At 38.1% G+C, this 115,343-nt stretch carries 109 protein-coding genes (2 of these 109 only partly in view); 35 read left to right on the top strand and 74 right to left on the bottom strand.

Going from position 1 to position 115,343, the window contains the following annotated elements; all coding sequences use genetic code 11:
• Positions 1-663 carry the beginning of a S41 family peptidase gene (locus DUT70_RS16820; protein WP_113648510.1) on the bottom strand. The gene continues 1,104 nt to the left of window position 1, outside the view, so 663 of the gene's 1,767 nt are visible here — the first part of the coding sequence; it begins with the start codon at positions 661-663; its stop codon lies off the left edge, out of view.
• Between the two features lie 215 nt (positions 664-878).
• On the opposite strand from DUT70_RS16820, the gene DUT70_RS16815 reads away from it, so the two are divergent.
• On the top strand, positions 879-1,922 hold the full coding sequence (locus DUT70_RS16815; RefSeq protein WP_113648509.1) for a sensor histidine kinase: 1,044 nt from the start codon (positions 879-881) through the stop codon (positions 1,920-1,922).
• Complete coding sequence (locus DUT70_RS16810) at positions 1,919-2,638, top strand: LytR/AlgR family response regulator transcription factor (RefSeq protein ID WP_113648508.1); 720 nt, start codon at positions 1,919-1,921, stop codon at positions 2,636-2,638. The genes DUT70_RS16815 and DUT70_RS16810 overlap by 4 nt, the downstream gene beginning before the upstream one ends.
• A gap of 51 nt (positions 2,639-2,689) precedes the next feature.
• Here the strand turns inward: DUT70_RS16810 and dnaA are convergent, their stop codons facing one another.
• The 3 genes from dnaA to DUT70_RS16795 form a co-directional block, all read right to left on the bottom strand.
• A complete protein-coding gene (gene dnaA, locus DUT70_RS16805; protein ID WP_113648507.1) occupies positions 2,690-4,120 on the bottom strand; it encodes a chromosomal replication initiator protein DnaA in 1,431 nt (476 codons plus the stop codon).
• Positions 4,121-4,314: 194 nt separating this feature from the next.
• Positions 4,315-5,859, bottom strand: coding sequence for an acyl-CoA mutase large subunit family protein (locus DUT70_RS16800; protein WP_113648506.1), 1,545 nt, complete (start codon positions 5,857-5,859; stop codon positions 4,315-4,317).
• A gap of 104 nt (positions 5,860-5,963) precedes the next feature.
• Positions 5,964-6,497 (bottom strand): DUF7935 family protein, encoded by a 534-nt coding sequence (locus DUT70_RS16795; RefSeq protein WP_113648505.1) that lies wholly within the window; start codon positions 6,495-6,497, stop codon positions 5,964-5,966.
• Positions 6,498-6,590: 93 nt separating this feature from the next.
• Here DUT70_RS16795 and DUT70_RS16790 point away from each other — a divergent pair, with 93 nt between their 5' ends.
• On the top strand, positions 6,591-6,944 hold the full coding sequence (locus DUT70_RS16790; RefSeq protein WP_113648504.1) for a HesB/IscA family protein: 354 nt from the start codon (positions 6,591-6,593) through the stop codon (positions 6,942-6,944).
• A 160-nt stretch (positions 6,945-7,104) separates the two neighbouring features.
• Complete coding sequence (locus DUT70_RS16785; protein ID WP_113648503.1) at positions 7,105-8,337, top strand: ABC transporter permease; 1,233 nt, start codon at positions 7,105-7,107, stop codon at positions 8,335-8,337.
• A gap of 148 nt (positions 8,338-8,485) precedes the next feature.
• Here DUT70_RS16785 and DUT70_RS16780 read toward each other — a convergent pair whose 3' ends face one another.
• The 5 genes from DUT70_RS16780 to DUT70_RS16760 all read right to left on the bottom strand — a co-directional run bounded on the left by DUT70_RS16780 (position 8,486) and on the right by DUT70_RS16760 (position 13,164).
• Entirely contained in the window at positions 8,486-9,157 is a 672-nt protein-coding gene (locus DUT70_RS16780; RefSeq protein ID WP_240432169.1) for a tyrosine-protein phosphatase, read from the bottom strand.
• Between the two features lie 105 nt (positions 9,158-9,262).
• Entirely contained in the window at positions 9,263-9,832 is a 570-nt protein-coding gene (locus DUT70_RS16775) for a hypothetical protein (RefSeq protein ID WP_113648501.1), read from the bottom strand.
• 6 nt (positions 9,833-9,838) lie between these two features.
• Complete coding sequence (galE, locus tag DUT70_RS16770; RefSeq protein ID WP_113648500.1) at positions 9,839-10,855, bottom strand: UDP-glucose 4-epimerase GalE; 1,017 nt, start codon at positions 10,853-10,855, stop codon at positions 9,839-9,841.
• Positions 10,856-10,863: 8 nt separating this feature from the next.
• Positions 10,864-11,853, bottom strand: coding sequence for a UDP-glucuronic acid decarboxylase family protein (locus tag DUT70_RS16765; protein WP_113648499.1), 990 nt, complete (start codon positions 11,851-11,853; stop codon positions 10,864-10,866).
• Positions 11,854-13,164: a UDP-glucose dehydrogenase family protein gene (locus DUT70_RS16760; protein ID WP_113648498.1), complete on the bottom strand. Its 1,311-nt coding sequence runs from the start codon at positions 13,162-13,164 to the stop codon at positions 11,854-11,856.
• A 65-nt stretch (positions 13,165-13,229) separates the two neighbouring features.
• Between DUT70_RS16760 and DUT70_RS16755 the strand changes: the two genes are divergently transcribed.
• Positions 13,230-14,447, top strand: a complete 1,218-nt coding sequence (locus DUT70_RS16755; protein WP_113648497.1) for a 3-deoxy-D-manno-octulosonic acid transferase — start codon at positions 13,230-13,232, stop codon at positions 14,445-14,447.
• On the opposite strand, the gene DUT70_RS16750 is transcribed toward DUT70_RS16755, so the two are convergent.
• The 3 genes from DUT70_RS16750 to DUT70_RS16740 all read right to left on the bottom strand — a co-directional run bounded on the left by DUT70_RS16750 (position 14,444) and on the right by DUT70_RS16740 (position 17,167).
• Positions 14,444-15,055, bottom strand: coding sequence for an HAD family hydrolase (locus tag DUT70_RS16750; protein ID WP_113648496.1), 612 nt, complete (start codon positions 15,053-15,055; stop codon positions 14,444-14,446). The two genes, DUT70_RS16755 and DUT70_RS16750, sit on opposite strands and share 4 nt — an antisense overlap.
• Complete coding sequence (hemH, locus tag DUT70_RS16745) at positions 15,055-16,065, bottom strand: ferrochelatase (protein ID WP_113648495.1); 1,011 nt, start codon at positions 16,063-16,065, stop codon at positions 15,055-15,057. The genes DUT70_RS16750 and hemH overlap by 1 nt, the downstream gene beginning before the upstream one ends.
• Positions 16,066-16,318: 253 nt before the next feature.
• Positions 16,319-17,167: a 4-hydroxy-3-methylbut-2-enyl diphosphate reductase gene (locus DUT70_RS16740; protein WP_113648494.1), complete on the bottom strand. Its 849-nt coding sequence runs from the start codon at positions 17,165-17,167 to the stop codon at positions 16,319-16,321.
• Positions 17,168-17,260: 93 nt separating this feature from the next.
• On the opposite strand from DUT70_RS16740, the gene DUT70_RS16735 reads away from it, so the two are divergent.
• Positions 17,261-18,217 (top strand): Fic family protein, encoded by a 957-nt coding sequence (locus tag DUT70_RS16735; RefSeq protein ID WP_113648493.1) that lies wholly within the window; start codon positions 17,261-17,263, stop codon positions 18,215-18,217.
• Positions 18,218-18,261: 44 nt separating this feature from the next.
• Here DUT70_RS16735 and DUT70_RS16730 read toward each other — a convergent pair whose 3' ends face one another.
• Positions 18,262-18,771: a phosphoribosyltransferase family protein gene (locus DUT70_RS16730; protein WP_113648492.1), complete on the bottom strand. Its 510-nt coding sequence runs from the start codon at positions 18,769-18,771 to the stop codon at positions 18,262-18,264.
• 125 nt (positions 18,772-18,896) lie between these two features.
• Between DUT70_RS16730 and DUT70_RS16725 the strand changes: the two genes are divergently transcribed.
• Positions 18,897-19,619 carry a head GIN domain-containing protein gene (locus tag DUT70_RS16725; protein ID WP_113648491.1) on the top strand — a complete coding sequence of 241 codons (723 nt, stop codon included), beginning with the start codon at positions 18,897-18,899 and terminating at the stop codon, positions 19,617-19,619.
• A gap of 103 nt (positions 19,620-19,722) precedes the next feature.
• Here the strand turns inward: DUT70_RS16725 and DUT70_RS16720 are convergent, their stop codons facing one another.
• From DUT70_RS16720 to DUT70_RS16705, 4 genes are all read right to left on the bottom strand, one after another.
• On the bottom strand, positions 19,723-20,133 hold the full coding sequence (locus tag DUT70_RS16720; protein WP_113648490.1) for a hypothetical protein: 411 nt from the start codon (positions 20,131-20,133) through the stop codon (positions 19,723-19,725).
• Positions 20,134-20,136: 3 nt separating this feature from the next.
• Positions 20,137-20,685 carry a putative periplasmic lipoprotein gene (locus DUT70_RS16715; RefSeq protein WP_113648489.1) on the bottom strand — a complete coding sequence of 183 codons (549 nt, stop codon included), beginning with the start codon at positions 20,683-20,685 and terminating at the stop codon, positions 20,137-20,139.
• 1 nt (position 20,686) lies between these two features.
• Positions 20,687-22,117 carry a 23S rRNA (uracil(1939)-C(5))-methyltransferase RlmD gene (gene rlmD, locus DUT70_RS16710; protein ID WP_113648488.1) on the bottom strand — a complete coding sequence of 477 codons (1,431 nt, stop codon included), beginning with the start codon at positions 22,115-22,117 and terminating at the stop codon, positions 20,687-20,689.
• Between the two features lie 124 nt (positions 22,118-22,241).
• The gene (locus DUT70_RS16705) at positions 22,242-22,361 is read right to left on the bottom strand and encodes a phenylalanyl-tRNA synthetase subunit alpha (RefSeq protein ID WP_240432167.1); all 120 of its coding nucleotides are present in this window, start codon (positions 22,359-22,361) and stop codon (positions 22,242-22,244) included.
• 168 nt (positions 22,362-22,529) lie between these two features.
• On the opposite strand from DUT70_RS16705, the gene DUT70_RS16700 reads away from it, so the two are divergent.
• Entirely contained in the window at positions 22,530-24,953 is a 2,424-nt protein-coding gene (locus DUT70_RS16700) for a heavy metal translocating P-type ATPase (RefSeq protein WP_113648486.1), read from the top strand.
• 48 nt (positions 24,954-25,001) lie between these two features.
• A complete protein-coding gene (locus DUT70_RS16695; protein WP_113648485.1) occupies positions 25,002-25,211 on the top strand; it encodes a heavy-metal-associated domain-containing protein in 210 nt (69 codons plus the stop codon).
• Between the two features lie 98 nt (positions 25,212-25,309).
• Here DUT70_RS16695 and DUT70_RS16690 read toward each other — a convergent pair whose 3' ends face one another.
• The 8 genes from DUT70_RS16690 to mutL all read right to left on the bottom strand — a co-directional run bounded on the left by DUT70_RS16690 (position 25,310) and on the right by mutL (position 34,501).
• The gene (locus DUT70_RS16690; protein WP_113648484.1) at positions 25,310-26,200 is read right to left on the bottom strand and encodes a glycerophosphodiester phosphodiesterase family protein; all 891 of its coding nucleotides are present in this window, start codon (positions 26,198-26,200) and stop codon (positions 25,310-25,312) included.
• 258 nt (positions 26,201-26,458) lie between these two features.
• The gene (locus DUT70_RS16685; RefSeq protein WP_240432166.1) at positions 26,459-27,319 is read right to left on the bottom strand and encodes a nuclear transport factor 2 family protein; all 861 of its coding nucleotides are present in this window, start codon (positions 27,317-27,319) and stop codon (positions 26,459-26,461) included.
• 118 nt (positions 27,320-27,437) lie between these two features.
• A complete protein-coding gene (locus DUT70_RS16680) occupies positions 27,438-28,427 on the bottom strand; it encodes a M28 family peptidase (protein WP_113648482.1) in 990 nt (329 codons plus the stop codon).
• 40 nt (positions 28,428-28,467) lie between these two features.
• Positions 28,468-29,928: a cysteine--tRNA ligase gene (gene cysS, locus DUT70_RS16675; protein WP_113648481.1), complete on the bottom strand. Its 1,461-nt coding sequence runs from the start codon at positions 29,926-29,928 to the stop codon at positions 28,468-28,470.
• Between the two features lie 26 nt (positions 29,929-29,954).
• Positions 29,955-31,088, bottom strand: coding sequence for an endonuclease/exonuclease/phosphatase family protein (locus tag DUT70_RS16670; RefSeq protein ID WP_113648480.1), 1,134 nt, complete (start codon positions 31,086-31,088; stop codon positions 29,955-29,957).
• Complete coding sequence (locus DUT70_RS16665) at positions 31,088-31,921, bottom strand: rhomboid family protein (protein ID WP_113648479.1); 834 nt, start codon at positions 31,919-31,921, stop codon at positions 31,088-31,090. The genes DUT70_RS16670 and DUT70_RS16665 overlap by 1 nt, the downstream gene beginning before the upstream one ends.
• Positions 31,914-32,648 carry a rhomboid family intramembrane serine protease gene (locus tag DUT70_RS16660; RefSeq protein WP_113648478.1) on the bottom strand — a complete coding sequence of 245 codons (735 nt, stop codon included), beginning with the start codon at positions 32,646-32,648 and terminating at the stop codon, positions 31,914-31,916. The genes DUT70_RS16665 and DUT70_RS16660 overlap by 8 nt, the downstream gene beginning before the upstream one ends.
• Before the next feature lie 2 nt (positions 32,649-32,650).
• Entirely contained in the window at positions 32,651-34,501 is a 1,851-nt protein-coding gene (mutL, locus tag DUT70_RS16655) for a DNA mismatch repair endonuclease MutL (protein WP_113648477.1), read from the bottom strand.
• Between the two features lie 309 nt (positions 34,502-34,810).
• Between mutL and DUT70_RS16650 the strand changes: the two genes are divergently transcribed.
• Both DUT70_RS16650 and DUT70_RS16645 read left to right on the top strand, forming a co-directional pair.
• Complete coding sequence (locus DUT70_RS16650; RefSeq protein ID WP_113648476.1) at positions 34,811-35,407, top strand: YceI family protein; 597 nt, start codon at positions 34,811-34,813, stop codon at positions 35,405-35,407.
• A 139-nt stretch (positions 35,408-35,546) separates the two neighbouring features.
• Positions 35,547-35,954: a response regulator gene (locus DUT70_RS16645; RefSeq protein ID WP_113648475.1), complete on the top strand. Its 408-nt coding sequence runs from the start codon at positions 35,547-35,549 to the stop codon at positions 35,952-35,954.
• Here the strand turns inward: DUT70_RS16645 and DUT70_RS16640 are convergent.
• Entirely contained in the window at positions 35,951-36,715 is a 765-nt protein-coding gene (locus tag DUT70_RS16640) for an MBL fold metallo-hydrolase (RefSeq protein ID WP_113648542.1), read from the bottom strand. The genes DUT70_RS16645 and DUT70_RS16640 overlap by 4 nt on opposite strands.
• Before the next feature lie 116 nt (positions 36,716-36,831).
• Between DUT70_RS16640 and recJ the strand changes: the two genes are divergently transcribed.
• The 6 genes from recJ to DUT70_RS16610 all read left to right on the top strand — a co-directional run bounded on the left by recJ (position 36,832) and on the right by DUT70_RS16610 (position 42,964).
• Entirely contained in the window at positions 36,832-38,535 is a 1,704-nt protein-coding gene (recJ, locus tag DUT70_RS16635; RefSeq protein WP_113648541.1) for a single-stranded-DNA-specific exonuclease RecJ, read from the top strand.
• Between the two features lie 75 nt (positions 38,536-38,610).
• A complete protein-coding gene (lptB, locus tag DUT70_RS16630) occupies positions 38,611-39,345 on the top strand; it encodes an LPS export ABC transporter ATP-binding protein (RefSeq protein WP_113648474.1) in 735 nt (244 codons plus the stop codon).
• Between the two features lie 9 nt (positions 39,346-39,354).
• A complete protein-coding gene (locus tag DUT70_RS16625) occupies positions 39,355-40,863 on the top strand; it encodes a GH3 auxin-responsive promoter family protein (protein WP_113648473.1) in 1,509 nt (502 codons plus the stop codon).
• A 67-nt stretch (positions 40,864-40,930) separates the two neighbouring features.
• Positions 40,931-41,359, top strand: a complete 429-nt coding sequence (locus DUT70_RS16620; protein WP_113648472.1) for a CBS domain-containing protein — start codon at positions 40,931-40,933, stop codon at positions 41,357-41,359.
• An 82-nt stretch (positions 41,360-41,441) separates the two neighbouring features.
• The gene (locus DUT70_RS16615; RefSeq protein WP_240432160.1) at positions 41,442-42,086 is read left to right on the top strand and encodes a DUF2306 domain-containing protein; all 645 of its coding nucleotides are present in this window, start codon (positions 41,442-41,444) and stop codon (positions 42,084-42,086) included.
• A gap of 5 nt (positions 42,087-42,091) precedes the next feature.
• Positions 42,092-42,964 carry a YARHG domain-containing protein gene (locus DUT70_RS16610; RefSeq protein ID WP_113648540.1) on the top strand — a complete coding sequence of 291 codons (873 nt, stop codon included), beginning with the start codon at positions 42,092-42,094 and terminating at the stop codon, positions 42,962-42,964.
• 12 nt (positions 42,965-42,976) lie between these two features.
• On the opposite strand, the gene DUT70_RS16605 is transcribed toward DUT70_RS16610, so the two are convergent.
• The 13 genes from DUT70_RS16605 to DUT70_RS16545 form a co-directional block, all read right to left on the bottom strand.
• The gene (locus DUT70_RS16605; RefSeq protein ID WP_113648470.1) at positions 42,977-44,428 is read right to left on the bottom strand and encodes a M28 family peptidase; all 1,452 of its coding nucleotides are present in this window, start codon (positions 44,426-44,428) and stop codon (positions 42,977-42,979) included.
• 277 nt (positions 44,429-44,705) lie between these two features.
• On the bottom strand, positions 44,706-45,578 hold the full coding sequence (locus tag DUT70_RS16600; protein WP_113648469.1) for a DUF4349 domain-containing protein: 873 nt from the start codon (positions 45,576-45,578) through the stop codon (positions 44,706-44,708).
• A 241-nt stretch (positions 45,579-45,819) separates the two neighbouring features.
• Positions 45,820-46,032, bottom strand: coding sequence for a hypothetical protein (locus DUT70_RS16595; RefSeq protein ID WP_113648468.1), 213 nt, complete (start codon positions 46,030-46,032; stop codon positions 45,820-45,822).
• A 63-nt stretch (positions 46,033-46,095) separates the two neighbouring features.
• Positions 46,096-46,872, bottom strand: coding sequence for a 5'-nucleotidase, lipoprotein e(P4) family (locus tag DUT70_RS16590; RefSeq protein ID WP_113648467.1), 777 nt, complete (start codon positions 46,870-46,872; stop codon positions 46,096-46,098).
• A gap of 86 nt (positions 46,873-46,958) precedes the next feature.
• The gene (locus DUT70_RS16585) at positions 46,959-48,083 is read right to left on the bottom strand and encodes an ATP-binding protein (RefSeq protein WP_113648466.1); all 1,125 of its coding nucleotides are present in this window, start codon (positions 48,081-48,083) and stop codon (positions 46,959-46,961) included.
• Positions 48,084-48,279: 196 nt separating this feature from the next.
• Positions 48,280-49,161, bottom strand: coding sequence for an ATP synthase F1 subunit gamma (atpG, locus tag DUT70_RS16580; RefSeq protein ID WP_113648465.1), 882 nt, complete (start codon positions 49,159-49,161; stop codon positions 48,280-48,282).
• 81 nt (positions 49,162-49,242) lie between these two features.
• Positions 49,243-50,817 carry a F0F1 ATP synthase subunit alpha gene (atpA, locus tag DUT70_RS16575; protein WP_113648464.1) on the bottom strand — a complete coding sequence of 525 codons (1,575 nt, stop codon included), beginning with the start codon at positions 50,815-50,817 and terminating at the stop codon, positions 49,243-49,245.
• Positions 50,818-51,006: 189 nt separating this feature from the next.
• Positions 51,007-51,543: an ATP synthase F1 subunit delta gene (atpH, locus tag DUT70_RS16570; protein WP_113648463.1), complete on the bottom strand. Its 537-nt coding sequence runs from the start codon at positions 51,541-51,543 to the stop codon at positions 51,007-51,009.
• A gap of 92 nt (positions 51,544-51,635) precedes the next feature.
• Positions 51,636-52,130: a F0F1 ATP synthase subunit B gene (locus DUT70_RS16565; RefSeq protein WP_113648462.1), complete on the bottom strand. Its 495-nt coding sequence runs from the start codon at positions 52,128-52,130 to the stop codon at positions 51,636-51,638.
• A gap of 97 nt (positions 52,131-52,227) precedes the next feature.
• Positions 52,228-52,434: an ATP synthase F0 subunit C gene (gene atpE, locus DUT70_RS16560; RefSeq protein ID WP_113636474.1), complete on the bottom strand. Its 207-nt coding sequence runs from the start codon at positions 52,432-52,434 to the stop codon at positions 52,228-52,230.
• A 41-nt stretch (positions 52,435-52,475) separates the two neighbouring features.
• Positions 52,476-53,633 (bottom strand): F0F1 ATP synthase subunit A, encoded by a 1,158-nt coding sequence (gene atpB / locus DUT70_RS16555; protein WP_317047823.1) that lies wholly within the window; start codon positions 53,631-53,633, stop codon positions 52,476-52,478.
• Positions 53,634-53,671: 38 nt separating this feature from the next.
• The gene (locus DUT70_RS16550; RefSeq protein WP_113648460.1) at positions 53,672-54,052 is read right to left on the bottom strand and encodes a hypothetical protein; all 381 of its coding nucleotides are present in this window, start codon (positions 54,050-54,052) and stop codon (positions 53,672-53,674) included.
• Positions 54,053-54,093: 41 nt separating this feature from the next.
• Positions 54,094-54,312 carry an AtpZ/AtpI family protein gene (locus tag DUT70_RS16545; RefSeq protein ID WP_113648459.1) on the bottom strand — a complete coding sequence of 73 codons (219 nt, stop codon included), beginning with the start codon at positions 54,310-54,312 and terminating at the stop codon, positions 54,094-54,096.
• A gap of 105 nt (positions 54,313-54,417) precedes the next feature.
• Between DUT70_RS16545 and porW the strand changes: the two genes are divergently transcribed.
• From porW to uvrC, 3 genes are all read left to right on the top strand, one after another.
• Entirely contained in the window at positions 54,418-57,420 is a 3,003-nt protein-coding gene (gene porW / locus DUT70_RS16540) for a type IX secretion system periplasmic lipoprotein PorW/SprE (protein WP_113648458.1), read from the top strand.
• Positions 57,410-59,650 carry a transglycosylase domain-containing protein gene (locus DUT70_RS16535; protein WP_113648457.1) on the top strand — a complete coding sequence of 747 codons (2,241 nt, stop codon included), beginning with the start codon at positions 57,410-57,412 and terminating at the stop codon, positions 59,648-59,650. The genes porW and DUT70_RS16535 overlap by 11 nt, the downstream gene beginning before the upstream one ends.
• 80 nt (positions 59,651-59,730) lie before the next feature.
• Complete coding sequence (gene uvrC / locus DUT70_RS16530; RefSeq protein ID WP_113648456.1) at positions 59,731-61,539, top strand: excinuclease ABC subunit UvrC; 1,809 nt, start codon at positions 59,731-59,733, stop codon at positions 61,537-61,539.
• Positions 61,540-61,712: 173 nt separating this feature from the next.
• On the opposite strand, the gene porN is transcribed toward uvrC, so the two are convergent.
• From porN to ppnP, 8 genes are all read right to left on the bottom strand, one after another.
• Positions 61,713-62,648, bottom strand: a complete 936-nt coding sequence (porN, locus tag DUT70_RS16525) for a type IX secretion system ring subunit PorN/GldN (protein WP_113648455.1) — start codon at positions 62,646-62,648, stop codon at positions 61,713-61,715.
• A gap of 6 nt (positions 62,649-62,654) precedes the next feature.
• Positions 62,655-64,181 carry a type IX secretion system motor protein PorM/GldM gene (gene porM / locus DUT70_RS16520; RefSeq protein WP_113648454.1) on the bottom strand — a complete coding sequence of 509 codons (1,527 nt, stop codon included), beginning with the start codon at positions 64,179-64,181 and terminating at the stop codon, positions 62,655-62,657.
• A gap of 37 nt (positions 64,182-64,218) precedes the next feature.
• A complete protein-coding gene (gene porL / locus DUT70_RS16515; protein WP_113648453.1) occupies positions 64,219-65,028 on the bottom strand; it encodes a type IX secretion system motor protein PorL/GldL in 810 nt (269 codons plus the stop codon).
• Positions 65,029-65,081: 53 nt separating this feature from the next.
• Positions 65,082-66,401, bottom strand: coding sequence for a T9SS ring complex lipoprotein PorK/GldK (gene porK, locus DUT70_RS16510; RefSeq protein WP_113648539.1), 1,320 nt, complete (start codon positions 66,399-66,401; stop codon positions 65,082-65,084).
• A gap of 350 nt (positions 66,402-66,751) precedes the next feature.
• Positions 66,752-67,522 carry a uroporphyrinogen-III synthase gene (locus DUT70_RS16505; RefSeq protein ID WP_113648452.1) on the bottom strand — a complete coding sequence of 257 codons (771 nt, stop codon included), beginning with the start codon at positions 67,520-67,522 and terminating at the stop codon, positions 66,752-66,754.
• 15 nt (positions 67,523-67,537) lie between these two features.
• Positions 67,538-68,500 (bottom strand): DUF4271 domain-containing protein, encoded by a 963-nt coding sequence (locus DUT70_RS16500; RefSeq protein WP_113648451.1) that lies wholly within the window; start codon positions 68,498-68,500, stop codon positions 67,538-67,540.
• Between the two features lies 1 nt (position 68,501).
• The gene (locus DUT70_RS16495; RefSeq protein ID WP_162926649.1) at positions 68,502-70,232 is read right to left on the bottom strand and encodes a ShlB/FhaC/HecB family hemolysin secretion/activation protein; all 1,731 of its coding nucleotides are present in this window, start codon (positions 70,230-70,232) and stop codon (positions 68,502-68,504) included.
• Between the two features lie 43 nt (positions 70,233-70,275).
• Entirely contained in the window at positions 70,276-70,554 is a 279-nt protein-coding gene (gene ppnP, locus DUT70_RS16490) for a pyrimidine/purine nucleoside phosphorylase (RefSeq protein WP_113648449.1), read from the bottom strand.
• 101 nt (positions 70,555-70,655) lie between these two features.
• On the opposite strand from ppnP, the gene hemW reads away from it, so the two are divergent.
• The 6 genes from hemW to DUT70_RS16460 all read left to right on the top strand — a co-directional run bounded on the left by hemW (position 70,656) and on the right by DUT70_RS16460 (position 76,716).
• Positions 70,656-71,798, top strand: a complete 1,143-nt coding sequence (gene hemW / locus DUT70_RS16485) for a radical SAM family heme chaperone HemW (protein ID WP_113648448.1) — start codon at positions 70,656-70,658, stop codon at positions 71,796-71,798.
• Positions 71,799-71,841: 43 nt separating this feature from the next.
• Positions 71,842-72,627 carry an SDR family oxidoreductase gene (locus tag DUT70_RS16480; protein WP_113648447.1) on the top strand — a complete coding sequence of 262 codons (786 nt, stop codon included), beginning with the start codon at positions 71,842-71,844 and terminating at the stop codon, positions 72,625-72,627.
• 144 nt (positions 72,628-72,771) lie between these two features.
• Positions 72,772-73,650: a cupin-like domain-containing protein gene (locus tag DUT70_RS16475; RefSeq protein WP_113648446.1), complete on the top strand. Its 879-nt coding sequence runs from the start codon at positions 72,772-72,774 to the stop codon at positions 73,648-73,650.
• Positions 73,651-73,909: 259 nt separating this feature from the next.
• The gene (locus DUT70_RS16470) at positions 73,910-74,524 is read left to right on the top strand and encodes a sugar O-acetyltransferase (protein WP_113648445.1); all 615 of its coding nucleotides are present in this window, start codon (positions 73,910-73,912) and stop codon (positions 74,522-74,524) included.
• A 66-nt stretch (positions 74,525-74,590) separates the two neighbouring features.
• A complete protein-coding gene (locus DUT70_RS16465; RefSeq protein ID WP_113648444.1) occupies positions 74,591-75,382 on the top strand; it encodes a DUF3050 domain-containing protein in 792 nt (263 codons plus the stop codon).
• 65 nt (positions 75,383-75,447) lie between these two features.
• Entirely contained in the window at positions 75,448-76,716 is a 1,269-nt protein-coding gene (locus DUT70_RS16460) for a DUF5690 family protein (RefSeq protein ID WP_113648443.1), read from the top strand.
• 75 nt (positions 76,717-76,791) lie between these two features.
• Here the strand turns inward: DUT70_RS16460 and DUT70_RS16455 are convergent, their stop codons facing one another.
• Entirely contained in the window at positions 76,792-77,217 is a 426-nt protein-coding gene (locus DUT70_RS16455; RefSeq protein ID WP_113648442.1) for a YybH family protein, read from the bottom strand.
• A 61-nt stretch (positions 77,218-77,278) separates the two neighbouring features.
• Between DUT70_RS16455 and DUT70_RS16450 the strand changes: the two genes are divergently transcribed.
• The 6 genes from DUT70_RS16450 to DUT70_RS21220 all read left to right on the top strand — a co-directional run bounded on the left by DUT70_RS16450 (position 77,279) and on the right by DUT70_RS21220 (position 83,412).
• The gene (locus tag DUT70_RS16450; RefSeq protein ID WP_113648441.1) at positions 77,279-77,647 is read left to right on the top strand and encodes a ribosomal maturation YjgA family protein; all 369 of its coding nucleotides are present in this window, start codon (positions 77,279-77,281) and stop codon (positions 77,645-77,647) included.
• Positions 77,648-78,116: 469 nt separating this feature from the next.
• Positions 78,117-79,208 carry a vWA domain-containing protein gene (locus DUT70_RS16445; protein ID WP_113648538.1) on the top strand — a complete coding sequence of 364 codons (1,092 nt, stop codon included), beginning with the start codon at positions 78,117-78,119 and terminating at the stop codon, positions 79,206-79,208.
• A 92-nt stretch (positions 79,209-79,300) separates the two neighbouring features.
• Positions 79,301-80,779, top strand: coding sequence for a sigma 54-interacting transcriptional regulator (locus tag DUT70_RS16440; RefSeq protein WP_113648440.1), 1,479 nt, complete (start codon positions 79,301-79,303; stop codon positions 80,777-80,779).
• Positions 80,780-80,975: 196 nt separating this feature from the next.
• A complete protein-coding gene (locus tag DUT70_RS16435; RefSeq protein ID WP_113648439.1) occupies positions 80,976-82,232 on the top strand; it encodes a metallophosphoesterase in 1,257 nt (418 codons plus the stop codon).
• A 73-nt stretch (positions 82,233-82,305) separates the two neighbouring features.
• Complete coding sequence (locus DUT70_RS16430) at positions 82,306-83,193, top strand: UbiA prenyltransferase family protein (protein ID WP_113648438.1); 888 nt, start codon at positions 82,306-82,308, stop codon at positions 83,191-83,193.
• Between the two features lie 54 nt (positions 83,194-83,247).
• Positions 83,248-83,412 carry a hypothetical protein gene (locus DUT70_RS21220; protein WP_162926636.1) on the top strand — a complete coding sequence of 55 codons (165 nt, stop codon included), beginning with the start codon at positions 83,248-83,250 and terminating at the stop codon, positions 83,410-83,412.
• Positions 83,413-83,445: 33 nt separating this feature from the next.
• On the opposite strand, the gene DUT70_RS16425 is transcribed toward DUT70_RS21220, so the two are convergent.
• The 3 genes from DUT70_RS16425 to DUT70_RS16415 form a co-directional block, all read right to left on the bottom strand.
• On the bottom strand, positions 83,446-84,135 hold the full coding sequence (locus DUT70_RS16425) for a response regulator transcription factor (RefSeq protein ID WP_113648437.1): 690 nt from the start codon (positions 84,133-84,135) through the stop codon (positions 83,446-83,448).
• A 71-nt stretch (positions 84,136-84,206) separates the two neighbouring features.
• Positions 84,207-85,883 (bottom strand): sensor histidine kinase, encoded by a 1,677-nt coding sequence (locus DUT70_RS16420; protein ID WP_240432158.1) that lies wholly within the window; start codon positions 85,881-85,883, stop codon positions 84,207-84,209.
• 3 nt (positions 85,884-85,886) lie between these two features.
• Positions 85,887-87,782 carry a S9 family peptidase gene (locus DUT70_RS16415; RefSeq protein ID WP_240432156.1) on the bottom strand — a complete coding sequence of 632 codons (1,896 nt, stop codon included), beginning with the start codon at positions 87,780-87,782 and terminating at the stop codon, positions 85,887-85,889.
• A 221-nt stretch (positions 87,783-88,003) separates the two neighbouring features.
• Here DUT70_RS16415 and DUT70_RS16410 point away from each other — a divergent pair, with 221 nt between their 5' ends.
• The 3 genes from DUT70_RS16410 to rfbC are packed head-to-tail and all read left to right on the top strand — an operon-like array spanning position 88,004 to position 90,688.
• Positions 88,004-89,812 carry a tetratricopeptide repeat protein gene (locus tag DUT70_RS16410; protein WP_113648436.1) on the top strand — a complete coding sequence of 603 codons (1,809 nt, stop codon included), beginning with the start codon at positions 88,004-88,006 and terminating at the stop codon, positions 89,810-89,812.
• Between the two features lie 15 nt (positions 89,813-89,827).
• Positions 89,828-90,130, top strand: coding sequence for a DUF4286 family protein (locus DUT70_RS16405; RefSeq protein ID WP_113648435.1), 303 nt, complete (start codon positions 89,828-89,830; stop codon positions 90,128-90,130).
• Between the two features lie 3 nt (positions 90,131-90,133).
• Positions 90,134-90,688 (top strand): dTDP-4-dehydrorhamnose 3,5-epimerase, encoded by a 555-nt coding sequence (gene rfbC, locus DUT70_RS16400; protein WP_113648434.1) that lies wholly within the window; start codon positions 90,134-90,136, stop codon positions 90,686-90,688.
• A gap of 101 nt (positions 90,689-90,789) precedes the next feature.
• Here rfbC and DUT70_RS16395 read toward each other — a convergent pair whose 3' ends face one another.
• The 23 genes from DUT70_RS16395 to DUT70_RS16285 form a co-directional block, all read right to left on the bottom strand.
• Positions 90,790-91,632 (bottom strand): OmpA/MotB family protein, encoded by an 843-nt coding sequence (locus DUT70_RS16395; protein ID WP_113648433.1) that lies wholly within the window; start codon positions 91,630-91,632, stop codon positions 90,790-90,792.
• Positions 91,633-91,662: 30 nt separating this feature from the next.
• The gene (locus DUT70_RS16390) at positions 91,663-92,322 is read right to left on the bottom strand and encodes a DUF2461 domain-containing protein (protein ID WP_113648535.1); all 660 of its coding nucleotides are present in this window, start codon (positions 92,320-92,322) and stop codon (positions 91,663-91,665) included.
• Positions 92,323-92,467: 145 nt separating this feature from the next.
• Positions 92,468-92,713, bottom strand: coding sequence for a hypothetical protein (locus tag DUT70_RS16385; RefSeq protein WP_113648432.1), 246 nt, complete (start codon positions 92,711-92,713; stop codon positions 92,468-92,470).
• Positions 92,714-93,120: 407 nt separating this feature from the next.
• Positions 93,121-93,522 (bottom strand): hypothetical protein, encoded by a 402-nt coding sequence (locus tag DUT70_RS16380; protein WP_113648431.1) that lies wholly within the window; start codon positions 93,520-93,522, stop codon positions 93,121-93,123.
• A gap of 62 nt (positions 93,523-93,584) precedes the next feature.
• Positions 93,585-94,643, bottom strand: a complete 1,059-nt coding sequence (locus tag DUT70_RS16375; protein WP_113648430.1) for a hypothetical protein — start codon at positions 94,641-94,643, stop codon at positions 93,585-93,587.
• A 126-nt stretch (positions 94,644-94,769) separates the two neighbouring features.
• A complete protein-coding gene (locus tag DUT70_RS16370) occupies positions 94,770-96,086 on the bottom strand; it encodes a DUF4302 domain-containing protein (protein WP_113648429.1) in 1,317 nt (438 codons plus the stop codon).
• Positions 96,087-96,095: 9 nt separating this feature from the next.
• Positions 96,096-97,412: a substrate import-associated zinc metallohydrolase lipoprotein gene (locus DUT70_RS16365; protein ID WP_113648428.1), complete on the bottom strand. Its 1,317-nt coding sequence runs from the start codon at positions 97,410-97,412 to the stop codon at positions 96,096-96,098.
• Positions 97,413-97,430: 18 nt separating this feature from the next.
• Positions 97,431-98,879 (bottom strand): RagB/SusD family nutrient uptake outer membrane protein, encoded by a 1,449-nt coding sequence (locus DUT70_RS16360; protein WP_113648427.1) that lies wholly within the window; start codon positions 98,877-98,879, stop codon positions 97,431-97,433.
• A gap of 10 nt (positions 98,880-98,889) precedes the next feature.
• Positions 98,890-102,480 carry a SusC/RagA family TonB-linked outer membrane protein gene (locus DUT70_RS16355; protein ID WP_240432153.1) on the bottom strand — a complete coding sequence of 1,197 codons (3,591 nt, stop codon included), beginning with the start codon at positions 102,478-102,480 and terminating at the stop codon, positions 98,890-98,892.
• Between the two features lie 329 nt (positions 102,481-102,809).
• Entirely contained in the window at positions 102,810-104,033 is a 1,224-nt protein-coding gene (locus DUT70_RS16350; protein WP_113648425.1) for a FecR family protein, read from the bottom strand.
• 67 nt (positions 104,034-104,100) lie between these two features.
• The gene (locus DUT70_RS16345) at positions 104,101-104,691 is read right to left on the bottom strand and encodes an RNA polymerase sigma-70 factor (RefSeq protein WP_240432151.1); all 591 of its coding nucleotides are present in this window, start codon (positions 104,689-104,691) and stop codon (positions 104,101-104,103) included.
• A 134-nt stretch (positions 104,692-104,825) separates the two neighbouring features.
• Positions 104,826-105,365, bottom strand: coding sequence for a DUF420 domain-containing protein (locus tag DUT70_RS16340; RefSeq protein WP_113648534.1), 540 nt, complete (start codon positions 105,363-105,365; stop codon positions 104,826-104,828).
• 61 nt (positions 105,366-105,426) lie between these two features.
• Positions 105,427-106,131 (bottom strand): SCO family protein, encoded by a 705-nt coding sequence (locus DUT70_RS16335; RefSeq protein ID WP_113648423.1) that lies wholly within the window; start codon positions 106,129-106,131, stop codon positions 105,427-105,429.
• On the bottom strand, positions 106,132-106,488 hold the full coding sequence (locus DUT70_RS16330; protein ID WP_113648422.1) for a cytochrome C oxidase subunit IV family protein: 357 nt from the start codon (positions 106,486-106,488) through the stop codon (positions 106,132-106,134). It abuts the gene before it with no gap.
• A 21-nt stretch (positions 106,489-106,509) separates the two neighbouring features.
• Positions 106,510-107,211, bottom strand: coding sequence for a cytochrome c oxidase subunit 3 (locus tag DUT70_RS16325; protein WP_113648421.1), 702 nt, complete (start codon positions 107,209-107,211; stop codon positions 106,510-106,512).
• A 31-nt stretch (positions 107,212-107,242) separates the two neighbouring features.
• The gene (locus DUT70_RS16320) at positions 107,243-107,809 is read right to left on the bottom strand and encodes a cytochrome c oxidase subunit 3 (RefSeq protein WP_240432148.1); all 567 of its coding nucleotides are present in this window, start codon (positions 107,807-107,809) and stop codon (positions 107,243-107,245) included.
• A gap of 14 nt (positions 107,810-107,823) precedes the next feature.
• Complete coding sequence (cyoE, locus tag DUT70_RS16315) at positions 107,824-108,726, bottom strand: heme o synthase (RefSeq protein ID WP_113648419.1); 903 nt, start codon at positions 108,724-108,726, stop codon at positions 107,824-107,826.
• Between the two features lie 10 nt (positions 108,727-108,736).
• Positions 108,737-109,798, bottom strand: coding sequence for a COX15/CtaA family protein (locus DUT70_RS16310; protein WP_113648418.1), 1,062 nt, complete (start codon positions 109,796-109,798; stop codon positions 108,737-108,739).
• 98 nt (positions 109,799-109,896) lie between these two features.
• On the bottom strand, positions 109,897-111,768 hold the full coding sequence (locus DUT70_RS16305; RefSeq protein ID WP_205529821.1) for a cytochrome c oxidase subunit I: 1,872 nt from the start codon (positions 111,766-111,768) through the stop codon (positions 109,897-109,899).
• A gap of 21 nt (positions 111,769-111,789) precedes the next feature.
• The gene (locus DUT70_RS16300) at positions 111,790-113,013 is read right to left on the bottom strand and encodes a cytochrome c oxidase subunit II (RefSeq protein WP_240432145.1); all 1,224 of its coding nucleotides are present in this window, start codon (positions 113,011-113,013) and stop codon (positions 111,790-111,792) included.
• A gap of 94 nt (positions 113,014-113,107) precedes the next feature.
• On the bottom strand, positions 113,108-114,343 hold the full coding sequence (locus DUT70_RS16295) for a quinol:cytochrome C oxidoreductase (RefSeq protein WP_113648415.1): 1,236 nt from the start codon (positions 114,341-114,343) through the stop codon (positions 113,108-113,110).
• A gap of 15 nt (positions 114,344-114,358) precedes the next feature.
• Positions 114,359-114,946, bottom strand: a complete 588-nt coding sequence (locus DUT70_RS16290; RefSeq protein WP_240432144.1) for a c-type cytochrome — start codon at positions 114,944-114,946, stop codon at positions 114,359-114,361.
• Positions 114,939-115,343, bottom strand: partial view of a DUF3341 domain-containing protein gene (locus tag DUT70_RS16285; RefSeq protein WP_113648413.1) — the 3' portion only. 132 nt of this gene lie beyond the right edge of the window; only the last 405 of its 537 coding nucleotides appear in the window; its start codon lies beyond the right edge, outside the window; its stop codon occupies positions 114,939-114,941. Before DUT70_RS16285 ends, DUT70_RS16290 begins: the two co-directional genes overlap by 8 nt.

The following is a 115,343-nucleotide window of genomic DNA, read 5'->3' as shown; positions in this document are numbered from 1 at the left end:
TGCTACAATTTTCAAGATCAAAACTTCGTATTCCATTCTTGAAGCACAGCTTTTAAACAATGGGATATTTCTTCTCATCACCACATCCCAGTTTTCTTTCATCAAATTGTGATGTGGGTATAAGTAGTCGATTACGCCTTGCAGTTTTGCTAAAGCCAAAAGTCGCATTGGTTCTGGCAAATTTACTGCCGCTTCAAAATTGTATTTCTTTTCATTTGGAATCTCGGTATGATAGTTAAGCAGGGGTACGTAGTGATTGCTTTTAACGTCCCTGCTGTTATAAACTTGAAGCAGTATTTCTTTAAGAGAGTCATTCAAGTCTTTACTTTGCACGTACCAACGATGTATTGGATTAATTTTTACGACATTTTTCATAGCAACTTGTGGCAATGTTGAATTGAGTTTCAAACTGCCAAGCGATTGGATAGTCTGAATAAGCACATGATTAAGTTCTTCTCGAGTTTTGATGCTTTTCAATTGCTCATACTTGGCCAAGAAAAAAGAATCGGCATCCATTTCTCCAGCAGTAATTTTCTGATGATTGTATTTCAGGAAATTCCAAGTTTTGATAAAAAGTAAAAGCTTATCTGTCTCATTAATGCTTTGAGCACGTGCAATCAAAAAAGCGAAACATAATAATAAGCTATAGGTGATCTTTTTCATAAATTTAATTTCTTTATTTCCCTCAAAACTGCAGGATCAAAATAACTTTGAACTAAGAGAATTGACCAACTTGTATTTTCCATTGACGAAAGGTTCAAATCCCCTAAAAATTAGCTTAGCCCTAATTAAACCTTTTTGATGTATAAATATTGACCGTTGGTGCATTAGTTCATCTACTTGACCATTGATTATCCTATTTTTAGCAAAACTTATTCATGAAGAAATCACATTTTGTTTACTTCCACATTGGCTATTGGATCATTCTTTGGCTTAAAGAATTGCTCTTCGGTTTTCAAACGTATAATATCGACGAGCTCACTTTTTCGAGTGTGGCCAGCGTTTTAACCGTAAAACTGATTATCTTAATTTTTCCGCTCTGTATATTTTACACCAATTTCCTGCTGTTGGTTCCGAAGTTGGTTAAAGCCAAGAGAATCTTTTTATATATCCTTTCTGTTTTTGCACTTTTCTTAATTCTTGCACCAGTACATCACTATGTATATGCAATCATCTTACCTCAAAAATTTGGTTGGTATTCCTATGCATATCTTGATAAACTAAATTTTTGGCTTTCCTTCCAGACCTTAATTTTCGAGAATTACGTTTACGTGTTTTTTAGCTTAGCGATTAGTTATGTTAACGCATTTTTTGAAACGCAACAGAAACAAGAAGCATTAGAGAAAGAACAAGCCATTACGGAATTGGCTTATTTAAAATCACAGATCAATCCGCATTTTCTGTTCAATACCTTGAACGATATTTATGCGCTCACCTATCAACAAGCCAAGGAAGCTACCGAAGCTGTTTTGAAACTATCAGCTTTGCTGCGTTACATGTTAAAGGAGAGCAATGATAAATTCGCTTTGATTGGAAAAGAAATCGATTATCTTAAAAACGTTATTGAATTATTTGAAATTGGGCAAAAGGGAAATGCCTTTATCCATCTGGAAATTAAAGGTTCGGTAGATCAACAACAAATTGCGCCTTTAATATTGATCAACTTTGTTGAAAATGCCTTTAAACATGGTGTGATTAACGACCCTGAAAACCCAATACAAATCATGATGTCTATTACGGCAGATCATTTGGATTTTAAAGTATTGAACAAAAAAAACCATGACCAAAAAGACCAAACTGGTGGCATTGGCTTAACGAACGTTCAAAGAAGACTTGCTTTAATTTATCCAGAAAAATACCAGCTTCAAATTATGGATGAGAATGATACTTTTACGGTAACCTTAAAATTAAACTGGACATGATTCGTTGCGTAGTTGTAGATGATAAACCTCTTGCTATTGATATCTTAAATGATTACATCAGTAAAGTACTTGATCTGAGTTTAGTTTTTTCTAGTACCAATCCTTTAGAAGCGTTGGAATACCTCATGAAAAACGAAGTTGACCTTGTTTTTCTGGATATACAAATGCCGCAATTGAATGGTGTACAGTTCATGAAAATTGTACAGGGCAAATGTAAAATCGTTTTAACCACTGCTTATACCGAATATGCTTTAGATGGTTTTGAGAATGACGCCATCGACTATTTGCTAAAGCCTATTTCTTTCGAACGGTTTTACAAAGCGGTACAAAAAGCACAACATTACTTTAATGCCAAAAATGAACCGCAAGTTGCAGCTCAAGTTATCGAGACCACTCCTGTTGCCGACTATATTTTCGTAAAAACGGAATACAAGCTGGTTAAGATCAATACTGATGATATTTTATACATAGAAGGCATGCAAAATTATGTGGCCATTTATACGAAAACAGAAAAGATCATTTCCCTGCAGAACATTAAGAAAATGGAGGAGCAGCTTCCCAAAAAGCAATTTGCTAGGGTTCACAAATCTTATATGGTTGCCCTCAATAAAATAAACAGCATTGAAAGAAGTAGGATTTATATTGCCGATGCGGTTATTCCACTTGGCGACGTTTATAGAGATGGCTTTTACCAATCGATATCAGCCAATCAATAAAAGAAAAAGCCACAACAATCGTTGTGGCTTTTTCTTTTTATATCTTAAGGCTTAGCTCATTTTCAGTTTTTTCTGAATGTCGTTCACGTAAGCTTTAAATTTCTTGTCTGTTTCAATCAAATCTTCAACGGTTTGGCAAGCGTAAATTACTGTAGAGTGGTCTCTACCCCCAAAGAAAGCGCCAATTGTTTTTAGAGAGGATTTAGTATGGCTTTTAGACAAGTACATCGATATTTGACGGGCTTGTACAATTTCGCGTTTACGTGTTTGCGATTTCACCATTTCCACTGGTACTTCAAAATACTCGCAAACCAATTTCTGTATATACTCCATCGAAATTTCTTTCGAGGTATTTTTGATAAAGTTCTTCAACATCTGTTTAGCTAACGCTAAATCAATGTCTTTCTTATTCAAAGTAGATTGTGCCAACAATGAAACCATTGCTCCTTCAAGCTCACGAACGTTATTATCGATATTGTGTGCAACGTATTCAATTACTTCTCCTGGAAGTTCGATACCGTCAGCATACATTTTCTTTTTAAGGATGGCTACACGGGTTTCCAAATCTGGCACTTGCAAATCTGCTGATAGTCCCCATTTAAAACGGCTCAACAATCTTTCCTCTAAACCAGCTAAATCTTTAGGAGCTTTATCAGAAGTTAAAATGATCTGTTTTCCTGATTGATGTAAGTGGTTGAAGATATGAAAGAAAATATCCTGCGTTTTTTCTTTACCTGCAAAGTTGTGTACATCATCCATAATAATTACATCCATGGCTTGGTAAAAGTTCACAAAGTCATTGATGGTATTATTTTTTAGAGAGTCAACAAATTGCTGGCAGAATTTCTCACAAGAAACATAAATCACCAGTTTATCTGGTACACTACGTTTAATTTCGTTACCAATAGCTTGGGCCAAGTGGGTTTTACCTAAACCTACACCGCCGTAAATCATTAAAGGATTAAAGGAAGTACCTCCTGGTTTTGCAGCCACCGCATAACCTGCCGAGCGGGCAAGACGGTTGCAATCTCCTTCAATGTAATTATCAAAAGTATAATTAGGATTCAGCTGAGGGTCTACATTCAGCTTTTTTAATCCTGGGATAATGAACGGATTTTTAATGTCCTTATTGATAGATACCGGAATAGGCATCGACTGAGTTTTTGCCTCTGCACCATTACCATTTGACGGCATATTAGTGGTGTATGGAGATCCTGTGTTTGACGATTTATCAACCACGATGTTATACTCCAATCTACCCTCATCTCCCAACTGCTTTTTTACCGTTTTTCTGAGTAAACCAACATAATGTTCCTCAAGCCATTCGTAGAAAAATAAACTAGGTACTTGTATGGTTAATACCTTGCCTTCTAACTTAAGGGCTGATATCGGTTCGAACCAAGTTTTGAAACTTTGATTCGGGATATTATCCTTAATAATTTGGAGACAGCTATTCCACACTTCGGTACAAGTTTTTTCCATATCGTTTCTATAATTTATTGGTTTTCAGTCCTAATAGGTGCGATTTGAATGCGCACTTTCGAGACTTCGAATATTGAAAAAATTATCAACATTCCGAATATTTTTTTGATTTATTTCGTAACTACTTAAACTGCAACAGCATATACGAGTCCACCTAAATCATTAATGTTAATAACTATTTTTCCACACACTTTTTAGTACTCTCCAAACACTTCCCTAAGGCAATTAGCTATTTCTCCTAAGGTAGCATATTCTTCCACAGCAAGCAAAATAAAAGGCATCAAATTTTCATTTCCACCAGCGGCATTTTTCAAATCCAAAAGTGCCTTGGTTACCGCCTCATTATTTCTTTCGGCTTTTAGCTTAATCAGCTTCTCTATTTGTATCGTCCTGATGGATTCGTCAATATTAAATACGTCCTCTATCCCTTCTTCCTTCTGGGTAAACTTATTTACGCCAACAATGATGCGCTCTCCATTTTCTACCTCTTTTTGATATTCGTAAGAAGCATTGGCGATTTCCTGTTGGATGTAACCATTTTCGATGGCATTTACTGATCCGCCCATCACATCTATCTTATCAATATACATCATGGCAGCCGCTTCTATTTCGTCGGTTAACGTTTCAATAAAATAAGAACCCGCCAAAGGATCGACTGTATCTGTAACGCCGCTCTCAAAAGCAATTACCTGTTGGGTACGCAATGCAATTTTTGCCGCTGCTTCTGTTGGCAACGACAAAGCTTCATCATAACCATTGGTATGTAGCGATTGTGTACCACCCAACACCGCAGCTAAAGCTTGGTTTGAAACTCTGATCACATTATTTAGCGGTTGCTGTGCGGTAAGCGTAGAACCACCAGTTTGTGTATGAAAACGTAGCATCATGGCCTTTTCGTCTGTAGCACCTAAACTTTTCGTAATATGCGCCCACATGCGCCTAGCAGCCCTGAACTTGGCAATTTCCTCAAAGAAATTATTATGGCAGTTGAAAAAGAACGACAACCGTTTTGCAAATACATTAATATCCAATCCCTTTTGTAGAGCAGCATTTAAATAGGCTTTACCGTTAGCCAAGGTAAATGCCAATTCCTGTACAGCTGTTGAACCAGCCTCTCGAATATGGTATCCAGAAATAGAAATGGTATTCCATTTTGGCAATTCTTTACTACAATACTCAAAAATATCGGTAATGATGCGCATAGATGGTTTGGGTGGATAAATATAAGTGCCCCTAGCCGCATATTCCTTTAATATATCATTCTGTATCGTCCCCGATATTTGTTTCAAATCAGCGCCTTGTTTTTTTGCCAAGGCAATGTACATCGCCAATAATATAGATGCCGTGGCATTAATGGTCATCGAAGTGGTGATCTGTTGTAGCGTTATCCCGTCAAACAGGATTTCTATATCCTTTAATGAATCAATCGCTACCCCAACTTTTCCTACTTCGCCTTCCGCCATGTCGTCATCAGAATCGTAACCAATTTGGGTGGGTAAATCAAAAGCTACAGATAACCCCATGGTTCCCTGCGCCAATAAATAATGATAACGCTTATTGGACTCTTCGGCGGTAGAAAAACCAGCGTATTGGCGCATGGTCCATAACCTGCCGCGATACATGTCTTTCTGTATACCTCTGGTGAAAGGAAATTGCCCTGGCAGCTCTTCATTTTTTGGTGCAGTAGTATACACATCCTTGATTTCTATTCCAGATGTGGTAGTATGTTTTTTGTCCATAGTTTAAATGGTATTTGGTTAGTGGGTATTCCGTTAAGTGTTTATTTGTTGAATCGGTTAATCTTTAAAGTTTGCTATCCAGTTACCAATTCAAACCATTAATCTCAAAACAACTTATGTATATCCTGTTTTATTAAACCGATTGCTAATTCATAAGGATTCTCTTCTATCTCACTCATATAGTTAAGTACCTTTTTACTCAGTTCTCTCCCTGATGCCTCAGCAGGCAAATTTTTCACGGCATTGTTCACCATGGCAATCGTATCATCTTTCAATTTAAGGACAGCATTCCAAGTAGCAGCCTCTATATAAAGTTGTTGCGTAATGTTATGCTGAAACTCGGTCTTGATTTCATTAAGTGCCATGACCTGTAAAGCACCAACTTCTATCCCTTGTTGATGCAATCTCAAAAGTAGGTTGGCTGGATTAATGCGATCCACAAAAATGATCATTCGCTCATGTGCTTGTAAACGTAAATTCAGCAAATTATTTTTATCATCAGTTGGTATAGCATTGTTCTTTCTCGAACTCAAATACCTCATGACATCATTCCGTACCATGTAATAGGCCACTACTACTATAAATGTACCTCCTACCGCTAGACTTGTTGAGTTTAAAAGAAATTTACCTAAATCCATTTTCAGTTTTGTTTATGCATCGTAATATTACCCTTTACGACAGGCAAAAATGTACATAAATATTTATATTTGTTTGTCATAATTTTAAATAAGATGAGTAATACTGTTGAAACTAGCTTTGCACCTGTAACCTTTACCGAAGGCGCTGTTAAAGAACTGATAAAACTAAAAGACCAACAAGAAATTGCTGATAATTTTGGGCTTCGTGTTGGCGTTGAGGGCGGAGGCTGCTCAGGGATGAATTATATTTTAGGTTTTGACCAAAAGAAAGAGGGCGACCAAGAGTTCATTATCGAGGGCATTAAAGTGTTTATGCACAAAGCGCACCAAATGTATCTTTTAGGGATGCAAATAGATTGGCAAGATGGTTTAAACTCAAGAGGCTTCACTTTTAACAATCCAAATGCTGCTAGCACTTGCGGTTGTGGAACAAGCTTCTCTGTATAAACATAAAAATATTGTAACATTTTAAAAGGTCTCGTTGTCTTAACAGCGGGACTTTTTATTTTTACTACTAAAGGTTTTAATGATGTAAGCCAAAGGTTGTAATATTGTAAACCATAGTCTTCATATTAATTAAGATCTAATCATACTCCAATATACCAAAATGAATTATAGAGAAAACGTACGACTAGCGATGCAATCTATTAAAAGTAACCGTTTGCGTACTTTTCTTACCGCACTTATTATCGCCATTGGTATATCTGCATTGGTAGGTATATTAACCACCATTGATGCTATTGAGAAGAAAATGACTGATGCTTTTTCTAGCATGGGCGCTAATTCATTTACCATCAGAAACCGCGGCACCAACATTCGTATTGGCGGTCCAGGGCAAAGACCTAAAAGCTATAAACCTATTAGGTATGAGGATGCGCTAAAATTTAAAGAAAGATTAAATGCTCCTGCAAGTGTATCTATTAGCGTATTTGCCAGCAATGGAGCTACGGTAAAATACGGACAAGAAAAAACCAATCCTAATATTAATATCAGAGGTATTGACGAAAATGGCTTAGCTGCACAAGGTTTAGAGCTTGGCCAAGGTAGGAATTTCAATAGTGCTGAGTCATTAAGCGGCCCCAATATTTGCGTGATTGGTTCAGAAATTGCCAAAACCCTGTTTAAAGATAGTGATCCTTTAGATAAAGTGATCAATGCGGGTAATAACCGTTTAAGGGTAATTGGTGTGTTAGCAAGCAAAGGTTCAGGCATGGGGGCTAATGTAGACAGAGCTGTATACGTTCCACTATTCAAGGCCAAGGTAATTAATGCCAATGCCAATCCTTCTTATACCATTACGGTATCGGTTCCTAATGCCGACTTAGTGGACAATGTTATTGGCGAGTCTACTTCTACTTTTAGGAGTATCAGAAAAACCAAGATTGGCGAGGCGAACAATTTTGAAATTACCAAAAGTGATGCCGTTGCTCAAACACTAATTGAGAATTTACAAGTAGTAGTCATCGGCGGCGTAGCTATCGGTGTTATTACGTTATTAGGTGCTTCCATCGCATTGATGAACATTATGCTCGTATCTGTTACAGAACGTACCCGAGAAATAGGAATCAGAAAAGCCATCGGTGCTAACCCAGCCGTAATTAGAAGACAGTTCCTTATCGAAGCGGTAGTAATTTGTTTATTAGGCGGCGTGCTGGGCATATTGTTAGGCATCGCCATAGGCAATGTTATTTCCCTAGTAATGGGCGGTGGCTTTATTATTCCTTGGCTTTTTATTGGCCTTGGTCTGGCGCTATGTATCCTAGTTGGCGTTGTATCTGGCTATTATCCTGCTAAAAAAGCTTCGAAACTTGATCCAGTAGAGGCTTTACGTTACGAGTAATTTTTTTTTAGAAAAGCGAATACAGAAGCACTTCGGCAACAGCAGTCCTTCTTTTCATTACAATCTTTTGCGATAACCATTTCATGGTAAGCAAAAGTATTTCCACTTCAATAAGGTTTATTTATTAAAGTAAGTGCTTTTGGCAAAACTATAACAACAGATTGTTCAACTGGCCTTGTTTCAGTAATTCCTCCACTCGCGACAAGCTTAGGCTTTCTTGCAATGCTTTTGCGTGTCTTAAATGGTGCATATCACTACCCAAAAATGAAATGCAACGTTGATCAACCAAGCTATCGGCTGCTTTTTTTACGCCCTTTCCATAGTAGCCCGTTAGTGAAATGGTATTCAACTGCAAAAAGCAACCGCTATCTTTTATCTGTTGATAGTTTTCGATACTGCCATGATAATAGGGATAGCGCTCTGGATGTGCCAAAACAGGGTAAAATCCCGCATCTTGAATTTTAAAAAGCACATCAATTAGGTTGGGAGGCTGATTGATATACGAAAGTTCGAACAGCAAGTAATTGTTGCCAAAGCCTAAAACTTCCTTTCTGGCCAATTTATTGAAAAAGGTTTCATCCAAATAGTATTCCGCTGCCGCTTCCACTTCCAAATCAATTTGGCTTTTCTGCAACCCTTCTTTCAAAATATCCAATCCCTTGCGAATGCTATCGGGAGTGTTCCTGTAGAAATCTGCCATGACGTGTGGCGTAGCAATTACCTTTTTAAAGCCCAGTGCCACATATTTTCTAGCCATCGCTAATGAAGCCTCCAAGTTAGGTGCGCCATCATCAATTCCAGGGATAATATGAGAATGCATGTCGGTCCCTATCGCAGAAAAATCGATTTCGGATAATTTACTTCGCTTTTTAAACAGACCAAACACTTTGTGAAGTTAAAAGTAAAAAGGTGAAAGTAAAAGTCATTAATCAACACTCTTAGGCAATCCTAAGTCAATTGCTGTTTTCGCAATATAACTACTATATATCTTTGCTAGCAATGCGTTCAAATCTTCTTTTAAATCAAACTGCAAGTCTTCATGTAGTTTTTCGAACTTACGCAACAACATCAATATGGCTTTCACCACATAATTCGCTAGCAATTGTTCGTGATTTTTAGATAAAGAGTAAACCTTATATCTAAACGTCATAGGGCTCAAGTTAAACATCAAAAGCTTCAATTCTACTTCTTCGAAATCGGCTTTGGTTACCTTGTAAAAATGATTGATTTGTTTAGCAAGCTTACGAAGCAGCAATAAGCTATCTTTTGCACTGGTTTTTGGCGTGGTATTGAGTTCCTCCAGCGCCTCAGTGACTTCGTTTTTAATAAAAGCAACCCTATCTTTAAGGTTGCTTTCATCTTCTAATAACAAAAAATGTAAATGCTCGGTAAGCACCTTATCTTTAGCCACCAAACGTAAAAGCAGTTTATCTTTCTCTTTTACGGGCAGGGCTAAGATTTCTTTCTTCAGATCTTTGTGCTCACTAAGTTTCATCGCTATCTAAAACGGATTATCACGAAGGTATTTTTCCCATTCCCAGGCAGAGCGCATCATTTCGTTCAAATCTAGTTCTGTTTGCCAACCTAATGTTGCTTTAGATTTGTTTACATCTCCATAAATTTGCTCTATGTCACCTTCTCTCCTTGGTGCAATTTTGTAATTTAATTTTTCGCCAGTAGATTGCTCGAAAGCATTGATGATTTCCAACACCGACGAACCTTTTCCAGTTCCCAGGTTAAATACATCGTAGCCATCAACTTTTCCATCTGCAAGCAATTTTACCGCAGCAACGTGTGCTTTTGCCAAATCTACCACGTGGATATAATCACGGATGGCAGAACCATCTGGCGTATTGTAATCATCACCAAAAACCTGAATAGGACCTCTTTTACCAATCGCTGATTGTGTAATGAAAGGCACTAGGTTTTGAGGAACACCATTTGGCAACTCGCCAATTAAGGCTGTAGCATGTGCGCCCACTGGATTAAAGTAACGCAACGAAATCACGTTAAGACCTGGTGTTGCTTTAACCGTTTCCTTTAAAATTTCTTCTGCTACTTGCTTAGTGTTGCCATAAGGCGATTCTGCCTTTTTAACTTCACTATCTTCCGTTACAGGCAACTTATCTGGCTGACCGTACACCGTACATGAAGATGAAAAAACAAAGTTAGCAGTAGGATATGCTGTTAGTAAATTGATTAAACTATAGAAGTTATTTTTGTAGTACTTCAAAGGCTCTTGTACCGATTCGCCAACTGCTTTGTATGCTGCAAAATGGATAATCCCTGCTACATCTGGATGCTGTTCGGCAAAACCATTCACCGCAGCCGTGTCTTGTAAATCTAGTTCTATAAATTCGTGATACTTACCTGTAATCTGATGTAATTGATCAAGTATTTTGATACTCGAATTGGCTAAATTATCAACAATCACCACTTCGTAGCCTGCATTATGCAATTCTACTACCGTGTGTGAACCGATATAACCTATGCCTCCAGTAACCAATATTTTTGCCATGCGTTTGCTTATTTATTGTAAGTAGTAAAGTCTTTATGTTCTATTTTGGCCAAAGCTTCCGCTGATAGTGATTTGAAATACTCATAGGTAATTTTCAAACCTTCTGCTCTGTTCACTTTTGGCTCCCATTTCAGCAATTCTTTTGCCTTCGTGATATCTGGCCTACGTTGTTTAGGATCGTCTTGTGGCAATGGCTTATAAACAATTTTCTGATCGGTGCCCGTCAATTTAATGATCTCTTCACAAAACTGCTTGATGGTAATTTCATCAGGATTACCAATATTTACTGGGCTAGCATAGTCAGATTGCAATAAACGATAGATTCCTTCGATCAGATCATCTACGTAGCAAAAAGAACGTGTTTGGCTACCGTCCCCAAAAACCGTCAAGTCTTCTCCCCTTAATGCTTGGCCAATAAATGCAGGTAAAACTCTACCGTCGTTTAGGCGCATACGAGGACCATAAGTGTTAAAAATACGCACAATGCGAGTTTCTACACCGTGAAAAGTATGGTAGGCCATGGTAATTGCCTCTTGGAAACGTTTAGCTTCATCGTAAACGCCACGAGGACCAACTGGATTTACATTACCCCAATATTCTTCAGGTTGAGGATTTACGTTTGGATCGCCATATACTTCAGAAGTTGAAGCAATCAGCATTCTTGCCCCTTTTGCTCTGGCCAATCCCAATAGATTATGCGTACCCAATGAGCCAACTTTTAAAGTTTGGATAGGGATTTTCAAATAATCGATAGGACTTGCAGGTGAAGCAAAGTGCAAGATATAATCCAATTCCCCTGGAACGTGAACAAATTTGGAGACATCGTGGTTGTAAAACTCGAAATTCTCCAATTTGAACAGGTGCTCAATATTTTGCAAATCACCAGTGATCAGATTATCCATCCCAATCACATGACAATTTTCTTTAATAAATCTATCACAAAGGTGCGAACCTAAAAACCCAGCAGCACCAGTAATCAATACTCTTTTACGTTCCATTTAGCTAATAATTTTACGACCAATACTGTTATAATAGTAACCTAGATCTATCATTTTCTGCAAATCGAACAGATTACGCCCGTCGAAAACTACTTTGCTTTTTAAGACTTCGTCCATTTTTTCAAAATCTGGATTACGGAATACCGACCACTCTGTAGCAATCAATAAAGCATCTGCGCCTTCTAAAGCTTCATATTGATCGTTAGCATAGTTGATTTTGTCACCTACTAATGCTTTAACATTCCCTATTGCTTCTGGATCGAATACGGTAACTTCTGCTCCTGCGGCTAATAAATCATCGATGATATATAAAGCTGGCGCTTCGCGAATATCATCTGTCTCAGGTTTAAAAGCTAAGCCCCAAAGCGCAAACTTTTTGCCTTTTAAATCACCTTTAAAATATTTTAGCACCTTTTCGGTTAAAACAGTCTTTTGTTTTTCGTTAACATCCATTACGGCTTTCAAAATCTTAAAATCGTACTGATGTTCAACAGCTGCTTTTTCTAAAGCCTGTACATCTTTAGGGAAGCAACTTCCGCCGTAGCCAATTCCTGGGAACAAAAATCTTTTGCCAATTCTATCATCAGAACCAATACCCTTACGAACCATATCCACATCAGCCCCTACAATTTCGCATAGGTTGGCAATTTCGTTCATGAAAGTGATTTTAGTGGCCAAAAACGAGTTTGCCGCATATTTTGTCAATTCCGAAGAACGCTCATCCATATAATAGATTGGGTTTCCTTGACGTACATACGGTGCATATAGCTCACCCATTAGCTTTTTCGCTTTTTCGCTGGTTGTTCCAATCACCACACGATCAGGCTTCATGAAATCATCAACCGCTACGCCTTCACGTAAAAACTCAGGATTAGACACCACATCTACTTCTACATTGGTATTGGCTGCAAAAACAGCTGCTACCTTATCTGCTGTACCTACTGGCACCGTAGATTTGTTTACGATCACTTTATATTCGATGATTAACTTTGCGATGTCTTTCGCTGCACCTAAAATATAGGAAAGATCAGCAGCACCATCACCCCCCGGAGGAGTAGGCAATGCCATGAAAATAATCTGTGCGTCCTTGATGCCTTCAGCTAGGTTCGTGGTAAATGACAATCTGTTTTGTGCTATGTTACGATGGAAAAGTACATCTAAACCAGGTTCGTAAATAGGCAATTGCCCTGCCTTCATCTTATTCACTTTCTCTTCCACAATATCTACACAAATGACATTATTACCTGTTTCGGCCAAACACGTACCTGTTACCAAACCTACGTAACCAGTACCAATTACAGCTATCTTCATATATTTTGGAGTGTTTTTAACATTAATATCTATCTTCGAGCGAAGATAACAAATTATGCAGCAATATGTATTGGCTTTACAACATTAGTATGTTAATTTACGGCCTTCTGGTAAGATTAGCATCACTTTTTAATGCGAAGGCTAAACTATTCATAGAGGGAAGAAAAGGGATTTTTAAACATATTTCAGCTAAATTTAATGGAAACGAGCGTCCTATCTGGTTCCATTTTGCATCTTTAGGCGAATTTGAACAGGGCCGACCTGTATTGGAAAGCATCAAAGCATCAAAACCTAGTGAAAAAATAATAGTGACTTTCTTCTCGCCTTCTGGATATGAAATCAGAAAGAACTATGCTTTGGCCGACGGTATATTTTATCTTCCTTTAGACACTATCTCGAATGCCCATAAGTTTGTGAGTTTGGTAAATCCCAAAATGGCCATTTTCACCAAATACGAGTTTTGGCCAAACTACTTTAACGCTTTAGCGAACCAAAACATCCCCCTTTATATCATATCAGGTATTTTTCGATCAAACCAAATCTTTTTTAAAGGATACGGAGGATTTTACAGAAATGTATTGAAATGCGTGAGACACTTTTTTGTACAAAATAAAGAAAGTGCCGCTTTGCTGAACAACATCGACATTGACAACGTGGATATTAGTGGAGATACCAGATTTGACCGTGTTTACGAGAATGCGAAAACCCCGAAAAAGCTCCCTATTATTGAAAATTTTTGCGGTGAAGCCCCCGTTTTAATAGCGGGCAGCACTTGGCCAGAGGACGAGAAATTACTCGTTGATTTGGCCACAAAAAATCCAGACTGGAAATTGGTGATTGCGCCGCACGAAATTCATGAAGGGCATATCAGTACTATTACTGATCTATTTCCAAATGGCTTGAGATTTTCTAATTTAGATGTAAATGCAAGCTCTGAAATCAACTCACAAGTTTTGATCATTGATAATATCGGCATGCTTTCTTCTTTATACCAATATGGTCAAATAGCCTATATAGGAGGAGGGTTTGGCGTAGGCATACACAATACTTTAGAGGCAGCCGCATTTGGCCTTCCAGTAATATTTGGACCAAACTATCATAAATTTCAAGAGGCGAAAGACTTGATTGAAATTGGTGCTGCAAAAAACATTAACAATGCCGAAGAACTTACCGCTGCTTTTGAGCATTACATAGCTCATGAAAGCGGAACGCTGGCAAAAAAATATGTAGCCAACAAAAAAGGTGCAACAGAAATGATTATGAAGAAAATTTTTGAGGATTAAATTTGATCTATACGTACCCAATCCATCCCCGCAGCGATAGCACCTTGCACTCCTAATTCTGCATCTTCAAAAACAATACACTTTTTAGGTTCTACGCCAAGAGCTTGGGCCGCCGCCAAAAACGGATCTGGTGCTGGCTTTCCTTTTGGGGTTTCACCTGCGCAAACCAACACATCAACCAAATCAATTAATCCCAACACGGTCAAGGTTTTGGTCACCGTTTTTCTGCTACCCCCAGATACAACTGCTATTTTAACTTTCCCAACGTGATTTTTCAGATGTTCTGCCACGTAAGAAATAGGCTGGGTTTGTTCAATATATTTATCGATAAAGATTTGTGATTTTTCACTGGCAAAAGTATCAGGTAACGAAACACCGTATCTCTTGGTAATTTCTCCAGCAAAAATAGCCGTTGGCATCCCCGCAAATTCATCTACCATGTTTAAATCTAACCCCACACCATAATTTGCGGCCACTTCCTTGTAGGCTAACTTATGCGCCATCATGTTATCGGCTAAAGTTCCATCACAATCGTACAAGAAAGCTTGATATTCTCCTTCAGTTCTTTTGGTTAAAAGTTCAAGTTTTTCTAAGTGTTTACTATCCATTATATCGACATTTCGGCTAAGACTTCTATAAATCTCGCATCTGTATTCAAGCTCTCTACCAATTGCACATGCTCTCCACCAAGCTCTTTAAATTCTTCGTTATATTCTACCGTGATTTCGTAAATAGTCTCTAAGCAGTCAGCCACAAAAGCAGGACTAAATACCAGAAGGCGCTTTTTACCATCGGCAGCCAATTTCTTCAATACATCGGTGGTGTATGGTTGTATCCAAGGCTCCTTTCCTAAACGCGACTGGTAGCAAACCGAATAATTTTCACGGGAAAGCTCTAGTTTCTCTGCCAACAGTTTTGCTGTGTTGTGGCATTGCGCCGAATAACAGAATTTGTTTGCATTGTTATAATTTTCACAGCAGTTATTAACTTTCAAGCAGTACTTCCCTGTATGGTCTGATTTTGTCATTTGCCTTTGTGGCAAACCGTGGAAACTGAACAACACGTGATCATAGTTTTCAACGCCATGCTTTCTTGCATTATCTGCAAATATTTCCAGCATTAAATCATTGTCGTGAAACGAATTCACAAAAGACACTGGAGGTATGGTTGGCCATTTACTCAACAGCTCCATCACTAATTGCAAAACTGAGCCCGTGCTAGCCGATGCGTATTGAGGAAATAAAGGAATTACTTTGATACTGCTTACCAATCCCTTTTTCAAATTTTCCAAAGCACCTTCTATAGATGGGCTTTGATAGCGCATTGCTAATTCTACCTGATATTCACTACCTAGCCTATCTTGCAGCATTTTAGCCTGCTGTTCACTGTAGTAGAGTAAAGGCGAACCTTTTTCGTTCCATATCTTTTTATAAAGCTTTGAAGTTTTTGGGCTACGGAAAGGAACAATGATCCCTTTAACCAATAAGGTTCTATTGAGTTTTGGGATATCAATTACCCGTTCATCCATTAAAAATTGATCAAGATATTTTCTTACATCTTTTACTTCAGGACTATCTGGTGTACCCAGATTAACTAATAGTATACCTTTTTTGGCCATTAATTTTCTTATTTGTCGCAAATATAACTTGATTTACGATTGTAGATGTAAGATTTTAGATTTTAAGACACAGAAGAGACACAAAAAAGTTTTCAGTTGGCAGTTAACAGTTGAATTACAAACCGCCAATAACTTAGCACATCTAAATTTCAACAACAATAAAACAATTTAGCATTACTGTACTAAAAATTTTCAGTTGGTCACTCGCACTAACCTTCAAACTTTAGAACACCTCAACTTACAACCGAGGCATTTAGTAAGACTCAATCTCTGTTTTCACCTTTTCCATGAGCCACATAGGTGTTGATGTTGCTCCACAGATTCCTATACGATCGTTGGACTTGAACCAGTCTTTATTCAATTCTTCTACGTTTGAAATGAAATATGACTCGTCATTATATTTCTTGCATACATCGTACAGCACTTTTCCGTTCGAAGATTTTTTACCAGAAACGAATATGATTTTATCAAAGTCTTTAACAAATTCTTCCAGTTCTTCGTAACGGTTAGAAACCTGCCTACAAATGGTATCGTTTGCTTTTACATCGTAACCTCTTTTAATCAGCTCGTCTTTGATCTGATAAAATTTATCTACGCTTTTGGTGGTTTGGCTGTATAAAGTGAATTTATTGGGGAGCTCAACATTGTCCAATTCCGCAATGTCCATAAAAACCAAAGCTTTGCCATCCGTTTGACCTTGTAAGCCAATCACCTCGGCATGACCATGTTTTCCAAAGATGAGGATTTGCTCTTCATCGTCGTGAGAGTTTTTAATACGATTTTGCAGCTTTAACACTACTGGACAGGAGGCATCGATCAATGTAAGATTGTTTGCCAAGGCCAATTCATAGGTGGAAGGTGCCTCACCATGTGCCCTAATCAGCACTTTTTCGTTGCGAAGTTCCTTAAGCTTTTCGTGATCGATAATCCTTAGACCCTTTACTCTTAAGCGTTCTACTTCTTCATCGTTATGGACAATATCGCCAAGACAATACAAATAATCTTCCCTGTCCAAAATGTCTTCAGCCATATCGATGGCGTAAACTACTCCAAAACAGAAACCTGATGATTTATCTATTGTAACTTTTAAATTATAGCTCATAATGAATATACAAAGGTACGCAGAAGAAGTTTAAATTAAATAAAATTTTTAATATCGGATAATTTAAATAAATTTGATAGCGATATTAGTGAAATGTGGGATTTTGATTTAAAAGATTTAGAAGAATTAAAGCCGCAAATAGAAAGGCTATATGAGAAAAAAGCAAAGATTGACCAATCAAGGCCTTTGCCCAATACTGTATTGCAAAAAATTAAGGACCAACTTAACCTTGAATGGACCTACAATTCGAACAGTATTGAAGGCAATACACTAAATCTTCGTGAAACACAGCTTATTTTAGAAGAAGGAATTACTGTTGGTGGCAAATCTTTGAGGGAGCATTTTGAAGTCGTTAATCACGAAAAAGCGATAGATTATTTATACAGTCTAATTAATCCAGATTACACCTTAAGGAGCATTGATATCTTAAATCTGCATGGCTATATCTTAAAAAATATTGAAGATGATTTTGCAGGGCGTTTAAGGAACGGTGGTGTGCGTATTGTTGGCGCAAACTTCACTCCTCCAAATGCCAAAATAGTTCCTGATCTTTTTGATGAACTAATTTCTTTTGCAAATACCAATCCCATCAATGCTGATGATTTGGTTTTAGCTACATTATTTCATCACAAACTTGTTTGGATACATCCTTTTTTTGATGGAAATGGCCGTACTGTTCGTTTAGCGATGAATCTTTTATTGATGAGAAAAGGATTTCCGCCTGCAATTATTCTTAAAAATGACAGGAAGAAATACTACGAGGCGATTAATCAAGCAAACAAGGGAAGCTATCATAAACTTTGCTTATTGATGCTACAGGCAACCGAACGGTCTTTAAATATGTACATCAATTCGTTGCCTGGTAAAAGCTATGACGATTACGAACCCATCTCAAGTATAGTTTCCGAGCCAAGCTTCCCTTACGGGCAAGAATACGTCAGTTTATTAGCAAGGCAAGGTAAAATAGACGCCTACAAAGAAGGCAAAAACTGGCTTACCACCAAAGAAGCGGTAAAAAATTATGTGGTGAACAGGAAAAGAAAAAGGTAGGTTTTTGAACCTGCCTTTTTTATGCGAAAGTTGAATGTTCTTAGTTAGCTCAAATAAACCCTGTCTTCTTCTCCCTCTACATCCATAATCACATCGACATGCTCCTTTAAAATGGTGGCCAATTCTAAACCCACAAAATCAGTAGCAATAGGGAATATCTTATGACTTCTATCTACCAAAACTACCGTTCTGATTTTTTTATGGGGGGTATTTAGAAAAACGCCTAAGCCGTACGCAAGTGTTTTACCACTGTTCAATACATCATCTACCAAGATGATGACTTTATTTTTCCAGTTACTTTCTGGCAAATCGGTTTTTGCCACCAACTTACTGCTTTGCTTTTCCAAATCGATACGCAATAAAGTCGTTTTAAATTCAGAAATTTCGTTTAACGTCTTCTGCAATCTAACTGCCAATTTATAGCCTCTATCCCAAATTCCAGCCAGTATAATCTCTTTTTCATCTAGGTTATCTTCTAGGATTTGGTAAGCAATTCTATTGATCTTTTGCTGGATCTGTTTTTGGTCTAAAATAAGGACTTGATTTTGGGGCATATTATGGTGCTTTAGCATTTACAAAAGAACGATTTTAAGCCTCAATATCAAATATTGATTTTTTTTTAGTTATTAGCGCAACGTTTCGCATATCGCTTACGTCTTATATACAAAACCACTTGAACATGAAAAAATCATTAGCACTTAAAAAAAATCTAACATTTGTCCTTTTCTTCATCTGCAGCCTTACCTACTTTAATGTATTTGCTCAAAATAGTAGACAAGTTTCTGTAAGCGATTTTAACGGTATCGGCGTAAGCAGCGGCATTAATCTTCATTTAAAACAGGGTAATACCGAAAGCCTTGTGATTAAAGGAGACGAAGAAGTGATCAAAGATGTAGTTGTAGAGAAAAACGACCGCGGCATTTCTATTAAATACAAAGAAGGCGTTAACTGGTCGCGTATATTTAAAGGAAAAATTATTGACGTATATGTAACCTTTAAAAGCCTAAACAGCTTGGCTGCTAGCGGCGGTGCTGATGTTTATATTGATGGTCAATTAAGAACAGATCGATTTTCGCTTGCCGCTAGCGGAGGTGCTGATATTAAACTTAATCTTACTTGCAAGGATATTAAAATTGCCGTAAGTGGCGGTGCCGATATCGAACTTAAAGGTTCTGCTGAAAATATGACCGTTAGTGCCAGCGGTGGTGCCGACCTAGATGCTTTCGATTTTAAAGTGGACTATGCCCAAGTAAATTGCAGTGGAGGTGCTGATGTAGACATTTATGTAAATAAAGGACTTACTGCTTCAGCTAGCGGCGGTGCCGACATTACTTATAAAGGAAATGCTGCTTTGAAGAAAACTTCTAACTCGAAAAGTGGCGACATTACCCACGCCAACTAGTTTTTAAAAACAAAAAAGGTAGGCAATATTTTGCCTACCTTATCAAGAGCAAACTGCTTAGTTTGGTTAATAGTAAAGTCAATGTCGCGGATACGACATTGGCTTATTTTTTTGCATAAGGATAATAAATAAAATTGGCTCCTTCGGGCACCACTACAAATACGCACATAAAATCTTCTGGCTTTTTGTAGTTTTTCAGAAAGTGCTCTTTTTTATTGGGTAAAATAATTCCCTTTTCAACAAATTCTTCGAGGGTAGAAGCTTGAATGGTCCAACTGGTGTTCAGTTCTTCCCTATTTAAAATCATCTCGCCAATTTTCACCTCATGCTGATGGGCGATAAAAATAGGCGCTTGGGAAATGCCCTCTACCATAATTTCTACCGACACTTCCTTTATCGACTCGGCGTAAAACTCCAAGTCTTTCTCTAAACTTACCAACGGGCTTTGCTTTTTTTCCTGCTTAGGTTCATTACCGTTGCCATTTAAGTTTCCTAACAACTCTTCTGATTCCATATGCTAAAACTTAATTTTTTTCTTTTGTACCACAAATTGATCATCTGCCAAGGTATCAACCAGCAGATAATATGTGTCATTTTGTTTTTCTATTCTCTTTGATAAAGGATATTCATCTGCACAGAAGTACATGCTTCCTTTTTTAATCAACTTCCAAGCGCCTTCTTTCAAACTAAAAAGATTAATACTTGCCCAGCAACTGCTAAACCATTCTGGCCTAAGCAATAACTCTGGTTGATCATCTCCATCAATATCACCTATCATATACAAATCAGCACCAATGGCTTCATTGAATTTTAGTGTTGGCCATTTTTTATTACTGAACATGATATTGATTTCGTAGCGTTGTTTTTTACCCCCAGTATCAGCCGTATCCAACCTATCTTTTACAATAATGGCAGTATCTTTCTCTCCTAATATAATGGTATCCAACTGTTGTTTTTCGGCATCCATGATGAATGTTTTGCTTGTTACTTCTACCTTTTTAGTTTCCTTACTTTGGCAGGCCAACAAAATCATCGCAGACAACAAGAAAAAACAGCAATTTTTCATCTTATTTGAGTTGAAGTAAAACCACGTTCTCTACGTGCTGCGTATGAGGGAACATATCTACTGGTTTAATTCTAATCACATCATATTTTTCGGTAAGCAATGCCAAATCCCTCGCTTGCGTAGCCGCATTACAACTTACGTAAACAATTTTCTCCGCTTCCATCTCCAGTAAACGTTCTACTACATCCGCATGCATACCTGCTCTAGGCGGATCGGTAATCACCACGTCAGGTTTTCCGTGCTCAGCAATAAACTCTCTAGTAAGGATATCTTTCATGTCGCCTGCGTAGAAAATAGTATTGTTGATGCCGTTGAATTCAGCGTTGAATTTCGCATCTTCAATGGCCGAAGGTACATACTCTACACCCACCACCTGCTTTGCACTATGTGCTACAAAATTAGCGATGGTCCCCGCTCCAGTATATAAATCGTAAACCAATTCATCGCCTTTTAATCCTGCAAATTCTTTGGTGATCCGATATAGCTCATAAGCTTGCGCAGAGTTAGTTTGATAGAATGACTTAATACCAATCTTATATTTTACGCTTTTGCCATTTCCCAAAGGCATTTCTTCAAAAATATGGTCGCGGCCTGCATAAGTCACTACCTCTTGGTCGAAAATGGTATCGTTCTTTTTATGGTTCACGATATATTGCAACGAGGTAATTTTTGGAAAAGTGGCTTTAAGGTACTCCATCAAGCCCTCAATTTGTTCTGGTGTAGCATAAGCAAAAACCACGCCTACCATTACTTCTCCTGTGCTTGATGTACGAATGATCAGGTTACGCATGGCTCCTTCGTGATTACGCAAATCGTAAAAACTTAAATGGTGCTGCAATGCATAATCCCTCACCTTTAAACGAATATCATTACTCGGGTTGGCCTGTAAATAGCAGTGCTCCACTCCTAAAATCTTATCAAATCTACCAGGAACGTGAAAGCCAAGCGCATTCATCTCTCTGCCTTCAGCTTCCTCAGCCATGTCCTTACTATCTAACCAACGTTTGTTAGAAAAGGTAAACTCTAGCTTATTGCGATAATATTGGTTTTCGGCAGAACCTAAAATTGGTTCAATCCCGCTCACATCTATTTTGCCTAAACGCTGCAAAGCAGATTCAACACTTTTTTGTTTATAGGTTAATTGGGCTTGATATTGCATGTGTTGCCATTTACAACCACCACAAGTACCAAAGTGGCTACAAAATGATTCCTGGCGCAAAGCGGATGGGGTATGCAGGGTTTCGATTACGGCCTCTGCAAAGTTTTTCTTTTTCTTTACCAAACGCACATCTACCACATCACCAGGAACGGCTTTATCTACGAAAATCACTAATTCTTCGGCTTTGCCCACTCCTTTGCCCTCTTCGGCGATATCAATAATACTTAAACCCGAAATTCTGATGGGTTCAGTATTTTTTCTTTTTCTGCTCATTGCTGCAAATATACGGAAAGTCTTTAGTGAGTTAAATCAAAAGATAACTACGGATAAATTAGGCACAGGAATGTCGTACAGGCAGGGCTGCCCGCATGGTTAAAATCGAACTCAATGATGTGGTTTAACCTTCAAAAATGCTTAGAATTACTCCCAAAATACCGTCTGCAAGATTAAAATTCACATCAAACTGCTCGTCTACCATCACTGAAATCTCTAACACTTCTTGACTCATAAATTCCATTTCTATATTTACAAATATAAAATAAATGAACCAAAAACCAAATCGGTATAATGTTAATTTTATATTAAATTTCTGCCACAAAAAAGAAAATGATGTAATAGATTATTAAAATCCTATAACATTGAAGCTCTTCGCCCTCCCTAATTTTGTATTAGAAATTTTTGAAAGATGAAAATGACAGATGCTATATATATTCCATTGGAAAATGTGGAGAGCGAACATTGCGCTTTGATTGTTGACAAAGGACTTGAAAACGTTAAAGAAATCAATACGCATCAGGTAGAGCTCAATAACCAAAGAGCTGTTATTACTGCGAAAAAATATCCAGAAGAAGCCGTTCAGGAGGCCGTAAAACAGATTAGGGATTTAGGCTATGATGTCACTACCGTGAAACAAACTTTTCCTGTTACCGATATGTCTTGCGCTTCTTGCGCTGCCAATACAGAAGCCATTTTAAATGGTCAGGTTGGGGTGGTCAAAGCCGAAGTCAATTATGCCAATACTTCTGCAAAAATAGAATACATCCCTAGCTTGGTAACTGCACAAGCATTGAAACAAGCGTTACAGGAAGGCGGTTACGACCTGCTCATAGAAGACGGCAACGAAGCCAAAGAATCATTGAACGAGATTAAGGCTAACCAATATCAAAAACTAAGGAAAAAAGCGATTAGTGCACTAATATTAGCTGTCCCTCTTTTCGTTATCGGGATGTTTTTTATGGACATGCCTTACGCCAATTACATCATGTGGGTGTTATCAACTCCTATGTTACTGGTTTTTGGTAGGCGGTTTTTTGTAGGTGCTTGGAAACAAGCCAAACATCGTTCTGCCAATATGGATACCTTAGTGGCCATTAGTACTGGAACCGCCTACATTTATAGCGTTCTGATTACATTGTTTCCTAATTTAATGCACAGCTTTGGCATTCACTCCCATGTCTATTTTGAGGCGGCTGGAATTGTAATCGCTTTTATCTTGCTAGGCAAACTGCTGGAAGAAAAGGCAAAGGGCAACACTTCTTCAGCCATTAAAAAACTGATGGGTCTACAACCAAAACACGTAACCATTGTGCATGAAGGTGGACATCAAATGCAAATTGCCATTGGCAGCGTAAAAGTTGGCGATGTATTGTTGGTGAAACCTGGAGAACGTGTAGCCGTAGATGGCACGGTAGTTAACGGCAGCTCGTATGTAGATGAAAGTATGATCAGCGGTGAACCTATTCCCGTTGCTAAAACCGCAGAAAGCACTGTATTTGCAGGCACGATTAATCAAAAAGGAAGTTTTCAGTTTAAGGCCGATAAAGTAGGTAGTGATACCGTTTTAGCACACATCATTAAAATGGTGGAAGATGCCCAAGGCAGTAAAGCTCCCGTACAAAAACTAGTCGATAAAATTGCGTCCATTTTTGTACCTGTTGTGATTGGTATTGCTGTTTTAAGCTTATTGCTTTGGGTAGTTTTCGGCGGCGAAAACGGATTGGCGCCAGGTATTGTTGCTTTCGTAACGGTGTTGGTCATTGCCTGTCCGTGTGCTTTAGGCCTTGCCACTCCTACCGCCATTATGGTTGGTGTAGGAAAAGGGGCTGAACAAGGGATTTTAATTAAGGATGCTGAAAGTTTAGAACTGGCCAAAAAAGTAAATGCCATTATTTTAGATAAAACAGGAACCATTACTGAAGGAAAACCAAAAGTTACGGCCATTGAATGGTTTGCAGACTTCAAATCCCTTCATCAGGATATTCTCTATAGTATTGAAAAATCCTCTGAACACCCTTTGGCTGATGCCATTACGGAACACTTGTCTACTAACGCGAATTTTTTAAATGAGCTTACCATTGAAAACATTAGCGGGCAAGGCATTGAAGGCAAATACGATCATCATACCTATTTCATAGGAAACGAGTTATTGGCAAAAGAAAGAAACGTTAGCATTCCCGACGAAGCTAAACGATGGGCGGTAACGCAACTGAAAAATGCCCAAACCGTGGTTTTCTTTTGTAATGAAACCACTTTATTAGCCATTGTTGCCATTGCCGACCAGATTAAAGCAACTTCGCAAGAAGCCATAAGAGAATTACAAAAAGATGGCATTAAGGTTTACATGCTTACTGGCGACAACGAACAGACAGCAAAAGCAGTAGCTACCACGCTAGGCATTGATGAATTTTATGCCAATGTGCTCCCTGCGGATAAAGGAAAATTCACCAAAAAACTGCAACAGGAAGGCAAAGTGGTGGCAATGGTTGGTGATGGCATTAACGACAGTAATGCTCTTGCACAGGCAGATGTGAGCATTGCCATGGGAAAAGGAAGTGACATTGCTATGGATGTGGCTAAAATGACCATTATTTCGTCTGATCTTTCCAAAATCCCTGATGCGATACATTTATCAAAATATACCGTAAATGCGATTAAGCAAAACCTATTTTGGGCCTTTATCTACAATGTGATTGGCATTCCAATAGCAGCAGGAGCATTATTTCCTATTAACGGGTTTTTACTTGATCCCATGTGGGCTGGTGCAGCAATGGCTTTTAGTTCGGTAAGTGTGGTGGCCAATAGCCTCCGTTTAAAATGGAAAAAAATCTAAGCCTAAATTCAACGCTCTAATATTTAGAAACAAATTAATTGATATCAGATGAATACTTTAAAATTTAAAACAACCATTAATTGCAGTGCTTGTGTAGCTAAAGTTACACCTGTACTTGACGCACAAGAAAACATCCAAAATTGGGAGGTAGACACTACCAATCCAGATAAAATTTTAACAATTAATAGTAGTGAACTTGATGAGGCAGACCTTGTCAAATCACTACAAAAGATTGGTTTTAAAGCCGAAAAAATTTAAATAGGGCGTCACGTCATTGCGAGGTACAAAGCATCTTAAAGTTAGATCATCTCTTCTCGCAATGACGATCTTAATCATCAATAGACAAAATTAAACCTCTATTTATTTCCCGTCATTAAGTCTGGATAATCGGTAACAATACCATCTACTCCTAGATTTTTAAGGTACTGCATATCTTTAACCGTATTCACCGTCCAGGGAATAATTTTTACACCCGCAGCGTGACATTTATCTACCAAGCCTTTGCCTACCAATGGTAAATAGGGGCTATAAATGGTGGGTGTAAAACCTAGCGCTTTGATGTTATTTTCAAAATCTTCTTTCTCATCTATGCCTAGTGACGTTGGTATTTCAGGGTATTTTTCGTGAACATATTGCAAACTTCGGATGTCAAAGGAATGAATGGTCACTCTTTTTTCTAACTTTTTGGCTTTTACCACCGCCATAATCAGCTCTACAAATTCTTCGGGACTTGGCTGAAATTCACCGTCACCTTTTCTGATCAGTTTAGTTTCGATGTTATAATGGGGTTTGGCCATTTTCCTTTTAGCCACGAAAAACTCAACCTTATCAATCAAATCTGACAAAAGTGGTTTTTCAACCCTGAATTTTTCTTGATGTGGAAAGCGAGGATGTGGTTTAGAACCTACGTCAAACTGTTTCACGTCCTCGTAGTCCATTTTGTAGATATTAAACTTCTTCTCGTTCTTAAGCGTAATTTCTTCACCAGTTGGCGAGGTGCTGATCACATGGTTAAAATAGGGTTCCTGCGACACTACCGCTTGTTTATCTTTTGAAATCACCACTTCCATTTTTAGTGTCGTTGCACCACTCTCCAATGCTTTTATCATAGATGGGACAGTATTTTCGGGCATTAGCCCCCTTGCACCACGGTTACCTTGTATTTCAAAGGTTACCTTTTTTTGTGCTTGTACAACAGTAGTAAGTGTAAATAGGAAAAATAAAATGGGAAATGTGATTTTCTTCATGTGATATTTAGTTAACGGCTAAACCTTCGGAGAATTGCAAGTATAAAGTTTTTCGGCTTAAGAAACCGTTAATTTTCAATCAAAATATTATAACTCTGAGGTTGCCTCTCCGAATAATCGGTACAGGCTGTTACCTGGCAAAGACGGGAATAATGTCGTCACTGCGAGGTACGAAGCAGTCTCAATCCCTTAAAACAAAAAAAGGACTTCAACTTATCGTTAAAATCCTTGGTTTATATTTGATATTTGGTTTAAAAACTATCTTTCTGCAACCGTAAAAATTTGGGCAATGATATTCCAGTTTGCATCTGCTTGACGCTCCCAAATAAATACGTAGTTAAAGCTTTCACGAAGATTAGCTTTATAATCAATGGTAGCGATGCCATAAGTGTAAGCAAAATCACCTCCCAAAGCTTTATCAGCCTGTGTAGTTTTCAAGTTGATTTTATCAATCACCCTGTTATTAAATGCTAAGATATCATCTTTACCAATAATCAAATCTGTTCCTGGGAACATTAAACGTGCATCGGGGTTAATGAAACCAGAAAAAGCTTGAATACCATGAGTTTTTAACATTGTATTTAATGTTTTCTCTGTATTATTGATAATTTCTGTGGCTGCCTTTAAGTCTTTTGAGGTAGCAAATTTAGGACTGTGAGTACCTGTTGGTTCCACAAAAGTGTTTTTAGGTTCTTTACCTTTAATTGGCTTCATGGCTTCAGCACCTAAGTCAATCACAAATTCCCAATTACCATCTTTGCCTCTCCAAACTGAAAGGTAATGTCCATAAGTTTTTTTATCGGTACCTGCTACATAGGTTCCAGAAGTAAAACCCCAATCTCTACTTTTTGATAAGCGGGCGTAGTTAGGTTCCCAAGTCAAATTTTTAGTGTCTACCGCGGTAGCATAAAACTTTTTAGCGTTAACTGGATTTGGGCGAAACACAATGGCATCAGGAGCAGCAAACTCTATGAAAGCGGCATTTACACCATCTTTGGCTGCTTTTTGTGCAAAAGACTTTTCTGCATTAACTAAAGATTTTACGGTGCCATCCGATTTTTGTGCATATACATTGGCACCTATGGCTAGGGCTAAAACTGACAGATATATTTTTCTCATAACAATTTATTATTGTAGTGTGCGAATTTAAATGTTGAATGAATTAGTTGGCAAAAAAGTAATTAACAATTGCACATTTTGACGAGTCAAAAGGCAGAGTTAAGGTTTAAAGAGATGGTTAAGCAGATGGTTTTTCTCTGTAAATGGTTTCCAACATAGTTTGTCCCACAGCTTTCAAGGTATTCCTATCAATGTTGTTCAGGTTATCCAACTGGGTGTGCCAATTGCTATAAAAACCTGCTGCATCTGAATAGTGAATCACATCAATAGCTGGAATACCCGCTTGGTTAATCCAAAAATGGTCGTCGACCAAACTGCCAGAACTTACATTGATGAAATAGTTCCCATAGCCAATTTCGCCAGCAATATTCCATACTTTATTCACTACGTTCGGGGCGTACTTTCTAGAAAGCTCGTCTTGCGTAAATTGTGCATTACTACCCCCAACCATATCCAAGTTAATGGCATATAACGGCTTGTAACCTTTTACATGCGGGTTTTTAGCCCAGTATTGCGAACCAATGCACCAAGTAGTTTCATTAGGAGTTTGATCATTGGCACTGCCGTAATCTTCAATATCCCACAAAATAAAATCAACCCCTACTTCGGGTTGCTTTTCCTTAATTTGACGGGCCATCTCCAAAATTACCGCTACACCACTTGCCCCATCATTAGCGGCTTCAAATGCTTTATCCTTCATGTTCTCATCAGGATCTTGGTCTGAAAAAGGACGAGCATCCCAGTGAGCCGTAATTAAAACTCTTTGGGTTTTTTCTGGATAAAAAGCGGCAATGATATTTTTTAATTGGTGCGTTTTACCGTCGTAAGTTTTTGCAGGTGCTTGTTGAACGGTTACCTGGCCACCGAAAGATTTTAGCTTAGCCACCAAATACTCGGCACACTTTGCATGAGCGGGAGTGGATGGAATACGTGGACCAAAATCAACCTGTGCTTTGGTATAAGCGTAGGCGCTATCCGCATTAAATGCTGGTGAGGTTAATTGAACCTGCTCCACTGTTGTTTCTGTATCTGCAGGTTTATTTTCCTGGCAAGATTGAAAACCAACCAATGTCAAAAATGATACTACCAATATTTGATTTACTTTCATTCTATTTCTTGAATTGCGATGAATATCAATGACGGTTCAACTATATTTTGCTCCAAGTAGTACCTTCTTTACTGTCTTTTAATTGTATACCTATATTTTGTAGTCCAATACGAATAGAATCCGACGTAGCGTAATCCTTATTTTCCTTGGCTTCTTTACGCAGAGCGATAATCATTTCGAGTACTTCATTCATATCTGTATTGCTGCTTTCCTCGTCTTTCAGGCCAAAAATATCGAATACGAAATCGTTCATTAACGTTTTCAGTTCTTCCAATTCAGCTGCAGTGATTTTTGCACTACCATCATAAATGGTATTGATGATGCGAGCCGCTTCAAATAATTCGGCAATAGCTACTGGGCTATTGAAATCATCATTCATTGCATTCACACATTTTTCTCTAATTGGTGCAATAGCAATGTTTCCTTCTGCCGAAGCCGTCAATTTTGGCAGTAAAGCAACAGCATTCATCAATCTTCTGAAACCTTTTTCGGAAGCATCCAAAGCATCATTGCTAAAATCTAGTGTGCTACGGTAATGTGCCTGTAACATAAAAAACTTTACCGTCATAGGACTATAACCCTTACGTAATAAAGGATGGTTACCTGTAAAAAGTTCCTGTGGCAAGAAACCATTGCCTGCCGATTTAGACATGCGTGTACCGTTAACGGTTAACATGTTGGTGTGCATCCAATATTTAGCGGGTTGGTGACTTGAACACGCTTCTGATTGTGCAATCTCATTGGTATGGTGCGTCGCCGCTAAGTCCATTCCACCACCGTGAATATCAAACTCGTTGCCCAAATATTTAGCACTCATGGCTGAACATTCGATATGCCAACCTGGAAACCCCATTCCCCAAGGCGACTGCCATTGCATTAATGTTTCAGGCTTAGCTTTTATCCAAAGGGCAAAATCCAAACGGCCTTTTTTATCATTTTGGCCACTTAGTTCGCGAGTATTTTCCAACAGTTCTTCTAACTTGCGGTTAGTTAAAATCGTGTAATTGTATTTTTGGCTGTATTTCTCTACATCAAAATAAACCGTACCATCTATTTCGTAGGCATAACCATTCGCCAAAATGGCTTTTACCATTTCAATTTGCTCAATAATATGTCCTGTAGCGGTAGGCTCAATGCTTGGCGGCAAGGTATTGAACATTCTCATCACATCGTGGAAACCCAAAGTGTACTTTTGTACAATTTCCATGGGTTCCAACTGCTCCAATTTTGCACGTTTTGCAAATTTATCATCTCCTTCGTCCCTGTCACCTTCCAAGTGTCCAGCATCAGTAATATTACGTACATAACGCACCTTGTACCCGCTGTGGCTTAGGTAACGAAAAATCAAATCGAAAGAGATAAAAGTACGACAGTTACCCAAATGCACATCATTGTAAACGGTTGGTCCACAAACATACATTCCTACGTGTGGTGCATTTAAGGGTGCAAAAACTTCCTTTTTACGGGTAAGTGTATTGTATAACTGTAACTCTTGTATCATGGTTGCAAATGTAAAGTTTTTAGAGATTAATATTCATCATCGCTTTCTAAGGAAAAATTTAATCTCAAATCGCTTCTTACAGGAAAATGATCTGATAGTTTTTCTTTGGAAACGTGGTGGTTGATGACATCAAAGTCTTTGGTGGTTGCGATATAATCGATTTGAAAATTGGGAAATGCTCCGTTGTAGGTTTTACCAAAACCACTACCTTTTTCGATAAAAGCATTTTTTAAAGATTTAGTGATTTGGGTAACGGAATAAGATGCAGGTGTATCGTTAAAATCTCCAGCAATTACAAAAGGTAGTTTACATTTTTGCATTTCGGACTTCATTATTTTCACCTGCTCGCTTCTTCTTTCGAAGGCAGCTTTGAGCATGCTCGCAATTCTTCGAGATGACTTATATTCAGTGTTCATCTTCGTCGTCACTTTGTCAATGTAATCGTAATCTTCCTTTTGGAAAGAAATGGACTGGAAATGGACATTGTAAATCCTAAAGAGCTGCCCTTCTACTTTAATATCGGCATAGATACTTCCATTGCCTGGCATTTGGCTAAACGGCACCTCGCCTTTGTTATCAATCGGATACCGTGAAAAGATGGCTAAACCTGCGGCTTCATAATTATTGTCAACAGAAGGTACGAAATAATAATATTTCAGCTTTAGCCTTTTTTTAACACTGTCGATCAAATCAAATTCACCTTTACGTCGTGTAAAAAACTCTTGAAAACAGATCACATCAGGATTCTGACCTTCTAAGAGTTTAAAAATTTGATCTCTGGTAGAAACATCATTGTTTTCACCATATTTTTTGAACTGGTGCACATTGTAAGTCATCAACCGCACATAATGCTCACTTTCCTTTACCGTAGAACCTTCATCACCAAAAAACTGATAAGTAGCGTTCAAAGGCTTCCATCCAAGTGCCATGATGGCCAACGTTACCAAGGCGAAAATGAACCTGCGTCGGAATGCCCAGAAGATGACAAAAATTAAATTGGCCAGTAAAAAGAATGGATACGCTAATCCAGCAAACGCGATCCAGATATCATTTTGCGGATCGGTTTGTCCAGCAACCATCCCCAAAGCAAGGCCCATAACGGCTAACACCGCCAAAAGGAGCATGAATTTGTCGAATATGGAAAGTTGTAGTTTAGGCATTAGTTTTTACTTGCATCAAAAAGGGTTTGCTTCTCTTTAGCGCTAAGGTTTTCGTAGCCGCTCTTGGAAATTTTGTCCAATATGGCATCTATTTCCGCTTGATTTACTGCACTTGTTTTCTTTTTTGGGGCTTCATTTTTCACCACTTTCAATTTTGGTTTCTTCACCAAAAAGCTACTCAAATCAGTGCCGTTTTGCAAAAGCTTGATGTAGACAAATCCGAAAAATGCACCGCCGAGATGCGCTAAATTTCCACCGATATTCCCTGAACCTGGAGAAGTCCCTATCACATCGATGATGATATATACCAATAATAAGTACTTCAATTTCACATCTCCGAATAGGATCAATCGAATACTGTAATTGGGAATAAGAGTTGTTACTCCACTAAAAATAGCCATTACCGCGGCAGAAGCACCTAGCAGAATAGCTCCATTAGCATTTAGCTGTGGGCTTAAATTATAAATTAAAGCAAAGGTTAAAGCGCCTAAAATAGCCCCTCCCCAGTATACCACTTGAAATTGTCGTGGTTTAAGGAAATCAAGAAATAAGTTTCCCATCCAATACAACCATAACATATTAAAAAGGATATGAAAAATATTCTGATGTAGGAAGGCATAAGTAATCAGCGTATAAAAACGAGTAGGCCATTGGGCAATATCAAACGGGAAAGCCAAATACTGTGCGACCAAGCTGTCGACCGCTCCTTTGGTAAAAAAATTGGCAATGCCCAAAACCAAAAACACTATCGTATTTACGCCAATGTAAAACATGGCGGGATTACCCGATTTAAATAAACGATAAGATAAATCCTTGAAGCTATTGTTATTCATAGTAATCGTAAAATCTGTCCTTATCTTTCCATAGTTTAACCAAAATAAACCCGATTAGCGCACCACCCAAATGAGCAAAATGGGCTATCGAATCGCCTGGTATACGTGCCACGCCCAAGAATAATTCTATAACGATATAAATGGGGATAAAATATTTCGCTTTTACAGGGAATGGAATAAACATCAGCATTAACTCTACATTTGGATACAGTACTGCAAAGGCTGTCATGATACCGAAGACAGCACCTGATGCACCAACCATTGGGAACGAATAATTAGAATAAAGTGTAGCTGCTTGATTTGCGGAGTAAACTGTGGTATCGTATTGACCTTTGGTTAGCATTTCTAAGAATGCCGCATCTTTATTCAAGAAGGAGCCTGTAATTTGGTAAATTTCAATTCCTTGTACCAGCCATTGCAATGCCAAAGCACCCAAACCTGTAATTAAATAAAAATTGATAAATCTCTTCGGTCCCCATTTCTGTTCCAAAATTCCACCGAACATGAAAAGCCCAAACATGTTAAAAAACAAGTGCATAAAATCACCATGCATAAACATGTAAGTAATGGGTTGCCAAACTTGAAACTTGGGCGAATCAAAATAATGAGCTCCTAAATAATCTGATAATTCTTTACCCTGTTGCTCAAAGATCAAAGTGGCTAAGAAAAATATCCCGTTAATGATTAACAGGTTTTTGACTACAGGTGGAATATTGATATTATTCATTGTTATTTTTCAAATTTTTGTGCCAATTCAGCCAAGGTAATGGTCTGTATTGCAGGTTTACCGCTGATGCTAAAGTTAGGGCTTTTACAGGCAAAAAGCTCATCAATTAAGGTGTTCATCTCCTGTTGACTTAAAGCTGTACCTGCTTTAATCGCACTGTTTCTGGCCAAACTTCTTGCCAAAGCATCTCTTTTGGTTAATTTTAATTCTTGTCGAGAGTTTTTGAACCCTTCTATCAGGTGTTCAAAAAGTTGGGTTTCGTTAATATTTGTACTACCTAGATCCACGGGAATGCCTTCAATAACCAGCGTATTTTTCCCGAATTCCCGAACATCAAAACCCAAGCTCTTGATGTCATCCAACAAACTTTTTGCCAATTCAAAATCGCCAGGGCTTAAGGTAACAGTTTGCGGGAACAAACTTTGTTGCGATGCTCCTTTACGATCTTCTAAATGCAGCAAAAAACGTTCATATAAAATACGTTCGTGAGCTGCCTGTTGGTCAATAAGCATGACACCCGATTTAATTTGCGAAACAATATAACGGTTATGAACCTGCATATAATGTTTACTTGGCGAAGCAACCAGAGTTTCTTCTTCTTCCTCCTCTCCTAAATCAATACTGGCTTGCTCTGCTTGTTGAAAGTTGGTGATTTCATATAATGAACCCCAATTTTGCGCTTTTTCCTTCGGATGATACTGCTCCTTAAAATAAGTTTCCTTGGCAGCAGCGGGCTTACTTGCCCCAAAAGGGTTAAAGTCTGGATTAAAAGCAATGCTTGGCGGCACAATATCTTCAGGCGCTTTTGGCGTAATCATATTGCTAAACGCCGTTTCTTGATTAAAATCCAAGGTTGGACTGATATTAAACCTGCCCAATGATCTTTTCACTGCCGAGTGGATAATGGCATAGATGGATTTTTCGTCCAAATATTTGATTTCCGTTTTGGTAGGATGAACGTTCACGTCAATTTTAGAGGGATCTATGTCAATAAAAAGCACATAAAGCGGAAAGTTATCATCAGGCAATAGCTCTTGATAAGCCTTGTTAATAGCATGGTTCAAGTAATTATCCTTAATAAACCTATCGTTCACAAAAAAGAACTGCTCACCGCGAGTTTTCTTGGCAAATTCAGGTTTCCCAATATATCCTTTAAGGTTAATGATCGTGGTTTCTTCCTCTACTGGAATTAAACGTTCGTTGTAATTATTGCCAAACAAATGTACAATACGTTGCTTGATGGTTGCTGCAGGCAGTCGGTAAATTTCATTCCCGTCATGATGCAAGCTAAAAGCAATATGCGGTTTGGCCAAGGCCACACGCTGAAACTCGTCGATAATGTAACGCATCTCCGTTGGATTACTCTTTAGGAAATTACGTCTCGCAGGTGTGTTGTAAAACAGATTTTTTACGCTAATGCTTGTTCCATTAGGTGTTCCTATTGGTTCTTGCTTTACCACGGTAGAACCTTCTATTTCTATTAAGGTTCCTACTTCGTCTTCATGACGTTTGGTTTTCATTTCCACCTGTGCAATAGCAGCTATTGATGCCATTGCTTCGCCTCTAAAACCCATGGTCCTAATGGCAAAAAGATCTTCGGCTTTACGCACTTTTGAAGTAGCGTGACGCTCAAAGCACATGCGGGCATCAGTAACACTCATCCCGCAGCCATTGTCTATCACTTGAATTAATGCTTTTCCAGCATCCTTAACAATGAGCTGTATTTTATCGGCCCCTGCATCTAAAGCATTTTCCAATAATTCTTTTACTGCCGAGGCTGGCCTCTGCACTACCTCTCCTGCCGCTATTTGGTTGGCTACGCTATCGGGTAAAAGTTGAATAATATCAGACATCTATTGTGTTAAGTAAAGCCGCTAATTTAACGAAAATAAGCCTTACAAAAGGAGCCTGTTTCCACTTGACTGATACTAAATGACTTAATATTTACGATTTGACTTGTAATGATTTCATCATAAGCCGATATCTTCTGTCTTTAGTCTTTTCAGTTTTTCTAAAAATAATATTTCCACCGCCTCACTAAACCAATCAAACCGATTACCATCTAACCAACCATCTACATAAAATTGTAAAATCTTAACATAGGTCAATACAAACTAGTTTTAAAATTAAATACCTTTACGTTAACTATAAATTAATCAACAATGAAATTAAAAATCACTTCTATTTTAACGTTAGCTCTCGTAGCTAGCTTTTCTTTTTTCGCATTTAAGCCAAAGGCTGATGTTTACACTGTAGATGTTACCAAGTCTACTATCAACTGGGAAGGCAAAAAATTCTCTGGTTCACACAGCGGTACTGTGTCATTAACCTCTGGAACATTAGGTTTCAACGGTAAAAAATTAACGGAAGGTGGTTTTGTAGCGAACATGACTACTATCCAAACTTTAGATGGTGGCAAACCAAATGCAGGTTTAGACAAGCACTTGAAAAATGACGACTTTTTTGGCGTTGAAAAATTCCCTGCGGCTAATTTTGTAATTAAAAAGGTGGAAGGTAATGGTGCTGATGTAAAAATTACTGGTGATTTAACCATTAAAGGAAAAACCAACCCAATAACTTTTCCAGCAAAGCTTACTTGGAATGCAGACAAAACGGTTACCGCAGTAGCAGAGAAGGTTGCTATCGACAGAACCAAATATGGTATCGAGTACAAATCTAAGTCTATCTTCAGCAGCATCGGCGATAACTTCATCTATGATGAGTTTACTATTGACGTAAAATTGGTAGCAAAAAAATAACCTCCTATTAAATAGATGTTTAGAAAATCCGAGTAATACTCGGATTTTTTTTGTTAAATAAATTAATGTAACTTTATGTAAATCCACTTACGAATTATATACCTTCGCAGCGGTTAACAACGTATTTCATTAAAGCCCGATGCAACAAACACCTTCTTCTAAGATTAACCTCCTTGTCATTGATGATGATGACATTAACATCTTTATCATCAGTAAAATTGTTGAAAAAACCGGGTATGACGTGGAGATTTGCGCCAAACATAATGGCCAATTAGCGATTGACTATATCAAGGATTTAGTTGATAGCCAACAAGCACTACCCCAATTGGTTTTAATCGACATCAATATGCCTATCCTTAATGGTTGGGAATTTATTGAAGCTTTTGAAGCGTTAGATCTTAAAGCAACCAATGACATGTACATGCTCTCTTCATCTGTTTATGAAAACGATATAGAGAAAGCTAAAAGCTACAAATCAGTCAAAGGCTTTATTTCGAAACCGCTGTCTATTGACCGATTAAAAGAGCTGCTAGCTGCTATAGATTAGACGATTATAAATTTATCGCCCTGTAGTTCCACAAAAGCCTGTGTTTTAGATTTGGAATGATAAAAAAGGCATTTCCAATGTTCGGCTGCGGCCTTATGCCCAAACTCGTCCCTTAATTCCATCGCCTTGCGACCATCGTAATCATATTTCGCTATAAACTTCCTGATGAGCTCCTCTGGCTCTGGCAATATATCGCCCCCAAAAAACACCTTATCTTCTCCATCGTCAATTAAAAAAACCTGATGATATGGACAATGTGCTCCCGTCAATTCATAGCTGATTTCGTTGGTCAACTGGCCACTATCTTCTATCAAATGGATTTGGGCATTGCGCTGAACAAAATCAAAAATATCTGTATGGTAAGAAGAAGATTTGCTACTGAAAGCGGTCTCCCACTCTCCTCTTTGCATCACATAAGTGGCATTAGGAAAACTTAATTCCATTTTACCGTGATGATGGTGCACCATTCCGCCCGAGTGGTCGAAATGCAAATGCGACATCAATACCAGCTCTATATCATCTGGATCAAATCCTGCTTTTCTGATATTTTCATGCAAATGGAGCTTACCCTCTTCATTGCTATAACCCAAACCTGTGTCCAACAATAGCAAGCTATTCTCGAGCTTAACCAGAAAAGGCTGTACATGAATAAATAACGATGCAGGTCTATCCTTTGGATTATCCTTGGCAGGATCAAAGGGGATAAATTTTTTACTGGCATCTACCGAATATGAACCCTCTGACAACGTGAAAACTTGAATAGCCATCTTTTTACGAAAGAAATTTAATGATATATTTACGGGTTACAAATATAGAGAACAAGGCGAGGCTTTTTGTAATATTAATGCAAACAAGCTCGTTAATGGAGCAGATACCAATGGAGAAAAGATGGGTTTTTAATGAAAATATTGAGCAGGAAAAGGTTGAGGAGCTTTCCCATCTGTTGACTATTGATAAAAGTTTGGCGGAAATTTTGGTACAAAGGGGCATCAAGACGTTTGAACAAGCCAAATATTTTTTTCGGCCGCAATTAGCACATCTGCATGATCCGTTTCTGATGAAGGATATGGAAACAGCGGTAGAAAGAATTGAAAAGGCCATTGAACTTAAACAAAGTATTTTAATTTATGGTGATTACGATGTAGACGGAACCACCGCTGTGGCGCTTGCGTATCAGTTTTTCCGCAATTTCACTAGCCATATCGATTTCTACATTCCCGACAGGCATACAGAAGGTTATGGCATTTCAACGCAGGGTATTGATTATGCTCATGCCAATGAGGTTGATTTAATTATCGCACTGGATTGCGGCATTCGCTCTAACGACAAAATTGATTACGCGAACAACTTGGGTATTGATTTTATCATTTGTGACCACCACTTGCCTAGCGACGAGATTCCTAAGGCCGTTGCAGTCCTGGATCCAAAACGCGTTGATTGCGAATATCCTTTTAAGGAACTTTCTGGCTGCGGCATTGGCTTTAAACTTGCACAAGCCTACTGCACGTTCAAAGATCTTCCAGATGAACTGTATGAGCAATATTTTGATTTATGCATGGTAAGCATTGCAGCCGATATTGTCCCCATTGTTGATGAGAATAGGGTGTTGGCCTATTATGGTCTTAAAAAACTGAACGAAAACCCTTCTACGGGGTTGAAATCTTTGATGCAAATTGCAGGCAAAACAGATAATTATTCCATTATGGATGTGGTGTTTATGCTGGCTCCGCGCATTAACGCCGCAGGAAGAATGGGGCATGCCAACGAAGCTGTAAAAATGCTCTTAAGCGAAGAAGATTTCATTGCAGATGAACAAAGCTCCCTCATCAATTTACAAAACACCGAACGTAAAAGTTTCGACCAAAACATCACTCTAGAAGCACTTGCCATTATTGAGCAGGATGAAGTACTGATGAATCGAAAAACCACGGTGGTGTTTCAAGAAAGTTGGAACAAGGGCGTGATTGGCATTGTCGCTTCTAGGTTAACCGAGAAATATTACCGTCCAACCATTGTGCTTACGGAATCCAATGGCAACTATACCGGTTCGGCACGCTCGGTGGTTGGCTACGATTTATACGAGGCATTGGTAGAATGCAGTGATTTACTGATCCAATTTGGGGGACATAAATACGCTGCTGGATTAACTATCAGTCCTGAAAACTTACCTTTATTTTCAGAACGATTTGAGCAGGTAGTTTCTAAAAGTATCGACCCAGCATTGCTCATCCCCGAAATTAATATTGATACCACGGTCGATTTTACGCAAATCAATGCCAAATTTTTTAGAATATTAAATCAAATGGCACCTTTTGGACCACAAAACATGGCTCCAATATTTACTACTCACGAAGTAATTTTGGTGGGCACCCCGCAAATTGTGGGGACAAATCACCTAAAAATAAATGTAAAACAACAAAATTCGACTATTTTTGAAGCTATTGGTTTTAACCTTGGAGAATTCGAAAAATTGTTAAAACCAAACCAAGCATTTTCTATTTGTTATACGATAGAAGAAAATAATTGGAGAGACAAAAAACGTTTGCAACTAAACATAAAAGGAATAAAGATTGAAGAGTAAAGATTAAAGAGCAAGGAACAAAGACTTGGGTCCAGCCTTAAATCGTCATTCGTAAATCTAAAATCGTAAATATACATGATTTTAAAAGCCGAGCATCTCATTAAAAAATATAAACAGCGTACCGTTGTTAACGATGTTTCATTTGAAGTGAGCCAAGGAGAGATTGTGGGTTTGCTGGGACCAAATGGTGCTGGAAAAACTACGTCATTTTATATGATTGTGGGCTTAATTAAGCCTAATGAGGGCAACATACTTTTGGATGGTGAGGACATTACCAAAGATGCCATGTACCGCAGGGCACAAAAAGGCATTGGCTACTTAGCGCAAGAGGCCAGCGTTTTCCGCAAATTATCTGTAGAGGATAACATTATGGCTATTTTGGAGATGACTAAGCTTAACAAGGAAGAACGCAAGGAAAAACTGGAAGAGCTGCTTACCGAGTTTAGTTTGCATAAAGTACGTAAAAATCGTGGCGACTTGCTTTCTGGAGGAGAGCGCCGTAGAACGGAGATTGCCAGAGCATTGGCTGCAAGTCCTAATTTTATTTTACTGGATGAGCCATTTGCAGGGGTTGACCCTATTGCCGTGGAAGAAATCCAAAGTATTGTAGCAAAGCTTAAGAAAAAAAATATTGGTATTTTAATTACCGACCACAACGTACAAGAAACACTTTCCATTACCGATCGAGCTTATTTGCTTTTTGAGGGAAAAATCTTGGAATCGGGTACGCCAGAGGTATTGGCCGCTAACGAAATGGTAAGAAAGGTATATTTAGGTTCGAACTTTATTCTACGCAAGAAAAATCTATAAGGAAAACTGATGGCGATAGTAAATTCTATTTTTACGTGGTACATGAAAAAGCGCATCCATCAGATTGAGCTTTTCATGAAATATCCCTTAGATGTACAGGATGAATGGCTGCATACCTTAATTTCAAGTGCTGAAAATACGGAATGGGGCAAACTGTACGACTACAGATCGATATTGAACGTACAACAGTTTAAAGAACGGGTACCCATCCAAAACTACGATACACTGAAGCCTTACATTGAGCGCATGTTACAAGGCGAACAGAACATCCTTTGGCCATCAGAAATTAAATGGTTTGCCAAATCATCAGGAACTACCAGCGATAGAAGCAAATTCATTCCAGTATCTGAAGAAGCTTTAGAAGAATGTCATTTTAAAGGTGGCAAAGACATGCTGTCAATCTATTGCAACAACCGACCAAACACGCAAATGTTTACTGGGAAAGGCTTGGTTTTAGGTGGAAGTCATCAAATCAATCAGCTGTGCGAAGACATTCACTATGGCGATTTATCGGCGGTTTTGATTAAAAACCTACCTATTTGGGCCGAATATTATCGGACCCCTGATATGTCCATTGCCCTCATGGATAATTATGAGGAAAAAATGGATCGCATGGCGGAAGCTACCATCAAAGAAAACGTCACCAATATTTCAGGTGTACCTACTTGGACCATTGTATTGGCGAAAAAGGTGATGGAAATTACTGGTGCAAAAAACTTACTAGAGGTTTGGCCCAACTTAGAAGCCTATTTCCATGGTGCCGTAAATTTCGGTCCGTACCGTCAGCAATTTAAAGAACTGATTCCTTCGTCAGACATGTATTATCTGGAGACTTACAATGCATCTGAAGGTTTCTTTGGTATACAAGATCAATCCCACTCCGAAGAGCTGCTTTTGATGTTGGATTACGGCGTTTACTATGAGTTTCTTCCTTTGGAAAACTTAGAGGATGAAAACCCTAAAACACTTTCTTTAGATCAGGTGGAGCTACATAAAAATTATGCAGTAATTATCAGTACCAATGCAGGTTTATGGCGCTACATGATTGGCGATACCGTCCATTTTACTTCCTTATATCCTTTTAGAATTAAAATTAGCGGACGCACCAAGCACTTTATCAATGCTTTTGGTGAAGAAGTGATTATTGATAACGCTGAAAATGCGTTAACCAAAGCCTGTGCTACCACTAATGCCAAAATTAAAGACTATACCGCCTGCCCTATTTATTTTAGCGGAGATGAAGCTGGGGGCCATGAGTGGATCATCGAATTTGAGCAACAACCTTCCAATTTTGAACAATTTATAGATGTTTTGGATCAGACCCTACGTGAGGTAAACTCGGATTATGATGCCAAACGCTTTAAGGATATGGCATTGAAGCGTCCAAAAGTTCACAATGCTCCAGAAAACACGTTTTATCATTGGATGAAAAACCGTGGCAAACTTGGAGGACAACATAAGGTACCTCGTTTGGCAAACAACAGGGAATATGTAGACGATATTTTGAAGATGATGTAGTGCAAAAAGGTCTATTTGGATTTACTGTTATTTTAGGTAAATTTAAGTAAACAACCAAAAGCAGACCATGAAAACAGTTCAACAAATTTTCGATACCAAACCGCTGCAAATTTTTAGTGTTAGTGCTAACACCTCGGTTTTAGATGCCCTAAAGTTAATGACAGAGAAAAACATTAGCGCCTTATTAATCATGCAAGAAGGGCAATTGCTCGGTATTTTCACAGAACGTGATTATGCCCGAAAAATCGTTTTACAGGGAAAAGCTTCGAAGGACACTCCCATTAGTGAGGCTATGACTGCCAATCCAGTTACGGTAACCTTAGCTGACAGCATTGATTTATGCATGCAAATGATGACCGACAAGCACATTAGACATTTACCAGTGGTGACCGAAAATCAAGCCGTTGGAATGGTGTCCATTGGCGATGTAGTGAAATTCATTATTGCCGACCAAAAACAGACCATTTCACAACTAGAAAGTTATATCAATAGCTAAATTATCCACTAAAAACATCCACTTTCCCCTCAAAGAAGAGAATGCCGAGACACTGTGCAAAGGGTCAACAACCAATGAGCAAATGCTGTTGAACATTAGGATTAACTACTTTCGTTTAGCGTGGCTATTGCTGTTTTTTTTCTTTTTTCTGCTCATGTTGCAGATTACACTACGCTATTTACCTGTTAGTAGTGACATTGCCTTTTTGCAGATTAAACAAACAGAAGTAGAAGGCATCAGGCTTTATCTTCCCATTTTTTACATCCACGTATTTAGCGCTATTTTTGTATTGTTAGCAGGCTTCACTCAGTTTAACAAAACACTGTTAAATAAACACGCCAAATTACATCGAAAACTTGGTTACCTCTATGTTGTATTGGTTTTGCTATTTGCTGCACCTTCGGGCTTATTTATTGGCTTTTTTGCCAACGGCGGGCTAATTGCCAAAGCTGCTTTTAGCATTTTAGCGGTATTGTGGTTTTGGTTTACGCTAAAAGCAGTTTTATTAGCCAAAAAGCAGGAATTTAAAGCGCATTACAACTTTATGTTACGCAGTTTTGCATTAACTTGCTCTGCCATTACCTTGCGCCTATGGAAGGTTATTTTGGTATATTTATTCCATCCAGCACCTATGGATGTGTATCAAATTATTGCGTGGCTTGGTTGGATACCAAATTTACTTTTAGTAGAATGGATGATCAGAAAGAAATACTTAAACCTCAAATGAATAAAATGAAAAATCTTGTTATCGCCTTTTTATCAATCTTAACGCTTGCTTCCTGCAATAGTAACGACAAGAAGACCGAAAAAAACGCTGTTGATTCGACAGCAACCGTAAATACTACTTATGATCATGTATTAGGCATGTGGGTAGGTGATTTTGTTGCCGAAGAATATCGAGAGGATTCCTACAGTGAAAATAAAATCACCTTGGTTATTAAAAGCATTGATAAGGATAAAGTAATTGGCCGAAGTGTGGTAGCGGGAAATGATAGACCTTTACAAGGAACACTTACAGATTCTGGCAATAAAATCAGTTTTGTAATGGATGAACCTGGCGACCAAAAGTATGATGGGCGATTTGAATTTGAGCTACGCAATGATACTTTAGTTGGCACATGGAAGTCGTATAATCAGGAAATTAATGTCACCAAAAGATCTTTCAAATTGCTGAAAAAAGTTTTTGCCTATAATCCTAATTTAATGTTAGATAAAGATGGTGAGTACGTTGACTGGCAATCTAGTAAAGTTGAAAAGGTAATTGATACCGTCGACGGAGAAGCACAAACCCACACAAATGAATATTATAGAAGTGCTTCTGACGCCGTTTTCACTATCAACTCGTCTACTCAAGAACTCAAAGAAAGTGATTTAAAAAACCTGCGTAAACTAGATTTACAAATATTAAGAAACACCATTTTTGCCCGTCACGGATATTCATTTAAAAAGAAGACTTACAGACAGTTTTTTGACTACGCAGATTGGTATATTCCAGTAAGCAATGATGTAAACGGCACACTTACAGCACTGGAAAAGAAGAACATCAAATTGCTAGAACGATTTGAAAAGTATGCTGAAGATAATTACGACAGTTTTGGAAGATAAAAAAATGGGGAGTTAATCTCCCCATTTCCATTCGCCAGCAATTTTTAGTGGCTCTTTAAGTTTTTGACTTTCCAAAAATGCTTTTAAATCCGCATCAGAGAATCTAGTCACTGGAATAGTAGGTGTGTTGGCTAAAGCATAAGTCAACATGGCCGAATAACGCACGGTATTTTTCATCCCTTGTTCATCCACCAAGTGGAAACCATCGCCATCCGAATGGTAAAAAGGTCCTGAGTTATTTGGCAATTTACCACCAGCGCCTCCACCCGTTGGGATACCTTCCAGCATAAACGGTTGGTGGTCGCTATGCAAGCCCGCTCCTGCATGGAAAAGATTTTTAAAGCCTGTATCAATTTTTACCACTTCGGCACCCCAGCTTTTAAATAGTGGTTCCATCTCCTTTCTCGAAGTAGAAAATCCTTTAGGATCATTGGTCATATCATAGTTTAACATAAAACGTACTTGACCCAAAGTTTTATCTTTTAAGCCCTGAGCCACGTAGGCTTTTGAACCTAATAAACCTTGCTCTTCGCCCATAAACATCACAAATTCAACGGTACGTTTAGTCTGTAAATTCAACATTTTAAAAGTTCTGGCCATATCAATGATAGAGAAAGAACCAATACCGTTATCGATAGCTCCTGTGGCTAAATCCCAACTATCTAAATGTCCACCTACCACAATTTTTTCATTGGGCAAGGTAGTGCCTTTCAAAGTAGCAATCACGTTTCTGGCTTTGATCATTCCCGAAAAATTGGTCATGGCGATCTGTGCAAATTGCGGACCTGTTTTCAGTTTTGCCTTTAAAGCTATCCCGCTCTCCAAACCAATACAAACCGCTGGAATAGGAATTAATTTGCCAGTAACCGATGCCGTTCCAGTAAGCAACACACCACCTTCTACCTTGTTAATGATGATGACACCAGACGCACCATATTTAGTAGCAATAGCAGTTTTTTCAGAACGATGCAGAGAGGCTGTACCTGCTGGAGAACCTGGAAGCACTCCGATATAAATCAATGCAATTTTGCCCCTCACATTATCCTTTACAGGTTCGTAGTCGGCCTCTAAACCATTTCCTACATCTATGATCTCCGCAGTTACATTTGACCTTACTGGCGAGTGTGCCAAAGTCACCGCTTTAACTGGCGACAAATTTGTTCTATCGCCACCAATTTTAACCGATAAGGTTTTTCGGTCCCAACTTTCTACTTCAAATGGCTGATAACGCACATCGAAACCGTATGATTTCAGAAGATTGAAAGCAAATTCTTCGGCTTTTGCACCATTGGCAGAACCTGTTAGGCGATGTCCAATTTTATCGGTGGCACTCTTCAGGTTTTTATATGCCTGTGAATTTGATTGTACTTCAGTGTTAATTTGCTTAAAAACGGCAGAAAAGTCTTGAGCCCTTGCACTTAAGAAAGCGCAAGCTAGACCCGCAATAAGGGTTAGTTTCTTCATTGAGTAATTATAGTTTAGCTGAATGAAATTAACACTTTATTATCACAACTATGGTCTATAGTTTAAATTTTACAATTTGCTCATGGCTTTCTCAGTTAGTTTTGATTTCTTACTGATTAGATACCAAATAGTCATTGCGAAGAGGTACGACGAAGCAATCTCAGTCACTTCTTAAATGAATACTTATCTATATCCGCTGAGTCAGATTTCTCTTCGTCGTTCCTCCTCATCGAAACGACGTGTAGGGGAGCGCCATTTCGGTGACGAGGTGTATAAACTAATTACTTGGTGGAGGTAAGAAAGTTTTATCACTTTGTTTCTTCGTATAATATCTGATGACAAAGAAAGCACCCAAACCAACCGTAAAAAACAACCAAAACCTAGACAGAAACAGAATAAATTCTTTGAAATATATCCATCCATCCACAAAATTCAGGGCTAGTCTATTAAAAAAACCTGGTTGGTAATCATACAGATTATCATTCGCTACAGTCATTGTTTTAACCGTATTGTCTTGATAAAAGCTAAGCGTAATCGTGCTAAATTTAACTTGTTTGTCGATACTCAGGTTTTCGATTTTCTTGTTCACATAATCATCCTTGATGTAAAGTGAACTTTCTACGTTACTTCCCTTTTTAGTCCCTACCTTTTTAATCTGCTCTACTGCTTCTTGCCTATTGGCAGATTTCATGGAGTTTTCTAAATAGGATAAGCTTTTATCTTCCATTTTCAACGACTGGTTATCTACAAATACCGCCATACCAGCAATTTGATCAGTAAATTCATCTAGCTCCGCAGATGGAATTCTAGCCACTAGATAACCTTCTTTTCGATAAGCGGTAATTTCTTTTAGTGAGTCGGCACTTAACTTAACTTTTTTGGTATTCTGAATGCTGCTATTTAAGGAAAATTCCATCACCAAACCACCTTGCTTTTTTATGGTATTACTCAGCTCAGCTTTGGTGCGCTGTACATCTTTTACCCTAAAACGCATATCAGCGGTTTTGATCATTTTCTCCACTAATTGATTATTAGATACGGTATCTAAAGCTTCTGTAGAAGCATAATCAGTGCTTTCAGCTTTATGCTCGGCATTACAGCCTGCAAATACAATTGCAGCCAATGCCACGATGGCAAAATGTCTTTTCATTTTGTTAATAGGTTTTAAGTGTAGAACTTATTCCTTTCACAAAATTGTCTTAAGCATGCTATTTCCTTAAGGCAGACAATTTGTTTCGAGGTTTAATTTGATCTCTTTTTAGCTTAATGCTAAAAACGCTTGAAGGTAACCCATTTCAGTTTTCAGTTTGCGGTTTTCAATTTGGGACAAATAAAAAAATCCCCTCATAGCAATGCTATGAGGGGATTTTTCATCTATAAATTTTATTAATTTATTTTGCGTTTAAAATTTTGAAGGCCGTAACGCAGCACATTACAAAGCCAAAAGCTAAAATAGCCCATGAAACTAATGAAAGTGTCAAAGAGTCAAAAGCGAAGCGCAAAAATACTCCAACTACAGTTACAACTGCCCATAAAGCAAGTGAAGAATAAATAGCCGAATCGTTGGCTGTTTTCATGCTGTTTTCTCTTTCTTTAGCATCCATGTTTTATCGTTTTAATTTTGTCTTGCGCAAAAATAATATTTCTTCTACAAATAATACTATGGTTTAGTAACTTTTAAGTTTTTCTAAGCGTTGTTTTGCTTTTTCCTGCTCGTTAAACTTACCTTCTTTGTAAAGCAGTTTTTCCCAATCACCATACATCGGATTTGGAAGTACAATGAACTTGGTACCAAACAAGTGCTGATTGGCATCTACCTGCTCTTTGGTATCTTTCCCTTCTCTGTAAAAAACATTCGAAAAATCGCTTAAGTTATCTCCACAAAGCAGCAACACATTATATTTTTCTAATACCTTATTTCTTCTCTCCTGCTTATCCGAAGTCGTGCTTTTGGTCATTACATGTGCCTCATCAACATAAGGAAAGCCAAGTTTTTTCAAATTCTCTATAGTCGCCTTTCTATCAGCCTCATCACGGTTGGTAATATAAAAAGTTTCTACGTTTTTGCTCGCTGCAAATTTCAGGAACGACAAAGCTCCTGGAACAGTATCAGCCATTGCTTTAGAAGTCCATTCTGTCCAATGAGCAGGTACATAACTTGCCCCATGCTGAATTTCGTAACCTTGGAAACGAGAGTTGTCTATGATCGTTTCATCTGCATCTACAATTACGCAGTTAGGTTTACCATTCTGATTTTCCCATAAAGCCTCTTTTAGTGATAATCTAGCAAAGTTATAAGCCTGAAAAGCCAAAGCTCGGTACTCGCCACTATATTGCTGCCATAGCACAGCATTTGTCCAATCTCTCTCAGGCGCTATTCCCTTTTGTGCTGAAGCTAAAGTTGGAACAGCCAACAATGCAATCATTAAAAATCTAAATCTCATATCCGATAAATAAAAAGCCAAAATTATAAAGTATAAAGTTAAAAAGCCATGTCAATTATCAAATCATTTAAAGTAGTAGAATGCTGTTACGTCAAGAACATGCCTCTATCGGCTTTTGAAACAAATATAGATTTGATGTTTTGATACGCTTGTTTAAATGTGGTTGGAATTTTTACCTTTTTATTTTCATTCCACTTAAATTCTACCGCTAGTATTTGATCTGCCTGCTGTTCTATGTAGTCTATTTCTTGCTGTTGTGTAGTACGCCAAAAAAAGTATTTTACATCTTTCTGATTCTGATATAGGTATTTTATTCTTTCAGAAATCATATAATTTTCAAAAAGAGCGCCTACATCATTTCTATTCGCCATAGGATTAAAGTTTCTTGTGATGGCGTTAATGATACCAGTATCATAGAAATAAATCTTTCTTCCTTTCTTTATCTCGTTACGTACATTTCCAGAAAAAGCTGGCAAAGAGAACACTACAAAAGCCTTTTCTAACAGATCGATATAACGTTCTACCGTTTTTTGATCAGCTTTTACCAATTGTGCTAGTTCAGAAAAATTTACTTCACTACCAACCTGTAATGCCAAAGCTTTTACTATTTTTTCGAAAAGCATTGGCTTTTTCACATCTTCCAAAGTAAACAAGTCCTTATATAAATAACTATCTGCCAATAGCTTTAAATGCTCTTCTGCATTCTTCTCATCATTAATCACTTCGGGATAAGAACCATAACGTAGCCTTTGCTCCAACAACCTTTCTTCGGTTAAAAAATCTGTATTATCCACTAATTCTGCATAGGAAAACGGCAATAACATCATCTCATACTTGCGTCCAGTTAAAGGTTCATTTATTTTTCCACTAAGCTCAAAAGCTGATGAACCAGTAGCTATTACTTGAACATGTTTAAATCTATCTACAATAATTTTAATAAACAGGCCAACCTCATTGATACGCTGAGCTTCATCTATAAAAAGTATTTCGTAACCCTCTAACAGTCTCTCCAATTGCGCTGCATTAGGACTAAGAAGATTAGCTCTTACATCTGCATCATCTCCATTAAGATACAAAGTTTTTTTATTGACTTTATTTAGCAATTGTTCTACAAAGGTAGTTTTACCTACCTGTCGTGGACCAAACACAATAAAGGCTTTGCCCTTAAATAGTCGAGCAATAGCATAATCAAGCTGCTTTCTTACAAACATTATAAATTATCTTTAAACAAAAGTATAATAATTTCAGATTACAATCCAAAAAAAACATAATAATTATGGATTACAATCCAAAAAAAACATAATAATTATGGATTATAAAAAGTAAATTCAACAAAAAACCCTCACCGAAAAACGATGAGGGTTTAATATTTTAATGGAATTAGTTCAATGAACTAATGAACCAAAATTATCCGTTTAATGCTGCCGCACCACTTACAATCTCCGTAAGCTCTGTAGTAATTGCAGCTTGACGTGCCTGGTTATAAGCTAATTTCAACGATTTCAACAAGTCACCTGCGTTTTCTGTTGCTTTATCCATTGAAGTCATACGAGCACCATGCTCAGAAGCATGAGAATCTAGTACCGCTTTATACAACTGGATTTTGATTGATTTCGGGATCAATTGAGAAACTATCTCTTCTTGATTTGGCTCTAAAATATAATCAACGTTAGAAGCTTTGATTTCTTCTACTGCCGCCGTTTTAGGCAAAGGTAACAACTGCTCAGTAGTGATAATTTGTACTGCAGCATTTTTAAACTGGTTGTAAACCAACTCTACCTTATCAAATTCTCCTTTTTCGAAACCAGCCATAATCGCATTCGTAATTTTAGTTACGTTTTCGAAAGTAAGCGCTTGATAAACATCATTATTATTACCAATAACGTTGTAGTTACGTTTCTCGTAAAAATCTTGTGTTTTTTTACCGATCGCAACAATACTTACGTTACCTTTTTTAAGCTGCTCGCTATATTTTTCGGCAATTAAGTTATTAGTGGCCTTAATCACATTCATGTTAAACGCACCAGCTAAACCTCTGTTCGAAGATACTGTTACGATCAACACTTTATTAGGCTCTCTTTCTTCGATAAAAGGAGAGGTAGAACCCTCTAAACTTGCCGAAAGATTTCCTAAAATTTCTTTCAACTTGGTTGCGTAAGGACGTAATTGAATGATTGCATTAGTGGCACGCTTCAACTTCGCTGCCGATACCATTTTCATTGCTTTGGTAATCTGCTGAGTTGACTGCACAGAGGCAATACGATTTCTTACTTCTTTTAAATTGGCCATTCTTTTAGTTGTGTTGCGAGTTACGAGTTATAAGTTGCGGGATGTAGACCCATAACCTGTAACTCGCAACCCATAACTATTCTAATATTTACTTGAAATTTCTTTTGCTACAGTTTCCAATACACCAGTAATGGTATCATCAAATTTACCAGCTTTTAATGCCGCTAAAGTTTCTGGATGACGCAATTCTAATGCTTGTAAATAATCTGCTTCAAATTCTTTTACCTTGTTAACAGGTACGCTACGCATCAAGTTTTTAGTACCAGCGTAAACAATTGCAACTTGTTTCTCTACAGTAAATGGAGAGAACTGAGCTTGTTTCAACATCTCTACGTTACGAGCACCTTTATCTAGTACAGATTTAGTAGCCGCATCCAAATCAGAGCCGAATTTAGAGAAAGCCTCTAACTCGCGGTATTGCGCTTGGTCTAATTTCAAAGTACCAGCAACTTTTTTCATTGATTTGATTTGTGCGTTACCACCTACACGTGATACCGAAATACCTACGTTAATGGCTGGACGGATACCAGAGTTGAACAAGTTCGACTCCAAGAAGATCTGACCATCAGTAATTGAAATTACGTTAGTAGGGATATATGCAGAAACGTCACCAGCTTGAGTTTCGATAATTGGCAATGCAGTTAATGAACCACCACCTTTAACGATACCTTTGATAGACTCTGGCAAGTCGTTCATGTTTTTAGCAATATCATCGTTAGCGTTGATTTTCGCAGCTCTTTCTAACAAACGACTGTGAAGATAAAAAACGTCACCTGGATAAGCCTCACGACCTGGAGGACGTTTCAATAATAACGAAACCTCACGGTAAGCCACAGCTTGTTTAGACAAATCATCATAAACAATTAAAGCTGGACGACCTGTGTCACGGAAGAACTCACCAATAGCAGCACCAGCAAAAGGAGCGTAGAACTGTAAAGGAGCAGGCTCAGCAGCAGAAGCAGCCACAACCACAGTATAAGCCAATGCACCGTTTTCTTCTAAAGTACGTACAACGTTTGCTACTGTACTTGCTTTTTGACCACAAGCTACATAGATACAGAATACAGGGTTACCTGCTTCGTAAAATTCCTTTTGGTTGATAATGGTATCGATACAAACCGCAGTTTTACCAATCTGACGGTCACCAATAACCAACTCACGTTGACCACGACCGATAGGAATCATCGCATCGATAGCCTTGATACCAGTTTGTAGAGGCTCGTTAACTGGTTGACGATAGATTACCCCAGGTGCTTTACGCTCCAAAGGCATTTCGTAAGTTTCACCAGCAATAGGTCCTTTACCATCAATTGGCTCACCTAATGTATTTACTACACGACCTAACATACCTTCGCCAACTTTAATAGACGCGATTTTTTTAGTACGTTTAATGGTATCACCTTCTTTGATCTCGTCTGATGGACCTAACAATACCACACCCACGTTATCTTCCTCAAGGTTCAATACAATTCCTTGCAAGCCGTTAGCAAACTCAACAAGCTCACCACTTTGAACTTTAGTTAAGCCGTAAACACGAGCAATACCATCGCCCACTTGCAATACAGTACCAACTTCTTCAAGTTCAGCTTCTGATTTGAAGCCGGCCAATTGCTGTCTGATAATTGCCGAAACTTCGTCTGGTCTTACCTCTACCATAATTTTATGTTATTTTGATATCTTTTGTTGTAAATGTAATCTCTTACTCTTTTGTTATTTCAGTCCCGCTTTCCGCTTTACTTCGTGTCCGCTTCAATCGGGTTTATGTTACTTGCTGCTGTAGTTCTTAGCTTAGTTCAGTATCCGTCAAAGTTTCCTATCTAAATACTAACTACTAAATACTAAAACCTAGTTAGCGAATTCCTTTTTCAGTTTTGTCAAGCCACTAGCAATGCTTGCATCAAATTGCTTATCGCCAACCTTAAGTACAAAGCCACCAATCAAATCAGCATTTACTTTTTCCTTAATCAACACTTGGCTAGCATTCAATTCCTTTTTCACAAGGCTAACTACCTCAGCTCTGTTCGCATCAGTAAGCGGACTTGCCGAAGTCACTTCTGCAGTTACAATACCGTTAATCACGTTATATTGTTGTACAAACTGTTTAGCTGTATCGTATAAGATAGCGCTACGGCCTTTGTTCACCACCAATTTCAAGAAACTTTCGGTGATGGCATGTACTTTTCCTCCAAAAATCCCTTGCAAAATCCCTTGCTTTTTATCCAAAGGCACAATTGGGTTTTTAAGGATAGCTTCCAACTCAGAATTATCGTCTACTACCTGCTCAAAAAACACCATATCATTTTTCACCTCTTCAACAGCGTTTTGCTCTTTAGAAAGGTCTAACAATGATTTCGCGTATCTAGCTCCTGCTTTACTTGACATATATTTTAGTTGTAAGTTGTAAGTGGTAAGTTATAAGTTGCTGATCTACACCGAGCACTAAAACCTAAAACTTAAAACGTAGTACTTATAACTTAGTTTAATTCAACGTCCTTTAACAAATTGTTCACCAACTCTTGTTGCTTCGCCTTATCATCTAATTGGCTACGCAACACACGCTCAGCAATATCCAATGACAATGCCGAAACTTGGCCTTTCAATTCTGCCAAAGCTGCTTTCTTTTGGTTTTCGATTTCGATACGAGCTTTCTCGATCAATTTCGCACCTTCAGTTTGCGCTTGAGTTTTTGCTTCGTTAACGATGCTATCTTTTAATGTTTTAGCTTCTTTCAAAATTTGGTCACGTTCTTCACGAGCTTGTTTCATCAACTCTTCGTTCTGAGAACTTAAACGAGCCATTTCTTGTCTAGCCAATTCAGCTTTATTCAAAGCCTCATCAATGCTTTTTTCACGATCGTGAATACCTTTCATGATTGGTTTCCAAGCAAACTTGCCCAATAAAAACACCAACACTAGGAAAGAAATAGTATTCCACGCTAATAAACCAATTTCAGGAACTAATAAATCCATTGTATATATTTAATATTTTTTCTTTGTTAAACTTTCTTTTAAATAAGCACCTTAGCGGCAACCCCGAAAAGGTGCTTATCTTAAAATCTTTCTTTGATTAATTTGCGATCAAAGAAACTACTACCGCGAATAAAGCAACCGCCTCGATAAAAGCAGCAGCGATAAGCATAGCAGTTTGAATTTTTGAAGCGGCTTCTGGTTGACGAGCAATTGATTCCATTGCAGATCCACCGATTTTACCGATACCTAATCCAGCGCCAATTGCAGCTAAGCCTGCGCCGATTGCAGCTAATGTTCCAGTCATTTTTTTGATTTATTTATTATTGTTTAACAATTATGTTCTAATTAATGGTGCTCTTCTACCGCCATACCAATGAATAGCGCCGATAGAATAGTGAATATAAACGCTTGGATAAATGCTACCAAGAACTCGATCAAGCCGATAAACACCGCAAAGAAAATTGATGCTGGCGCAACAGCGATAGAGTTAAAGATAAAAATCAAGCATAATAGCGACATTACCAAAATGTGACCTGCTGTAATGTTTGCAAATAAACGAATAGCTAGAGCGATAGGTTTAGTAAACATACCGAAAATCTCTACAGGGATCATCAATGGCTTTAACCACCATGGCACTGGAGGGTTCAAAATGTGTCCCCAATAATATTTATTTGCTTTAAAGGTAGTGATCAAGAAGGTAGCGGCAGCTAAAACCACAGTTAAAGCAATGTTACCTGTTACGTTAGCACCTCCCGGAAAGAAAGGAACCAAACCTAACATATTGTTTAACCAGATAAAGAAAAACACAGATAATAAATACGGCATAAAAGCAGCATATTTATGACCTAAGTTTGGTCTAGCAATATCATCACGAACAAAAAGAATGATAGGCTCTAAGAAAGACTGAAGACCTTTTGGCGCTTTACCAGCTCTCTTTTTGTAACCTGCAGCAACTGTAGTAAAAACAACTACCAACACTACAATTGATAGCAACATACTAAATACGTTTTTGGTAACCGAAAAATCCAAAGGACGTGCATTGGTTACTTTCTCTTCACCTTTCTCATCAGCTACGTGAGAAACGTAAGAACCATGAGCATCAGCAGCAGCGTTTGCATAATAGATTTTGTTATGGGCAATCGCAAAACGCTGACCGTTTTTCTCTACCACAACTTTACCTGCATCATCAAACTGAAAAGCAGATGAACTAAACATCACCAAACCATTATCAGTCCAAAGAATAATTGGCAAATGAAGCGTTAAACCATGATCGCCATGTCCCCAAATGGTAAAAAAGTGACTATCACTAATGTGATGGAAAATAAATGAAGTAATATCAAATCCTTTTTCCTCTTTTCCATGCTCTTCACCGTGTGCAGCCGGAGCACTCACTTCATGGCTTTGAGCAGCCACACTATCAGCTTGCGCAAAAGCAGCAGTTCTAAATCCTAAAAACACAGAAAAAAGCGCAAAAACAACAATTAGTCTTCTAACTTTTGACACAAAAACTCGGTTATAATCCATTTACTCGCAGATTTTTACTATTTATTTTGGTGGCGCAAGTTACGTAACAAACCTAATATTTCAAAGAGGGTAAACAATAAATATAAAGAAAAAAAATTGAGGGCAAAAACCAAATCCCCCTTAACTTGTTTCAGGCTGTAAATCAACACAAAAGACATAGCGAATAACATTTTGAGGATTACAGAGCCCAAAATTGCGAAAACACCCGTTTGTGGATTTCTTTTAATGCCCAAATGAGCCAACAGATAAGCGATCAAGGTTAGTCCAGCCAAAAAACCAAAAACCAACCAAAATTGATCAGCAATAACACTTGGCAATAAGTTCTTCAACAAAACTGCCACACCAGCCAATACTAACGTATAAATAAAATAGGCAACAATAAATTTTCTTAAGCTCAAAACAGATTTTTTGTGGCAAAGTTAACCATTGGTCTATAATTTCACGATTTGTTCCTATTTAGCGATCTCACCACTTGATATAATGATGCTCCCACGCCTACTATGCCCAATATAGCGGTAAAAAGAAAATTTTCGATTCCTTGATGTTTGTCTATTTGATAACCAATAAACGCAAAAATGCCAATAGTGGCCATCATTTGAAAAGCAATCCCGGTATATTTGGCATAGCTAGATGCATTTTTATCTTTCTCCTCTTCCATTGTTTGGCTTACATTTGGTAAATTACATTTCAAATATTAAGATTATATTGCCGAATAAAATATTTTTGCAAATATTTTGTTATAGTATAAATAACTCAAAACCAATTGAACTCCTACAAAAAACATGGCTACGGAGCCTTATTGGGCTTTTTAACGCTCGCATTAATCGCAAGCTGCTCTTCTCAAAAAGACACGCTTGCCAACAGAAAACTTCAAAATCTGTCTGCAAGATATAACCTTATTTACAATTCTAATGTTTTATTGGAAGAGTATTTAGAAGGTGTTAACCAAAGTAGAATAGATAATTTTAGCAGTTTTTTGCCGCTCTACTACGCTCCTGCTATTGCCGATGCGACAACCGCTGGCAGTAAAATCAAAGAGCTTGACCTGATAGACCAAAAAGCAAGAACCATTATTGCAGAAAAGAATTATAGTAATTATATAGATGATGCCTACATCCTTTTAGGAAAAACAAATTTTCTTCAAGGCAAGTACTACAACGCTACAGCTTATTTTGATTATGTAGCCAAAGCTTATCAAAAAGACCATAACGTTTATCTCAATGCCCTTAACTGGAAAGCACGCAGTTTTATAGAACTAGATGACCTGGAAAATGCTGCAAAGATTTTAGATACGATTAAAATAGAACTTGATTCAGTAAAAAGAGAAAAATCAGAGCCTTTAGCTACCCTAGCGCAATTCAACATCATCAAAGAAAACGACAAGCAGGCTATTGATTATTTGGAGCTTGCCTTAAAAGCAGGACCAAGTTCGTTAAACAGAATTAGGTGGACGTATACCCTAGCGCAACTTTACGAGAATGAAAAAGAATATGCCAAGAGTAAGGCAGCTTACCAAAAAGTGGAAAAAAGCAACGCCCCTTTTGACATGTACTTTAATGCCAAGTTGAGCAAAATTAGAATTGCGGAAATGTTGGACGGCAAAAACTTTGACAGGAAACTACAACTTACCAGAATGCTGAAGGATGATAAGAACGTAGACTTTAAAGATCAGATTTACTATGAAATTGCCGAAGATTATTATGCCGCCGACCAATATTCCAAAGCGGAAGAATATTATAACCTTTCGGTGAAGAACAGTACCGTTAATCAAACACAAAAAGCATTATCATATTTAAAAATTGCTGATTTAAACTTTAAACACTACAGCGATTATGTAACTGCAAAACTCTATTATGACAGTACCGCTTTAACTTTACCTAAAACACATCCGCTATACGAATCAATTGCCAATAAAGCACAGAATTTGGCCTATTTACAACAACGCTACGAAACCATTAGCCTGCAAGATACGCTACAAAAAATAGCTTTACTGCCAGCTAATGATCGTGCTGTTGCGCTAAACAATTATTTTTCGGCAATGGCTCCCAGTGTAGCCAGCACCTCTACAGATCCGAATGGCACCTCTACAGGTAACGCAGGAAGAGCAAACGTAAATTATCAAAACCAAACTGGCGGCACCTTTTATTTTGCCAACTCCAATGCCGTTAGCAGAGGGTTTAATGAATTTAAAAAACGTTGGGGCAATAGAAAACTAGCACCTAACTGGCGACAAAGTGTCAAATCATCGCAAGACCAACAAGACGCACTTAGTGCAGCGGCAGACAATGGACCTGGTTCACTACCAACGAATCCAGATGCGGCGACTCCAAACAACGCCCCTCAAGACGCGAACAAAGTAACTTCTTATCTTGATTCCATTCCGCTTAGTCCAGCACAATTGGAAAAATCGAACCAAAAAATTATAGATGCCTATTTAGATATGGGTAGCTTTTACCAACAAGTATTGCACGATAAGTCAGAAGCAATCAAGACCTATCAGCTTTTGCTCAAAAGATTTCCCAACAACAACAAGTTGGACATGATTTATTACAGTTTATACTTGGCTTATCAAGGCAACGATAACGCCAAATCAAACGAGTACAAAAACTTGGTGTTAAGCAAATATCCTAATTCGGTTTATGCCAAAACCATCATCGATCCTAATTTCTCTTCGAAGCAAAATGAGCTAGAAGCTACATTGAACAGAGAATACGAAAGCCTATTCAAGAAACTACAGGAAAAAGAGTTCAAGGCTGTAATCGCTGATGCAAACAACGTTAGTCAGCGTTTCCCAGGAAATAGCATGGAGTCTCAGTATGATTACTTAAAGGCAATAGCCATTGGCCGCACGGAACATGTTGACCAGCTAATTACTGCTTTCAAGCAGATTACCGAAAAGTACCAAAACGACCGCTTAATCAAACCTTTGGTAGATGAACACTTGCTTTACATTAATGCCCATTTGGGCGAGTTCAAAAAGAGAAAGATTGCTTTGGTAGATTATGACACGAACGAAATCCCGTTTGCGGAAAACAAAACAAGGATAAGGCTAAACGAACCTATTATTGCTAATTTACTTGATCCAACAGGCAAAAAAACTTATACGCCTACACAAACTGTTGCACCAAAACCTGTAGAAGAAAAACCTGTTCAAAAACCTGTAGTAGAGCCGAAGCCTGAAGTGAAACCTGTGCCTAAGGAAGTTAAAAAGGACACGGTGATCACCAGAAAGCCAGTGGTTGAGCCTAAAAAGGATTCGGTAATTGTACCTCAACCAGTAAAGAAAGACAGTGTAATTATTCCGCCAGTAACCAAAAAGGATACCATCGTTACGCCAATAGCAGTTACGAAACCAGCGGATACTGTTGCTAAGCCTATAGTTGCGCCGCCTGTAAAAGAAACCTTGTTTAACCCTGCTTCTTCAACTACCTATTATTATGTAGTGGCGGTAAATTCGGCTGCACTAAATGTAAGTACTTCTCGTTTTGGTATTGGACAGTTTAATCGTGGCAACTATGCTGGCACCAACCTTCGACACCAGCTTAGGGAACTAAATGACGATCAATTGATTATTGTGGGCGACTTTAACAGCGTTGGCGATGTGAAACAATATGTGGAGAGCATAAAGCCTCAATTAGGCAAAATCATGAAAATTCCTGCCGCTAATTATGTTACCTTTGCCATCAGTAAAGAAAATCTAGAAAAAATCACCAATCGAAATACCCTAGAAAGGTACATTAGATATATCAGTAGCAATGAACTATAGAAAAAACAATTCATTATCTCCAGAGCTTATCAGAAAATACAATTGGCGCATTTGGAAAGTGCTTATTGCAGGCATTATTGCTTTTGCTATTTTTATCATCATGATTGGCTTTGGTGTTTTTGGAGAAATCCCTTCATTTAGAGCCATTGAGCACCCAAAAAGCAATGAAGCTACCGAGGTGATTTCTGAAGAAGGAAAAGTTCTGGGTACTTACTTTGTTAAAAACAGATCCAACGTTAACTATAGCGAAATTTCACCAAACGTGATCAATGCGCTGATTGCAACGGAAGACATTCGCTACCGTTCGCATTCGGGTATCGACTTCAAACGTACTTTTACCATTTTCTTATATGCCATCACTGGAAAGAAGCAAGGTGGTAGTACCATTACGCAACAATTGGCACTCAACCTTTTTTCGGAAGAAGGAAGAGCCAAAAATTTCGCAAAAAGGATTATCCAAAAGTTTCAAGAATGGGTAATTGCCATTAAACTAGAGCGTAACTACACCAAAGAAGAAATCATTACCATGTACTTGAATACGGTAGATTTTGGGAATAATGCTTACGGTATCAAATCTGCGGCAAGAGTATATTTCAATACTACACCCGATAAATTAACGGTGCCTCAGGCAGCGGTATTAATCGGTTTACAAAAAGGAATTACCCGTTATTCACCTACCAAAAATCCAGAACGATCTTTAGAACGTAGAAATACCGTAATGGCTTTAATGGTGAAAGAAGGCTACATTACTCAGGACGAGTTTGCAGGAGCGAAAGAAAAACCACTTAACCTACATTTTAATGCAGCAACCACCAACGATGGTATTGCCCCTTATTTCAGGGCGGTTTTAAAAACAGAAGTAAAAAAGATTTTAGAAGATCGTTCAATCAATAAAGCGGATGGTACTCCTTATGATTTAGATAGAGACGGCCTAAAGATTTATACCACGATCAATTACGATATGCAAGTATATGCCGAAGAAGCCCAAAAAGAATACATGAAGACTTTGCAGGCCCAGTTTACTAAAAGCTGGAAAGGCAGAAATCCATTTAAAGGCTTAGAAACACTCATTGATCAAGGCATTAAAAGATCTGACCGGTATAAAGCTTTAAAATTAGAAGGTAAATCAGATGACGAAATCAACACTGACTTCAACACCCCTTCTAAGTTGACTATTTTTACGTGGCGTGGCAACATTGATACGTTAATGAAACCGATTGACTCAGTTAAGTATTACAAATTGTTATTGCGCAATGCGATGATGGCCATGGACCCAAAAACGGGCAACATTAAAGCTTGGGTTGGCGGTATTAATTTCGAGCATTTCAAATACGATCAGGTAAAGATGGGTAAAAGACAAGTGGGCTCTACCGCAAAACCTTTTACTTATGCCGTAGCGATCGAAAATGGTTATTCCCCATGTTTTGAAGTACTGAATGAGCCTGTAACGATTTCTAATCCAGGTAGCCCTGATTGGACGCCACGTAATTCCGGTACGCCCCTGCCTGGCAAAATCACCTTACAAAAAGGTCTAGCCTTTTCGCAAAACTATATTGCGGCCTTTTTAATGAAAGAAGTAGGTCCAACGGCAGTAATGAACGAGATCAAAAAGATGGGAATCACTAGTGATGTACCTGCAGTACCTTCTATTGCACTGGGGACTTTTGATGCTTCTATTTATGATATGGTAGGTGCGTATGGTGTTTTTGCAAATAAGGGCGCTTGGACACAGCCTAATTTCATCACCAAGATTGAAGACAAAAATGGTGTAGTGCTTTACGAAAGCAAACCTATTATTAAAGTAGCAATGAACGAAGAAGTGGCCTATGTGATGACCCGCATGTTACGTGGCGTAATTACAGGCGGTACTGGTTCTCGCTTAAGCTACAAATACAAAATAAACGGTGCTATAGGTGGAAAGACAGGCACTACTCAAAACAACTCCGACGGTTGGTTTATGGCCATCTCTCCTGATTTAGTTGCAGGCGTTTGGACAGGCTGCGAAGACCGTGCTTTCCATTTTACCAGTACTAGAGATGGCGAGGGTGCTAATTCGGCACTGCCTATTTACGCTGGGTTTATGAAGCGAGTATATGCCAATCCAAACCTAAAGGTTACCAAGAATGATTTTGATCCGCCTACTAGCGGAGTCAACATCATTTACGACTGTAACCAATATCAGCCTCAGGAACAAACCACCACAGAGCTAGACAAAAAATTGGGCTTTTAAATTCTAAATGCCATATTGAATAGACCTCGTAAGTTTTAAACCTACGAGGTCTAATTTTTTAGTGTAAATTTGTCATCTAGATGAGCAGTTTCGATTACAAAAAAGCGTTAAAAGACATTCCCCATAAACCTGGCGTTTATCAATATTTTGATATTGAGGATAAACTCATATACATTGGTAAAGCCAAAGACCTCCGAAATCGCGTAAGCTCCTATTTTGTAAAGGACAAACAAATTAACGGAAAGACTAGGGTATTGGTGTCGAAAATTAGACGCATACAATTTACCATTGTAGATACCGAAATAGATGCCTGGTTGTTAGAAAACAGCTTAATCAAAAAGCATCAGCCTCGTTACAACATCATGCTAAAGGATGACAAAACCTATCCGTGGATTGTCATCAAAAAAGAACCTTTTCCACGTGTTTTTTCGACCCGTAGAATGGTGAAAGATGGCTCGACTTATTTAGGACCATACGCTTCTGTAGGGATGATGCATACCATCCTAGATTTAATTAAAGAAACCTACACACTGCGTACCTGCAATCTTCCTTTAACACCTGAGAATATCAATGCAGGAAAGTTTAAGGTATGCTTGGAATATCAAATTGGCAATTGCAAAGGTCCTTGTCAAAACTACCAAACCAAGGAAGATTACGAAACCAACATTGCAGAAATTAAAGATATTTTAAATGGCAAAATAGGCAATGTCATTAAGGATGTGAAGCAAGTAGTTAAAACAGCTGCTGAGGACCTTAATTTTGAGCTGGCACACAATTACCAAAAAAAGCTGAGCGTTTTAGAAAAGTACCAAAGCAAGTCTACCGTAGTAAGCAGTGCCATCACCAATATTGATGTAGTAAGTATAGCCAGTGACGAACGATATGCCTTTGTGAATTACCTCAAAGTAATGAACGGAGCGATTATCCAAACGCAGACCATAGAAATTAAAAAGCGATTGGACGAGAGTGATGAAGAGCTTTTATCTATCGCTATTGCCGAATTTAGAACGAAATTTAAAAGTACCTCTCGAGAAATCATTGTTCCTTTTGAAATCCCATTGGAGGACATGAATTTAAAGCTTACGCTACCTAAGCTTGGCGAGAAGAAAAAACTGTTAGAGCTCTCTCAAAAGAACGTATTATTCTTTAAAAAAGAAAAACTAAACCAATACGAAAAGCTAAATCCAGAACTGAAAACAGAACGCGTACTTACTCAAATGAAAAATGATTTGAGACTTACGCAACTGCCTCATCATATCGAGTGTTTTGATAATTCTAACTTTCAGGGCAAGTATCCAGTATCAGCCATTGTGGTTTTTAAAGATGCCAAACCAAGCAAAAAAGATTATAGGCACTTTAACGTAAAAACAGTAGAAGGTCCCAATGATTTTGCGACCATGGAGGAGGCTGTTTACAGGCGATATAAGCGGATGTTAGAGGAAAATCAATCATTGCCTCAACTGATTATAATTGATGGCGGTAAAGGACAGCTTTCATCTGCAGTGAGTAGTTTAAAGAAATTAGGGATAGACAAGAAGGTCACCGTGATTGGCATCGCTAAAAGGCTAGAAGAACTTTATTATCCTAACGATAGTTTACCGATGTACCTAGATAAAAAATCGGAAACGTTGAAAATCATTCAGCAGCTTCGTGATGAGGCGCACCGTTTCGGAATTACTTTCCACCGAAAAAAACGAGACAAAGGAACTTTAAAAACGGAACTAGAAGAAATAGAAGGTATTGGCAAAAGCACCGCTGAAAAATTGTTGACGCACTTCAAATCCGTGAAGCGAATTAAAGAAGCTAGTGCAGAAGAGCTATCCAAGTTATTGAACAAAAAACAAGTCGTTACACTAGTAAATTACTTTAACGATACTGAAGCTAACTAAACCAGGACTTTTACGTCGTTGCGAGGTACAAAGCAACCTCATTTGATTTTAGCATTAAGATTGCTTCGTAACTCGCAATGACGTGATGCACTAAAATGACAAAATAGTCTATCACAAAAAAAAGTCCCGATGAACAAACATCGAGACTTTTTATTTCGTTGAACTAGACTTGGTTAATATTCCCAAAGACCTTGTTCCATATCAGCCATTTTTTTCTTGATACGTTCACTTTCCAATAAGCGTAGCCTAGGATCAGTAATTAAATCTTTTACTTTATAATCACCAGAGTTGGTTTCCTTAACGATATAGCTAGAGAATAAACGATGTATAAAGAAATCGTCCATGCTTAATGGCGAAGAGTCATTTAAAGCATTGAAAAGTCTTTTGGTTGCTAAAATATCTCTAGCTTCCTCATAGGCGATCCAAAATACGGGTTGCCAATCTTTAGTTTGCTCATTGAACTTCAAAGGAGCCAAGCCGATGATACGAGGTTCGAAAACACCTCTTTTACCATCAAAAACCCAGTCTTCCTTAATTCTATATTTCAAGAACAAAGCAGGATTAAACTCTCCTGGCACTTGTGTAACTGTTCCCGTTTTATTGTTGGTTACGTTTACCACGCCATTTGCCAATTTAATTGCTTCAGCCGTATCTAATGGGAAATTAAAAGCATCGTCATCATCCAAAGTGGTTGGGTTTTTAGGGTTATAAGCGGTAAGCTCTTCTAATCTTACTTGAGTGAGCAATACATCTATTAACCTTGATTTTGGGAAGTTAAGTACACCGTTAATGGTATCGCGTAAATCGATATCTCTCCAAACGCGTTTGGTAAGCACTACGTCCTCATCCTTAATTACTGCTAAAAATGCTTTTTCTGAAGCCGTATCCCTTAATTCCTTCTCCATGGCATAGCCATCTTTTGGCTTTACCTTTTGCTTTTTCTTAACCGTTTTGGTGGTATCTACTTTTGGAACTTCTGTCTTAGGAGCTTCTTGTACCACCTTAGCAGGAGGATTCTTTGCACCTTTCTTATTGGTATTCGCTTTTTGGGCAAAACCAGTAACTGAAATTACCGCAATTAATACCAACGACAACGCAATCTTTTTCATCTTCAATTATTTTACATTAAATACCAACGCAGGTAAAACCTTTTGTCTACCATCAGGGCCTTGAGAAACAATTTGGTCAAAAATAACCCTTGTTCCTGGCGATACCGCATTGATTGCACTTCTTACTGCTCCAGTAAAATTACCACCTTGTCCTGATATCGTAATCGCATCAGCACGAGGTTTAATTACTGTTACTTCAAATCGCAAGATTTTAAATTTCACATCAAAAGGGAAATCATCTAAATCAGCTTCAATTTCCGACTCGCTTTTCAATTGTACGGAAGCAATATCGCCACCACCGTAACCACCAACTTTAGCTACTGGTGCAGGAATGGCTTTTACTCTAAATTTAGGAGCGCCCAAGTTCACTGTTTTCCCAGCATTTGTACCAGAAACACTGATAGAAACTTCTTTGCCTACTAAGGAACCCGGTACATTTACCATATATTTTCCATTGCCACCGGTTAACGAACCACCACCTGTAATGGAAGCATTAATATTCGGAAAACCCGCAGCAGAAATAGTAAATGGATTCGGAATACCCGCATAAATCACATTCAGCTTATCAGAAGAAACCGTTGCCGAAGGGGCAGCCACTTGATAAGTCTGTGGTTTAGTTTCGTAAGTCTTAATGTTACCGTTTCTTTCTTTAACTCTAATCGTACCTTTCCAAGTGAAAGTACCTACACTACCAGTACCGCCTGTATAAACACCTTTTCCGTTTTCAGTAGGCACTTTATTCCCATTCACACTAACATCTGGACTAGATTTAGAATCACTAGCAGTCAAATAAATTTCAGCTTTATAGGGCTGGCCTTGTATCACGTATGAAGAAGGTGCAACCGCAACCGCTTCAAACTGATCTAGTACCACAATAGGTTTGTCAGCCAAAATCTTATTGATGATGTCCGCTTCCATGTTTTTAGCATCATTCTGCAACATCGTCAAAATGGTTCTGAAAGCGGCTAAAGGCACACCTTCACCAAAATTATTACCTGTCCACGTTTTTGGTTCGCCAGCTTTAGGTTTTACCGGATCAAGTGCTTGTAGCATAAAAGTCGGCTTACCCTCATCAGCCTGCAACAACGCAGCTAATTTCTTACCTGTTTCGTTAATTTTAGCTTGTAATTTTTTACCTGCTTTATTTTCAGTGTCGCTACCCATGATATTTTGACCAATATCGAGGTTGTTTTTTTGCACTAATTCGCCATTTTCGTCAAGTCCCTCTTCAGCAATCTTTGCTTGAAGTCCATCAATATGCTTGATCAAATCTTCAGCAACCTTTTGCGCTTCTTTTGCTCTATTTAATTTAAGCAAATTATCGCCACTCTCCTTGGCTTTTGTGCTTTCGTAATTTCTTAAAAGTTGGGTGATGTTATTTCCAACGTTTTCTTTAGAGGTATTCAAACTATCATTAATGTTCTTGAAAGCTTTTAATACCAAATCAGAAACGTTTAGGGCAAGCATAGCTAATAGTACCAAATACATGATACCAATCATCTTCTGCCTTGCCGTTTCCTTACCTCCTGCCATATTATATCAATATTTATAAGTTAGATTAATATGACCATTAAGCACGTGGTTGATTCATTGCCGTTAACATGTTACCATAAATGGCATTTAACGACGACAGATTCTTGGCAAGTTTACCAACTTCTTCTTTAAACTGTTTCGAATCTTCCATCGATTCATTGAAGTTATCCATGGTTAAGGCCAAGTTCTGGTAAAATTTATTCATTGATTTTAAGTGAGCGCTAGAATCTTGCAATTCTAATTCATACACTGCATTTAAAGCCGAAAGGTTTTTTGCCAAATTATTTACTTGCTCATGATAAGCTTTTGAATCTGCATTGCTAGCACCTAACTCAGCCAATTGCTCAGTAGCTTTACCAAAAGCAGCATTCATATTACCAAGGCTAGCGCTAGCGCCTTTTACGTTAGATGTAAATTCATTAGTAGCTAAAGAAGCATCTGCCACACTAGAGATACTTGCTACTCTATCTCCAAAAGTACGTAAGCCATTACCTAGGCTTTCGATCAATTCTGCACCAATTTTTTCGTTTACTAGTTTATCTAATGCACCAGTAGAAGAAGCACCTCCTACCGCGGCAACTTGAGGGATTGCATCGTTAGGTGTAGGTTTTCCATCTTTACGCAATTGGGGGTAAACTTTATCCCATTCCACATCTGCATGAGGAGGGAACAAACCGCCTAGCAGGAACAGAATAGCCTCTACACCCAGTCCCACCCCAATCATGATACTTCCCCAAATACCTCCCAAGTGAAGGATTTTAAATAACGCACCAACAATTACAATAGACGCACCGATTGACGTTGCTAAGTGTAATTTCGCCTCATTAGTAGCATATTTTCCTGCCATAATTCTTAATAGTTAATTTTTTAGTTTGTGGTTTTTTATTTTAATTTCTGTTTTTACATTAAGCTATTTCCTGCGTAGTGTGACACACATCTGAAACCGATGTATGATCTAGGAATGTTTTGGTATTCGTGTTGCGCTACTGAGTTTTGAAGGAAAAATCCGATATCTTTCCATGAGCCACCTTTCACAACCTTACGTTTACCTTTTCTAAAAATTGGGTTTTTATCCTCTGGCAATGAGCTGTTGTAAGAGTTCAAGGTCCACTCTGCTACGTTACCCGACATGTTATATAAACCGTAATCGTTTGGCAAGTATGCTTTAGCTTCAACAGTGTATAAAGCACCGTCATCCGCGTAGTTACCTCTACCCACTTTAAAGTTTGCTTGCAAACAACCTTTGGCGTTCATGATATAAGGACCACCCCAAGGATATTTAGTTTGTGTTCTACCACCACGGGCCGCGTATTCAAATTCAGCTTCCGTTGGCAAATCGTATTTTAATCTAGAATTAGAAGGCAATTTACGCTGACGGGCAACATTTTCATAAAACTGCGTACGCCAGTTACTAAAAGCTCTTGATTGATCCCAAGTAACCCCAACTACCGGATATCTGTCATACGAAGGGTGGTTAAAGTAAGCCTCAACCATTGGATCGTTATACTCGTAAGTGTAATCTTTTCTCCAAACCAAGGTATCAGGGTAAACCATTACAGAAGGGTGTTCGTTTACTTTTCCAGGAGTTGGATTATCAGTATAGATATCGTAATCGTCGATACGTTGTCTGTTAGGCGATGAAGCATTTTCCAAAGCCATATCCAAGTTTTTCTCTACAAAAGCATAGCGCAAAAGCTTAATATCAATATCCTTATCATTCTTACCATTGGTAAAGCTTGAAAGGTTATCATTGATATACATCGCTTTTAGCTTATTCTGTACGTCTGGTTTCTTATTTCTCCAAAGATTAGAACCATTTCCTACTTTTTTCCAGTCGATGGTTTTAAAAGTAGAAGGTCCAGCGGCAGCACCACCTTTTGGCTTAATGAAATAATCGTCAATATTACCTTTAGTAACGGCGATGGAATCTCTTACCCAATTCACGAACTGCCTGTACTCAGCGTTGGTGATCTCTGTTTGGTCCATATAGAATGGGCTCATCGAAACCATCTTACTTTGTTTGCCTTGATAAAAGGTAATATCCTCATCGGTCATCCCCAAAAGGTTACGACCACCAGGTATATAAACCATCCCCAACGGGATAGCATTGTTCTTGAATTTCCTGTTATAAGCCCCTACTAATTCCCCATTACCGCCCTTTCCGCAACTAGAAAGCATTAAAGAAAGCACGGTAATCGCAAGAAAGTATAATTTCTTCATATGTTGTCTAAGCAATTTTATAGCAATTTTATCAATTAACATTGAGATTAACAACTATTCGCACAAAAAAATCCACACTTTTTGTATCGAAATATTTTATTAACATTCTGTTTATTTCAAAACGCAAGAATTTTAGAGATAATTGACTCGTCTTTAAAGCGACGGTTTTATCCGTAAAACCACCAAAGGTCATCAAATAGGCACATTTTAAATGTACCTACCTGACAACCAGTAGAAGTTAACGCTATTTTTATTGCTTTATTATGTTATCGTCATCTAAGAAGCATTTAATTTGCAAGTTAAACGATAACCAACTGCATATCAATACCTATAAACAGGTATTTGAGCAATTATTTGTTGGATTTTTTGATATAGTTCTCCAGCGCCATAATCATTGAAGGTGCTTCTGGATTTGGTGCCGCAATATCCACAATCAAACCTTTATCGGCCACCGCTTTTTGGGTATTTAAACCAAAAGTTGCAATACGAGTATTATTCTGTAGAAAATTGGGGAAATTTATATACAGTGACTGAATACTCGAAGGGCTAAAGAAAGCTAGGATGTCATAAAACACATCAGCCAGGTCAGAAAGGTCGCTTACCACGGTCCTAAACAGTACCGCAGGTGTTACATCGTAGCCATTTTTCTGAAGAAAGTTCATGGTATCCTCAGTTGCTACATCCGAACAAGGGTAAAGGAACTTCTCCCCCGCGTGTTTCTTTAGTACTTCAGCCAAATCAGCAGCCGTTTGCTTTCCGAAGAAAATCTTACGTTTTCTGTACTGAATATATTTTTGGAGATAAAGTGCCGTAGATTCTGAGATACAGAAGTATTTTAAATTCACTGAAACTTCGAAGCGCATCTCTTCACAAATCCTAAAAAAATGATCAACAGCATTTCTGCTGGTAAAAACCACTGCCGTATAATCAACCAAATTGATTTTTTCTTTCCTAAAATCTTTGGCCGGAACGCCCTCAACGTGAATAAAAGAGCGGAAATCTATTTTTAGATTATACTTCTTGGCTAAATCAAAATATGGCGATTTTTCAGTTTCTGGCTTAGGCAAGGTTACCAATATACTTTTTACCTTGCGCAATCTTTCGTCTTTGTTTTCTTGCATTTTCCTAGTTAGCACTTATATACCTACTGCCTTGATTAATATCAATATAGGGCAAATTTCGAGGGTGCAAAAATACAAAAATAAATACAATTTAGGAAACCTATATTGTGATAAAATATTTATTGCTGCCCTTATGAACTGAAAAACAAAGATGAGCAGCAAGGCTGATATCCCTAAGACGATATAGCTAGCACCGTATTTTTTAGCAGATAGGGCAAAGGCTATGATGATGGGAATGAACAATAAAGAGGTATTAAAATAACTTAAATATAATATTGAGATGTATTGATGAAGCGGGCGCTGCACATCAAATACGAAACCAATAAACCTAAGACATATTATTTTAAGCAAATATAAAAAGATTACACCTACCGAAACTGTTACAAAGAAACTAAACCCTCCCTGATTGGCTGCTGGTAAATTTTGGTACTGGGCAGCGAGGTAAAAAAACATCCCGATAGTAAAGCCGAATTGGATAAATAACAACAAAAATGACCAGGACGTCACCAAGTTATCTTCCTTATTCAAGTTGGCAAGTGCTCTATTGCTATAGAAAGATTGTACTACTGAACTAAGCTGCTTGCCAAAAGCATTCTTTAAAATGGCAAAAAGCACCAACAAAAATCCAATAATACCCAAAACCCAAACATCCCCCTTGGGCAAAAGCTGACCATGTTGGTAGCTTACTTTCTCTTGAGGATTATTTGCTTGGGCAATTACTTTTTGCAAAGAGAATACTTCAAAACCATAGCCACGATTCAAACTATCCAACCATAGCGCATTGGTTAGCGAATCTCTTATTTTTAAAATATTGGGCGTTAAAGTATCTATGGCCTTCACCTGCGCGGTATCAGCAAGCAAACTATCTTGCAAAAACAGAACATTATGTGCTGTATCTTTTTGCACTGGAACTTGTGCTTGACTGAAGACAGTCGTTACGGCAATTAGAAAGAAAAACAAAAAGCTTTTTTTTGACATATTAAAATAGGGCAGTAACGCCGAAGTGCACTTTCCCGTTGCGCAAATTTAAGGGATTATTTCGTTGTTTGCCTAATGCATAGCTTATGGAAAGTATTCCTAAGTTGGTTTCGAAGTTCACACCTGCCCCAAAACCCAAAGGAAAATCGGTGTAGCTTTGCTTTGAGGCCTTGTATTGCAAATATCCTTGGTTATAAAAAGCAAAAAGAAAAGAGTTTTGCTCCAGCAAATATCTTAGTTCGGCGTTACCATAGGTATATTGGGTGGCCAGTACTGAAAGTTCATTAAACCCCCTTAAACTTCGTTGCCCACCAAGCCTGAATACTTCATTTTCAAGCAATTGCTTACTGTTAATAATCCCTGTTTGATTTGCCAAAGCAAAAACAAGTTGTTTGGCTAATGGGATATAATAATTAATATGGCTAAACCATCGGTAAGAAGTACTGCTTAATGTTATTCCTTGATAAAGCTGTTCGGGGATGGCCGCATTACGTTTGATCTTTCTACTTCCTACGGCCACATCCAAGACCAAGCTATAGCCTTTTTGCGGATTATAGCGATAATCGAGATTTTCCATATTTAATCCCAACCCGTAAAAAATAGTATTGGCATCCAATACTGGCGGCAGTGTGGTTGCATTTTGATAAGCTTCTACGGATGAAAGTCGTGAGGATTTGTTCTCGACAAAAAACTGAAAAGTATTATTGCCTTTCATTAGATAATTAAACCCAAGCTTGGTATCTACATTTAAAAAAGATGAATCTTGTTTATACAAATAAAGACTTGGACTTAGACCAAAATCTGTATTCAATACATGTGGCACTATCGCTTTCACATCTAGTAATTGGCTGCGTTGAGAAAGTCCCTGATAATTAAAGTTAAGTTGCTCTCCCCTTTTAAAAGCATTTTGCAAATGCAACCTTAAATTTCCGACCAACTGTGTTTTACCCGTAGCCGCATTTTGTTGCAGACCAACCACTCCATCAAACTGGTTCGCATCTCTTTTGTTCACAAAGATACTCACCTTGGCTTTCTCCCCCGAAAATCTAATTTCTGTTGGCTTTACCACCGTTAAAAAAGGCAGCTCACGCAAACGGTTCTCTATGGCTTGAACTGTTTTTTCGACGTATGGAGCGCCAGCTTTAATATTAAGGTAGGATTGTATGTATTTTTGAGCAATTTGACCGCTACCCACCACTTGTATGGTATCAAAAAAAAGCCGTTGTTGAGGTTTTACATGAACACTGGCCGAAATTGAGTTATTCAAAATATGGATCTGCTCCAAGCTCACGCTGGCAAATGGATAGCCATTGTTTTCGTAATAAGTTAAAAGTGTTTCAAAAAGATGGCTTAACCTGTCTGCATTAAAAGCGGCACTTTCAAAGCTTCGCTCTCTAAATCCAGCTGCTTGCTTAGCTGCACTAGGTAAATTACCGCTAGACAAACTGACCCATCGGTACAATTGATGAGGCAAAATACTGATGGTTGCCTCTTTTCCTTTAAAGTTTAGCTTGCTAATTTCTGCCAACAAATAGCCCCGAAATTGCAGTTGCGACAATACCTTCTCCGCTTCGCGATAAACAGCCAAACTATCTGAGACCTCTTTTTGATAGGAGATTTTTTTGGCAATAGCTTTAGCGGTATCGGGCAAAACTACCGATACTCTATAGATCTGCTGCGCCGATGAGCTTACACTAAAACAAATCAAAAGCCATACAACTAAGCATCTCATACGCATCAAAAATAATAAAGGAGGCAGGCTTATTTCAGCTTTTCTATTTGTATTTGCACAAATAAGCAACTTGCTGTGCGGCTTTTACCTTAAATGAAGTATGGGCTGGCACTTCAAATTGCTGTCCAGCGAGATAAGTTCTCCACTCGTTTTGACTAGGAAGCAAGACTTCCATTGCACCTTCCACTACAGTCATCGTTTCATGCGTGGATGTGCCAAATTCATATTCGCCAGCATTGATCACGCCCACGGTAGACTTTCCATTGTTTTCGTAAGCCAGTGATTTCACGGCTCCATCAAAATACTCATTTACAGCTATCATATCGCTAAAATAGCAACATAAAATTAATCTGACTCTCCTATTATAAAAAATTAGCCCCGCTCTGTGATTGCCTAAATTCAAATTAACCTACCTTTGCAAAAATGGCAGGTATTTATATCCATATTCCTTTCTGCAAAAAAGCTTGCACTTATTGCGATTTTCACTTTACCACTTCTACTAAATACTTAGATGAAATGGTGGAAGCCATTTGCATGGAAATAGTGATGAAGAAAGACCGATTGGCAAACCAGCAAATAGAGAGCATTTACTTTGGCGGCGGCACCCCAACCACCTTACCAAGTGCTGCACTGCAAAAAATACTGGCAACCATTGAACAGTGGTTCTCCATTTCTGCCAATGCCGAAATCACGATAGAGGCCAATCCAGATGACCTTACCGCTCAAAAAATTACCGAATTAAGGCAATTGCCCTTCAACCGTTTTAGCATAGGGACACAATCTTTTTTCAATGAAGATTTGATTTGGATGAACCGTGCCCACAATGCGCAAGAAGCTACCGACTGTATTAAAAGAAGTCAAGATGCTGGTTTTGAAAAACTAACCATTGATCTTATTTACGGATATCCTTTACTCAACAACGAGAAATGGACTAGCAATATCCAAACGGCAATTTCGCTTGAAGTACCTCATATTTCGGCCTATTCACTCACCGTTGAGCCACGTACAGCCCTTGCCAATGCCATTGAAAAAGGCAAACAACCGATGGTGAGCGACGACCAAAGTGCTGAACAGTTCCTCATGTTGGTAGATACCTTAACCGGCAATGGATTTGATCACTACGAAATTTCCAATTACAGTTTACCAGGGAAATATGCAGTTCACAACACCAACTACTGGAAAGGTGTCCCTTACTTAGGGATTGGACCTTCTGCCCACGGTTTTGATGGCATCAATCGTTATATCAACATTGCCAACAATGCAAAATATTTAGAAAGCATTGGTAAAAAACAGCTGCCTGAAACCATCGAACAGCTGAACAACGCTGATCAATTTAACGAATATGTGATGACTTCACTACGTACCATGTGGGGCATCAGCCTTGAAAAAGTGAATGCCCAGTTTGGTAAAAAACCACAGGAACTCATCCTTAAAAACATCAAACCTTATCTATCCGACGAAAAAGTTTACATCGACAACCACCACATTTATCTTAGTAATAAAGGAAAATTATTTGCGGATGGTATTGCCGCAGCACTTTTCTTAGACGAAGATGAATTAAACTAAAATCACTACTTCCCCTTTGGAGGTAAAATCGTAAAACGATATGATGAACAATAAAATAGTATGGATCACAGGTGCATCATCGGGAATTGGCGAGGCACTCGTATACGAACTAAATGCAGCTGGTGCGAAACTCATTATTTCTTCTCGCAACAGAGATGAATTGTTCCGTGTAAAACAAAAGTGCCGTAACCAAATCGACGTACACGTACTTTCGCTGGACCTTGAAGATAGTGAAAGCCTTCCTACCAAAGCCGCGGATGCAATACGTATTTACGGGCATATCGATATACTGATTAACAGTGGCGGCATTAGCCAGAGGGCCTTAGCTTTAGAAACTGACCTTAAAATGGAACAGCGCTTTATGGACATCAATTTTTGGGGAACGGTAATTTTAAGCAAAGCCGTTTTACCACGAATGATTAACCGAAATACTGGGACCATTGTATGTGTAAGCAGCTTAGTTGGCAAGTTCGGCACCAGGTTCCGTTCGGCATATTCCGCATCCAAACATGCGCTACACGGATATTTCGAATCGTTAAGAATAGAGTTGGACAATCCAAATATCCATATCATGTTAGCCTGTCCAGGTTTCATCAAAACCAAAGTCACCATTAACGCCTTAACCGCCAACGGCACCACACAAGGAACGATGGACGCTGCCCAAGAAAACGGAATGGCGGCAGATGAATGTGCTAAACAAATCATCAAGGCAATTGAAAACAAGAAAGATGAAGTTTACATTGGCGGAAAAGAAGTAAAGGGCGTTCTGCTAAAGAGATTTTTCCCTAAATATTTTGCCAAGCTCATAAAAAAAACCAAGGTTACCTGAGTCTTTTAGGGCTAAAAAACATTATGATTTACATCACTTTATTCCCTACTTTTACACAATAGTCACACATCTTTAAGTTTTTTATTACAACTTTGTACCAATTAATTTAGCTTAAATTAACCGAAAGTTTATAAACTACACCAAATGAGCTTTATATTAAAACCCGTTGACACCGTAGAATCCATCACCCCAGAGGACTTTAAGAAGAATTATCTGAAGAAAAAACGTCCTTTAATTATTAAAGGCCTTACCAAAGACTGGCCTGCAAGAGAAAAGTGGACTACCGAGTACTTGAAGGAAATTGCAGGAGAGCTTGAAGTGCCGCTTTACGACAATTCAAAAGCAGACCCAAGCAAACCTATTAACGCTGCAACCACACACATGAAATTTGGCGAATACCTTGATCTTATTAAGCGTGAGCCTACAGAATTAAGGATATTTTTCTTCAACTTATTCAAAAAAGTACCAAGCCTAATTAACGACATCAAAATCCCTAAAGATTTAATGGGCGGATTTATCGAAAGCATGCCTGCCATGTTTTTTGGCGGCTCAAACTCGGTAACTTTCCTACATTACGACATTGACCTTCCACATATTTTCCATACCCACTTTGGTGGTCGCAAGCATATCATCTTGTTCGACTACAAATGGAAAAAGCGCCTTTATTGCTTACCAAATGCAACTTATGCTTTGGAAGATTATAAAGTAGACAATCCTGATTTCGAAAAATTCCCGTCATTAAACGGCATCGAAGGTTACGAAGTTTTCCTTGAACATGGCGACACCCTGTTTATGCCTACTGGAATGTGGCACTGGATGAAATACGTAGATGGCTCATTCTCTTTGAGTTTAAGAGCTTGGGACCAATCCATTAGCCGTAAAGTAGCCAGCGTTTGGAGCTTATTTAGACATGGCGCAGTAGACAGCTTAATCAAAATGATGTTCAAAGAAAAATATGCCAACTACCGCGAAAAGCTAGCTGTAAAAAGAGCAGAAAACGCTTACGCAAAAGGCAAACTTTAAAAATATTCAGAAAAGCACTTGCAGCGGGGCGTCGGTTACGATAGCCCCGCTTTTACTTTTATCTTTTTTGTGGATGGAACTGCCATCCAACATTACACTGAGTTCTTCAAAGTGCTTGCAAGCAGCCCTTCTACAGGCACCAAAAAAGGATAACCGTGCAATCGGGTTTAAGACACAAAAACCTGCAAAAAAACACCCAAATCTCATAAACGTAAAAATAATTGCAGCTTAGCTACGCCATTGCTTAATTTCGCGAACTATGGGAGAAAAGCAACTTACCGAAAAAGAAAAGATGCTGGCTGGCAAAGCCTATCAAGCTGGAGATAATGAACTGGCCAATGATAGATTAAAGGCTCGTGAAATTGTTTTCGAATTTAATAACTTGCCTCCAAAACAAATCAAGCAGCGCAAACAGCTCATCAAAAAACTATTTGGCAAAACCGAAACCATGTTCTATGTAGAACCGCCTTTGCGTTGCGATTACGGTTATAATATTGAAGTTGGCGATCATTTCTACAGTAACTTCAATCTAGTGATTTTAGATTGTGCGAAAGTTTCAATCGGTAATCACGCTTTTTTTGGGCCAAATGTGGCTATCTACACCGCAGGACATCCAATACACCCAAATTTACGTAACCAAGAACATGAATGGGCACAGCCCATTACCATTGGCAACAGTGTTTGGTTGGGCGGCAACACAGTCATCAACCCTGGCGTTACCATTGGCAGCAATGTCGTGATTGGCTCGGGCAGTGTAGTCACCAAAGACATTCCCGACAATGTATTTGCAGCAGGCAATCCGTGCAAGGTAATCCGTGAAATTACCGATGCCGACAAAGATTTTTACTACAAGAACTTCACTTTAGAACAATAAAAACACCCACAACAGACACTTACGATTTTTCAAACAACTTCGTAAACCTTAAAAATATCCCCCAAAATGAATTCCCATATCGAGAAAATCAACCAAACAACAGCAACGCTCAGAAATCAAATTGTAAACCATGGTGTTTACACTCAAATTAGCGAGCTACCCGAGTTACGTATTTTCATGGAGCATCATATTTATGCCGTTTGGGATTTCATGTCGTTACTTAAAGCATTACAGATCAATCTTACCTGCACTACCCTACCTTGGTTCCCTGTTGGAAATGCCAAAACAAGACAATTGATCAATGAAATTGTTGCTGGCGAAGAATCTGATGTGGACGAAAAGGGCGATATCAAAAGTCATTTTGAACTATATATTGATGCGATGGTACAAGTTGGGGCCAATACCCAGCCTATCCAAACGTTTATCCAATCGCTTCAAGTGGGAAAAACCTTTGAAGAAGCTTATGCTCTGGCGAACGTTCCATTGGCAGCACAACAGTTTATCAATAGTACTTTTGCCATCATCAATGCAGGCAAAAACCACGCTACCGCAGCAGCTTTTACCTTCGGCCGTGAAGATTTAATTCCCAATATGTTCCACAGCATGGTGAATGATTTAAACAGCAAACATCCTGACCAAGTCACTATTTTCAAATATTATTTAGACCGACATATTGAAGTGGATGGCGATCACCATAGCCACTTGGCATTGGAGATGACCAGCGAACTTTGTGGGAATGAAGAAAATGCTTGGAACGAAGCTTCAGCTGCAGTAGAAGAAGCCTTAAAACAACGAATTAATTTATGGAATGCGGCACTCAAAGAAATTGAGCAAATCCGCAGTACAGCGTCCGTGTAATTTCATTGCGACTTCTTTAGTTTTTCGTGCTATTTTAGGTTATCTTCAATTAAGATTAACCTTTTATGAGCCAAACCAATACCCGTAAATCTATCCAAACTGGGCTTTACGCCGCCGTAGTGGTGTTTTTAGCCTACACCATGATTTTCGGCTACCGTAAAACTTTTACCGTAGCCACTTTTGATGGCTTAACTATTGCTGGATACAGCTATAAAACAGTGTTGGTGATTAGCCAAATGCTGGGATATTTATTGGCAAAATTTTATGGCATCAAATACATTTCCGAACTACAACGAACAGGTCGTGGCAAAATCATATTGGTGCTTACTAGCATTGCGTGGTTAAGCTGGCTACTGTTTGCCATCGTTCCATCCCCTTACAACATTGTCTTTCTTTTTGTAAATGGTTTCCCTTTAGGCATGCTTTGGGGCGTTGTATTTTCTTATGTAGAAGGACGAAGAAGTACTGATTTTATTGGAGCAGCGCTAGCTGTTAGCTTTATTTTTGCTTCTGGCTTTGTGAAATCTGTAGGTGCTTTGCTGATGAACAATTTTGGCATTAGCGAATTTTGGATGCCTTTTTATGCTGGATTGGTATTCTGCCTTCCCTTGCTTTTGTTTGTTTACTTGATGGAAAGAATTCCCCAGCCAGATGCGGAAGACATTGCTTTTAGGTCGCAACGGGTAGCCATGACCGCTGATGACCGAAAGAAATTCATTCGTGATTTTTTGGGCGGAATTGTCGCCTGTGTCATCATCTATTGTTTTGCTACCATCTTTAGGGACATTAGGGATAACTTCAGTGCCGAGATGTGGAAGGAAATGGGGTTCTTTAACCAACCAGCCATATTTTCTAAAACCGAAACACCAATTACCTTAATTGTACTCGCGCTCATTGGTAGCATGGTGATGATTAAAAATAATTTTGTAGCGTTAAAAACAGCGCATTATTTTATTCTAATAGGTTTTATTTTGGCTGGAGCTTGTACGTTATTATTTAAATCAGGACAACTGAGCCCCATTGCTTGGATGACTTTAGTAGGGCTTGGTTTGTACATGGTTTACATTCCCTTTAATGCCATTTTCTTCGACCGATTGATTTCTACCTTTAAATATGCCAGCAACGTTGGCTTTCTCATTTATATTGCCGATGCTTTTGGGTATGTAGGCAGCATTGGAGTCCTCGTAAGCAAGGAGATTTTCAAAATACAACTGAACTGGGTAACTTTCTTTTCGAGCAGCGTGATGATATTGTCTGTCATTGGTGTAGCGCTTACGATTTACTCCTTGTATTATTTTTCGAGGAAGTATAGGAAGTTGGCTCCGATGAAATAGCCTTGTCATTCAGAGCTTAGCGCAGAATCTATTTGATGTCTCGTGCCTCGACACGGCAAGGAGGCCCAAATTTAGCTAAGAACTATGGTCTGCAACCACTTTCCATTGCCCACTGATTTTTCTCAATAGCAAAGTGAAATATCCCTTGGGTTCATCTTTTTCTCGCTTCAAGTTCCAACTGCCCAACACGAAGGCTCTATCTTTTGCCAGAAAATCTATTTTTTTAATACCGAAAGTTAAAAAGCCCATCGCACTTTTATCCGGGTAACCTTTCTTATAATTATCTAAAGTTTTTTGCCAGCCATAAGTAGGCCCATTTTTACCAACAAACAGCAGACTATCGCTTTTCCAATATCCTTGCATATAAGCATCCATATCTCCTTTGTTCCAACCTTGACACTGGTCTTCCAACACTTTTAAAATCGCTGTTCGGTCTTGGGCGGTTTGGGCCATTACATGGCTAGCCACAAAGCATAATAGGATCGTCAATAATCTTTTCATAAAAAACCTTTGTTAACAAATCTAATAAATTTATTTTCATGCACCATAAATACAAAAGCCAATGAAAATACAATTCAACATCAGGTATTTTGCTCTTGCCGTGATCCTTTTCATCACAGAAGTCCTGATTGCACTTTACATTAATGACCAATTCGTTCGCCCTTATGTTGGCGATGTGTTGGTGGTTATTCTCATCTATTGTTTTGTAAAAGCTTTCGTTAACCTACCTGTTTTAAAAACAACTATTGGCGTGTTACTCTTTGCCTATCTGATAGAAACACTCCAATATTTTCAATTTGTAAAACGAGTGGGCTTGGAACATTCTAGATTAGCCAATGTAGTGATTGGAAATTATTTTGCTTGGGAAGATATATGGGCCTACACCATTGGCGCTGTAATTATTTTACTTGCAGAGCGAGGAAAGCTTTAAGCATTCAAACCTCGCAGGTTTTAAAAACCTACGAGGTTTTTTATAGCAGTGGGCACTGGAGCTAAACGTTGACCATCTTATTTGTTAGTTGTTCAGCGTTTCCGCTTTATGAGATTCATCCTTTCGTTGGAATGACAGGAAAAAATTAGATGCAATGCCTTTGCTCAATAAACCAGATGGCAGCGTTATCCTTTTTGTTGCACCAACGCAAGGAAAAAACCTCGTAGGTTTTTGAAACCTACGAGGTTTAGGGCAGTGGCTACAACAAAAAGATAGTAGCGAACAGCAGGACTTGCGTATCCGATGGAAAACGAACGATCATTTCCAAGTCTTAAAATGCTAAAAATGGACTATTTTAACAGCAAATGGCAAAAGGCACTTCTTAAAAGAATATGACATCTGCCTTAAAATATTCCATTGGCAAACCATTACCTTAGTTGTTACGTTAATGAAAGGTGCTAAGAGCGATATGAAAGGTTATCAGTTTTCTAAATTTTTACCGAACGAATTGCCCAAAGGTGGCTTTGATGAATTGCTGAAATTATTTACGCAACTCCTCAATTACACGGCTGGGGATGCTGGCGAAGCTTTGGCTTGGATGAATGAGTTGGACAAGCAATACAAGTTTACTAACAACGACTATGGAATGGGTGATTTCATTGAAGACCTGAAGGACAAGGGCTATTTGAAGGAAGAGGATGGGGAGGTAAAAATCACTGCCAAAACGGAACAAACCATTCGTAAGTCGGCCTTGGAAGAAATTTTCGGAAAGCTTAAAAAAGCTGGAAAGGGTAATCATAACAGCAATATTTCGGGGATTGGCGAAGAAAAAAATGCAGACCGACGGGAGTTTAATTTCGGGGATAGTTTGGACCAAATCGACATGACGGCTTCTATCCACAATGCCCAAATAAATCATGGCTTAGGCAATTTCACGCTTACAGAACGTGATTTGGAAGTGGAAGAAAAGGACTACAAAACTTTAACTTCTACTGTGTTGATGATCGACATTTCGCACTCGATGATTTTATACGGGGAAGACCGCATTACTCCTGCTAAGAAAACGGCCATGGCTTTGGCTGAACTGATTAAGACCAAATACCCGAAAGATACTTTGGACATCGTGGTTTTTGGGAACGATGCTTGGCCAATCAGCATTAAAGACCTGCCCTACTTGCAAGTTGGGCCCTACCATACCAACACTTTTGCAGGTTTGGAACTGGCTACCGATTTGTTACGCAGGCGAAAAACGCACAACAAGCAAATTTTCATGATAACGGATGGCAAGCCTACTTGCTTGAAGGAGAATGGGCGTTATTACAAAAACAGTGTGGGATTGGACAGAAAAGTGATTGGCAAAACGCTGAACATGGCGGCACAGTGTAAAAGATTAAACATTCCCATCACCACGTTTATGATTGCCAAAGACCCTTACTTGCAGCAGTTTGTGAGGCAATTTACACAAATTAATGGCGGCAGGGCCTTTTACAGCTCGCTAAATGGCTTAGGCGAGTACATTTTTGAAGATTATATTAAAAACAGAAGAAGAACCGTACGGTAGTCCGAAAGTGAAGAGACCGAAAGGCCGAAGTTAGCATGCCTATGATACTTCGGTCTTCCTGACTTTAAGGACTTCCCGACTAAATAAAAAATATGCAAGCAACAACTCTAGGAGAACTAAAAGCAACCTCATATCAATCGTTAAGTATTAAAGACGAGCTTAGGAAAAATTTAATTAAACAGTTACAGCAAAAAGAAGCAGGTTTTGAAGGGATTTTGGGTTACGATGAAACCGTCATTCCCGAACTGCAAACTGCAATTTTGGCCCGACATAATGTATTGTTGTTGGGTTTGAGGGGACAGGCCAAAACACGTATTGCCCGTTTAATGGTGAACTTGCTGGACGAGTACATTCCCTATATTGCGGGTAGCGAGATTTTCGACGACCCTTTGAATCCCATTTCGTGGTACGGGCATCATGAAATTGCCACCAAAGGTGATGATACCCCTATTGCATGGTTGCACCGCAGCGAACGCTACACTGAAAAACTAGCTACGCCTGATGTGACCGTGGCCGATTTGATTGGAGATGTAGATCCCATTAAAGCTGCCAACCTGAAATTGACCTACAACGATGAAAGGGTTATCCACTTTGGTTTAATCCCTAGAGCGCACCGTGGCATTTTCGTGATCAATGAACTTCCCGATTTACAAGCGAGGATTCAAGTGGCTTTATTTAACATGCTGCAAGAAAAGGATATTCAAATCAGAGGTTTTAAGCTTCGTTTGCCTTTGGATATTCAATTTGTGTTTACCGCAAATCCTGAAGATTATACCAACCGTGGAAGTATTGTAACGCCTTTGAAAGACCGTATTGAAAGTCAAATTCTAACCCATTATCCTAAATCGATAGAGATTTCGAGAAAGATTACTTTCCAGGAGGCTAAGCTTACGCCTGAACAACGCTTGATCGAAGCGGATGGCTTGGTGAAAGATTTAGTGGAACAGGTAGCTTTTGAAGCCAGAAAGAGTGAATATATTGATCAAAAATCGGGTGTTTCGGCTCGTTTGACCATTTCGGCATTTGAAAATTTAATTGGCAATGCCGAGCGAAGGATGCTCATCAACAAAGAAAAAGATACTTTCGTGCGTATTTCTGATTTTAGTGGCATTATCCCCGCGGTTACTGGAAAGATAGAATTGGTGTACGAAGGTGAACTGGAAGGTCCCGCTAAAGTAGCGCATACGTTAATTGGGAAAGCTATTAAGCATTTATTTGTCCGTTATTTCCCAGATCCAACAAGAGCGAAGAAAAGTAAAACGGCTAATCCTTACACCGAAATTACGGAGTGGTTTACCGAAGGCAATACCATTGACGTGGATGATAACCTAACCTTGGCGGCGTATAAAAAAGAACTGCAGAAGGTAAAGGGCTTGGAAGAATTGATTAAAAAGTTCCACCCTAAGTTGAGCGAAAACCAAACTTTATTGCTCATGGAATTTGTTTTGCATGGACTATCGGAGTTTTCGCAATTGAATAAAAACTACCTGAACGGTGGCTTTGGGTTTTCTGATATGTTTGAGAGTTTATTCAATGCAGACATTGATGAAGATGATGAAGATTTTGGATAGTTAATATGCTCGCCATTTCGAACGAAGCGAAGCGAGAGAGAAATCTAGCTCTATATGGACTTACGAAGTTTTAAAAACTTCGTAAGTCTTCACTAACTCCTTCTTCTATCATCAGTATGACAAAGATATGGCAAGACCAACGAAACATTTGAAAACTTAATCCATCTAAACACTCAAACTAATTAACTTTATCCCTATGGGAAGAACAATATTTCTTACAGTACTTTGCTTCATCGTCATCTTATTTGATATTTATTGCTACAATGCCATATTAGCTGTATTTAAAAACTGGAAACAAAGTACCAAACAATTCTTTAAAAGAGCGTGGTGGGTAGTCAACATCAGTTTGATTATTGGCGTTTTTTGTGCCATCTATCTTAATCTATTTTTAACTGCTAGAGCCATTATTTTAGTTGCATTCTTCCTTCTTACCGCTAGCAAAGCGATTATATTACCCTTCCTGTTGATTGATGACCTAAGACGGTTGATTATCAAATTCAGCAGATTGCTGAAACGCAAAAAACCTGTTGAGGCGGCAAAAGAAACCATTGCTGGTGAACCTATCAGTCGTTCTTCATTTTTGGTAAAAGCAGGGTTAATTGCAGGGGCTATTCCCCTAAGTTCCTTAAGTTGGGGCATTATTTCTGGCGCTTACGATTATCAGATCAGGAGAGTAAACCTTAAGCTTCCAAATTTGCCTAGCGCCTTTGATGGCATTACCATGGCACAGGTTTCGGATATCCACTCGGGAAGTTTTTACAATAAAACGGCCGTAAAGGGTGGCGTAGAAATGCTCCTTGCCGAAAAGCCCGATTTCGTGTTTTTTACTGGCGACTTAGTGAACAATCTCACCAGCGAAGTAAAAGACTATCAGGATATTTTCAGTAAAGTAACGGCACCACTAGGCGTTTATTCGGTGTTGGGTAATCACGATTATGGTGATTATCATTTTGGCAGAGGCAGTTCGCCAGCCAAAGTGAAAAACCTACAGGATATGGTGGCCACTCATAAAATTATGGGTTGGGATCTTTTAATGAATGAGCACCGTAGATTGAAAGTTGACGGTGAGGAAATAGGTATTCTTGGCATTGAAAACTGGGGAATGGGCCGTTTTCCGAAATATGGAAAAATGGAATTAGCGACACAAAATACGGATGATTTGCCTGTAAAACTATTGCTCTCGCACGATCCATCACATTGGCGTGGAGAGGTATTACAAAAATACCCACAGATAGATGCGATGTTTAGCGGCCATACACACGGTATGCAATTTGGCGTAAGGTTAAAGGAAACCCAATGGAGTCCTATTCAATATATTTATAAAGAATGGGCGGGTCTATATGCCGAACAACAGCAACAATTGTATGTAAATGTGGGATATGGCTTTTTGGGCTATCCTGGCCGTGTAGGTATTTTGCCAGAAATCACGATATTTACGTTAAGCAAAGCTTAGGTATTGCTTGTTATGGGTTACAAGTTATGTACCATCAAGCAACTCATAACCTGCAACTTATAACTGAAAATTAATGATTCGAAAAATAGGTCTATCCATTCTTGATTTTTTGCTGTTTAGCAATTTCTTTATTGCTATTTGTGCAGTAGCTCAAGGCTTGGTCACCTATCATTTGCTCAAAGCAAAACCTAGCGAGCACGTGTTGGCTTTTTTGTTCTTTTCTACTTTGTTGATCTACAATTTAGCGGTGCTGCTCTCTAAACCTAAAGCGCCTCAAAATTCTCCTTTTAAACGTGTAAGATGGATTTTTGCCCATCATAGGTTCACGATTTCCACCACACTTATTTCTGCGCTCTGTTTAATTCCTTTAGGCTTGCTTTACCTAAGCTTCGAATCTAAGTTGCTCATGGTATTTGTGGGCTTACTCTCGGTGGCCTATAATATTCCTTTCTTAAGTTTTAACCAAAAGAAAATAGGCCTGCGTAATATTCCAGGCATTAAGCTCTTCCTTATTTCTTTTGTTTGGGCAAGCAGCTGCGTGCTTCTACCCATTGTTGAGCTGGAAAGCCTACATCAAATTCAAGTTCCACTGAGCGAAACGGTATTGTTGGTAGCTAAAAGATTTCTTTTCGTTTGTGCTATTACCGTTCCCTTTGATATCAGAGATTTATTTCAGGATAAACTTTACGAGCTTAAAACCATTCCAGTAATGCTAGGCGAAAAAAAAGCCTGGATTTTTTGCCAAGCCTTATTGGCAGTTTATCTGCTGCTGCTGGTATTATTTACCAAAGACATTAATCTGGATGTGATAGGACTTACGCTAACCGTATTACTTACGGGCTGGCTCATCTTTAAGTCTAATTTCAAAAGAAACGAATACTATTATTTCTTTTATTTAGATGGCACAATGCTGCTGCAGTACCTTATATTGGTTGCTTGTAGCTGGCTTCCAATATCGTAACCCTCTTGTATAGTTGGCATGTTCTTTGCAAAACATTAAGAAAATCCAACTGAAATGAAAAAGAAACTCCTTATCCCGATACTATGCTTTGCAGTTACCTTATTTGCTTCGTGCTATGCAACGGCAGGTAACAGTGGAAAAGTTCCACCTGGGCAAGTGAAAAAAGCAACAGGGTCTAAATCTGCTAAACCTTATGCTCCTGGTCAAAATAAGAATTAAAAAAGGCCTAGGATTAAATCCTAGGCCTTTTCTTTATCCTGCATTGAAGCGGTAACCTACTCCCCTTACGGTTTGTAACAGCTGTGGATTATCGGCATTAGCCTCTATTTTCTTACGCAAGCGTACAATGTGCATATCTAAGGTACGTGTGTTCACATCTGAATTGTAGCCCCACACTTCCAACATCAAATCTTCTCTGCTGATGACTTGATTAGGGTTACGAAGGAAGTAAAGTAATATCCTGTTTTCTAAAATGGTCAATTCTATTTTCTTCCCGTCACGGAAAAGCGTGTGGATATTTGGATGATGTTCCATATTGCCAAAACGGTGTATTTCTGAACGGTCGGCGTGCAATAAAAACTTCACTTTACTTTCTAACATGGCTACCAAAACATCCATATTGAATGGTTTAGTTACATAATCTGATGCTCCAAATTGATAGGCATCTATTTTATCCACATCTTGCGCTTTAGCTGTCATCATGATAATAAGCCCTTCAAAACCTTGCTTACGTACTTCTTCGCAAACTTCAGAACCTTCTTTTCCAGGCAACATCCAATCTAAAAGCACAATGTCAGGTTTTTCAGTGCTAATGGTCTGTACTGCCGCTAGGCCGTCACCTTCTTCCAAAACCTGATATCCCTCATTCTTTAGTCGATGAACCACTAAAAAACGTAGGTTTTCATCGTCTTCAACAATTAGTATTTTAATATCTTTTGACATAACTATTTAAATTTTTAAATGATTAAATTTTGAATGACTGAATGCTATTATTCACTCATTCTATCATTCTATCATTGATTAAACGGTAATACGATTTTAAACTCGGTGCCTTTGTCTACCACACTGCGCACACTAATTTCACCTTTCATAAAATTAACAAGTTCCTTACAAAAAGCCAAACCTAAGCCTACACTTCCTGCTTGGTTATACTGATTTTGAATCCTATAAAATTTCTTAAAGATATTGTTAATTTCCGACGCAGGAATACCAATACCTGCATCTTTAAAACGTAAAACCACTTTATCTTTAATTAACCTAGCGGTAATGTGTAATTGCTTTCTATTGGGAGGCGAATATTTATACGCGTTTTCTGCCAAGTTATCAAACAAACTACCCAATAGCACAGGATCTGTGATGAAATGTGTAAAGTCGGTAACCTCATAAGTCAGCTTAAAATCTGGATGCTTAAGCTGATGGACATCAATGGTACTTTCGATAAACTCAACCATATCCACGCGATCTTCATTGAGCTTAATGGCCTTGTTTTCAATTTGGGTAAAAGCCAGCAACTTATTCATTAAGCCATTCAACTTATCGGCTTCTTCATCCAAAATTTTGCCATATAGTTTTTGCTCCCTTTCGGAGATGCTTGCAGCGCTTTTAATATTATTGCCTGCAATTTTAATGACGCTAACGGGTGTTTTAAATTCATGCGTTAGGTTGGTCAAAAAATCATATTGCAGCTTAAACATCTTATGGTTAATGTTCAGATTACGATAGATCAAAAAGGCAACGAGTAATAACAGTCCATAAAAAATCAATATCAGCGCAGCAATAGGGAAAAAGTAGCCAAAAATCTCTTTCTTAATAAAAGATTTTGCAGAGATGAAGTATAGTTTGTAAGCCGAAAAAGGACCACCCAAAGTAATCTCCCCAGTTTCATATTCCGAAGAAGTTTCCAAAGGATCGTAGGTAATCGGTTCAATACGTACCGACTGGTAAAGCAACGGACGATTGTTCTTGATCTTAATCTTCATAGGATCAAGTTCAAAAGAAAGCATGTCTTGCTGATAAACTGGTTCAGACGGCAGCTTTTTTGTAATCATCTGCTTGTAAATCTTCAAATCCTCAAAACGTGGAATATTGAAGTAATCTATCCGGTTATGCTTGATATTAGAGAAAATATTAAAAAGTTCCTCTTGTGTGGGCGTTCTGGCAGTGTCGAGCTTATTTACAAAAGTATAAAGCTTCAAAGCCAACTCATTAAAACTCTCCAGCGTAGCATTGCTTTGTACGGCATTTGGACCAAAAATCTTTACTGAATCTTCGGGAATATAGGTTCCAAATTGATACGCGTTTTTCATCCCTACAGAAAACTCCCCAACATTTAGTCCATTATCCTCGTAACGCATGTTACGTACCTCGGCATCAAAGAAAACTACTTTTTTAACGAAAGGGTATTTAAGTAAAATCGTATCTACAAACTTGGCGGCTGTAGCCGAATCAAGGAAACCGTTGTAGTAAGAAATTTCTGGCAGTTTGTTCGAAAAGAAATCATTATAGGGCTTGATACTTTCTTCTAGCACATTCGTTTTTGCGGAAATAAAGTCACCCTCGATTTTCTTTTTGCTGAAATTGAACGCCAAAAACAACGATAGTACAAAGAGTACCGAGATTAGGCCGATAAATGCAACGATTAGGGAAAAGTTTTTACGGTAACCGCTTTCTTTAACAGACTCCATGGCCATGACTTAGCGCTTTTTTAGGTTACCTTGTAAAAAAAGTTCAAGTGCAGCGTATGATTTTTTTCGAGCTTCCTCTCTATTCAAAGGTGACTTACTATCTTCCTTCTCCATATAAGTTACAGGTAGATTTAACTTTTTAAGCTCCTTTACAAACTGTACTGCATCATTCCCATTGATCCGTGGATCTTTAGAGTTTTGCGTAATGAATACAGGGATATTTATTTTATCGGCATGAAAAACTGGAGAAGCCTGCCTCATGTATTCCGCATCTTTATCTGGATTACCTACAATTTCGTAATACATTTGAAGGTTAGAAGTTAAAAACGGTGGAATTGCTTTTAGGTAACTGAAAAGATTTAATATGCCAGTGCTTGAACCTGCACATTTATATAACTTGTTATTGTTTACAGCACTGTTAATGGCAATAAGTCCTCCAAAGCCATAACCATAAATGGCTACACGTTGTGGGTCGGCTATTTTTTGTTTAATAAGCCAATGCACGCCAGCATCTACATCTTGCTGTATTTTTTGTCCCCATTGCTTAAAACCCGCTGCATAAAATTCCTTGCCGTAACCAGTGGAACCTCTATAGTTCACCTGCAGCACTGCATAACCTCTATTGGCTAAAAATTGCACATCGGCATTGAAACCCCACGAATTGCGCTGACCTGGGCCGTTATGCGGCATTACCACTACTGGTAAATTTTCTGGCTGTACGCCTAATGGTAAAGTTAAGTATCCATTGATTTTAAAACCATCGTTAGTGATATAACTAATAGGCTTCATTTCGCACATTTCATCCTCTTTAATGGAAGGGTTGATGTCGCTCAATTTTTTCAGGGAGTTGCTTCCCGAATTATAAAGGTAGTAAGCGCCCGGGCTACGGTCGGTAAAGGTCCTTACAATAAAATGTTGTTCGTTTTTATCTTGATGAATAATTTTCGATTCGGCATCAGGAATTAATTTTTCCAATCCTTGATAAAGCTTTTTAGCATCATCACTCAAATAATGTTTTTCCTTTTTCCAGGTTTCGTACACGACAAAATCCATTTTGCCTCGGCGTTTGGAGTATTGCGCCTCTACTACATTTAAAGTATCTTCTGCAAACAGTACATTTTTTTCTTTTCCTGTGATACAATCAATTTCTACCAAAGCATTTTTATCCCTATTTACATTAGAAATGGCATAAATGGTGTTGGGCTTGTTTTCTGAAAAGGCTACAGGCCACAAGGTAGTTTTAAAGTTATTGGTAATGATTTTTTGGAATGGTCTGGCTTCATTTTCACGGTACCAAACAGATTCGTTTACGCCATCGGTAGAAATGGCCATGCGCAACTTACCCTTACTATCCGTTAGCCAATCGGTAAAATTACCTGGATTTTTAGCTGCCACAATCATCTGTCCATCGCGTACGTTCAATTTATAAACGTCAAAAACGGTAGAATCTCGCTTGTTACTACTTACCAATAGAAATTTATCTTCTATCAGTTGATCTTCCAACAAACGCACCTTGCTTTTGCCATCATTACTTAAAACACGCTCTTGGGTGCCATTTTTGTTGACAATGTATAAGTCGGTTTGAAACCTGCTACCTTCCTTTTCTTTATAGTAGATCAGTTCATCATTACTTACCCAGCAATAAAAATTGATATTACGTTCTTCGAGTTTTGAAATTTCGGTGATGCTTCCCTTTTCTAAATCCTCAACCACCAGATGTTGTTTTTTATCTTTAAGCGTTAAATAAGAGAGGTATTTTCCGTTGGGAGATAGACGATACAATGCCCGATCTTGGGTTTTAAAAAAGTCGTTTACAGGGATTTCCCTCACTTGTGCATCACGATTACATGCCAAAAGCGCTACCACCAACAACAACCATACATATTTTTTCACTGCAATCATCATGTCGCAAAATTACACAACCCCTATAGCTGTTGGGCTATTAGCATTAACATTGTTACTTTTATCAGAGGCTTTAGTTATATCCAAATAAAATAACAATTTGGCATTTTACAGAAAATAGACCGTAACATTTAAAATACAGTATCTCTCCTAGCGTTATTTTATTTTCAATTCGTAATTATAAGCTTAAAAAATTTAATTTTAGCAAATAGCGAAATTTGCCGATGAAACGTCTGATGTTATTATTTCTTGGTTGTTGCTGGTGCACCTTTAGTTTTGCCCAACAAAATATAGATGAAGCACTGGCCTATCAGTACTATCAGCAGGCAGATTACGAGAAAGCGGCTTCACTACTCGAAAAGCTCTTTAACAGCACCAGAAACGATGGTTATTTTGATCTTTATTATACTTCGCTGCTGAAAATCAAAAAATACGATGAGGCCGAAAACCTGGTTAAAAGACTCATCAAACAATCACCTCAAAAACTCAACTATCAAATTGCGCTTGGCCGTATTTATCAAGAACTTGGTAAAACCACTGAGGCCAACAAGATTTATTATACTGCCATACAAAATGTACCCAAAAACGAATTTCAGTTTAGAGATTTGGCCAACGCTTTTTACAGGTTCGAAACTTATGACATGGCCGTTAATACTTTTTTACAGGGCCGTAAGGTGCTTGGCGATGAACAGCTTTTCACTTTTGAGCTATTAAGTATTTATCGATTTAAAAAGGATAAACAAGCCTTAATTGACGAATACATCAATGCGCTGCCTGCCAATCCACAGTTAATCCCTCAAGCGCAAAGTGTGCTTTCTAGCGTTTTTGAAAGCAATGGTGATTACCAACTATTGCAATCAGCTTTGCTTAAAAAGATACAGAAAGACCCTCAAAACGAAATTTATACTGAATTGCTGATTTGGCAATACATCCAACAGCAGCAATATGACATGGCGTTAAGACAGCTTATTGCCCAAGATAAGCGAGCTAAAAATGCTTCTGATTTAATTTTTAATACGGCGAATACGTTTGTGGCCAATAAAGCTTTTGGCCCTGCCATTAAGGCCTATGAATATTTATTAAGCAAAGGTCCTGAACAAGAACTTTATTTGGCGGCAAAAATACAACTCATTAATGCTAAATATGAATTGGCAATGCAAGGTAAAACAGATCAGGTAGCTATTAAGGCGTTGGCTGATGAATTTACCCAGGTGATCAGTCAGTATGGGATTAGCAACCAAACTATTTTTGCACTTAAAAAACTATCTTATTTACAGGCTTATTATTTGAATAATTTGTCTGAAGCAGAAAAAACTTTAGAACAGGCCTTAAAAGTTCCTGGTTTGCCCGCCATGGAACTTGGTCAAATCAAAATAGATTTGGGCGATATTTATCTGCTGAACAAACAGCCTTGGGAAGCAGTGCTGATTTACGAACAAGTAGCCAAGCAATACGAAAACCTTCCAATTGCCAGCGAAGCTCGCTTTCGTTCGGCTCGACTGTCTTTTTATCAAGGAAACTTTAAGTACGCCAAATCACAAGCTGATGTGCTTAAGGCTTCCACTTCTCAGTTGATTGCCAACGATGCTTTAAATCTGAGTCTTTTAATTTCAGACAACCTGCAAAGCAAAAACGATAGCTTGGCACTGATGATGTATGCGGACGCGGAGATGCTACAGTTTTTGAACAACAATACCGCAGCCATTAAGAAATTAGACAGCATTGATATTGCTTTCCCAAAGAATAGTTTGACGGATGATGTGCTCATGTCGAAGGCTAAAATCTATATCAAGACTAGTGAGTTTGCTAAGGCGGAAGAGAATTTAAAGGAATTGATTGCCAACCACGCTACCAGTATTTGGATTGATGATGCCATTTTTACCTTAGCAGATCTTTATGAACATCAGCTGAACAATATTGAAGCGGCCAAAAAGCTATATCAACAGTTGATTACTGATTTCCCTGGCAGCATGCTCAACAGCGAGGCGAGGAAAAGATACCGCAACATGCGTGGGGATAATTTAGGTGCTTAAGTGTATCTTTGCGGCATGCTATTATTTAATGTAACCGTAATTATTGAAGAAGCTTCGGCAACTGATTGGCTGCAATGGATGAAAGAAAGCCATATCCCTCAATTGATGGATAAAGAGTGCTTTGTATCTTACAGACTTTTAAAAATTGTAAATTCTCCCAATGAGGGCTTGAGCTATTCTATACAATTTATTGCCGAGGACGAAACTCGTCATCAAACCTTTTTAGATTTACACGAACAACTTTTTATTGCCGAAATGTATAACAGGTACCCTAATAAGCTGGTTACCTTTACCACATTAATGGAATTTGTAGGATAATTTATGAACTTAATAGAAACACCAATCAAAGACCTATTTGTGATTGAGCCAAAACTATGGCAAGACAGCAGAGGTTACTTTTACGAAAGCTTTAATCAAAGAATTTTTGAGCAGGCAGGCATTGATGTCACTTTTGTACAGGATAATCAATCTTTTTCCAAAAAAGGTACGTTACGAGGAATGCATGCTCAAGCAAATCCATTTGCACAAGGCAAACTGGTAAGGGTAATACAGGGCCGCGTAGTTGATGTCGCTGTAGATATCAGAAAAAACTCTCCTACTTATGGACAGCATTTTGCCATTGAACTAAGTGGTGAAAACCACAAACAATTATGGGTACCTCCTGGCTTTTTACATGGTTTTTTAACTTTAGAGGATGATACCATCTTCACGTATAAAGTAAGCAATTACTATGATAAGGCTTCGGAAATAGGCATCATGTGGAATGATCCAACCATCAATATTGATTGGGCAACTTATTTAGATCCTAAAGAGTTTTCTTTATCAGACAAGGATTTAGTGTTAGGTGATTTTGCTTCGTTTCAGTCACCGTTTTAACATAAAAGCCACAGATACACTGATTTGATTTGTGTATCTGTGGCTATAGCTCCTTCGCTCCCGAAGTGTCGCGGCAGGTTCGTTCAGAATGACAAACAGCGCTATTGTTTAATCAAATCGTACAATTCGTCCAATTTAGGGGAAAGTACAATTTCAATTCTGCGGTTTTTGCTTCTTCCTTCGGCACTGGTATTTTCTGCTAAAGGTTGATATTGTCCTTTACCTGTTGCGGTCATTCTCACACTTTCAACTTTTTGCTCTTCGGTTAGGAAACGTACTACAGAAGTTGCGCGTAATACACTTAAATCCCAGTTATCTTTAATCTGTCCCAAATTGTTAATACGTTGCGAGTCGGTATGACCTTCTACGGCAATGTTAATTTCAGGCTGTTGTTTCAGTACTTCGGCCAGTTGGGTTAAGGCTTGTTTTCCTCGCTCATCAATAATGATACTTCCCGATGGGAATAATAATTTATCGGTTAGGGACACATATACTTTACCATTTTTAACTTCTACCGTCAAGCCATTTTTAGTAAAGCCAAGTAGCGCTTGCTGCAATTTAGCTCTTAATTGGTTGGTGGCCTCATCGCGTTTGCGCAATACTTCCTCTACTTCTTTCAAGCGTTGCTCTCTCTTTTTTAGGTTTTCGCTTAGCTTGTTGATTTCCGAAGAACTGTTGCTTCTCAATTTGCTGTAGTTGGCGTCCAAATCAGTGTAACGTTGATTCAGAGCTGCCAATTGACTATGAAGCGCTGCCGTATCGGCTTGTAGGCGTTTAATGCGTTGCTCTAAGCTTTCATTCTGCGATTGCGAATTGTTCCATCCCATGTTTAGGGAATCTTGCTTGGCTAAAAGCGATTTGTATTTTTTAGTAGAAAGCACCACGCATGAACTTAAGGTGGCGACAACTAAAAAAAGAGCAACTAAAAAATTGAATTTCCTCATTTGTGTTTTATCAATGTATGTTTTAAGGTGTTACTGATCTACTGCTTTGCGCAAAAATAAAATGAATGGTTGAATGGTATGGAAAGCTTTTATCAACTTTTCCACGATATCCTTCTGATAAAAATCTTCTTCCTTTAAAGGATAGATGGAAATAAAGCTTTTCAGTTTCAAGTAATCGATCATTGGATGATCTACTTCATATCCCTTTGGAGCTTTTTTCAAACTGTCTTCTTTGCTTAACGAGAATAATGCTTTGTACTCTTTATCATTAACCACTTCTAAGAACTCATCAGCACTGTAATCAATTTCTTCTCTAATGCTTTTCACTACTTTGCTCTCAGGCATCCAAAATCCAGCGCCAAAGAAACAGCTTCCTGGCTCCAAATGGAGATAGTAACTAGGAGTAGTCGGACCATATCCCTTCACATCAAAGGCTATTCCGTAATTCTTTTTGTAAGGTGCTTTGTTTGGACTAAAACGAATATCCCTGTAAATACGTAATAAGCATTTTTTAGGCTCGGTATCTGCCGAAAATTGTGGATCGATACTGGAAAGTTCCTTAATCAAAGGGGTTATCAAGGCAAAAAGATCAATTTTAGCCTCTTCGTACAAGTGTTTGTTTTTTGCAAACCATTCTCTGTTGTTATTGTCTGCCAGTTCCCTTAGGAAATCAAATGTGGATTTTTTCATCTGTTTAGATTCTATTTCAATTGTGATGAAGCTGCCATCAAAAAATGATGACGGTTTAAGCATAAAATCATAGCATTAGCAATTGCCGCCAATGTAGCAAATTAATCTTTGTTAAAGGAAATTTTAAAGGTTTTTAACAGTAGTACTAGGCCAGGGAGCTAGTTTCTTTTTTGCGAAAGTTGGTATACCAAATCACGCCTACACCACCCGCTAGTAAAAATGGAATGGCCAGCAAATACAAAACTCCAGAGTTTAGTCCTTTAGTTTGCGTATTGCCATTCTTCACACCCATTTCGGCATTTGCGGTACACATTGCACATTGGGCATTGGCATCTGGGCTAATGGCTAGCACCGTGAAAAAGAAAAGTAATATGGCCAGTATTTTTTTCATGCCTCAAATTTAAACTAAAATTGGCAGAAGTTATTTCATTTTTAGGTAAATAATATGAAGACATTTATTGGGCAATCGATATTTACCTTTCCGCTCGCATTTCCCCATATTATAGTCATTTCTTATATGATTTGAAGCTGCTGATTGCAGGAAGCTTTCATACCTACAATAAAAGGTCCTTACACCACCGCATGGAGGTCTTATAGTTACAATGATTAGTCCTTACACTACTGCATGGAGGCTTCATTGTTACAATGATGGGGCCTTTCACTAGTGCTTGAAGGTTTCATTGTAATTTTACTATTCATTTAGTAAAAACGATAATACGTCATCGTGTAATTAAAATAGAAATAGCTATTTCAATAATTAAAATTTGACCATAGTACCGGCCAAGAATTAATGCCAAGCTAATGATTTAACTCCATTGGCTTGAGTTTTTCCAAAAACGAGATGAGTTCTGTATGAGATGCTTCGGTTATTAAAGAAATATCAATATTTATTTCGCTGCTATTTTTAAAAATTTTTAGGTGATCACCATTAATTGCGAAACTAGTGACGTCTTTTAAATAAACTCTCTTCGTCAGCAATCCATTTATGATGAGTTGCTCATTGTCAATCGTCATATAATCGGCTTGCTTATCGAAAATTAGAAATAGCGTGATACTAACGCCAAGAAACACATAAGCATAATGTGTCCAGTGGTGTGTTTGGTCAGTAACAAAATAAGAAATGCCCAGCAGTAAAAATATTGGACCTGCCCAATAAGTGCCAAACTGATATCTAGCATTTTTAAATTTAATGTTGAGCATAAAGAAGAACTAAAAATGGCCCTTGACTTACACTTCAAGAGCCATAATGAATATCGCTTAAATTATAACCCATAAGGGCCAACTACTTGACCATTTTGGATAGATAGCAAAAAGTTATTCCTTTCATATGAAGAGAAGCTATTAGGCAATCTATAGAAACCATTTGGCACATATGTGGTATGATTTGCATCTGAATATAATTTACCATTTGATGAATTATAGTAAATTGGAGTTGAAAAAAGCAAATCACTCACAAAATTAAATACATCAGCCTCGTTATTATAGTATTCTACAGATGTATAATTACTTGTAATTGATATAGTATAATCTGCGGGCTGTAGCGTCAAATCACTCGAGGAAGCTTTTAAGCTAATCCAGCCTATAGTCCTCGTTGCTGCAAAATTTACATATTCTATTGAGCTTTCGGCGATATAATAATTATACAAATCAGTTGTCATTTTTATCTTTCCAGCAAACATCGCGATGCCCAAAGTAAGATGGTAGATATCACCATCCAAAGCACCATGCTGTCCCGTATTCACGAATACATTGTTTAGCCCCAATGTGTATATAGATTTTGATATGGCTAGCATTCTTTCCTCTGGAGTAAACAATGGCAGATTTTGCGACAAGGCATAATTATGTGCTTGCTTAAGTACTGACAAAAATGTTTTTTGTCCACTTGAAAAATTACGAGATATATTATTTAAGGCATACAAAATTTCGGCAGGATCCACTTCTTGATTTACCTCTGTATCTCCACCATTATCTATTGGCACCTCTTCATCACCACCACCACCTGGATTGCCTGGATTCGACGTCATTAAGCAATTAACATAATTATTATAGTCTTCCTGTATAAGGTTTGCTAAAGCATTACCTACCAGATTGGTAAACGGAATTGTTCCTGCAAGTACAAGTGAATTATAGGTATTCGTTATATATGAGTTATAACAGGAGCTTGCAGTTTGTGAAGTTGAGATGCCATTAGGTTTAAAATTTTGAAGGCCTACTACATCATCTTGACGAGAGTTGCTAATTAGACTGTCATTTTTAGAACAAGAAAGTTGTAATACCAGGGTAACAATAATTGCGAAAAAAATTAGATGTTTCTGTTTCATACGATTTACAGTTAATTTAAATAAAAGGTTAATATAAAGTTGTTATAAATAATTATGATTTTAAAAAACAGCCTGGCTATTCACCAGGCTGTTTTAATTAACTATTAATCTAACTCACAAGATCCTCTACTGACTGAGCGTTCCATAGAAAAACGATGCAGGATTGCTTTGGCCTAAGAAGCCTCCCACTTTGGCCCCAGCTGGAGCTGCCGCAGAGATATAAGCAATCTTAAACGAATTATTAGCAATGTAATTCCTCAACGCAACCACGTAAGTAGCTATGGTAGCGGCATTCCCCGAAGGCGTACCCAATTGTGTAAAAGTAGCTACACCTGTAGTGGCATTTAGGTTCATAGTATAATTGAAATCAGCCAAGAAGAATGAGTTTGGACTTGAAGGATTTCTATACCTGATTTGGAAGTTGATGGTGCCATTAGTATTAAACAAAATGGTGATATATTCTATATATCTTCCAGCGTTGCCTAACGTACCTAAGCTGGTATTTGCAGTATTATAAGCTGTTTTAAACGTTGCTGATTGGTCAGGCATTGTACTCACGTTAATTAACAATGAATTCCAGCGGCTGGCTAACAAAGTATGTAGCTCAGGTGTTTCTTCTAGAGGTAATGGTGACAACGAAACTTCAATAATAATTTTAGTAGTTCCGTTTAAGAAATAAAATTGCTTATTCACATCGTCCCAATACACACGGTCAAAGGTATAGTTATTGATTTTAAGTGGTGATTTTAGTTCTAAACCATCTAACTTAAATACAAAAGGTGAGCTAGTTTTACCCGCAATGTTAATCGACTTATTTGAAACCGAAATAGACACTGGAATTTGTTTTCCATCCAATAGAATAAAAAGAATTTTATTAGAAGTGGCCGCCGTTGCATCATCAATAAATGGCTTTAAGGCGCCTGCCAGAAACTTTTGTTCGTCCGCAGCAGTCAGTTTAGACATGTTAAACTTATTGCCATTAAATATACCATCAAAATAGATACTGTCTGCTGTTGTTTTTGTGAATGCAAATTCAAAATCTGAAGCCAAACCTGTAGCATTATTGCCCCCACTCACCGACCCGTTTGGGTCTGCTGGCAAATGGATATAACTATAGCCATCAAAAATTAAAGTTGGCCTCATTAATGCTTTTAACCTATACGTACTTTCAGCTAAAACGGTTGAAGTAGTTGTATTAAAATCTGAAAGCATTTTTACGGTTCCATCAGCATTAAATTTCAAATAGTACATGAAACCTTTGCCTCCTTTCGGATAAATTGTTGCTCTCCAACCATTAGGAGCGGAAAGTAGGTCGGCTTGTTTTGCGACCAACTCTGCAGCAATTCTTTTATCGGGATCTTCCAGTTTTGGATCTTCATCTTTCTTACAGCCTACCACGAAACCTAACATGGCAAGCGCTATATAAATAAGTTGCTTTTTCATTTCAAAAAATTAATATGATAAAAACCCATACATATAAGTACCTTGATTGTTAAAATCGTAAATACCTGTATACTGCTTGGTATTGTTGGCATTATAGTAGTACTTCACGCCAAATTGCTTTCCTGCCAAGAAGTTGGTCATACTCGTTACACCCGAAGCGATTACATCTGCGTTAGCGTCTCTAGAAGCATAGGTTAAAGAAAACGTACCATTGGCATTATTGGTAACATTATAGATAAAGTCTGCAGTAAATGCCGAACCTGATGTATTTCTATAATATAACCTTAGGGTGGTTTGAGTAGCAGAAGTACGGATTAATGCCATTTGGTCTAATATCCTACCAGCTCCACCAACACTAGCCAAACCTGTTGAAGTTTGGTCGTAAACGGTGATGAAAGGTGCAGACATGCCTGGGTTTGCCACTGGATCAATGGTTAAAATTGGCAATTTATCTGTTCCAAATGCAAAATAATCTCCAGCACTTTCAGGTGCTCTTTGGTTTAATGCCGCTTGTACTTTTGCTTGGATACTCTCAATATCAACATTCCAAGTTTGCTTTAGATAAGCAGTTACCATGGTTTGCTTTTGGCGTACATTTGCCAATGCCGTAGCATCGGTAATATTTCTGGTCAACACTTCAAATCCATTCTTACCTTCGGTAATGATCAGAGAAATCATTTCTACAAAATCTTCTTCTGGAGCCGCCTGTGCATATTGAGAAATAAATCCTTTGTTATAAAAACCTGAAGCATTGTTCCAATCTGCGGTATAACCACTCGGTGTAATGTATTGGTACTCTTTTTGGAACATCACCGTTTGATGCAGAATATGAGAAAATTCGTGATGAATTGTTTTTAATATCCTCTTTGATACTGATCTATTTGCAGCATCATAGTTATTTACATTAAACAAGGTGATTTTAATTCCGCCTCCAGCTTCTCCTAGGGTAACAGTACCTCCAGAATTATAACGAACACTTCCTATTAATACATAGTTCTTTGGAGCATAAGTCCTGATAAAATCTGCTCCCATTAAATCTACATATGGTTGAACCCATGCTGTATTTACCATTTCCATTAATGGTTTTACATTTTCTGCCTTGGGCGGAACTAATGTGAAATTTGGGTCTTGTTCTGTACCATCCCAACGGTATTTAACCGCTATATTGTAGGGTTTGGTAAAGGTATCGTAAAGCCAGGTATCGAGTCCAGTTTTAGGCCAAGTATCTCCGCCTAATCCAACAATTTCCCTATCTAAATTTTCAGTTTTTTTACAGCCAAACATTAATAACGCAATAGCCGTAAGTAAAATTCCTATTTTTTTCATGTTTAATTACGCTTTATGTTATCTTGGATTTTTTTGTACTCCTGAAAGCAAAACTTCATCTGGCAATTGCCATTGTCTTCTCAAGTCTTCTGCTTTCAATTCTTTTGACGATCCATCTTCGTAGACATGGACAACTGGTAGTTTGTGTCTAAGGATATCCATCCAACGTATGCCCTCGTGCACAAACTCAGCTCTTCTAAAATCTAAAATTGCATTGGTGTACATGGCCTTTTCATCAGGCAAATTACTGTAGTAATCTTTTACTTTTTTATCGGTTACACCATTGGCTGAAGTGTAATTAGTAATTCGTTTACTCAAAAGTGTATTGATATCAGCTACGCCATTTGCGTAAAGTCCTTTCATGATATAAGCCTCCGCTCTGTTCAACAGTAATTCTTCAGTAGTTAAAGATGGCTGCATGATATAAGCCACACCAGTGCTTGCATTAATGCTGGTTCTCACAAAATGTTCTGCATACTTAGGCACAAAATAATAAGTGCTAGAGAAGGAGAACTTCCTGTATGCTGAAAAGCTGATCCCCATTGGAGCCGTAATGCTATTTAAACGATTTTGAGAAAAAGCAAAAATTGCCCTGTTATAATATCTATTTAACCATGATGTAGTTTGTACCAGCAACAAGTTACCTGGTGTAGAAGCTGTTGTAAAAGCAGTTCCTACTTCCGTACTACTTGGCATGCTAGCATAAGATGGCCAAGGCTTTAGGTTATCAGCAAAATTATTGGCTGGAAATGCTAGGTTGGCACATTCTATTACTTTATCATAATTCTTTTTAAACAGATAAAAGCGTGCAGCAAGTGCATAAGCAGCTTTCTTGGTGAAGTGATAAGCTGGCACTGTATAAGCATTATCTTTAATCAATGGAATTCCCTCGTCAAGATCTTTTTGGATTTGATCATAGGTATATTCTACAGATTTACGCTCATAGTTTTTTAGTACAACATTTTCTGGCTCGGTAACATAAGGTATCCCCATGTCTGTTTCAGATGTTGTTTTATCATAAGGTTTCGAGAAAAATATAGCCAACATCAAATGAGCATAGGCTCTAGCCACTAAAGCTTCTCCCTTTTGTGCTTGATAATTCTCTGGATCAGCTGCTTTCTTTATCGCATCTAAAGCTTGGTTAGCTGCAGAAATCGCTCTATAGGTACTTGTCCAAAAGTATGTTGGAGAATCCTGATTAATAGCTCTGATATCGTTCCAAAAATAAGAATCGTAATTGGCTGGCACGTTATTTCCGGTAGCGTTTACAAAAGAAACATTATCAGACATCGATTCGGCAGCTAAAACGTAGTTACCACCACTATAAGCTGTTACTAATAATTCAGAGACTTTTTGTGGACTATTTAATTGGGTTCTCTGATCAGGCGCATGCTCTAAAAATTTCTTACAACCTGTTGTGGAAACAATAAAGCCGACTGTAAGTATATAACTAAATAATTTTTTCATGACTATGCTTTTATATTCCAATTTTTAATGATAATGTGTATTGTCTCGGAACTGGTATAGCTACACCACCCGAAGCAAAGAATTCAGGATCTTGTCCTTTTAGTTTTTTATCTGCATAGATTAGCCAGATATTATTGCCCTGTAATTTAATAGATGCACTGTTTAGCCCTATTTTTTTCATCAACATTTGTGGCAAATTATAACTAAGAGAAACTTGCTTTAACCTTACAAATGAACCGTCGGCTACTCTTTCTGAAGAGTAGTTAAACGCGGTGTAAGGATAACTTCCCGATAGTGATTTTCTTAACAAATAATCTCCTATCGATGGGCTGTTGACTACTTTCTCATCAAGCGGCAAGGTCCATCTATCCAAAAACTCTCTTGGCATCGCATCAGTATCATCGTAATTGGCAGAATAAGCGTTATTCAATCTAATTTTATTACCTGTTTGGTAAGACACAAATGCGGTAAGTACAAAGTTTTTATACTTGATGGTATTGGTTAAACCTCCTGTAATCAACGGCTCTACTGATCCTTCGTAAGTTAAATAAGCTGGATTTTGACTTTGAACGTAAACACTGTTGGATACATTTCCGTTTTCGTCAACAAAAGAAGGAACACCCAAATAATTTAAACCTTGAAAATTGATCGAATACAATCCTCTCACAGGACCACCTTCTAAAGCACCGCCTTCTGGTCTTACTAAATCATAAATTCGAGCAGTATTTTTTAGGTTAATAATTTTACTCTTATTATAGCCAAAAGTAAATGTTGGAGTGTATTGTAAACCATTTGGATTTCCAACTCTACCACTTACGGTAAACTCAACACCTCTTGATTGCATATCTGCATAGTTTGCATACTTTGTAAATTCGCCTCCAATACCTGAAGTACGAAAAGGACCGATTAAATCAAATCCATTCCTGTTATAAAAATCAACATTGATTGATAATTTATCTTTGAATAGGCCCAAATCTAAACCTGCGTTAAACTCATATTGCTTTTCCCAGGTTAATTCGGAGTTTTCCAAACCATCCAATACTATTCTTGATTCTACCTCCGACAATCTAGGACGTAGGGTGGTGCTGTTGGTCAATAAAATAGAAGAGTTTCTAGCATTACCCATACTAGCTGTTAAACCATAACCAGTTCTTAATTTCAAGTAGGAAATTTGTTCGATATTCTTGATAAAGTCTTCTTCAGACGCATTCCAAGCGCCACTTACCGTCCAAGTAGGCAACCATCTCGCAGTTCTAGATTCTCCCATCCTATTACTTCCATCATATCTGAACGTCCCGTTAATGACATATTTTGATTTATAGGCATAACTGGCATTTGCGAAGAATGCTGCAAATCTGTCGTAATAACGATCCATGCCAAAATAATTATAGTTTGCCTCTAACAGCATCTTAATTATTCTGTAGTCCGTAAATGGTACGCCGCCTTTATCATATTGATAACCGTAACCATTATTGAAGCTATTTTGTCTATTTGTAAATTTGAGTTCTTGTCCAATGAAACCACCAAGAGTATGATCTCCAATAGTTTTGTCGTATTGAATTTGGTTTCTCACATTGAAGTTCAATAAATTGTCATCATTTCTATTGTAAAACCCCCCTTGCGGCAAAACTGATATTTTTTCTACTTCTTGTGGTTTATCTGGATCCCTATAAAAGAAAATATTACCTTCTCTAATGGTTGAATTTGGAGCATACCTGTAAGCTAAAGCCATATTTGCATACTCGGTAATTTTATGTTCTCTTGTTGTTTTTACATAACGCATTGACCCTAATGATTTAAATTCAAATCCTTTTAAGAATTTGTAATTCAACTCACCTTGTACCTTCAAATCCAACATATCTAAATCGATATAATTATTCTCGCTTTCATTTTTGATGTTAAAGGGTGCGTAGTTAAGTTTATAGTATTCCAGATTACCATTATCGTCATACATACGCATGGTACGTGTAGTATTTAGCGCGTAGCTGAACGGATTAATATCAAAATCTCTTTCGTATTTACCTTCGACCACATTATTTGTACGTCCCAATGTACCTGGTGCACGCTGTTGTCTGTAAGCGCCTGTTGCTAAAATACCTGCAGTTACTTTTGGCGAAATGTTATAATTACCCCTGATGTTCATGGTATAACGTTTCACTTTATCGGCGATACTCCAACCATTATCATCGTAATATCCTAAAGAAAAGTAATGTTGTGATTTATCTGAACCAGAAGTGAATGAAAGCGAATGCTCTTGAACAAAAGAATTTCTGAAAAGCAAATCAAACCAGTCTGTATTAGCTCTAGCATATTTTTGTAAAAAAGCCGCTCTACCTTCTGGTGTGTTTTCTACTCCAAATTGGCCAGTAGTAGAATTGTATAGATTCATTTGCTCGTACAACTTTACAAACACTCCTCCGTTTTTGCCATTTACAATATTGGCATCTAAGCCTCCTTTTCTCAAAACCTCAGCGTATACCGACATTTGATCAGCAGAATTCATGATATTATATTGGTCGTACGAAGGTTTTAAAAAGGTAGAATAATTACCACTATAAGAAATGTTATTATTTCCCGCTCTACCCTTTTTTGTAGTAATTACCACCACACCATTCATGGCCCTTGCGCCGTAAAGTGCCGTTGCCGAAGCATCCTTCAAGATGTTAAAGCTCTCAATATCATCTGCATTGATACCTGCAACAGACGAACCTAGCAAGGTTAAAGCATCACCACTTGAAAGCTGGTCATTAGAAATGTTCACAATATCTTCCAACACAATTCCATCAACTACCCATAAAGGCTTGTTCTCTCCTGAAATTGAAGTTGCTCCACGGACACGAATTTTAGGTGCTGTACCGAATGTACCCGAAACGTTTTGAACGGAAACACCCGCAACTTTACCTTCCAACATACGGCTAACATCAATAATACCATCTTGCTTTACATCGCTACCTTTAATACTGGTAGCAGAGCCTGTAAATAGCTTTTTATTGATATTCTGAAATCCAGTAGATACAATATTCACTTCTTTCAGTTCACTAGCATCTTCTTCAATAGATAAATCTATCTTGGTTCTGCCGTTGATACCAATCTCCATTGTTTTGTAACCAATGAATCTGAAAACCAAAACTGCATCTTCTGGCGCCGTAATTTGGTATTCACCTTTATCATTGGTAATTACTGTAGTGTTAGTACCTTTAATAGTAACAGTTACTCCAGGCATCGGTAAGCCATCTTTTTTGTCTTTTACAACACCGGTAACTTTAACAGCAGCGAAGTAGTCAACAATTTTCTCTATGAATGATTTTTCTCGAGGCTTGATGAGAATGGTTTTATCTTCAATGGAATATGTTAAGTCTTTTCCAGAAAGGATTTTATCCATTACCTGCTCTACGGAAATGTTATTGAAACCTGCATTAACAACCGTACTACTCTTCATTTTGTCGGTAGATACCAGCACGTCGTAGCCCGCTTGCTTTTTAATTTCCTTAATAACTTTCTCTAAAGTTGCCTTCTTTTCTTTAATAGTTACCAACTGCCCGTAGGTAGCAGCGCTTACTTGAAGAAAGGAAACAAGCAATATCACTGTAACTAATTTCATGATCAATAAAAATTTTGGTAGGTAGCCAAAATGCCTACATAGAATTTTGGTGTAATTTCTATACATTTGATAGTCTGTTTTTTTGCAATCTCTCTTAGGCGCTAAGCGCCATTGAAATTTTTGCGGTTAATCCAATAAAATTGATTCCTGATACGCCAATATTTTAGGAATGGGTTTAAACAGATACTAGAAAAGGGGGTGTTACGAGCACCTCTTTTTCTTTTGTACTTGACGTTAAATGGAAGGGGTTAGGTTTGTGTGGTTCTTTTCATGTTTAAATAGTTTGTTCGGTTAGTTGATTTTGTTGATTTATTTCTAGCGCTTGTTCGTTAGCGCTCAGTTTCTTTATAAACGGTTATCTTGTTTTTGTTGATTTCAAATCTCACTTCTCCAGTCTGTTCAAATTTCCTCAGCACCTTCGACACGTTTTCAAAACGGCTAATACTTCCGTAATACATCACATCTTTAGCGCTGGCATCAGCATATTCGATTTGCACATTATACCAGCGGGCAATTTTGCGCATGATGTTTTCTTGCCTTTCATTATTGAACATGAAATAGCCATTTTTCCAGTCAATAGACTCTTCGGCATCAACCTCTTTAATGTTCATGCCTTTTTCGTTCAGTGTAGCTTGTTCTCCAGGTTTTAAAACATCTGGCTGTTGTCCTGCCAAATAAGGCATTACTTTCACGCTACCTTCCAACAAAGTGGTTTTCACGTCGCTTTCATCAGCGTAGGAATTGATATTGAAACTTGTTCCTAGTACTTCAACTTCCTGCTTGGCAGTTTTTACCACAAAAGGATGGTCTTTATCTTTTGAAACTTCAAAATATGCCTCGCCTTTTAGCTCAACCATACGTTTTTTGCCTTTTGCAAAAGAAATCGGATAGGTTAACGACGATGCTGCATTGAGCCATACCGAAGAACCATCTGGCAATTTAATTTGCCAAACTCCGCCTTTTGGAGTTTCTATGGTATTGAAAATATCTTCTTTGGTTGCTCCAACTGATTTATCGTCAACAATATTGTACACCAATTGTCCATCGGCAGTTTTTGTAATAGACAAACCTGCTTCTTTGGCCACATCGCCATTATGGATATCACTTAATGAAATTTTTTGACCATTGGCCAATACCAAAATAGCTTTGTTACTACCAGGGGCGGCATCTGAAGCATAACTACGTTGCTTTTGAAATAGAGACTTACCTCCTGAATATAAATAGATTACCGAGCCTAGGGCCAATAAAACCACTGCAGCGGCAGCCCATCTGAGTAATACAGTAGCGCGAGAAAGCTTAATTTGTTTGCTTGGAAGAGTTTGTCTTTCCTTGATTAGTCGCTTTTCAAAACTTTCTGCGACTTGCTTGCTGTCTACATTAGCCAATAGAGATGCCTTACCAGACAAACGCCATACTTTTTCTACACTAAGGTAGAACGCCTCATTTTCTGCAGATTGTTTACGAAATTGATCAACTTGGGCTTTACATTCTAAGTCACTTGGATAGTCCAAATGCTTTGCAATTAAAGCAAGTATTTCTGGTTGGTTGGTCATTTTGTTTGTTTGGTATTCTCTAAGACAAATACCTCACAAAAAACCCCTAGTCAGTCGCGATTTTTTTTTAAAAAAAGAATAAAAGCTGAAATAACCTCGTAGAGCTGCCAATTTCTACATTTCTCTTTTTGAGCATAGCCTCTCTCAAAAGTTTTAGCGCATTGGCGATGTGATTTTCAACCGTTCTCTCCGACAGCTCTAACTTTAAAGCGATTTCTCGATATTTCAATCGTTCAAACCTATTCATCTTAAAGATTTCCTTACATTTTGGAGGAAGTTTTTCAATTTCATCGAACAACAGTACAATTAATTCATTTTCTTCATCCAATTGATCGGCTTGGTCTTCGGTAAACTCATCTACAATTTTCTGATGGTGCTGTTCCAAATTCCGTTGCCTATTCACATAATTAATGGAAGCATTAATGACCGAGCGATATAAATAAGATTTGATGGATTGGATTTGCGTAAGATCGTCTGAACGCTCCCATATTTTCAGAAAAACATCCTGCACTACTTCTTCGGCCACATAAATATCTTTTACATATTTATCGCTTTCGATCAATAGTCTTTTAAAATACTGGGTATAGAAGTCTGTAAAGGCCTTTTTATTGCCTTTCTCCAACATTAGCTGTAAACTTTCTACTGTTCCTTTACCCACACTTCTGAATGATTATGAATTGCTATGTTCTAAGATAAGAATTATAGCAAAAAGCTATAGATTTTTTACAAAATCGAGCATTAAAAATTCAGCGTATTATATTTTAAACAGTTTAGAAATTAACTGCGGCTAAATTAATGAGCGTAATAAGGAGAAATCATGAGATACACCACCACCCCAGTAACGGCTACATACAGCCACATTGGAAAAGCAATCTTCGCTATCTTTTTATGTTTATCAAAACGTTGCGCCAAAGCTTTCACATAAGTGATGAGCACAAATGGGATAATGATGATAGATAATAGGATATGGGTTATTAAAATGAAGTAGTAGATGTATTTAATGGCACCTTCCCCACCAAATTTTGTAGAATCAGAAGTCATGTGATAGGCAACATACATTCCCAAGAACAATACCGATAGTAGGATGGCAAATTTCATCAGGTTTTCATGCAGTTTGCGTTTGCCATTTTTAATTGCCCAAACCGCAACTAGCAATACTACTGCCGTAATGCCGTTGATGGTCGCGTAGATAGGAGGTAAAAAGCTTAACGGTTGTACATCATATCCTAACTTTCTTAAGTTTACACCAAACAAAATGGCTACCACTACAGGAATGGCTATGGAAAGAATCCAAATCCACCTATTATATTTTTGTTCTACCGTATTTTCCATTTTCATAAATTAATAGTTGGCTAAATTTAATCTGTTTGAATTGTTAACTGAGAACTGTTAACTACCTACCGTCTTTAATATTTCTTAGTTCTTCGGCGATGAGTACTTTAATTTCGTCGTCTAATTTAGATAAGGCTTCTTGATTGCTGGCTTCGTAGAAACCTCTAATGCGGTGTTGAGAGTCTAACAGTACAATTTTATTGCTGTACAGAAATTTTCGATCGCTCTGCGTGCTGTTGTCAACCGCATCCAATAGCAGCGAACGTTTTACCACTTTATTTAGGGTCACAGTATCTCCTATCAAAAAGTCCCATTTTTGTGCTACCGCATTTTGGCTTTTAGCAAAATTGGAGCTTGCTTTAAGGTCATCTTTGCTATCTACACTGATGCTGGCCAAGTGTACCATATGGTTATTCTGGTACATTTCATTAAAACCTTGCATGGCTTTCATCGACATTTTAGCACCATCAGAATTCACCTGTGTATAAAAAAGGTTCAACACTACTACTTTTCCTTTCCAGGTATTTAAACTCGTTGTATCGCCATTTTGGTTGGTCAATACAAAATCATCCACTAGGTGATAAATGGTATCTGGAATTTGCTTTCCCCTTACCGAGTGGAAAGTTGACGCTACCTGTTTTGGACCATAAATAGGTAAAGGTTTGTAACGATTTTTACCTTTATCCTGTAGTAAATAATATAAAAATCCTGGTACCGCTAATATGGTGACCAGGATTAATATTTTTTTAATATGATTATATTTCATCTATACCCGTGGCATGTGCAAGTGAAGATAGCCACCTTCAATTAGCATCAATACAATAAAGTAAATGATAAATACGAAGGAAACTGTTAGCGATAATTGCAATCCCAATTTCTCGTACTTAAGGTGCATAAAATACGCCACAATATAAAATGCCTTTAACAGGGTTAGAAAAATGTAAACATAGTTACCAACCGACTGTGACATATGATCTCCTGGAATTGCCCATAATGCAATGATAAACTCAATTACAGTGATGAACAAAAGGATAAAAAACACTTTCCAAATTTTGCCTTTCGACATAGAGGCGTGCTCTCCGTGACCGTGCTCTTTTGATGTATGTGTGTGATGTTCTGACATAATAAATCTCTTTAAAACTAATTAAACCAAATAGAAGAAGGTAAATACGAATACCCAAACTAAGTCTACAAAGTGCCAGTAAAGGCCTACTTTTTCAACCATTAGGTAATGTCCGCGTCTTTCGAAAGTACCGTTAATTACCATACATAAAATGATGATGTTGATCACGACACCACTGAATACGTGGAAACCGTGGAAACCTGTAATGGTAAAGAACAAGTTGGCAAACTGCTGCGCAGATACGGCGGAGACTTCTCCTTCAAAGAAATGTCCTAGTTCCTTAGGGATTTGGCCCCACCAGAAACCTTCGTGGTGTAAGTGAGTCCACTCAATAGCTTGACAGCCTAAGAACATAAAACCACCGATGATAGTTGCTACCATCCACCAAATTACTTCTTTTTTAGATCCTCTGTGTCCTGCTTCTACGGCTAATACCATGGTTACAGAACTCATGATCAATATAAAAGTCATTATACCTACGAAAACCAAAGGATAACCATGGTCTGCGAAACCTGGGATAGATTGGAAAACCAAATCTGGATCTGGCCAAGCAAACTTGCTAAATCTTTGCGCTCCATAATAAACCAATAACGATGAGAATGTGAAGGCATCCGACAACAAGAAAAACCACATCATTATTTTACCATACTCTACCGACCATGGCGAACGACCGCCGGCCCATGGGGTTGTTTTAACTTGGTCTAATTTCGATAATGAATCCATTTAATAATTAGTATAATAGTTTGTTAAAAAATTAACTGTTCAAAAGTAAAAAAACATATAGATATATCCATAAGATATCTATAAAATGCCAAAATATTGAGGTAATGTCCTGACGATAGGCCGCAACCTCGGGAGAAACATTTTTATAACTGCCTATTAAGCTCGCCATCACAAACGCCAAACCCGCCAAAATGTGCAACAAGTGAAAACCTGATACGACATAAATCATGGAAATAGCTGCGTTGTTGTTCACCAATACTGCTCCAGTTTGGTAAAGACCTACCCAACCTTGAAATTGCAATACGCCAAAAACGATTCCTAAAACAAAGGTTAGCCACAATAGCATTCTTTGCTTTCCTATATCGCCATTTTTTAAGGCTCTTGCAGCCATGAATAAACATACACTGCTAAGCACTAGCACGCCTGTGCTATAGGTAAAAACTTCTGGTAAAACTAAACCATGCCCCTTACCTTTTGAGGCCATAAAAACAAGGTAATAACTGGTCCATCCACCAAACATAATGGTAGAAGAAACCACGAACAACCAAACCACAAATTTTTTGGGCTTGAAGTTAAACGCTACGGTCTCTTGTTGCATTGTACTCACCATCTTTATACTACTAAATCAAACAATAAAATTAATTGTACCAAAGGGATGTAAAAGAATGAACAAAACATCACTTTTCTGGCACTTGTCAAATCCATTTTCACTACCAACTGATAAGCATACCAACTAAACAATAATCCAAGCACTACGGAAACACCAGCAATGTAATAGCCACCAAAACCATAGAAGGTTGGCAACAAACTCACTGGAATTAGGATCAATGTACTGGCCAAGGTAAAAACAGCACTCGTTTTATCTCTTTTTTTGGTTGGTAATAATCTAAACCCTGCTTTGCTGTAATCTTCATCTAAAACCCAAGCAATAGACCAAAAGTGAGGAAACTGCCATACAAACTGCACCAAAAATAGGATGATGGCAATTTGATAATCTCTAGGTACATAACCTACAGGAGAATGCCCAATAGCCGCCAAATAACCAATTAGCGGTGGCAATGCACCAGGGATAGCTCCTACAAAAACAGCAATAGGCGATTTTCTTTTTAACGGCGTGTAAGCAAAAGCATATAGCAAAATAGAAAACACGGAAATCAGCCCTGTTTCTAAGTTAAGCTTGCCTAACAACCAAGTACCCGCTATACCCATTACCAAGCCCGACACCAAACCTTGTCCTGTGGTCATACGACCTGCTGGCATTGGTCTGTCTTTAGTTCTGGTCATGAGTTTATCCAAATCCACTTCAATAATTTCATTAAAGCAATTTGCTGCTCCGGTAACCAAGAAACCACCGATAATCAAAATCAACCAATTGGTCCAGTTGATTTCATCGATAATGGCACGGTCTACCTGAATTTTAGATCCAATTAAAAATGTAACAGACGCAGAAAATACCACTAAGAACGTTAGTCGGAATTTTATGAGTTTTGAAAAATCTGAAAAAAACTGTTTCAATTTTTAATATTTAAGCGGTTTTATAGGTCTTTGTTCTATAAACCAACAAGTACAAATAATATTGCAGACTAAACATAATGGTCGAAAACAAAATGTGTATGGCCTGCGCATACGGCGGTAATCCTAAGTATGACAATAAAAATCCAGAAACAATCTGAACAATTAGTGTGATCATTAGGTAGTTGGCCGTAATTAGTGGCCAAGCTTTACCGCTAAAGCGGTCAATTACCATTTTATAAACAATAAAATTGCTAATGCCAACCAAAATAGCTAAGTCTCTGTGATAAGAGAATACGCTACCTATTTTGCCTACCCACGTATTTCGTCCATTGTATTGAAGTGACTTTGCAATGCTGTCTACGGCTTCCCTAACTTCTGTTCCCAAAATAATTTGTAGGATAGAAATAACGATGGTAAACAACAAAAACCCTTTCAACCACATGATACGATACATGATTACCGTTGGCTCTTTATGCAGCTGTTTAGCATAGTTGTAGGTATAAATAGCAATTCCTAAAATAACCAGGGCTAACAGCATATGTACTGTTACTACCCATTGTGTTAAGTTAGTAGATACGACAATGGAACCTAACCAAGCTTGATAGCCTACAACAAGGATATTCAACCAGCTAAGTACAATAATTCGCTTGGCCTTTTTCTTGTATGCAAATGAAAAAATTGCAGTTAACAAAAGTAAGATACCTAGAATTGCACCCGTAAGCCGGTTGACATATTCTGTCCACGTTTTTGCGGCATTAAACTCTTCATGCACCAATATTGATTGATCTTTTCTGATACTATCTGCTAATTGGTGCTTGCCCATACTTTCCAAGTATTTGGCAAACTTCTCATTTTTCTTTTTCCTTCCTTCTACGTACTTCGTTTCGTAATCTGGAGGAAGCTGTTTAACGGAAGTGGGTGGAATATATTGATCAAAGCATTTAGGCCAGTCTGGACAGCCCATACCTGAACCTGTACTACGAACAATACCTCCCGCCAAAATAACCACCAAAGTGGCAATAATGGTAATTAAATTTATTCTAATAAATCTACTTTCAGATTTAGCAATCATTGAATATGTGATAGATTTATAAAAATAAGGTACCTGTAAATGTTAAAACACTTTGCAGATACCTTATTACATATTTTAGACAAAGCTCGGCTCAGTGCTTATTCTTGCACTGGCTTATTTTTAGCTTCCCATTCTTTTTGTATACGCTCTGCTTCTTCGTTACCCTCAAAGTCATGAGGTAAGTTAGAGCTCATTGTTTGAGAGAAAGGAACAGTTTGAGGAATAAAGTCTTTCTCTGCTCCTGGCTTGCTATAGTCATATGGCCAACGGTATACTGTTGGGATTTCTCCTGGCCAGTTTCCGTGTAAATGCTCTACTGGAGTAGTCCACTCTAAAGTATTCGCATCCCATGGGTTTTGAGGAGCTTTCTTACCTCTAAAAATTGAATAGAAGAAATTAAACAAGAAAGCTACTTGAGCCAATGCTGCTACAATTGCAGACCATGTTACAAATACGTTAACGGTTAACCATTTGTTCATGAACTCAAACTCAGTAAATGCATAGTAACGACGAGGTACACCATCTAAACCTAAGAAGTGTAGCGGGAAGAATACCAAGTAAGCACAGATGAAAGTTACCCAGAAGTGCAAATAAGCCAACTTAGGATTCATCATTCTACCAAACATTTTAGGAAACCAGTGGTAAACACCAGCCAACATCCCGAAAATAGCTGCAGAACCCATTACCAAGTGGAAGTGAGCTACTACAAAGTAAGTATCGTGTAAGTTAATATCTAACGAAGCATTACCCAAGAAGATACCAGTTAAACCACCAGAGATGAAGAAAGATACCAAACCGATAGCGAATAACATCGCTGGTGTAAATCTTATATTACCTCTCCATAAAGTAGCTAAATAGTTAAAGGTTTTTACCGCTGATGGTACCGCAATGATCAATGTCGTGATCATAAACACACCGCCCAATAACGGGTTCATACCAGTTACAAACATGTGGTGACCCCAAACGATGAATGATAGAATGGTAATACCCATTAATGAATAAACCATCGCGTGGTAACCAAAGATTGGCTTTCTAGCATTTACAGAGATAATCTCTGAAGAAATACCCAAAGCAGGCATGATTACGATATATACCTCAGGGTGACCTAAGAACCAGAATAAGTGTTGCCACAAAATTGGAGAACCACCTTCGTTAGGTAAAATCTGAGTACCAAATACTAAATCTGATAAATAGAAACTTGTACCAAAGCTACGGTCGAATACTAAAAGTACCACACCCGCTACCAATACAGGGAACGATAAAATACCCAAAACAGCAGTTAAGAACAAAGCCCAAATGGTTAAAGGCATTTTCCAAAGGTCCATTCCTTTTGTACGCATGTTTAAGATGGTACTTACATAGTTGATACCACCCATTAAAGATGATGCTACGAAAAGAACCATACTAATTAACCACAAGGTCATACCTATTTGAGAACCTGGCATAGCTTTAGGTACTGCTGAGAGCGGAGGATAAATTGTCCAACCAGCACTTGCAGGTCCCGTTTGCGTAAAGAAAGATCCCATCATCACTAAACATGCAGTTAGGAAGAACCAATAAGAAAGCATGTTCAGAAATGGTGAGGCCATATCTCTAGCACCAATCTGCAATGGGATTAAAAGGTTACTAAAAGTACCACTTAAACCAGCAGTTAATACAAAGAATACCATGATGGTACCGTGAATGGTTACCAAAGCCAAGAAAAAATCTGGCTTTATTCTTCCACCTTCAGCCCATTTACCTAAAAATGTTTCTAATAATGGAAAAGATTTATCTGGCCAAGCTAATTGAATCCTAAATAAAATAGATAGGAGCATTGCTATAACTGCCATGATGATACCAGTTATCAAAAACTGCTTGGCAATCATTTTGTGATCTTGACTAAATACGTATTTAGTTAAGAACGTTTCATGGTGATGGCCATGTCCATGATCGTCGTGGTGTGTATCGTGTAATGATATTGTTGACATAATAAGGTTTTTCCAGTATTATTATTTTTTTAAAGCTAATTGGTTCTTTACATCTAATGCTACTTTAGCAGCTGTTGCCGTTGTGTCAGCAGGAGCTTCAGTAGCTGCTGGTGCAGCCGCTTCTACTGGAACTGGCAAATTAAATGCCTTTCTTAAGTCGTTGGTTAAATAAGGTGTTTGTTTAGTCAACCACTCTTGATATTCCTTTTCACTTACAACCCTTACATTTTTCTGCATGTTAAAGTGGTTGGCTCCACAAATTTTAGCACACAATAAAATATAGTTGAACTTAGGATCATTAAGCTTAGTTTTCATTTCCTCAGTAGTAATAGTAGGTGTAAACTCAAAATATGAGGTCATACCTGGTACAGTGTTTAATTGTACCCTGAAGTGAGGCATGTAAAAACTGTGAATAACATCTTTACTAGTCAAGATAAAACGAACTGGCTTGTTCACAGGAATCACAATTTCCTCAGCCATTAAATCGTCTAAACTGTTTTTATCTTTAAAATCGATACCTAAGCTATTGATAGCGGTAATCAACTTATAGTTTTTCTTACCTACAATAGCATCAGTTCCTGGGTAACGAATTTCCCATAAGAACTGAGATGAAGTTACCTCGATGTTAATTGCTCTGTTCTTAGGATCTTCAACTTTGTAGAAAATAGATCTCCAAGTCAAGAAACCTTTCAACACCAATAAAGTCAACACCAAAGCAGGAACGATTGTCCAAATTTTCTCAATGGTATTATTATGAGGGTAGTAATAAGCTTTTCTTTTATCAGAAGCTCTGTAGAAATAAGCGAATGCAAAAAGAACAATATGCGTAAGAATAAATACAATAGTCGTAATGATTAATGTTAGTTTAAACATCTCATCAATACGTTGACCGTGCTCAGATGCCGCTTCGTGCATGTGAGAGATCATTGTACCGTGCACCGTATATTCCCAATATACACCGTATAGACCTACAACTAAGAATAGAGCAAATATTACAGCGTTTACAGTGTTCCAGTTGATTCCTTCTGGCTTACCTTGCGTTTCGCGGGTTAATTCATATACTTTTAATGCTTTCCCTACAATTGCAATGAATAAACATAGAAGCAAGAACAATAGTACATAAAATAATGCATTTTGATGTACCGGACCCATGTCTACAGGTTTAGCCGTAGCGGCTGCAGCTGCTTCTTGAGCAAAGGCATTAGCGCTTGAGAAAACAGTAAACAATACTGTTAACGCTGCCATTGTTTTATTAACGATTAATTTTCTTAAACTCATTTTCTTTAAAAGTAGTACGATGTACCGTAGTTATATTATTTATTGTAAACCGTATTTTTTATTATAGGTGGTGGTTTAAACTCTCTTGTAAAAGTGGATGGTTTTTTGCCACCAAAGGTTTTTTGCTTAATGCACTTAACACAGTGTAAGTAAATAAGCCAACAAAGCCAAGTGTGATACCAATTTCTAAAATACCAAATCCACTACCACTCTTTGCACCAAACTCAAATACACCTGGCATAATCATTTGGTAGTAATCTACCCAGTGGCCACATACTACAATAATAGAAACCACTAATAGGATATTTTCACTTCTTTTGTTATCACGGTCCATTAATAATAATAGAGGAGATAAGAAGTTTAACACTAAGTTAAGGTAAAACCAAAACTCGTAGCTATTGAAACGTTTGTAGAAGTAAACTGTCTCTTCCGACATGTTCGCATAGTAGATTAATAAGAATTGAGCAAACCAAACGTAAGTCCAGAAGATCGAGAAACCGAAGATAAATTGACCTAAGTTGTGTAGGTGACTATTGTTTACCCAGCTCATGTATCCTGCTTTTCTCAATAAGATAATCACGATAGCGATAATAGCCAAAGTACTTACCCACATTGAAGCAAAGTTGTACCAACCGAACATGGTTGAGAACCAGTGTGCTTCTAATGACATGATGTTATCAAAAGCAAAGATTGGCGTAGTAAATCCGTAGATTACTAAGAAGATACAAGAGTACTTGAAACTTTTATTGTAAGAAGTTAATCCTCCAGTTAAATCTTCGTTATACGACCACTTGGTTACAAAATGAGCGAAAATTGCATACGATCCCATAAACACTACCTGTCTGATCATGAAGAAAGGTACGTTTAAGAATACCGCTTTACCTGCAATTAAGCTGTCATAGTGTGGCGAGTTAGGATCAGTTAATCCTTCTGCGTTCCAGTGGTGATAAAGGTTATGTGTGTATAATCCGAAACCTGTAATGGCAATTAGGATTAAAGCTGCCCAAGGCAAGTTTTTTGCCATAGCTTGCGGTACACGTAATATAGATGCTGACCATCCCGCTTGAGCAACAAACTGTATTGCCAAGAAGAATGTTGCAGACATACAAACACATGCGAAGTAATAGCCCATCAACAATAGATTGGCAAAAGTACGCTCATGTGTAATGTGATCACTGTTGAAGAATAAGCCATAAGCTATTGTTAAGATACCAATAACAATACCAACAATACTCAGGATTTTTACTTTCCCAGTAAACTCAAATTGTTCACTTAAATTATAATGATGAGTTCCCATTTATATCTGCTTTTCTTATTGTATTTTTTGTAATTGTTGAACATACATCACCACTTTCCATCTTTCTTCTGGGCTAAGTTGTGAAGCATGAGACCCCATTGCATTTAAACCATACATAATGGTATGATAAATTTTTCCAGCTGGCATATCTTTCATTAAGCCACCACGAGATGAGTTTGCATCAGCCCCGTGATAAGCAGGTACGCCTGAGATACCTTTGTCCAATTTCACGATATGACCTTGTCCGTCGCCTTTCTCGCCGTGGCAAGGTGCGCAGAAAACAGTATAGAAATGTTTTCCTTCAACTAGGTTTTTTTCTGTTAAAGCTAATGGGTTTACCAATGCCGCAGAAGCCTCATATCCTTCTTTTGTATTTGGATACTCGTAGCGGATAAAATCAACTGGATTAGTATTTGGAGGTGGCGTTTGCGACGTTGCTCCGTTCGCAAAGTTTTTGTTAGGCTGATCCTGATTGTATGCAATCGGATCGTACATATTCCTTGCGTATTCTAAACCTGTGCTTTTATTATCTCTACAGGCCGAAAGCATTGCTACAGAAGCTAGTAAGCCAAATGCTCCTAAAACAATCTTATTCTTATTCATAGCTAATATACTTCCTTTCATTATGCTTAACTTCTAAAGCGCCTGCACCTTTTAAAAGTTCATCAATTTTTTCGTGTTCTGTATTTTGTTTGGCATCAATAGCAATGACAAAACGATCGTCAGTTGCACGTAAGTCCATTACCCTTGGTGCTCTTCCTGGAAACAAATGGGTTGAGGCATAATATGAACCTACTAAACCAAATGCACAGAATAGAATAGTTAACTCAAAAGTAATTGGAATAAAATCTGGCAATGCAAAGTGCGTTTTACCACCAATGTTTACTGGCCAATCTACTACAGTAGCTAAATAAACCCCAGTAAGCATGGTTATTGTACCTGTAATTCCGAAAAAGAAAGCGGCAATATCTAATCTAGATCTTTTAACGCCCAATTTCGC

The sequence above is a fragment of the Pedobacter chitinilyticus genome (genome assembly GCF_003313385.1).
GTDB classification, from domain to species: domain Bacteria; phylum Bacteroidota; class Bacteroidia; order Sphingobacteriales; family Sphingobacteriaceae; genus Pedobacter; species Pedobacter chitinilyticus.
The sequence above is the reverse complement of the archived record's forward strand: the minus strand, read 5'-3'. Positions and strand labels throughout refer to the sequence as shown.

Excerpts from the sequence above, each read along its gene's own strand:
- DUT70_RS16410 (WP_113648436.1), top strand. The coding sequence starts at position 88,004 with ATGAAACGTCTGATGTTATTATTTCTTGGTTGTTGCTGGTGCACCTTT.
- DUT70_RS16700 (WP_113648486.1), top strand. The coding sequence starts at position 22,530 with ATGAAAATGACAGATGCTATATATATTCCATTGGAAAATGTGGAGAGC.
- DUT70_RS16795 (WP_113648505.1), bottom strand. The coding sequence starts at position 6,497 with ATGGATTTAGGTAAATTTCTTTTAAACTCAACAAGTCTAGCGGTAGGA.
- DUT70_RS16505 (WP_113648452.1), bottom strand. The coding sequence starts at position 67,522 with ATGCAAGAAAACAAAGACGAAAGATTGCGCAAGGTAAAAAGTATATTG.
- rfbC (WP_113648434.1), top strand. The coding sequence starts at position 90,134 with ATGAACTTAATAGAAACACCAATCAAAGACCTATTTGTGATTGAGCCA.
- atpG (WP_113648465.1), bottom strand. The coding sequence starts at position 49,161 with ATGGCCAATTTAAAAGAAGTAAGAAATCGTATTGCCTCTGTGCAGTCA.
- DUT70_RS16670 (WP_113648480.1), bottom strand. The coding sequence starts at position 31,088 with ATGCCTAAACTACAACTTTCCATATTCGACAAATTCATGCTCCTTTTG.
- DUT70_RS16545 (WP_113648459.1), bottom strand. The coding sequence starts at position 54,312 with ATGGAAGAGGAGAAAGATAAAAATGCATCTAGCTATGCCAAATATACC.
- DUT70_RS16595 (WP_113648468.1), bottom strand. The coding sequence starts at position 46,032 with ATGGATGCTAAAGAAAGAGAAAACAGCATGAAAACAGCCAACGATTCG.
- DUT70_RS16585 (WP_113648466.1), bottom strand. The coding sequence starts at position 48,083 with ATGTTTGTAAGAAAGCAGCTTGATTATGCTATTGCTCGACTATTTAAG.
- DUT70_RS16810 (WP_113648508.1), top strand. The coding sequence starts at position 1,919 with ATGATTCGTTGCGTAGTTGTAGATGATAAACCTCTTGCTATTGATATC.
- DUT70_RS16355 (WP_240432153.1), bottom strand. The coding sequence starts at position 102,480 with ATGAAATTAGTTACAGTGATATTGCTTGTTTCCTTTCTTCAAGTAAGC.
- DUT70_RS16780 (WP_240432169.1), bottom strand. The coding sequence starts at position 9,157 with ATGCATTCTCATATTATCCCTGGAATTGATGATGGCGCACCTAACTTG.
- DUT70_RS16310 (WP_113648418.1), bottom strand. The coding sequence starts at position 109,798 with ATGATTGCTAAATCTGAAAGTAGATTTATTAGAATAAATTTAATTACC.
- DUT70_RS16470 (WP_113648445.1), top strand. The coding sequence starts at position 73,910 with ATGGGAGAAAAGCAACTTACCGAAAAAGAAAAGATGCTGGCTGGCAAA.
- DUT70_RS16625 (WP_113648473.1), top strand. The coding sequence starts at position 39,355 with ATGGCGATAGTAAATTCTATTTTTACGTGGTACATGAAAAAGCGCATC.
- DUT70_RS16660 (WP_113648478.1), bottom strand. The coding sequence starts at position 32,648 with ATGAATAATATCAATATTCCACCTGTAGTCAAAAACCTGTTAATCATT.
- DUT70_RS16455 (WP_113648442.1), bottom strand. The coding sequence starts at position 77,217 with ATGAAAAGATTATTGACGATCCTATTATGCTTTGTGGCTAGCCATGTA.
- DUT70_RS16465 (WP_113648444.1), top strand. The coding sequence starts at position 74,591 with ATGAATTCCCATATCGAGAAAATCAACCAAACAACAGCAACGCTCAGA.
- DUT70_RS16305 (WP_205529821.1), bottom strand. The coding sequence starts at position 111,768 with ATGTCAACAATATCATTACACGATACACACCACGACGATCATGGACAT.
- DUT70_RS16605 (WP_113648470.1), bottom strand. The coding sequence starts at position 44,428 with ATGAAGAAACTAACCCTTATTGCGGGTCTAGCTTGCGCTTTCTTAAGT.
- DUT70_RS16420 (WP_240432158.1), bottom strand. The coding sequence starts at position 85,883 with ATGGCCATGGAGTCTGTTAAAGAAAGCGGTTACCGTAAAAACTTTTCC.
- atpE (WP_113636474.1), bottom strand. The coding sequence starts at position 52,434 with ATGACTGGAACATTAGCTGCAATCGGCGCAGGCTTAGCTGCAATTGGC.
- DUT70_RS16450 (WP_113648441.1), top strand. The coding sequence starts at position 77,279 with ATGAAAATACAATTCAACATCAGGTATTTTGCTCTTGCCGTGATCCTT.
- mutL (WP_113648477.1), bottom strand. The coding sequence starts at position 34,501 with ATGTCTGATATTATTCAACTTTTACCCGATAGCGTAGCCAACCAAATA.
- DUT70_RS16645 (WP_113648475.1), top strand. The coding sequence starts at position 35,547 with ATGCAACAAACACCTTCTTCTAAGATTAACCTCCTTGTCATTGATGAT.
- DUT70_RS16615 (WP_240432160.1), top strand. The coding sequence starts at position 41,442 with ATGCTGTTGAACATTAGGATTAACTACTTTCGTTTAGCGTGGCTATTG.
- DUT70_RS16650 (WP_113648476.1), top strand. The coding sequence starts at position 34,811 with ATGAAATTAAAAATCACTTCTATTTTAACGTTAGCTCTCGTAGCTAGC.
- galE (WP_113648500.1), bottom strand. The coding sequence starts at position 10,855 with ATGGCAAAAATATTGGTTACTGGAGGCATAGGTTATATCGGTTCACAC.
- DUT70_RS16385 (WP_113648432.1), bottom strand. The coding sequence starts at position 92,713 with ATGAAAAAAATACTGGCCATATTACTTTTCTTTTTCACGGTGCTAGCC.
- DUT70_RS16715 (WP_113648489.1), bottom strand. The coding sequence starts at position 20,685 with ATGAAAAATTGCTGTTTTTTCTTGTTGTCTGCGATGATTTTGTTGGCC.
- DUT70_RS16340 (WP_113648534.1), bottom strand. The coding sequence starts at position 105,365 with ATGGAAAATACGGTAGAACAAAAATATAATAGGTGGATTTGGATTCTT.
- DUT70_RS16535 (WP_113648457.1), top strand. The coding sequence starts at position 57,410 with ATGAACTATAGAAAAAACAATTCATTATCTCCAGAGCTTATCAGAAAA.
- recJ (WP_113648541.1), top strand. The coding sequence starts at position 36,832 with ATGGAGAAAAGATGGGTTTTTAATGAAAATATTGAGCAGGAAAAGGTT.
- porK (WP_113648539.1), bottom strand. The coding sequence starts at position 66,401 with ATGAAGAAATTATACTTTCTTGCGATTACCGTGCTTTCTTTAATGCTT.
- DUT70_RS16395 (WP_113648433.1), bottom strand. The coding sequence starts at position 91,632 with ATGAGGAAATTCAATTTTTTAGTTGCTCTTTTTTTAGTTGTCGCCACC.
- DUT70_RS21220 (WP_162926636.1), top strand. The coding sequence starts at position 83,248 with ATGAAAAAGAAACTCCTTATCCCGATACTATGCTTTGCAGTTACCTTA.
- DUT70_RS16335 (WP_113648423.1), bottom strand. The coding sequence starts at position 106,131 with ATGAAATATAATCATATTAAAAAAATATTAATCCTGGTCACCATATTA.
- DUT70_RS16330 (WP_113648422.1), bottom strand. The coding sequence starts at position 106,488 with ATGTCAGAACATCACACACATACATCAAAAGAGCACGGTCACGGAGAG.
- rlmD (WP_113648488.1), bottom strand. The coding sequence starts at position 22,117 with ATGAGCAGAAAAAGAAAAAATACTGAACCCATCAGAATTTCGGGTTTA.
- DUT70_RS16405 (WP_113648435.1), top strand. The coding sequence starts at position 89,828 with ATGCTATTATTTAATGTAACCGTAATTATTGAAGAAGCTTCGGCAACT.
- DUT70_RS16500 (WP_113648451.1), bottom strand. The coding sequence starts at position 68,500 with ATGTCAAAAAAAAGCTTTTTGTTTTTCTTTCTAATTGCCGTAACGACT.
- DUT70_RS16620 (WP_113648472.1), top strand. The coding sequence starts at position 40,931 with ATGAAAACAGTTCAACAAATTTTCGATACCAAACCGCTGCAAATTTTT.
- DUT70_RS16695 (WP_113648485.1), top strand. The coding sequence starts at position 25,002 with ATGAATACTTTAAAATTTAAAACAACCATTAATTGCAGTGCTTGTGTA.
- DUT70_RS16360 (WP_113648427.1), bottom strand. The coding sequence starts at position 98,879 with ATGAAAAAATTATTTAGTTATATACTTACAGTCGGCTTTATTGTTTCC.
- ppnP (WP_113648449.1), bottom strand. The coding sequence starts at position 70,554 with ATGATAGCTGTAAATGAGTATTTTGATGGAGCCGTGAAATCACTGGCT.
- dnaA (WP_113648507.1), bottom strand. The coding sequence starts at position 4,120 with ATGGAAAAAACTTGTACCGAAGTGTGGAATAGCTGTCTCCAAATTATT.
- DUT70_RS16720 (WP_113648490.1), bottom strand. The coding sequence starts at position 20,133 with ATGGAATCAGAAGAGTTGTTAGGAAACTTAAATGGCAACGGTAATGAA.
- cysS (WP_113648481.1), bottom strand. The coding sequence starts at position 29,928 with ATGATACAAGAGTTACAGTTATACAATACACTTACCCGTAAAAAGGAA.
- DUT70_RS16705 (WP_240432167.1), bottom strand. The coding sequence starts at position 22,361 with ATGGAATTTATGAGTCAAGAAGTGTTAGAGATTTCAGTGATGGTAGAC.
- DUT70_RS16295 (WP_113648415.1), bottom strand. The coding sequence starts at position 114,343 with ATGGGAACTCATCATTATAATTTAAGTGAACAATTTGAGTTTACTGGG.
- DUT70_RS16815 (WP_113648509.1), top strand. The coding sequence starts at position 879 with ATGAAGAAATCACATTTTGTTTACTTCCACATTGGCTATTGGATCATT.
- porM (WP_113648454.1), bottom strand. The coding sequence starts at position 64,181 with ATGGCAGGAGGTAAGGAAACGGCAAGGCAGAAGATGATTGGTATCATG.
- DUT70_RS16750 (WP_113648496.1), bottom strand. The coding sequence starts at position 15,055 with ATGGATAGTAAACACTTAGAAAAACTTGAACTTTTAACCAAAAGAACT.
- DUT70_RS16680 (WP_113648482.1), bottom strand. The coding sequence starts at position 28,427 with ATGAAAGTAAATCAAATATTGGTAGTATCATTTTTGACATTGGTTGGT.
- hemW (WP_113648448.1), top strand. The coding sequence starts at position 70,656 with ATGGCAGGTATTTATATCCATATTCCTTTCTGCAAAAAAGCTTGCACT.
- DUT70_RS16430 (WP_113648438.1), top strand. The coding sequence starts at position 82,306 with ATGATTCGAAAAATAGGTCTATCCATTCTTGATTTTTTGCTGTTTAGC.
- DUT70_RS16765 (WP_113648499.1), bottom strand. The coding sequence starts at position 11,853 with ATGGAACGTAAAAGAGTATTGATTACTGGTGCTGCTGGGTTTTTAGGT.
- DUT70_RS16755 (WP_113648497.1), top strand. The coding sequence starts at position 13,230 with ATGTATTGGCTTTACAACATTAGTATGTTAATTTACGGCCTTCTGGTA.
- DUT70_RS16390 (WP_113648535.1), bottom strand. The coding sequence starts at position 92,322 with ATGAAAAAATCCACATTTGATTTCCTAAGGGAACTGGCAGACAATAAC.
- porN (WP_113648455.1), bottom strand. The coding sequence starts at position 62,648 with ATGAAAAAGATTGCGTTGTCGTTGGTATTAATTGCGGTAATTTCAGTT.
- DUT70_RS16300 (WP_240432145.1), bottom strand. The coding sequence starts at position 113,013 with ATGGCAGCGTTAACAGTATTGTTTACTGTTTTCTCAAGCGCTAATGCC.
- hemH (WP_113648495.1), bottom strand. The coding sequence starts at position 16,065 with ATGGCCAAAAAAGGTATACTATTAGTTAATCTGGGTACACCAGATAGT.
- atpH (WP_113648463.1), bottom strand. The coding sequence starts at position 51,543 with ATGTCAAGTAAAGCAGGAGCTAGATACGCGAAATCATTGTTAGACCTT.
- DUT70_RS16685 (WP_240432166.1), bottom strand. The coding sequence starts at position 27,319 with ATGAGAAAAATATATCTGTCAGTTTTAGCCCTAGCCATAGGTGCCAAT.
- DUT70_RS16325 (WP_113648421.1), bottom strand. The coding sequence starts at position 107,211 with ATGGATTCATTATCGAAATTAGACCAAGTTAAAACAACCCCATGGGCC.
- DUT70_RS16425 (WP_113648437.1), bottom strand. The coding sequence starts at position 84,135 with ATGTCAAAAGATATTAAAATACTAATTGTTGAAGACGATGAAAACCTA.
- DUT70_RS16735 (WP_113648493.1), top strand. The coding sequence starts at position 17,261 with ATGTGGGATTTTGATTTAAAAGATTTAGAAGAATTAAAGCCGCAAATA.
- DUT70_RS16590 (WP_113648467.1), bottom strand. The coding sequence starts at position 46,872 with ATGAGATTTAGATTTTTAATGATTGCATTGTTGGCTGTTCCAACTTTA.
- DUT70_RS16610 (WP_113648540.1), top strand. The coding sequence starts at position 42,092 with ATGAAAAATCTTGTTATCGCCTTTTTATCAATCTTAACGCTTGCTTCC.
- DUT70_RS16365 (WP_113648428.1), bottom strand. The coding sequence starts at position 97,412 with ATGAAAAAAATAGGAATTTTACTTACGGCTATTGCGTTATTAATGTTT.
- DUT70_RS16790 (WP_113648504.1), top strand. The coding sequence starts at position 6,591 with ATGAGTAATACTGTTGAAACTAGCTTTGCACCTGTAACCTTTACCGAA.
- DUT70_RS16440 (WP_113648440.1), top strand. The coding sequence starts at position 79,301 with ATGCAAGCAACAACTCTAGGAGAACTAAAAGCAACCTCATATCAATCG.
- atpA (WP_113648464.1), bottom strand. The coding sequence starts at position 50,817 with ATGGTAGAGGTAAGACCAGACGAAGTTTCGGCAATTATCAGACAGCAA.
- uvrC (WP_113648456.1), top strand. The coding sequence starts at position 59,731 with ATGAGCAGTTTCGATTACAAAAAAGCGTTAAAAGACATTCCCCATAAA.
- DUT70_RS16435 (WP_113648439.1), top strand. The coding sequence starts at position 80,976 with ATGGGAAGAACAATATTTCTTACAGTACTTTGCTTCATCGTCATCTTA.
- DUT70_RS16775 (WP_113648501.1), bottom strand. The coding sequence starts at position 9,832 with ATGAAACTTAGTGAGCACAAAGATCTGAAGAAAGAAATCTTAGCCCTG.
- porL (WP_113648453.1), bottom strand. The coding sequence starts at position 65,028 with ATGGCAGGAAAATATGCTACTAATGAGGCGAAATTACACTTAGCAACG.
- DUT70_RS16290 (WP_240432144.1), bottom strand. The coding sequence starts at position 114,946 with ATGAATAAGAATAAGATTGTTTTAGGAGCATTTGGCTTACTAGCTTCT.
- DUT70_RS16760 (WP_113648498.1), bottom strand. The coding sequence starts at position 13,164 with ATGAAGATAGCTGTAATTGGTACTGGTTACGTAGGTTTGGTAACAGGT.
- DUT70_RS16320 (WP_240432148.1), bottom strand. The coding sequence starts at position 107,809 with ATGCAACAAGAGACCGTAGCGTTTAACTTCAAGCCCAAAAAATTTGTG.
- DUT70_RS16415 (WP_240432156.1), bottom strand. The coding sequence starts at position 87,782 with ATGATGATTGCAGTGAAAAAATATGTATGGTTGTTGTTGGTGGTAGCG.
- lptB (WP_113648474.1), top strand. The coding sequence starts at position 38,611 with ATGATTTTAAAAGCCGAGCATCTCATTAAAAAATATAAACAGCGTACC.
- DUT70_RS16600 (WP_113648469.1), bottom strand. The coding sequence starts at position 45,578 with ATGAAAAGACATTTTGCCATCGTGGCATTGGCTGCAATTGTATTTGCA.
- DUT70_RS16375 (WP_113648430.1), bottom strand. The coding sequence starts at position 94,643 with ATGAAACAGAAACATCTAATTTTTTTCGCAATTATTGTTACCCTGGTA.
- DUT70_RS16495 (WP_162926649.1), bottom strand. The coding sequence starts at position 70,232 with ATGAGATGCTTAGTTGTATGGCTTTTGATTTGTTTTAGTGTAAGCTCA.
- DUT70_RS16350 (WP_113648425.1), bottom strand. The coding sequence starts at position 104,033 with ATGACCAACCAACCAGAAATACTTGCTTTAATTGCAAAGCATTTGGAC.
- DUT70_RS16380 (WP_113648431.1), bottom strand. The coding sequence starts at position 93,522 with ATGCTCAACATTAAATTTAAAAATGCTAGATATCAGTTTGGCACTTAT.
- DUT70_RS16565 (WP_113648462.1), bottom strand. The coding sequence starts at position 52,130 with ATGGATTTATTAGTTCCTGAAATTGGTTTATTAGCGTGGAATACTATT.
- DUT70_RS16690 (WP_113648484.1), bottom strand. The coding sequence starts at position 26,200 with ATGAAGAAAATCACATTTCCCATTTTATTTTTCCTATTTACACTTACT.
- DUT70_RS16785 (WP_113648503.1), top strand. The coding sequence starts at position 7,105 with ATGAATTATAGAGAAAACGTACGACTAGCGATGCAATCTATTAAAAGT.
- DUT70_RS16740 (WP_113648494.1), bottom strand. The coding sequence starts at position 17,167 with ATGAGCTATAATTTAAAAGTTACAATAGATAAATCATCAGGTTTCTGT.
- DUT70_RS16800 (WP_113648506.1), bottom strand. The coding sequence starts at position 5,859 with ATGGACAAAAAACATACTACCACATCTGGAATAGAAATCAAGGATGTG.
- DUT70_RS16480 (WP_113648447.1), top strand. The coding sequence starts at position 71,842 with ATGAACAATAAAATAGTATGGATCACAGGTGCATCATCGGGAATTGGC.
- DUT70_RS16475 (WP_113648446.1), top strand. The coding sequence starts at position 72,772 with ATGAGCTTTATATTAAAACCCGTTGACACCGTAGAATCCATCACCCCA.
- DUT70_RS16370 (WP_113648429.1), bottom strand. The coding sequence starts at position 96,086 with ATGAAAAAGCAACTTATTTATATAGCGCTTGCCATGTTAGGTTTCGTG.
- DUT70_RS16460 (WP_113648443.1), top strand. The coding sequence starts at position 75,448 with ATGAGCCAAACCAATACCCGTAAATCTATCCAAACTGGGCTTTACGCC.
- DUT70_RS16730 (WP_113648492.1), bottom strand. The coding sequence starts at position 18,771 with ATGCCCCAAAATCAAGTCCTTATTTTAGACCAAAAACAGATCCAGCAA.
- DUT70_RS16665 (WP_113648479.1), bottom strand. The coding sequence starts at position 31,921 with ATGAATAACAATAGCTTCAAGGATTTATCTTATCGTTTATTTAAATCG.
- DUT70_RS16725 (WP_113648491.1), top strand. The coding sequence starts at position 18,897 with ATGAAAAAATCATTAGCACTTAAAAAAAATCTAACATTTGTCCTTTTC.
- DUT70_RS16445 (WP_113648538.1), top strand. The coding sequence starts at position 78,117 with ATGAAAGGTTATCAGTTTTCTAAATTTTTACCGAACGAATTGCCCAAA.